The organism is Mesorhizobium sp. LjNodule214, assembly GCF_964252735.1.
Lineage (GTDB): Bacteria > Pseudomonadota > Alphaproteobacteria > Rhizobiales > Rhizobiaceae > Mesorhizobium.
Genome location: NZ_CAXUPE020000002.1, coordinates 780,241 through 894,860, shown reverse-complemented (window position 1 = coordinate 894,860; position 114,620 = coordinate 780,241). Strand labels below are relative to the sequence as shown.

At 64.0% G+C, this 114,620-nt stretch carries 97 protein-coding genes (1 of these 97 running past the window's edge); 49 read left to right on the top strand and 48 right to left on the bottom strand.

What is annotated here, in order from left to right; all coding sequences use genetic code 11:
* The 6 genes from ACSQ3Z_RS18125 to tagH (ACSQ3Z_RS18100) form a co-directional block, all read right to left on the bottom strand.
* Positions 1–91, bottom strand: the 5' portion of a protein-coding gene (locus ACSQ3Z_RS18125) for a DUF1036 domain-containing protein (RefSeq protein WP_436172684.1). The gene continues 320 nt to the left of window position 1, outside the view; only the first 91 of its 411 coding nucleotides appear in the window; it begins with the start codon at positions 89–91; the stop codon falls past the left edge of the window.
* 165 nt (positions 92–256) lie between these two features.
* Positions 257–2,665 (bottom strand): protein kinase domain-containing protein, encoded by a 2,409-nt coding sequence (locus ACSQ3Z_RS18120; protein WP_436172683.1) that lies wholly within the window; start codon positions 2,663–2,665, stop codon positions 257–259.
* Complete coding sequence (locus ACSQ3Z_RS18115) at positions 2,665–3,444, bottom strand: PP2C family protein-serine/threonine phosphatase (protein ID WP_436172682.1); 780 nt, start codon at positions 3,442–3,444, stop codon at positions 2,665–2,667. Before ACSQ3Z_RS18115 ends, ACSQ3Z_RS18120 begins: the two co-directional genes overlap by 1 nt.
* 153 nt (positions 3,445–3,597) lie before the next feature.
* Complete coding sequence (gene tssM, locus ACSQ3Z_RS18110; RefSeq protein WP_436172681.1) at positions 3,598–7,146, bottom strand: type VI secretion system membrane subunit TssM; 3,549 nt, start codon at positions 7,144–7,146, stop codon at positions 3,598–3,600.
* A gap of 25 nt (positions 7,147–7,171) precedes the next feature.
* Complete coding sequence (gene tssL / locus ACSQ3Z_RS18105; protein ID WP_436172680.1) at positions 7,172–8,674, bottom strand: type VI secretion system protein TssL, long form; 1,503 nt, start codon at positions 8,672–8,674, stop codon at positions 7,172–7,174.
* A gap of 320 nt (positions 8,675–8,994) precedes the next feature.
* Entirely contained in the window at positions 8,995–10,038 is a 1,044-nt protein-coding gene (gene tagH / locus ACSQ3Z_RS18100) for a type VI secretion system-associated FHA domain protein TagH (RefSeq protein WP_436172679.1), read from the bottom strand.
* Between the two features lie 405 nt (positions 10,039–10,443).
* Between tagH (ACSQ3Z_RS18100) and ACSQ3Z_RS18095 the strand changes: the two genes are divergently transcribed.
* Genes ACSQ3Z_RS18095 through ACSQ3Z_RS18085 form a run of 3 tightly spaced genes read left to right on the top strand, consistent with a single transcriptional unit; the run spans position 10,444 to position 13,548 of the window.
* Complete coding sequence (locus ACSQ3Z_RS18095) at positions 10,444–12,771, top strand: type VI secretion system Vgr family protein (RefSeq protein WP_436172678.1); 2,328 nt, start codon at positions 10,444–10,446, stop codon at positions 12,769–12,771.
* A gap of 13 nt (positions 12,772–12,784) precedes the next feature.
* Complete coding sequence (locus tag ACSQ3Z_RS18090) at positions 12,785–13,207, top strand: DUF6484 domain-containing protein (protein ID WP_436172677.1); 423 nt, start codon at positions 12,785–12,787, stop codon at positions 13,205–13,207.
* Positions 13,207–13,548, top strand: coding sequence for a hypothetical protein (locus ACSQ3Z_RS18085; RefSeq protein ID WP_436172676.1), 342 nt, complete (start codon positions 13,207–13,209; stop codon positions 13,546–13,548). The genes ACSQ3Z_RS18090 and ACSQ3Z_RS18085 overlap by 1 nt, the downstream gene beginning before the upstream one ends.
* Here ACSQ3Z_RS18085 and ACSQ3Z_RS18080 read toward each other — a convergent pair whose 3' ends face one another.
* Genes ACSQ3Z_RS18080 through tssA form a run of 17 tightly spaced genes read right to left on the bottom strand, consistent with a single transcriptional unit; the run spans position 13,549 to position 33,543 of the window.
* A complete protein-coding gene (locus tag ACSQ3Z_RS18080; protein ID WP_436172675.1) occupies positions 13,549–14,460 on the bottom strand; it encodes a hypothetical protein in 912 nt (303 codons plus the stop codon).
* Positions 14,461–14,469: 9 nt separating this feature from the next.
* The gene (locus ACSQ3Z_RS18075; RefSeq protein ID WP_436172674.1) at positions 14,470–15,441 is read right to left on the bottom strand and encodes a DUF4150 domain-containing protein; all 972 of its coding nucleotides are present in this window, start codon (positions 15,439–15,441) and stop codon (positions 14,470–14,472) included.
* The gene (locus ACSQ3Z_RS18070; protein WP_436172673.1) at positions 15,441–16,460 is read right to left on the bottom strand and encodes a beta-ketoacyl synthase N-terminal-like domain-containing protein; all 1,020 of its coding nucleotides are present in this window, start codon (positions 16,458–16,460) and stop codon (positions 15,441–15,443) included. Before ACSQ3Z_RS18070 ends, ACSQ3Z_RS18075 begins: the two co-directional genes overlap by 1 nt.
* Positions 16,457–17,554 carry a DUF2169 family type VI secretion system accessory protein gene (locus ACSQ3Z_RS18065; protein WP_436172672.1) on the bottom strand — a complete coding sequence of 366 codons (1,098 nt, stop codon included), beginning with the start codon at positions 17,552–17,554 and terminating at the stop codon, positions 16,457–16,459. Before ACSQ3Z_RS18065 ends, ACSQ3Z_RS18070 begins: the two co-directional genes overlap by 4 nt.
* On the bottom strand, positions 17,554–18,081 hold the full coding sequence (tagF, locus tag ACSQ3Z_RS18060) for a type VI secretion system-associated protein TagF (RefSeq protein ID WP_436172671.1): 528 nt from the start codon (positions 18,079–18,081) through the stop codon (positions 17,554–17,556). The genes ACSQ3Z_RS18065 and tagF overlap by 1 nt, the downstream gene beginning before the upstream one ends.
* The gene (gene tssM / locus ACSQ3Z_RS18055; protein WP_436172670.1) at positions 18,078–21,617 is read right to left on the bottom strand and encodes a type VI secretion system membrane subunit TssM; all 3,540 of its coding nucleotides are present in this window, start codon (positions 21,615–21,617) and stop codon (positions 18,078–18,080) included. The genes tagF and tssM (ACSQ3Z_RS18055) overlap by 4 nt, the downstream gene beginning before the upstream one ends.
* Position 21,618: 1 nt before the next feature.
* Positions 21,619–22,947: a type IVB secretion system protein IcmH/DotU gene (gene icmH, locus ACSQ3Z_RS18050; protein WP_436172669.1), complete on the bottom strand. Its 1,329-nt coding sequence runs from the start codon at positions 22,945–22,947 to the stop codon at positions 21,619–21,621.
* A gap of 4 nt (positions 22,948–22,951) precedes the next feature.
* Positions 22,952–24,286 (bottom strand): type VI secretion system baseplate subunit TssK, encoded by a 1,335-nt coding sequence (gene tssK / locus ACSQ3Z_RS18045; protein WP_436172668.1) that lies wholly within the window; start codon positions 24,284–24,286, stop codon positions 22,952–22,954.
* A gap of 39 nt (positions 24,287–24,325) precedes the next feature.
* Positions 24,326–24,778: a type VI secretion system lipoprotein TssJ gene (gene tssJ / locus ACSQ3Z_RS18040; protein WP_436172667.1), complete on the bottom strand. Its 453-nt coding sequence runs from the start codon at positions 24,776–24,778 to the stop codon at positions 24,326–24,328.
* 3 nt (positions 24,779–24,781) lie between these two features.
* Positions 24,782–26,170: a type VI secretion system-associated FHA domain protein TagH gene (gene tagH, locus ACSQ3Z_RS18035; protein ID WP_436172666.1), complete on the bottom strand. Its 1,389-nt coding sequence runs from the start codon at positions 26,168–26,170 to the stop codon at positions 24,782–24,784.
* Positions 26,167–27,234, bottom strand: a complete 1,068-nt coding sequence (gene tssG, locus ACSQ3Z_RS18030) for a type VI secretion system baseplate subunit TssG (RefSeq protein ID WP_436172665.1) — start codon at positions 27,232–27,234, stop codon at positions 26,167–26,169. Before tssG ends, tagH (ACSQ3Z_RS18035) begins: the two co-directional genes overlap by 4 nt.
* Positions 27,198–29,072: a type VI secretion system baseplate subunit TssF gene (gene tssF, locus ACSQ3Z_RS18025; protein WP_436172664.1), complete on the bottom strand. Its 1,875-nt coding sequence runs from the start codon at positions 29,070–29,072 to the stop codon at positions 27,198–27,200. The genes tssG and tssF overlap by 37 nt, the downstream gene beginning before the upstream one ends.
* A gap of 1 nt (position 29,073) precedes the next feature.
* The gene (gene tssE / locus ACSQ3Z_RS18020) at positions 29,074–29,832 is read right to left on the bottom strand and encodes a type VI secretion system baseplate subunit TssE (protein WP_436173930.1); all 759 of its coding nucleotides are present in this window, start codon (positions 29,830–29,832) and stop codon (positions 29,074–29,076) included.
* Positions 29,819–30,274, bottom strand: a complete 456-nt coding sequence (locus ACSQ3Z_RS18015) for a type VI secretion system tube protein Hcp (protein ID WP_436172663.1) — start codon at positions 30,272–30,274, stop codon at positions 29,819–29,821. Before ACSQ3Z_RS18015 ends, tssE begins: the two co-directional genes overlap by 14 nt.
* A 47-nt stretch (positions 30,275–30,321) precedes the next feature.
* Positions 30,322–31,827, bottom strand: a complete 1,506-nt coding sequence (gene tssC / locus ACSQ3Z_RS18010; protein WP_436172662.1) for a type VI secretion system contractile sheath large subunit — start codon at positions 31,825–31,827, stop codon at positions 30,322–30,324.
* A 3-nt stretch (positions 31,828–31,830) separates the two neighbouring features.
* Positions 31,831–32,370 (bottom strand): type VI secretion system contractile sheath small subunit, encoded by a 540-nt coding sequence (tssB, locus tag ACSQ3Z_RS18005; protein WP_436172661.1) that lies wholly within the window; start codon positions 32,368–32,370, stop codon positions 31,831–31,833.
* Positions 32,371–32,376: 6 nt separating this feature from the next.
* Positions 32,377–33,543 carry a type VI secretion system protein TssA gene (tssA, locus tag ACSQ3Z_RS18000; protein WP_436172660.1) on the bottom strand — a complete coding sequence of 389 codons (1,167 nt, stop codon included), beginning with the start codon at positions 33,541–33,543 and terminating at the stop codon, positions 32,377–32,379.
* A 333-nt stretch (positions 33,544–33,876) separates the two neighbouring features.
* Between tssA and ACSQ3Z_RS17995 the strand changes: the two genes are divergently transcribed.
* Positions 33,877–36,723 carry a type VI secretion system ATPase TssH gene (locus ACSQ3Z_RS17995; protein WP_436172659.1) on the top strand — a complete coding sequence of 949 codons (2,847 nt, stop codon included), beginning with the start codon at positions 33,877–33,879 and terminating at the stop codon, positions 36,721–36,723.
* Positions 36,724–36,890: 167 nt separating this feature from the next.
* Here ACSQ3Z_RS17995 and ftsZ read toward each other — a convergent pair whose 3' ends face one another.
* The gene (gene ftsZ / locus ACSQ3Z_RS17990) at positions 36,891–37,898 is read right to left on the bottom strand and encodes a cell division protein FtsZ (RefSeq protein WP_436172658.1); all 1,008 of its coding nucleotides are present in this window, start codon (positions 37,896–37,898) and stop codon (positions 36,891–36,893) included.
* Positions 37,899–38,306: 408 nt separating this feature from the next.
* On the opposite strand from ftsZ, the gene ACSQ3Z_RS17985 reads away from it, so the two are divergent.
* A complete protein-coding gene (locus tag ACSQ3Z_RS17985; protein ID WP_436172657.1) occupies positions 38,307–39,083 on the top strand; it encodes a hypothetical protein in 777 nt (258 codons plus the stop codon).
* Positions 39,084–39,086: 3 nt separating this feature from the next.
* Here the strand turns inward: ACSQ3Z_RS17985 and ACSQ3Z_RS17980 are convergent, their stop codons facing one another.
* From ACSQ3Z_RS17980 to ACSQ3Z_RS17970, 3 genes are read right to left on the bottom strand one after another with little or no spacing between them, the layout of a single operon-like run.
* Positions 39,087–40,613 (bottom strand): hypothetical protein, encoded by a 1,527-nt coding sequence (locus ACSQ3Z_RS17980; RefSeq protein WP_436172656.1) that lies wholly within the window; start codon positions 40,611–40,613, stop codon positions 39,087–39,089.
* Between the two features lie 60 nt (positions 40,614–40,673).
* On the bottom strand, positions 40,674–41,813 hold the full coding sequence (locus ACSQ3Z_RS17975; RefSeq protein ID WP_436172655.1) for a glycoside hydrolase family 5 protein: 1,140 nt from the start codon (positions 41,811–41,813) through the stop codon (positions 40,674–40,676).
* A gap of 3 nt (positions 41,814–41,816) precedes the next feature.
* Positions 41,817–43,979 (bottom strand): GumC family protein, encoded by a 2,163-nt coding sequence (locus tag ACSQ3Z_RS17970; protein WP_436172654.1) that lies wholly within the window; start codon positions 43,977–43,979, stop codon positions 41,817–41,819.
* A gap of 241 nt (positions 43,980–44,220) precedes the next feature.
* Between ACSQ3Z_RS17970 and ACSQ3Z_RS17965 the strand changes: the two genes are divergently transcribed.
* Complete coding sequence (locus ACSQ3Z_RS17965; protein WP_436172653.1) at positions 44,221–45,636, top strand: lipopolysaccharide biosynthesis protein; 1,416 nt, start codon at positions 44,221–44,223, stop codon at positions 45,634–45,636.
* Positions 45,633–46,727, top strand: a complete 1,095-nt coding sequence (locus ACSQ3Z_RS17960) for a glycosyltransferase family 4 protein (RefSeq protein WP_436172652.1) — start codon at positions 45,633–45,635, stop codon at positions 46,725–46,727. Before ACSQ3Z_RS17965 ends, ACSQ3Z_RS17960 begins: the two co-directional genes overlap by 4 nt.
* On the opposite strand, the gene ACSQ3Z_RS17955 is transcribed toward ACSQ3Z_RS17960, so the two are convergent.
* On the bottom strand, positions 46,713–48,191 hold the full coding sequence (locus tag ACSQ3Z_RS17955; protein ID WP_436172651.1) for a glucosamine inositolphosphorylceramide transferase family protein: 1,479 nt from the start codon (positions 48,189–48,191) through the stop codon (positions 46,713–46,715). The two genes, ACSQ3Z_RS17960 and ACSQ3Z_RS17955, sit on opposite strands and share 15 nt — an antisense overlap.
* A 283-nt stretch (positions 48,192–48,474) precedes the next feature.
* On the opposite strand from ACSQ3Z_RS17955, the gene ACSQ3Z_RS17950 reads away from it, so the two are divergent.
* On the top strand, positions 48,475–49,629 hold the full coding sequence (locus ACSQ3Z_RS17950; RefSeq protein WP_436172650.1) for a GNAT family N-acetyltransferase: 1,155 nt from the start codon (positions 48,475–48,477) through the stop codon (positions 49,627–49,629).
* A gap of 76 nt (positions 49,630–49,705) precedes the next feature.
* On the opposite strand, the gene ACSQ3Z_RS17945 is transcribed toward ACSQ3Z_RS17950, so the two are convergent.
* The 6 genes from ACSQ3Z_RS17945 to ACSQ3Z_RS17920 form a co-directional block, all read right to left on the bottom strand.
* On the bottom strand, positions 49,706–50,932 hold the full coding sequence (locus ACSQ3Z_RS17945; RefSeq protein ID WP_436172649.1) for an FAD-dependent oxidoreductase: 1,227 nt from the start codon (positions 50,930–50,932) through the stop codon (positions 49,706–49,708).
* Positions 50,929–51,666 carry a WecB/TagA/CpsF family glycosyltransferase gene (locus ACSQ3Z_RS17940; protein WP_436173929.1) on the bottom strand — a complete coding sequence of 246 codons (738 nt, stop codon included), beginning with the start codon at positions 51,664–51,666 and terminating at the stop codon, positions 50,929–50,931. The genes ACSQ3Z_RS17945 and ACSQ3Z_RS17940 overlap by 4 nt, the downstream gene beginning before the upstream one ends.
* A gap of 392 nt (positions 51,667–52,058) precedes the next feature.
* Positions 52,059–53,324: an HlyD family type I secretion periplasmic adaptor subunit gene (locus tag ACSQ3Z_RS17935; RefSeq protein ID WP_436172648.1), complete on the bottom strand. Its 1,266-nt coding sequence runs from the start codon at positions 53,322–53,324 to the stop codon at positions 52,059–52,061.
* Between the two features lie 93 nt (positions 53,325–53,417).
* On the bottom strand, positions 53,418–55,091 hold the full coding sequence (locus ACSQ3Z_RS17930; protein ID WP_436172647.1) for a type I secretion system permease/ATPase: 1,674 nt from the start codon (positions 55,089–55,091) through the stop codon (positions 53,418–53,420).
* 192 nt (positions 55,092–55,283) lie between these two features.
* Positions 55,284–56,855, bottom strand: a complete 1,572-nt coding sequence (locus ACSQ3Z_RS17925; protein ID WP_436172646.1) for a VCBS domain-containing protein — start codon at positions 56,853–56,855, stop codon at positions 55,284–55,286.
* A 501-nt stretch (positions 56,856–57,356) separates the two neighbouring features.
* Complete coding sequence (locus tag ACSQ3Z_RS17920) at positions 57,357–58,142, bottom strand: IclR family transcriptional regulator (RefSeq protein ID WP_436172645.1); 786 nt, start codon at positions 58,140–58,142, stop codon at positions 57,357–57,359.
* A 253-nt stretch (positions 58,143–58,395) separates the two neighbouring features.
* Between ACSQ3Z_RS17920 and ACSQ3Z_RS17915 the strand changes: the two genes are divergently transcribed.
* Genes ACSQ3Z_RS17915 through ACSQ3Z_RS17900 form a run of 4 tightly spaced genes read left to right on the top strand, consistent with a single transcriptional unit; the run spans position 58,396 to position 62,905 of the window.
* Positions 58,396–59,448 (top strand): ABC transporter substrate-binding protein, encoded by a 1,053-nt coding sequence (locus ACSQ3Z_RS17915; RefSeq protein ID WP_436172644.1) that lies wholly within the window; start codon positions 58,396–58,398, stop codon positions 59,446–59,448.
* A gap of 27 nt (positions 59,449–59,475) precedes the next feature.
* On the top strand, positions 59,476–60,975 hold the full coding sequence (locus ACSQ3Z_RS17910) for a sugar ABC transporter ATP-binding protein (protein WP_436172643.1): 1,500 nt from the start codon (positions 59,476–59,478) through the stop codon (positions 60,973–60,975).
* The gene (locus ACSQ3Z_RS17905; protein ID WP_436172642.1) at positions 60,972–61,937 is read left to right on the top strand and encodes an ABC transporter permease; all 966 of its coding nucleotides are present in this window, start codon (positions 60,972–60,974) and stop codon (positions 61,935–61,937) included. The genes ACSQ3Z_RS17910 and ACSQ3Z_RS17905 overlap by 4 nt, the downstream gene beginning before the upstream one ends.
* A complete protein-coding gene (locus ACSQ3Z_RS17900) occupies positions 61,934–62,905 on the top strand; it encodes an ABC transporter permease (protein ID WP_436172641.1) in 972 nt (323 codons plus the stop codon). The genes ACSQ3Z_RS17905 and ACSQ3Z_RS17900 overlap by 4 nt, the downstream gene beginning before the upstream one ends.
* Here ACSQ3Z_RS17900 and ACSQ3Z_RS17895 read toward each other — a convergent pair.
* Positions 62,879–63,820, bottom strand: a complete 942-nt coding sequence (locus ACSQ3Z_RS17895) for an amidohydrolase family protein (protein ID WP_436172640.1) — start codon at positions 63,818–63,820, stop codon at positions 62,879–62,881. The genes ACSQ3Z_RS17900 and ACSQ3Z_RS17895 overlap by 27 nt on opposite strands.
* A 77-nt stretch (positions 63,821–63,897) precedes the next feature.
* Here ACSQ3Z_RS17895 and ACSQ3Z_RS17890 point away from each other — a divergent pair, with 77 nt between their 5' ends.
* The 8 genes from ACSQ3Z_RS17890 to otsB all read left to right on the top strand — a co-directional run bounded on the left by ACSQ3Z_RS17890 (position 63,898) and on the right by otsB (position 73,987).
* Positions 63,898–65,220 (top strand): alanine racemase, encoded by a 1,323-nt coding sequence (locus tag ACSQ3Z_RS17890; RefSeq protein ID WP_436172639.1) that lies wholly within the window; start codon positions 63,898–63,900, stop codon positions 65,218–65,220.
* Positions 65,221–65,256: 36 nt separating this feature from the next.
* Complete coding sequence (locus tag ACSQ3Z_RS17885; RefSeq protein ID WP_436172638.1) at positions 65,257–65,601, top strand: RidA family protein; 345 nt, start codon at positions 65,257–65,259, stop codon at positions 65,599–65,601.
* Between the two features lie 4 nt (positions 65,602–65,605).
* A complete protein-coding gene (locus ACSQ3Z_RS17880; RefSeq protein WP_436172637.1) occupies positions 65,606–66,616 on the top strand; it encodes a succinylglutamate desuccinylase/aspartoacylase family protein in 1,011 nt (336 codons plus the stop codon).
* 38 nt (positions 66,617–66,654) lie between these two features.
* Positions 66,655–67,833 (top strand): hypothetical protein, encoded by a 1,179-nt coding sequence (locus tag ACSQ3Z_RS17875; protein ID WP_436172636.1) that lies wholly within the window; start codon positions 66,655–66,657, stop codon positions 67,831–67,833.
* 158 nt (positions 67,834–67,991) lie between these two features.
* Positions 67,992–69,053, top strand: a complete 1,062-nt coding sequence (locus ACSQ3Z_RS17870) for a glycosyltransferase family 4 protein (RefSeq protein ID WP_436172635.1) — start codon at positions 67,992–67,994, stop codon at positions 69,051–69,053.
* A 49-nt stretch (positions 69,054–69,102) separates the two neighbouring features.
* Positions 69,103–71,265 (top strand): amylo-alpha-1,6-glucosidase, encoded by a 2,163-nt coding sequence (locus tag ACSQ3Z_RS17865; protein ID WP_436172634.1) that lies wholly within the window; start codon positions 69,103–69,105, stop codon positions 71,263–71,265.
* A 161-nt stretch (positions 71,266–71,426) separates the two neighbouring features.
* Positions 71,427–73,214 (top strand): alpha,alpha-trehalose-phosphate synthase (UDP-forming), encoded by a 1,788-nt coding sequence (locus ACSQ3Z_RS17860; RefSeq protein ID WP_436172633.1) that lies wholly within the window; start codon positions 71,427–71,429, stop codon positions 73,212–73,214.
* 14 nt (positions 73,215–73,228) lie between these two features.
* On the top strand, positions 73,229–73,987 hold the full coding sequence (otsB, locus tag ACSQ3Z_RS17855; protein ID WP_436172632.1) for a trehalose-phosphatase: 759 nt from the start codon (positions 73,229–73,231) through the stop codon (positions 73,985–73,987).
* 2 nt (positions 73,988–73,989) lie between these two features.
* Here the strand turns inward: otsB and ACSQ3Z_RS17850 are convergent, their stop codons facing one another.
* The 8 genes from ACSQ3Z_RS17850 to ACSQ3Z_RS17815 all read right to left on the bottom strand — a co-directional run bounded on the left by ACSQ3Z_RS17850 (position 73,990) and on the right by ACSQ3Z_RS17815 (position 82,773).
* On the bottom strand, positions 73,990–75,066 hold the full coding sequence (locus ACSQ3Z_RS17850; protein ID WP_436172631.1) for an ABC transporter ATP-binding protein: 1,077 nt from the start codon (positions 75,064–75,066) through the stop codon (positions 73,990–73,992).
* Positions 75,063–75,863, bottom strand: coding sequence for an ABC transporter permease (locus ACSQ3Z_RS17845; RefSeq protein ID WP_404282497.1), 801 nt, complete (start codon positions 75,861–75,863; stop codon positions 75,063–75,065). Before ACSQ3Z_RS17845 ends, ACSQ3Z_RS17850 begins: the two co-directional genes overlap by 4 nt.
* Position 75,864: 1 nt before the next feature.
* On the bottom strand, positions 75,865–76,725 hold the full coding sequence (locus tag ACSQ3Z_RS17840) for an ABC transporter permease (RefSeq protein ID WP_436172630.1): 861 nt from the start codon (positions 76,723–76,725) through the stop codon (positions 75,865–75,867).
* Between the two features lie 67 nt (positions 76,726–76,792).
* A complete protein-coding gene (locus ACSQ3Z_RS17835) occupies positions 76,793–77,797 on the bottom strand; it encodes an ABC transporter substrate-binding protein (RefSeq protein ID WP_436172629.1) in 1,005 nt (334 codons plus the stop codon).
* Positions 77,798–77,878: 81 nt separating this feature from the next.
* Positions 77,879–79,351 carry an aldehyde dehydrogenase gene (locus ACSQ3Z_RS17830; RefSeq protein ID WP_436172628.1) on the bottom strand — a complete coding sequence of 491 codons (1,473 nt, stop codon included), beginning with the start codon at positions 79,349–79,351 and terminating at the stop codon, positions 77,879–77,881.
* Complete coding sequence (locus ACSQ3Z_RS17825; RefSeq protein ID WP_436172627.1) at positions 79,348–80,400, bottom strand: LLM class flavin-dependent oxidoreductase; 1,053 nt, start codon at positions 80,398–80,400, stop codon at positions 79,348–79,350. The genes ACSQ3Z_RS17830 and ACSQ3Z_RS17825 overlap by 4 nt, the downstream gene beginning before the upstream one ends.
* A 5-nt stretch (positions 80,401–80,405) precedes the next feature.
* Complete coding sequence (locus ACSQ3Z_RS17820; protein WP_436172626.1) at positions 80,406–82,193, bottom strand: alpha/beta fold hydrolase; 1,788 nt, start codon at positions 82,191–82,193, stop codon at positions 80,406–80,408.
* Positions 82,186–82,773: an amino acid synthesis family protein gene (locus tag ACSQ3Z_RS17815; protein WP_436172625.1), complete on the bottom strand. Its 588-nt coding sequence runs from the start codon at positions 82,771–82,773 to the stop codon at positions 82,186–82,188. Before ACSQ3Z_RS17815 ends, ACSQ3Z_RS17820 begins: the two co-directional genes overlap by 8 nt.
* Before the next feature lie 141 nt (positions 82,774–82,914).
* On the opposite strand from ACSQ3Z_RS17815, the gene ACSQ3Z_RS17810 reads away from it, so the two are divergent.
* The gene (locus ACSQ3Z_RS17810) at positions 82,915–83,595 is read left to right on the top strand and encodes a GntR family transcriptional regulator (RefSeq protein WP_436172624.1); all 681 of its coding nucleotides are present in this window, start codon (positions 82,915–82,917) and stop codon (positions 83,593–83,595) included.
* A gap of 49 nt (positions 83,596–83,644) precedes the next feature.
* On the opposite strand, the gene ACSQ3Z_RS17805 is transcribed toward ACSQ3Z_RS17810, so the two are convergent.
* Positions 83,645–84,676 carry a hydroxyacid dehydrogenase gene (locus ACSQ3Z_RS17805; protein ID WP_436172623.1) on the bottom strand — a complete coding sequence of 344 codons (1,032 nt, stop codon included), beginning with the start codon at positions 84,674–84,676 and terminating at the stop codon, positions 83,645–83,647.
* Between the two features lie 63 nt (positions 84,677–84,739).
* Here ACSQ3Z_RS17805 and ACSQ3Z_RS17800 point away from each other — a divergent pair, with 63 nt between their 5' ends.
* From ACSQ3Z_RS17800 to ACSQ3Z_RS17755, 10 genes are all read left to right on the top strand, one after another.
* Complete coding sequence (locus tag ACSQ3Z_RS17800) at positions 84,740–85,885, top strand: LacI family DNA-binding transcriptional regulator (protein ID WP_436173928.1); 1,146 nt, start codon at positions 84,740–84,742, stop codon at positions 85,883–85,885.
* 75 nt (positions 85,886–85,960) lie between these two features.
* Entirely contained in the window at positions 85,961–86,950 is a 990-nt protein-coding gene (locus ACSQ3Z_RS17795) for a sugar ABC transporter substrate-binding protein (RefSeq protein WP_436172622.1), read from the top strand.
* Positions 86,951–87,067: 117 nt separating this feature from the next.
* Complete coding sequence (locus ACSQ3Z_RS17790; RefSeq protein ID WP_436172621.1) at positions 87,068–88,060, top strand: ABC transporter permease; 993 nt, start codon at positions 87,068–87,070, stop codon at positions 88,058–88,060.
* Positions 88,057–88,833, top strand: coding sequence for an ATP-binding cassette domain-containing protein (locus tag ACSQ3Z_RS17785; RefSeq protein ID WP_436172620.1), 777 nt, complete (start codon positions 88,057–88,059; stop codon positions 88,831–88,833). The genes ACSQ3Z_RS17790 and ACSQ3Z_RS17785 overlap by 4 nt, the downstream gene beginning before the upstream one ends.
* Positions 88,834–88,837: 4 nt before the next feature.
* Positions 88,838–89,692 (top strand): sugar phosphate isomerase/epimerase family protein, encoded by an 855-nt coding sequence (locus ACSQ3Z_RS17780; RefSeq protein ID WP_436172619.1) that lies wholly within the window; start codon positions 88,838–88,840, stop codon positions 89,690–89,692.
* Positions 89,693–89,899: 207 nt separating this feature from the next.
* Positions 89,900–91,072, top strand: a complete 1,173-nt coding sequence (locus ACSQ3Z_RS17775; RefSeq protein ID WP_436172618.1) for an ABC transporter substrate-binding protein — start codon at positions 89,900–89,902, stop codon at positions 91,070–91,072.
* 77 nt (positions 91,073–91,149) lie between these two features.
* Positions 91,150–92,010: a branched-chain amino acid ABC transporter permease gene (locus ACSQ3Z_RS17770; protein ID WP_436172617.1), complete on the top strand. Its 861-nt coding sequence runs from the start codon at positions 91,150–91,152 to the stop codon at positions 92,008–92,010.
* A gap of 3 nt (positions 92,011–92,013) precedes the next feature.
* A complete protein-coding gene (locus tag ACSQ3Z_RS17765) occupies positions 92,014–93,015 on the top strand; it encodes a branched-chain amino acid ABC transporter permease (RefSeq protein WP_436172616.1) in 1,002 nt (333 codons plus the stop codon).
* Complete coding sequence (locus ACSQ3Z_RS17760; RefSeq protein ID WP_436172615.1) at positions 93,012–93,776, top strand: ABC transporter ATP-binding protein; 765 nt, start codon at positions 93,012–93,014, stop codon at positions 93,774–93,776. Before ACSQ3Z_RS17765 ends, ACSQ3Z_RS17760 begins: the two co-directional genes overlap by 4 nt.
* Positions 93,757–94,485: an ABC transporter ATP-binding protein gene (locus ACSQ3Z_RS17755; RefSeq protein WP_436172614.1), complete on the top strand. Its 729-nt coding sequence runs from the start codon at positions 93,757–93,759 to the stop codon at positions 94,483–94,485. Before ACSQ3Z_RS17760 ends, ACSQ3Z_RS17755 begins: the two co-directional genes overlap by 20 nt.
* A gap of 69 nt (positions 94,486–94,554) precedes the next feature.
* On the opposite strand, the gene pcaQ is transcribed toward ACSQ3Z_RS17755, so the two are convergent.
* Positions 94,555–95,472 carry a pca operon transcription factor PcaQ gene (pcaQ, locus tag ACSQ3Z_RS17750; protein WP_436172613.1) on the bottom strand — a complete coding sequence of 306 codons (918 nt, stop codon included), beginning with the start codon at positions 95,470–95,472 and terminating at the stop codon, positions 94,555–94,557.
* Positions 95,473–95,564: 92 nt separating this feature from the next.
* On the opposite strand from pcaQ, the gene pcaD reads away from it, so the two are divergent.
* The 6 genes from pcaD to pobA are packed head-to-tail and all read left to right on the top strand — an operon-like array spanning position 95,565 to position 100,374.
* A complete protein-coding gene (gene pcaD / locus ACSQ3Z_RS17745; protein WP_436172612.1) occupies positions 95,565–96,374 on the top strand; it encodes a 3-oxoadipate enol-lactonase in 810 nt (269 codons plus the stop codon).
* Complete coding sequence (gene pcaC, locus ACSQ3Z_RS17740; RefSeq protein WP_436172611.1) at positions 96,367–96,777, top strand: 4-carboxymuconolactone decarboxylase; 411 nt, start codon at positions 96,367–96,369, stop codon at positions 96,775–96,777. Before pcaD ends, pcaC begins: the two co-directional genes overlap by 8 nt.
* Positions 96,770–97,522 (top strand): protocatechuate 3,4-dioxygenase subunit beta, encoded by a 753-nt coding sequence (pcaH, locus tag ACSQ3Z_RS17735; RefSeq protein WP_436172610.1) that lies wholly within the window; start codon positions 96,770–96,772, stop codon positions 97,520–97,522. The genes pcaC and pcaH overlap by 8 nt, the downstream gene beginning before the upstream one ends.
* Entirely contained in the window at positions 97,522–98,136 is a 615-nt protein-coding gene (pcaG, locus tag ACSQ3Z_RS17730) for a protocatechuate 3,4-dioxygenase subunit alpha (RefSeq protein ID WP_436172609.1), read from the top strand. The genes pcaH and pcaG overlap by 1 nt, the downstream gene beginning before the upstream one ends.
* Positions 98,137–98,149: 13 nt before the next feature.
* Positions 98,150–99,202, top strand: a complete 1,053-nt coding sequence (locus ACSQ3Z_RS17725; RefSeq protein ID WP_436172608.1) for a 3-carboxy-cis,cis-muconate cycloisomerase — start codon at positions 98,150–98,152, stop codon at positions 99,200–99,202.
* Positions 99,202–100,374, top strand: a complete 1,173-nt coding sequence (gene pobA / locus ACSQ3Z_RS17720) for a 4-hydroxybenzoate 3-monooxygenase (protein ID WP_436172607.1) — start codon at positions 99,202–99,204, stop codon at positions 100,372–100,374. The genes ACSQ3Z_RS17725 and pobA overlap by 1 nt, the downstream gene beginning before the upstream one ends.
* A 13-nt stretch (positions 100,375–100,387) precedes the next feature.
* Here pobA and pcaF read toward each other — a convergent pair whose 3' ends face one another.
* From pcaF to ACSQ3Z_RS17705, 3 genes are read right to left on the bottom strand one after another with little or no spacing between them, the layout of a single operon-like run.
* Positions 100,388–101,593 (bottom strand): 3-oxoadipyl-CoA thiolase, encoded by a 1,206-nt coding sequence (gene pcaF / locus ACSQ3Z_RS17715; protein ID WP_436172606.1) that lies wholly within the window; start codon positions 101,591–101,593, stop codon positions 100,388–100,390.
* Entirely contained in the window at positions 101,594–102,397 is an 804-nt protein-coding gene (locus ACSQ3Z_RS17710; protein WP_436172605.1) for a CoA-transferase subunit beta, read from the bottom strand.
* Positions 102,394–103,251 carry a CoA transferase subunit A gene (locus tag ACSQ3Z_RS17705; protein WP_436172604.1) on the bottom strand — a complete coding sequence of 286 codons (858 nt, stop codon included), beginning with the start codon at positions 103,249–103,251 and terminating at the stop codon, positions 102,394–102,396. Before ACSQ3Z_RS17705 ends, ACSQ3Z_RS17710 begins: the two co-directional genes overlap by 4 nt.
* Positions 103,252–103,372: 121 nt before the next feature.
* Between ACSQ3Z_RS17705 and ACSQ3Z_RS17700 the strand changes: the two genes are divergently transcribed.
* From ACSQ3Z_RS17700 to ACSQ3Z_RS17645, 12 genes are all read left to right on the top strand, one after another.
* Entirely contained in the window at positions 103,373–104,143 is a 771-nt protein-coding gene (locus ACSQ3Z_RS17700; RefSeq protein ID WP_436172603.1) for an IclR family transcriptional regulator domain-containing protein, read from the top strand.
* A 171-nt stretch (positions 104,144–104,314) separates the two neighbouring features.
* Positions 104,315–105,040: a GntR family transcriptional regulator gene (locus tag ACSQ3Z_RS17695; protein WP_436172602.1), complete on the top strand. Its 726-nt coding sequence runs from the start codon at positions 104,315–104,317 to the stop codon at positions 105,038–105,040.
* 3 nt (positions 105,041–105,043) lie between these two features.
* On the top strand, positions 105,044–106,084 hold the full coding sequence (locus ACSQ3Z_RS17690; RefSeq protein WP_436172601.1) for an ADP-ribosylglycohydrolase family protein: 1,041 nt from the start codon (positions 105,044–105,046) through the stop codon (positions 106,082–106,084).
* Positions 106,081–107,055, top strand: a complete 975-nt coding sequence (locus ACSQ3Z_RS17685; protein WP_436172600.1) for a PfkB family carbohydrate kinase — start codon at positions 106,081–106,083, stop codon at positions 107,053–107,055. Before ACSQ3Z_RS17690 ends, ACSQ3Z_RS17685 begins: the two co-directional genes overlap by 4 nt.
* Before the next feature lie 38 nt (positions 107,056–107,093).
* Entirely contained in the window at positions 107,094–108,155 is a 1,062-nt protein-coding gene (locus tag ACSQ3Z_RS17680) for an ABC transporter substrate-binding protein (protein WP_436172599.1), read from the top strand.
* Between the two features lie 66 nt (positions 108,156–108,221).
* Entirely contained in the window at positions 108,222–109,091 is an 870-nt protein-coding gene (locus ACSQ3Z_RS17675) for an ABC transporter permease (protein ID WP_436172598.1), read from the top strand.
* Positions 109,091–109,879: an ABC transporter permease gene (locus ACSQ3Z_RS17670; RefSeq protein ID WP_436172597.1), complete on the top strand. Its 789-nt coding sequence runs from the start codon at positions 109,091–109,093 to the stop codon at positions 109,877–109,879. The genes ACSQ3Z_RS17675 and ACSQ3Z_RS17670 overlap by 1 nt, the downstream gene beginning before the upstream one ends.
* Entirely contained in the window at positions 109,879–110,946 is a 1,068-nt protein-coding gene (locus tag ACSQ3Z_RS17665; protein WP_436172596.1) for an ABC transporter ATP-binding protein, read from the top strand. Before ACSQ3Z_RS17670 ends, ACSQ3Z_RS17665 begins: the two co-directional genes overlap by 1 nt.
* A 134-nt stretch (positions 110,947–111,080) precedes the next feature.
* On the top strand, positions 111,081–112,169 hold the full coding sequence (locus tag ACSQ3Z_RS17660; RefSeq protein WP_436172595.1) for a Gfo/Idh/MocA family protein: 1,089 nt from the start codon (positions 111,081–111,083) through the stop codon (positions 112,167–112,169).
* 57 nt (positions 112,170–112,226) lie between these two features.
* Entirely contained in the window at positions 112,227–113,141 is a 915-nt protein-coding gene (locus ACSQ3Z_RS17655) for a sugar phosphate isomerase/epimerase family protein (protein ID WP_436172594.1), read from the top strand.
* 17 nt (positions 113,142–113,158) lie between these two features.
* Positions 113,159–114,253, top strand: coding sequence for a fatty acid desaturase family protein (locus ACSQ3Z_RS17650; protein WP_436173927.1), 1,095 nt, complete (start codon positions 113,159–113,161; stop codon positions 114,251–114,253).
* 51 nt (positions 114,254–114,304) lie between these two features.
* On the top strand, positions 114,305–114,619 hold the full coding sequence (locus ACSQ3Z_RS17645; protein WP_436172593.1) for a MocE family 2Fe-2S type ferredoxin: 315 nt from the start codon (positions 114,305–114,307) through the stop codon (positions 114,617–114,619).
* Position 114,620 lies beyond the last annotated feature (1 nt).

Below are 114,620 nucleotides of genomic sequence, written 5' to 3'. Positions count from 1 at the left end.
GCGTCTGGTTGCAGACGGTGAATTCGGCGCGCGCGGGATTGGATGACAGGACGGCCAGCAGTGCCGCGCCCAGGATCACGGCAAGCTTCATGCGAGCGGTCAGCAGCGCTCTATCTCTTTGTTTTGACGCAATTCCGAACGGAAAACCGCTACGCACTTTTCCTGGAATTGCTCGAACCCAATCACGCTGTTGCTTGGGCGAGGGGGCAGGCGGGAAGGAAGAACGCATGCGGCGGAGTTCCATCGGGCGCCCATGCTACCCGCCGAGCCGGAAATATTTGGCGGTGGCGGAGAATTCTGATCCGCTGGTCTCGATCTCCTCGAGAATCTTGGGCAGCACCACCGAAGCCGGCGTTGGCACGGAGAAGGCCGCCGCCTGGATGTCCTGCGGGCCAGTGATCACCAGGATGATCTGCGGCACGGCCTTGCCGGCCGCCTTGTCGGCGGCGCCGAGGCCGATCGGGATTTTGAAGGTCGCCTTGTCCGACTGCACGACCATACGGTCGTCGAGGTTGAAGGCCATACCCTTGTGGTCGATCAGCAGCACGCTGGAGACCAGGCCGCCATGCGTCACCAGCGTGCCGCCAATCGGCGAGCCGTCCGGCACCGATGTCCGGTCGAGAACGAGTTCCGGCTTGTCGGTGGCGGTCCGGCCTAGAAAGCCCAGGAAACTGGTGATCTCGCACTGGGTCGGTTCGATGAGGCGGACGCTGATGTCAGGTTCGACATGGAACCTCGCCTGGAAGTCTTGCAGCATGCGCTCGAAGGGCTGGACTTCCGTGCCAAATCCCTCGATCGCAGCGGACGTGTCGGTCGCCGCCGTGAGGGTCGCATAGAAACAGTCGCCGCCGCTGAAGTCGCGCACCCAGGTGGCGCGCAGCGCCATCGCGCCGACGGGGGGCGGTGCCGGCGGCGTTTCCGGCTTGGGCACGTTCAGGGCGACATCTGTGTCGTCCGGCTGCCCGGCCGGCGGTGCGGTCGCGGCTTCCGGCTGGCTTGCGTCCGGCTGTGACGTTTGCGCAGTAGCAATAGGCTTCGCGGGCTGGCCCGCCGGTTGCTCGGGCTTCTGGGTCACCACGATGTCCGGCTGCGGCGGAGGTGGTGCTTTCTCGGCCGGTGGGGGCGCTGGAGCGATCTCGGCGGGTGGCGGGGCAGGAGCGGCCTTGGCGGGCGGCGCAACTGTCTCCTGGCTGTCGCCTGTCACGGCCTCCGGCTGGTTTGCCGGCGGCGCCTTTTCGGCGGGCGTTTGTTCGGTTGGCGCTTGCGTCTCGGTTGCCGTCGGCTTCGGGGTTTCCTCGACTGGCGGCAGAGGTTCGGTCGGCTGTGCAGGCTCTGGCTTTTGGCCGGCCGCGGCATCCGCCTGATTTTCAGCAGGCGGCGCCGTTGTCTGCGCTGGTGGCACCGGCTTTGCCGGTTCCGGTACGTTTGCAGCGCTGTCGGACGGGGCTGGTTTTGGTGCCTCCGGCACCGAAAGCGTTGTCTTGCCGGCAGGCGGTGGCGGCGCCGGCGTCAGGATGCCGCTGAGATAGACGCCTGCCCCCGATACCACGGCCAACGCCGCCACGGCGGCGATCCTAAAGGTTAGGGTTTTCGAAGATTTCCCTTGTGCAGCAGGCGCGACCGCGCGCGGGGCGGCCGCCAAAGGCCTCGGTTCGGACAGGTGCGCCGGCCGCACATGCGGAACGAAGCGCTGTCCGCCGGGAGCCGTTGAAGGCTGTTCCTGGGCCTTGGGGCCAGGCGCCAATGTTCCTCCGGCTCGCGGCAGGCGCGGTGCAAACGAGGCCGGCGGCGCCGTTGCTTCGCTATCGGTGTCGTCGCGCGTCATCCTGGCGATTTCCGCCATGCTGGCCGGCCGGTCGCGCGGATCCGGCTGCAGCATCGCTTCGACAATGTCCCTGAAATCGGCATCGATGTCGGAGAGGTCAGGGACGGTGCGGCGCTTTTCCACGATCTCGAACTGGGAGCCGCTCATGTCGATCGGCTTGCCGCGGAGCGCCGCGGCCAGCACTAGTCCCAGGCTGTAGATATCGGACTGCTCGCTGACATCGCCGCTGTAGAGGCCAAGCTGCTCGGGCGAAACGTAATTGTACTTTCCCGCGAACTTTCCGCCGATCAGCGTCTCGCCGCCCACGGTGGCCGAGCGCGCGATGCCGAAATCGATGATCTTGGCGCGGTCGACCCGGCCGCCCGGCAGGATGATGTTATCGGGAGAGAGATCGCGGTGTATGGCTCCGGCCTGATGCACCGCGCTCAGGCCGGAGGCGAGGCGATGGCAGAGCTTGCGCACGTCCTGCAGCGCCATGGCGCCGCGCCGCATGACGTCGAACAGCGATTCACCGTCGACGAACTCCATGGCGAGGTAGGGACGGCCGATGCCTGGATCGATGGTGAAGACGTGATAGCGAACGACCGCGTCATGCGACAGGTGATTGAGGATCGACGCTTCCTTCTTGAAAAGGGACAGGATCGTCTGGTCGCGGGCGAACTCGGGCAAGACAATCTTGATCGCGACATGGTCGCCGGTCTGGATGTTGTGGCCACGGTAGACCTCGCCCATGCCGCCGAATGCAATGCGCTCGTCGAGTTCGTAGATGCCGCTGAGCTGCGTGCCCACGCCGGTGCTGGCCAGGTTCGGCGAGATTCGCGTCTTGTCGTCGGGGCTCATCAGCCTCTATTCCCCGCTCTGGACCGGTCCGGATGCAACGTCTGCCCGTTGCGCGCATCTCCGATCTTCACCAGCACGATGGTGACATTATCCGTTCCGCCGCGCGCCAGCACCGTTTGAAGCAGGCTTTCGCATGCCGCGCGCGGTTTTGCCGACACCGCCGCAGCCTCGATCTCGGCGTCGGAGACATGCGCGGTCAACCCATCGGTGCCCAGCACGAAAATGTCGCCCGGCATGAGCTCGCCCTGCTGGAAATCGATGACGACATCATCGCTGACACCGACCGCATGGGTGATGACATTGCGGCGCGGCCAGGTCAGCGCTTCGGCCTCGCTGATGACGCCGCGGTCGAGAAGCTCCTGAACCTCGGTATGGTCCCTCGAAACCTGCGAGATCGACGCGTTGCGGATCAAATAGATACGGCTGTCGCCTGCCCACAGGCAGGCAAAGCGTCCATCCATCGCCAGAAGGGCGGCGAAGGTCGAACCGATGGTTATGCCGCGCGTTCGCGATATCCCGCGGATTTCGGCATTGGCCCGGCTCAGCCTGTCCTCGAAGCGTGCACGAAGATCCGGTGCGGAACTTGCTATACCGATCGTTGCCAGATGATCGACGATGCTGGCCGAAGCGACCTCTCCGGCCTCGTGTCCACCCATGCCGTCGGCCACCACCCAGAGGCCGGTTTGCGGCTCGACCAGATAGTTGTCCTCATTGTGCTCGCGCACACAGCCCTTGTGACTGACGCCGAAGCTTTCAAAGGGAAGGGCGACATTGTTCAATTTGCCACCAAGCGCTTCTCAAGCGTCCTCTGTGGCGCACCGTCGGGCGCTCGCGCGCGCCAGTCTGCCACAAGCGTGAACATTAGAGTATCGAAATCAAGGCACGGAGGTCCGTGGACCGGGCAGGGTATCGTCACAAGCTGAAAGGTCATCTCAAAACGCCTTCGGGCAGCTGAACGCGGAAAGGGCGGGAAGAAGGAAGGGGTTGGGGCCCGAGCCGGCCTGCAACGTATAGGCGACATCGCGTCCGCCGATCACGAAGCGCGCCTCCATATTGCCTTCGCTGCCGGTGATGGCCGCCTTGTCCAGCAGCCGCTTCAGCGCCCACGGACCGTCGAACTTGATGGCGGATTCGCGGCCCGGCATTTCCGGCGTGAGGCTGAGGCTGGCGGACGAGGACGCAGTGCCGTTCGGCCAGGCCACCGTGCTCGGCGTGTTGCCCGCCTGGCTGCTCTGGACGGTCTGTCCGTCGACGTCGAGCATCGCCGCATCGGCATCGCCATGCAGTGAAAACGGCGTGAAGGTGATGCTGATCGAGGGCACCGATCCGCCCAGCGGGAAAAAGGCGGTGCGGATTTCCGCTGCCAGCTGGAAGTCCTTCAAGGTCGACTTCGAGAGGTCGCGTCCGAAGCGCGCATCCTGTTTCCAGCTCCAGTCCTGGCCGGTCATGTCGATCAGCGATGCGAGATTCTGCGCGAAGAAGCGGTCCATCACACCGCCCGGCGCGAACAGTTTGGCAAAGTCCGCCATCGCAATGTCCTCGGTGCCATTGCTGGCAAAGGGATAGCGGCCGTTGACGGCCTCCTCGCAGGGCTGCGTGACCGTCTGTTCGAGCGTCTGGTTCAGATTCGCCACCGAGGTCTCGGTAACGTTGCCTTCAAACTCGTCGGCCGTCGCATTGACCATCCGGGCAAGCTGCTTGGGCAGACGCGAGACATTGGCGCGCAGCGTGGCGATCTGCAGCTGCAGGTTCGCGTTGATGCGTTCCGTCTGCGAAGGCACGTCGGCCGCCAGTTTCAGGCTCTGGTGGATGTCGCGGAAATTCTGGGTCAGCGCATCGATCGGGCGGCGCCCGGCAGGGCCGCTCACCAGAGCCTGGAACGACCTGAACTGCGCCTCGATGTTGGCGCCGGGATTCTGGCCCTGTGTACCCGCGGCCCCCGTGCCGGCGCGGCTTTGCGATTTTCCGCTACCGATCTGTAAGCCGATGCGAGACAGGCCCCTGGCGAAATCCGCAGTGTCCTGCGGCTGGTTTCGAGCCGCGCCTGCGTCGGCCTCGCTGCCTGGGTCAGGATCTCGGGTCAGGGCCGTTTCGCCGGCGATCGCGGTAAAAAGCCGATCGATCGGGGAGCCGGACGATGAGGCAGCGGACAGCGCAATATAGTTCGGCTTGTCCTTCAGCATCGCCTTGAATCTCAGTTGGTCGAGAATGGCGTTCCATGCCGCGGCGAATTCCTTGCCGTAGCGGTCGAGCAGTTCGGGGCCGAGCTTGAGCAATTCCTGGTCGATGCCACCCTGCTCGCCGCCGCCACCCAGGACCCACTGGTCGTCGACGAGCATCTGCGCAATGCGCGAGAGCTGCCCGAGGTAGAAGTCGGTGAAGCCGGCATGCGTGTAGAGACCGGGAACGCGAAGATCCGACAGCTCGCTGCCATCGATGCGCTCGAACAGCAGCTGTGCTTCCGGGCCGGCTTTCGCGGCAACGGAAAAATCCTGCAGCGCCGCTGCGTAGATCGCCGATTTGATCAGGGCCGTGGCACGATCGGCAAGGCTCATGCGTCCGAGCGAGCGCTGCGCGGCTTCGACGAGCGGCCGGTTGAGTTCGAAGACAGGATCATAGGCATCGTCCAGCGCAAGCATGGCGCGCAGATGCTTTTCGAGTTGCGCCCGTCCCTCGCGGTTGTTTTCGCCCGGATACCGGTTCTGCTCCCAATCCTGCTTCATCCAGGAAACGATCAGCTCATCGTCGACCTTCGGCGCCCTGCCGCCCAGCATCAGATAGATTTTCAACGGTTCGTAGAGCGCGGCAGGATCGGCCATCTTGGCCTGGATCGTGCGCTCGGCCTGGATGAGCAGCCGCGAGCGGAAGGTTCGTTCCAGCGCCTGCCGGTAGGCTGCCTTTGATGCCGAAAGCAGTCTTTCGCGCTGGCTGAGGCCGAAGGTTTCCTCGACCGGTGCCGGCACGTCACTGGTCTCATACCCTGTAGGCAGGTTGCGCAACTGGTCGAGCGGGCCGATGACGTTTTCGAGGTCGACGTCGGTAACCGTCGTGCTCTTGAGCAGCGCGTCCGCCGTCTGGCGATATTGGCTGATGGCCTGCGCGGTGGAGCCGATCAGCGATCTGTTGGCGGTGAAGCTCAGCGCCAGCGTGCCCAGAACCGCGGCCGCAGTCAGCGCGATCGCGCCAAAGCCGCCATATCTGGCGATCGCCGCGCGTCGCTCCGCCGCCCTGTCGTAGGAGACCCAGCCGGACTCGGCGAAAATGACGCCGGTCAGCAGGTCATGCAGAAAGAAGCTCTTGCCGGTGCCGGAAAGATGCGCCTGCGAGCTGCTGCCGAAACTGCGGCCGATCGTGCCCAGCAGCTGATCGATCGGTGTTCCCTCCTGCGTGCCCGACGAGAAATAGAGGCCGCGCAGGGTGACGTTCACCTGGCTGCGGGCCGGATCGAATATGCCGGTGACAAACCCGGCAATTCGGCTCCTCAGCGCGGCGAATTGCGCCGGAAAGCCGAAGATGGCGATGCGCGCGACCGGATCGGCTTCTTCCTGGAGGCGGTCGGGGATCTCTTCTGCCAGCTGACTTGCCAGGTGGTCGAATTCCGCGGCGGCCTCGCCGGCCATGTTCCTGTTGCGATCCGCGGTCTGGAAAGTCGCGCCCCAGACCTTGCGCCGGCGCGCTTCATCGAAGTCTCCGAAATAGTCCATGAACCCGGAGACAAGGTCGGCCTTGGTGAAAAGCAGATACACCGGAAACTGGATCTTCAGTGTCTCGTAGACTTCGCGCAGACGGCTGCGGATCTCCGTGACATGGGCCTCAAGTTTCTGATCGTCGAGGCTGATGAGATCGGCCAGACTAATTGCCAGGATGACGCCGTTGATCGGTTGCCTTGTGCGGTGTGTCTTGAGCAGCGACAGGAAGGCGAGCCAGCTGCTCTTGTCGCGTTGCGCGTCGGACTCCTGCATCGTGTAGCGCCCGGCGGTGTCGATCAGCACGGCCTCGTCGGTGAACCACCAGTCGCAGGACCGCGTGCCGCCGACGCCGGCCACCGGCTGGGCATCGCCCGAACCGGCAAGCGGAAACTTCAGGCCCGAATTGACCAGCGCCGTGGTCTTGCCTGCGCCTGGCGGGCCGATGACGATGTACCAGGGGATCTCATAGAGAAAATTGCGCTTGCCGCTCGACCGCTTGAGCGTCTCGATCGCCTCGGTCATGCGCGCTTCGAGCACTTGCGAGTCGTCAATCCTGTCGCGGTTGCCGGCAATAGCCGTTTCGAGCGCCTTTTGCGCCTTTCGCCTTCGCCAGAAACGCCAGCCCCAGGAGAGCGCCGCGATTGCCACGATCACGCCGATGATCGTCGCGCGCAGCCAGACAGGACCCAGTGGGCGGGTATCGGCGAAACGGATCAAGGGCCCGGCAAACCACACGGCGGCCGAAAAGCCGGCCAGCGCGAGGATGCTGACTATCCGCAGCAGCCAGCCCATCAGCGGCGCCTCCAGCGCGGCGCGCTCACAGTGTTTCCTCGCGCGGGATCATCACGTCGACACGGCGGTTCCTGGCGCGGCCTTCCGGCGTCGCATTGTCGGCGATCGGCTCGTCTTCGCCCTTGCCGTCGACCGTGATGCGCGAAGCGTCCTTGAATTGCGGTGCGATGATGGTTTCGACGGCCTTCGCCCGGGCGACGGAGAGGTCGAAGTTGGATTTGAACGCGCTCGATTTGCGCGGCTTCACGTTGTCGGTATGGCCGACAATCCTGATTGGTCCCCGTTCGGGATCCAGGGCGGCGGCGATGTCTGCGGCAATCGCCTTGAATTCGGGCTTCACCTCGGCCCTGCCCGGCTGGAACAGCACCAGATTGTTGATTTCGATGACGATGAAGTCGCCCTTCGTGCCGACGCTTAGGCCGCCGCCCTCGACTTCCTTGGCCAGTGCCGAGCGGATGCGGTCGAGTTGGGTGGTGACGACGGGCGGGGCGACTTTCACCGGCTTGGCCAGCGGCGCCACCCTGGCGCGCTCTATGGTGATAGGCGTCGACGGATTGAGTGCCAGCAACTCGCCGGCGAGCGCGTCGCCCTCATTGGTGATGACGACCCGCAAGGCGAAGAATGCCGCCGTCAGCAGTGCAGTCGCGGCGGCGGCAACGGCCCAGAGCGGGAGCCGTGCGGATGGCTGCGCCATCGTCGCCGCCAGGCCTTGCCAATGCGGCGATATATCCTCGCCGTCACGCGGCTTGAAGTAGCGAAGCGTCTCATAGACGTCGCGCCGGACGCGTTCGAGATTGTTGTCCTCGCGCGGCAACCCCCGATACTGGCCCTCGAACCCGAGCGACAGGCAGGCATGCATCAGTTCGAGCAGGTCGTAATGCGTTTCCGGCTTGGCCAGGATCTTGTTCAGCGCCTCGTAGAAGCCGGTACCGGTGGGTTCGACATCGAAGAAACGCGACACCATGCCGTGCCGCGCCCAGGTCTCCTCTTTGGGCCAGGGCAGGTTGCCGACGAGATCGTCGACGGTTTCGCAAAGAGCAAATTTCGCGATCCGCGCATCCTCATCGGCAACGCCGGATTTCTCTATTGTCCGGTCGAACTTTTCAATCGCTTCGGCGATGTGTTCGGCCAGCGGCTCCGCCTGCCTTTCGACCGGGACAAGCCTGAGCTGGCCAAGCAGCATCAGCAAGGGTGCCGCCGCGGCGAGGATCGGGTTTTGGGCCGCATATTTGACGCTGTCGGCGGCATCGATCAGCACAGCCTGCTGCAAGGCAGGTGCAGCCGCGGAAGCGCCTATCGCGCCCGCGGCTCCGGGTGGCGCCCCTTGATAGATAACAGTTCCGGACGTCCAGCCCACCGGCGCATGGCTGCCGACGCCTGGATCGAAGACCGTTGATTGCTTGACCTGCGCCGACCGTTCACTTTCGGGAACAACTTCCTGGGGATCCGGCGCTGGTTTGCGCTCGCGCCGCGGCGCGCGAATGACGGTCTTGCCCGCGGGGCCGAAAGGATCGTCCTTCGAGCTCATTGCCGATCCGCTGCGCGGCACCTGCGTTCGCGCCAGATCGGCGCGAAACGGTCCCTGGTCAGGTGCAGGAAATGCGGCCTCCGCTGACGAGAGCAGTGTCCGGAGGAAGATTGGCTACAGAACGCTATCCCGCCGTAACATGACATTTGCCGCAGACCCCCAGGTCAATCAGCCGTACCCGCTTGGCGAACTGTCGTATGTGATCGTAATCTCAGAGATCGTCGATGGGAAGGACGCAGTAGGCCGAGGAGATTGTTCTTCGCAGGCCTGGCGTCTGGCATGGTTTCCGGGATCTTGCGACAGGGCTGCAAATTGCCGGTCTATTTCTGCTTGTCGGCCTTGGCATAGGCTTCGCTGAAATAGGCCAGGAACACATCCAGCATGCCGTTTTCGTGGGCTTCCTCCATGGTCCGCCATGTCGCGACAAGGGCATCCCAGGCCTGGCTTTTCTTCGAGGTGAACGAGGCAGGCGGCAGCTTCCTGGCCACTGCTTCCGGCGACAAATCGTCAAGCAGCCGGGAGAGCGCCGCCTGCATGGCGGCATAGGTGGCGAATTCATGGGTCTTCAGATCGCGGAAGGCGTCCTCGACGCTATGCCGGGCGTCGAGATAGCCGGCCCTGCGCCGTGCGAACATGATTTCAAGGATGTCGTCGGTTCCAGGCACGAATTTCAGGGGATTGTTGTCCGTGGCGCTGATCATCGTGCGGTGCGTGCTCTTGGCCAGGATTTTCGCGGCCGCACGGGCTTTCAGCAGCATCGCCAGTTCCTCGACCACCGTGCGCAGCACCGCGCCGATCTCGGCGGCAACCTCATGTGGATCACGCGATTGAAGCAAGTCCGGCGAGATGCCGGCCGCGATGGCGATTTCGCGCAGCACCTCGTCTCTCGTCGAGGGGAGGGACACGGGCTGCAGCGACGGTGCTGACACCGGCGCTCGCTCCGCCGGGGTGAAAGAAGGCCTGTCCGCGAAATCCAGCGGCCGGCCTGTTGGGCTCGGCATTTCCCGTTGCGTCGAGCCATGGCCTTGAGGATGACCGGGCGCGGCGCGCTCGTCGTCGATCGATACGAAGATGACATAGCGGCCGATCAGCAGCCGATCGCCATGACCGAGCCGATGCGGGCCGGCCATGCGTTGGCTCGATCCGTTGATGAAGGTCCCGTTGCGCGAGACATCGTAAAGCCAGAACGCACCTGCCTGGTAGCGCACCTCGCAGTGCCGGCCGGAGATGAACTTGTCCGGGTCGGACAAGGTCCAGTCGCAATTTTCGCGGCCGATCTCAAAACTGCGATCGCGGGCAGCGTAGCCGGTCGAAATGTCGGCGGGCAAGGCGTCGACGTTGTTGATCTGGAGACTGATGAACATCCGAACTAGCCGCAGACCGCTGATTGATACTTCGCCATTCTAGAGCAATTCCAGGAAAAGTGCGTAGCGGTTTCCGTTCGGAATTGCGTCAAAACAAAGAGTTAGAGCGGGTCGGCGATTCCATCAAACGCCGAACCGCTCTAGCAGCTTGTGAGCATGGCGGGACAGCCGCGTTTCAGTCCGGTCGATCGCCGGGCCTGTTTATAAACCCTGGGCGGCGGCTTCACACGGGATTAAGGGTAAGGTTCGGCTGCCGCTTGTTCTTTTTGGCCGGCGGGAAAACATATGCTAGGCTGAACAAGGCCTTGTGTGGCGGCCCAAGAAGCTTCCGAACGTGATGCGCTTAACATAGCGGGAACTTCAAATCCTTCACACTGGCGGCCGCGTCCTGGAGGGGCACGACCCATGCCGAACGAACGTGCCACGGTTGTGCAGACGCCGGTTGGCGCCGAACTGTTGACGTTTACCCATCTTGTCGGGCGCGACGAGATCAGCCGCTGTTTCGCCTATACGGTGGGTTTCGTCAGCACCAGCCACGATGTCGACCCATTGAAAATGCTGGGAGGCGCCGTTTCGGTCGAAGGCGAATCCGATCCGAAACGCTGGTTCAGCGGGCTGATTTCCGAGTTTCGGCTGACCCGCATCGAGGACCGGCTGGCCTATTATGAAGCGGTCGTCAGGCCGTGGTTCTGGTTTCTCGGCAACACCACGGATTGCCGTATTTTCCAGAAGAAAAGCGTCCCCGACATCGTCAAGGAGGTCTTCAACGAATCCGGCATCGCGGATTTCAGTCTGCGCCTGCAAGGGTCCTATCCGCCGCGCGAATATTGCGTGCAATATGACGAGACCGATCTGGATTTCGTGCAGCGGCTGCTCGAGCATGAAGGCATCCTGTATTTCTTCGAGCATGACGACGGCAAGCATACGCTTGTGCTCACCGATGCGATGAGCAAGTTGAAACCGGCGCCGGGCTACGAGAAAGTGCCGTATCATTTCGAAGGCCAGGGCTCGCGGCGCGACGTCGAATACATCACCGATTGGATTCCGGGCAGTTCGGTGCGGCCGGGCGCCTACGTCCACACCGACTATGATTTTGAGAAGCCGGGCGCCAGCCTCATGGCCAAGTCCGCCCAGCCGTTCGGTCACAAGCAGGCCGCGGGCGAGAATTACCGCAACCCCGGTGCGCATCTCGAATTGGGGCGGGGCGACAAGCTGGCTGCGATCCGGCGCGAGGAAATCCAGGCCGTTCACCAGCGCATTTCGGCAGTCGGAACGGTGCGCGGTCTGTTTTCAGGCTGCACGTTCAACCTGGAAGGCTTTCCGCGCGAGGACCAGAACCAGGAATATCTGGTGGTCAGCGCCGAATACAGGCTGTTCGACCCCGGCTACAGGGCTCTTGCCGACGTCGGCAGCGAGAACTTCAAGGTGGTGCTCGGCGTGGCGCCGACCGCCGTGCCTTATCGCCCGCCACGCATAACGCCGCGGCCGATCATGCGCGGGCCGCAGACGGCGACGGTGGTCGGCCCGTCGGGCCAAGAAATCTTCACCGACAAATATGCAAGGGTGAAGGTGCAGTTCCACTGGGACCGCCTCGGCAAGAAGGACGAGAACAGCTCGTGCTTCGTACGGGTTTCGCAGACCTGGGCCGGCAGCAACTGGGGCTTCATCCAGATACCGCGCATCGGCCAGGAGGTCATCGTCGACTTCATCGAGGGCGACCCCGACCTGCCGATCATCACCGGCCGGGTCTACAACGCCTCGCAGATGCCGCCTTACGGCCTGCCGGGCAACGCGACGCAATCCGGCTGGAAGTCGGACTCCTCACTCGGTGGCGGCGGCTACAACGAGCTGATGTTCGAGGACAAGGCCGGCTCCGAACTGGTCAACTTCCAGGCGCAGAAGGACCACAAGCTCCTCATCAAGAACGACCGCACCAAGCTGGTGCAGCACGACCAGTCGGATCGCATCGACCACGACGCCAAGCACTCCGTCGGCCACAACCTCGACGAGGACGTCGGCAACAACAAGACGGTCAAGGTCGGCGTCGACCAGACCACGAACATCGGCAACAACGACACCGAGACGGTGGGCGTGAACCGTTCGCTGACGGTGGGCTCGAACGAGACAATCGGCATTGGATCGAACTCGACTGAAACCATTGGCATCGCGCACACGCAAACGGTGGGAGCGGTACAAACGATCACTGTCGGAGCGGCTAGGGTTGACAGTGTCGGGGCATCCGAAACCCGAAGCGTCGGCGGACCGCAAACGAATACGATCGGTGCCTCGCGCTCGGTGACGGTGGGAGCAGCGCAGAGCCACGACATCGGGGCAGCGGATAGTTGGAACATCGCGGCGGCGCAGAGCGTGCAGATAGGTGCCGGCCAGACGATCAAGATCGCCAAGGATCAGGGTAGCGATATTGGTGCGGGGCGCTCGGCCAAGATCGCCAAGGATGACGTGACTGAGGTTGGTGGCAATCGTGCACTCAAGATTGCCAAGAAGAGTTTGGTGGAAATTGGCGAGGATGGCGGGATCAAAGTCGGCAAGACTTTGTCGATCGAGGCTGGCGACGCAATCGTTATCAAATGCGGATCGGCTGCGATCGGCATGAAGAAGGATGGGACGATCACCATAGAGGGAAAAGACATTACCATCATCGGATCAGGTGAAGTCGAGGTAAAGGCGTCGAAGAATATCACCATGAAGGGCAGCAAGATTAATCAGAACTAAGAGACGGTGCAGAATGGCTAGGACGGTAGCGAAAATTGAAGGCGTCGTAATCGGGATATTTCTAGGATTTGATGAAGGCGCCCCGCTGGTCGTTTTTCCCGGCAACCCGGAGCTGACAGCCCTTCCGGCGCGCAGCCTCACTGAACTGACATCTTCCATGATCGGCTCGGAAATCGCGCTGCTGTTCCAGGGAGGCGACCCACGAATGCCCTTGATCGTCGGGCGTATTGTCGATCCTGTCCGCAAATCGTCTGGGCGGGTCATTCGGGACGGTGAAAGTGTGCACATCAATGCCGACGAACGGCTTGAGCTGCGTTGTGGCAAGGCTTCCATTGTCATGGAAAAGGACGGTCACATAACGATTCGCGGTACCTACCTTGTCAGTCACGCAAGTGCATCGAACCGCATTCGTGGCGGTTCGATCAATTTGAACTAATGCCCGTTCCGGTGCTTCGCGAGATCGTGCGCCAGCACGCGGAGATGGCCGCCTTCCTTTGGACCGTCTATGATTACCATTTGCTTCATCCGGAAGAGAATCCCGACATGGATGAAGATCGCTTGGCGCGATTGATCGAGCGGCTGGAGGCGCACCTGGACGGCTTACGCGTCGCGGGAGATTTTGGTCGCGAGATAGCTGAAGAGCGATTGGCCGAATATCCCGAGGCAGGCGAATTGTTTGTCGTCAGGATGCTTCAGCCCACGGTTCAACCGATTGCTGTCACCCAGCTCGACATTGTGACGGTGCGGAAATATTTGGCGGCCAATCTGCCGCGTTAATTACTGGATCAATCGAAGGTCGGTGCCGTCGTAATCAAGTTGTAGCGAGTTCCATTTCTTGCCGTCGAAGCGCCAGGCAATGCCGCCTCCGACAAGATAAAGATATTCGGCGTCCGAACGCATATCCCAGCCAGTACCGGCCGGGTGGAATTGGACGAGCTGGTTGCCTTGCTCTCGGTAGATGCCAAACTCGCTGTCACCCCAATATATCTCACCCTGAAACTCGTGAACGCAGAAAAATCTGCTCTTCGGTGCCTCTAATTCAATCATCTCCTCGTTTACCACGCGGATACATGTCCCATCGTTCCCGCAGGCACGAACAACGCCGTCCGGCGTTACGAAAACGCCCCAAAGATCGTTTTCGATGGGCAGATCGATTGCCTGCCATCTGTCTTCAGTCAGCCGCTGCAGGGTTCCAGCCTGCCCTACGCAGTGGATGAGGTCACGCCGTGGTCCGTGAACGTCACGCAAGCGATGCGGGCGATCGGGTTTCAAGGCCGACCAGGCATTTCCGTCAAACGCCCACGACTGCCCTTTGTCTCCAACCAGGAGAGTGAGACCGTCATCGTAGGACCACACGCGTTGCATCAAATTCTTTGCAACCTTCGTCGAAATCCAGCCGCCATTGCGGTAACGCCAGACCACCCTTCCCACCTCAAGGGCAAAAAGGTTGGCGAGGCTTGGGGAGGTGAGGGATGCAAGCCAGTCGGCCACTTTGAAGGTTTGGCTCTGTGTTCCGGGGGCGAAACTACTCATTTCGAAAACGACGGAATAGGCAACGTCATGATCCTGCGTCCCCAGTTCGAAGAGTAGGGCGCAGTGGTCACGTCCAAATGGAACAATCTGCATACATTGCGCGTGGTAGCGCGGATCCCGTAGGATCAGTTCAATGTCGTCGGTGAATTTGCTCACGGGTAACTCCTACCGGGTCATGGCTCTAACGTCTTTGATGCTCACGGGCGGCTTGCCGGTTGCTTTTCTGTGCTCATTGATTTTTTCCTGAATGTGAGCAAGGAAAACTGCGACCAAACAGGCTGCTACTCTTGCTTTCTCCGCAGCGGATTTGCCGGCCATATTCTCATGGTTTTCCGCCGACGCCTCTGCGCAGGTGTCCGTGAATTCACCTAAGTTTGGATCATCATTTTTCAGGCTGTCACGACAGACCTTACTCTTGTCGTAGTGGTCCGTTCCGGTGGTCTGGCCATTTCTGATGCCACTGGGTTTGCTGTCGCCCTTGGTCCATTTGGAGTGCATGCACAGGCAGGGCGCGTCGTCGCATTTATAGTTTTTAAACTTGGCCTTGGTTTTGTTGCGATTGCCCGAGACCGCCATGAATTGATTTTCCACATAGTGCTCCGACCATTCCCCTTTCTTGCTATCACATGGGCTGTCGCCATGGCGGTGAAGAACCATGTCGTTTCGGGTCAGGATCGTCTTGCATGAGACGCCATCCACTTCCCACTGCGCCGCATGCACCATGGGTGGGGTGTTTGCTTGCGGGGAAGCGTGGTTGTTCGTCGCAAGATCCGTATGGCGAACAACTGGTTCGCCATCGAATTTCACGTCGCTTGACCAGGAATTGAAGTACTCCTTGCCGGTATTCTTGGAAGTTATGACGCCCTTCTTTGCAGCGCATCCAGCCTCCGTGCCCGATGTCTTGGCCAGGAAGGATTGGTTCTTGATGTTGACGGTCTTGTTGGCGATTTTGACCGTACCTGTTCCTTTGTCGGTGTCCGACGCGAAGCCAAAACTCGGGTAAGGGACCGGTACGCCCGGCGGCGTAGCGGGATTTTCTGGTGGAGTGAAGCAGACGTCCGGAAACGCCCCCAAAGTCTTTGCGTCGACGGCTTTGCCGGAGATTTCCAGACTATTGGCAAAAACGTTCGTCGACATCAGCTTGCAACCGCGAAAATGGCGGCGCCGCAAGCGCCACCGTCGCTGGAAGCCTCGATAAGAACTGGATTGCCCTTGTCATAACCTTTCCGGACTGCAGTCCATGCCATTCCCATCATCATTGGCACGACCGCCGCGCCTACATTGCCGACAAATTCGGTTGGCGACCATAGATCCTGGAAGGCATCGCGCCCTCGGATCAGTCGCAACGACGCCAATGCGGTCTGCTTGAACCAGTATTGCTCGCCAACGAGATCGGAGATCCGGTAGCCAAGCCTGTTCATTTCGATGCCCGTCTGGTCCAGCGCGGCGCGGTAGGCAGTCGTCATGCCGTCGCCTCGAAGAGGACGATCTTCCTTGTTATAAATTGTGGCAAGCTCACGGGCCAAACCGAGCCCAGTCAAGCGTAGCGTCCTGTTGCTGCGTTGCGACAACAAGACTGCCGCAGCTGCTTCGCCTGGGATGAAGCCGTTTGGATTTTGCGGCGCAAGGACGCGGTTCTCGCCGATGTAGTGGCGGATGGTCTCGGAGGTTAGGTAGCTGTCGACGCCCACGATCATGATATAGGGCGTTTCGCCCGATGCGATGAGGCGTCTTGCTTGCTCGAGAGCGACATGGCCGGAGGGGCGACCGTGCGCAACGACCCTGGAACGCGAATAGGCCTCGATTTCCACGATATCAGCGATGCGTCGCAACAGATTGGAGGCATTGCGGACTGGATTACCTGGCCGACCTTCTTCACCGATGCACAGGATCAGCGCCGTTTGACCGCGCGCCTCAGGAGCCTTGCTGAACGCTTCGACGATGGCCCCCGATGCAAGATGTGCGATGCGCTTCTCCGCGATCCAGGTTCGCGGCAACGGCACTGGTGCGCCGATCAGCCAGCCGCCACGCGGACCACGAAACCGTGTCTCTTGGAACCCGTCTAGTTTGGCACGCATAGCAGCACACGACGATGGGGCGTCGAGCCCCACGGCCGTAACCATGCCGATCGAGACGATTTCAACCGACCCGGTCATGCGTTGCTATCCGTAGGTATTTTCAGGTTGGCGCGGATGTATTCCTTGCCTCTGTCCATCGCGCGCAACATCGACTCGCTCGGCGGGCCGACCCAGCACTCGGTAAACTCCAGGATCGTCCGCTGGATCCGATGCGAGATACGCCAGACCAATGAAAGCCGCCGGTTCTCCGCATCGACAAGGATCGTATCCGGCAACACACTTCCATCGAACACCCGATGCTGCTGTTTGAATAGCGTCATTGAGAGCCCAGTCGAAGGCAGACGAAAGCCCAGCCGACCTTCCGGTGTAAGATTGATGAGTTGCACGTCTTCGCCGCCTCGGGGCAGGTCGATCTGCTGGTCGGCCGGCGCCATCTGGAAATAGCGCTCGTCGAAGTCTGGCGGCAGGAACGGAAAGATATTGGCCACCCAGTTGTCGTCGTAGGTGCCGCCATATTCGATGCGGCCTGGCCAGCCGCGGCCCATCGGGCCGAAACTCATGGGCTTGTAATCGCCAAAGGGCGAGCGAATGTCCTCGCCGACCGCTTGCGTATTCGGCAGCCGCAAGCCGGGAATGAGGCGCTGGTTCTTCGTGCGTGACCAGCCGGTTCCGACCGGGTTGTATTTGTAGCTGGCGGGTAGTTTGTCCTCCGGGTCCAGCCTGTCAACGCCGCCCCAGGCAACGTCGTAGGAGATCGGCAGTTTCAGGAAGGGTTGCGGCGCGGTCGCAGTAAAGACCGGGCCGATGGAGCGCCATTCGCGGTGGCCGACAACCTCGAAGAGCTTCGACCAATTGCCCACCTTGATGCCGACCGGCACGCGCTCGGCTGGCCTGCCGTTTGGCGCATAGGCGCAGCCGTTGGCAATCACATCGCAGCGCGGCTTGCGAAAGGCGAAATCAGTCTCCCAATGCGTCGCCGAATAGCCGGGCTCGCCGGTCTGCGTGTCGGCCATGACCAGCGGCACTTGTTCCGCCGATTTCTGCACCAGGCCGCCTGGCGTCGAGGGGAAATCGAATGTGCCCTTCACCACCACGACGATCCACTCATGGCCGGCCTTGTCCATGCCCATGGTGAATTCGTGCGGATACCCCATCTGGTTCCAGATCTGCATCAGCTGGTCTCCAAGCTGGCGGTGAAGATCTGCTCCAGCGTCGCTTCTGGCGACAGCGGGTCGATGTCGAAGATGTCTGAGCGGCTGGTCCACATCACCAGGTCGGCGACGATCTCGTCGCCTGCCTCGACAGGCGGCACCGGCAGTACGGACAGTGCGGCATCCAGTTCGTCGGGCGTCAGCTCGCCCTGTTGGGCAGCGGCGGCCGTTTCCTCGATCGTGGCGAACCATGCATCGGCATGAGCCAGTTGCAAGGAAGCTTCGGAAAGCTGCGCGACAACACTCAAAGGGAATTGCCTGCCGACCTTGTCGGCGCTCTGCAAGACAATGCCCACCGATGCGCCGAAGGAAGCAGGGCCGGCCAGAAAGCGCAGCGCGGTGTTGCGCGGCCAAGTCTCCGAACCGAACAACGGGACGAGATGCTGCGCCAGCCAGCGGTCCCACACGCGAACAAAATCCCCCGTCAGCCGCCGCGACACGAAATCGCCGGTGGCGGGCATTTTGCCGTAGAAGCCAGGCAGGATCATATCTGTGGCGGACATGTGAATTTCTTGAACATTTCCAGGTTGTAGGGGTTCTCGACGCTGGCCGCCTTGAGCTCGAAATCGGCGTACATGCCTTTCGTGCCGAGCCGCAGGCTGTAGACGTCGGAGAGCGAGGTTCCGGTGAAACGACCGCCCTTCAACATCCTCAGCCAGGCCCAGCTGCCGGTCTCGTTGAGCATGATTTCGGGTGAGCCATCGATCGGCTGGAAGGCGAGCGAGATCACCCCGGTGCCGTCCTTGCCGGGCCAGGTCATCGGTTGGGGGCGCGTCGCATTGTTGTAGTAGACGAGGCTCTGGCCATCGAGATTGAGTGTCACGCGCGTGACGTTGGGAGACAGGTCCTTCGGTTCGAGCGTGAAGCTCATCACCGGGCCCGTGCCGCCAGGGAAAAGGTCGTCGCGGATGCGCCTTGCCTGTTCGAATGCCGCCAGCGCCGCAGGGTCGAGGCCGAAGTCGGCGCGCCATTTCCATGGCTGGCTGGCAGTGTCGACATAGCTGATCAAATGGTCGTTGGTGAAGGCGTCGATCAGGCCGGCCGGCCCGAACAGGCGGGCGAAATCGCGGACATTGACGTCCACCGCGCTCTCCGGGCTGAAGGGATAGCGGTCGTTGAGCGCCGCCTGGCAGAACGGCAGGATGTCGGCGCGCCAGATGGCGTTGAGCTCCGAGGTGACCGCCTTCTGCGTCAGGCCGCTGGTGTCGCCGGCGATGCCGCCGAGCCAGTCGTCGATCGGATCGGGCAGGATCTGCGCCTGCCTGGCGACCGCTCCTGTCAATTCGGCGAGCCCACCCTGCTTTTTGATCGCATCCTGCGGGTCCGGATTGGCGGTGACCGTCTGCAGCACGTTGGACAGTGCCGTCAGCGCCACCACGGCGGCGTCGAGTGCCGGCGGCTGGCCGTCGACCTCGGCGATCGCACCCTTGAGCGGCTTGAAGTGTTCGGCCACCAGGCTGCCGGTCAGGTCCACCTGGTCGGCGGAGCCGGCGCGCGGCAGCAGCTTTGCGCCTGTCTTGACGACTTTGCCGAGCTTGCCAAGCTTGCTGAGCAGTTTCGACCCTCCCTTCGCGGCGGCCTTGTTATCTCCCGCAGGCGCCTCATCCGACCGGGTCAACTCGGTCTCTTGCATCACCGCCGTCAGCAGCCGCTTCAGCGCGGAGTCGGCGCTCGAAAGGTCCTTCAGGTTTTCGCTGGCGACATTCAGGTCGCCCAGAGGTGCCAGCCTCATGTCGCGCAGGAAACTGTCCCATTGCGCGATGTAGTCGTCGTAGTAGAGCTTGAGAATGTCCTCCGACAGTGCCGAGACCGAGGTCTCGGAATTCTCCGAGCAGCCGCCGGCGAACACCGCGCGATCGAGCGCCGCCTGTGCCGCCACATCTTCGACCCGGTCGAGAACGGCATCGTGGAAGCCGGCATAGGTGAAGGCGCCGGAAACGCCGACGCGAAGCGTCTTGTCGGAACGGCGGGCAAAGACCTTGGCGCCGTTGGGACCGGCGAAGTTGGCGGGGATCCATTCCTTGACCGCGGCCACTTCCGGGTCGGCCAGCAACTGCTTGTAGGCGCGCTGCGGCAATGAAATCGTGCACACCGTCTTCAGCGCTTCGGCGACCAGAGCCTTGTCGGGCGCTATGTAGTTGTCGTCGACCGCCATGCGGCGGATCGCGGCAAGCTGATGCTCCTCCGCATCAGTGGTCGGAAAGGGCGGCGCGGGCGCGAACTCGGGCAGGCTGTTCACCCACCAGTTCTGCGCGAAGTCGGCGTCCATCTGCGACAGGCCGGTCATCATACGATAGGTCTTCAGCGCGCCGAGCATGAAATCCGGATCGCGGATCTGCCGCCACATCGTCGCCTCGAGCAGCGCCACCATATGCGGCTCCAGCACGTTGCGCAGCGCGTGGTCGTAAGTGTCGTCCTGGGCCCGCACCAGTTCCGCCGAGGCCGAAGGGCCAAGCAGATCCTGGACTGCATCCGGCGGCGCCGTGCGCGCGGTCGCGACCTCATCCATGGCGCCGAGGGCACCGTCGATGGCGGGCTGTTCCACCGACGGCGGGTTTGCGCCGGCCGTGGTCAGCGGCGCCTGCAGCGCCTCGAACTGGCCGGCCTGGGCCGTGATCGCATTGCGGTTGTCAAAGTAGGACCAGGTGAACAGCCCGCCGGCAAGCAAGGCCGCCGCCGTACACGCGGCGGCGGCGCCGCGCCAGATCCAGGTGCGGCGGCGCTGCGCCAGCGGGTCGAAGGTACCGAGACCGGCCTCCTTGAAGATGACCTCGGTCAAAAGGTTCTTCAGGAAGAAGCTGCGTTTTTCGACCCTTGGCGCGGGCATGGCGCGTCGCGGCGGCAGACCGAACGAGGACGACAATGCCGCGGTCAGCCGGTCGATGGGTGCGCCTTCCTGGGTCGCCGACGTAAGATAGAGGCCGCGCAGCCAGGCGGCTTCTTCGTAGCGGCTTTCGCCGAACATCGCCTCGATCAGCACCTGGATCGGTTCGGAGAGGCTGGCAAGCTGGGCGGGAAAGCGGAAGATCTCGGCGCGCGAGGCGAGCTTGTCCTCGTCCTCCAGGCGCGGCACCAGCCGCCGCTCGAGTTCGGCCGCGAGCGTCGTGATTTCCCGTTCGATCATCTTGGCGTCGACGCGTGCATCGAGCGCGAAGGTCGTCCCCCACACCTGCTCGCGCGAGGCCGTCGACAGGCCGCCGAAGAAAGGCTCGAAGCCCTTGATCAGGTCGGCCTTGGTCAGCATCAGATAGACCGGCAGCCGGATCTCGAGCCGGTCGTTGAGTTCGGCAAGCCGGCGCCGGATCTTGCGGCCATGTGCCTTGATGGCTTCGTCGCCCTCGGAAAGCGTGTCGATCGACAGTGCGACGATGACACCGTTCAGCGCGCGACGGCCACGGTGCTTCTTCAGCAGGTCGAGGAAGCCCAGCCATTCCGTCGCATCGACGTCGGGCTGGCTTTCCTGCTGGACATAGCGGCCGGCGGTGTCGATCAGAACCGCGTTCTCCGAGAAGAACCAGTCGCAATTGCGGGTGCCGCCAACGCCTTGCAAATCATCGGTCAGGTCGATCGGAAAGGTGAGCCCAGACTGCCTGAGCGCCGTGGTCTTGCCGGTGGCCGGCGGCCCGACGATCACATACCACGGCATCTCGCGCAGGAACTTGCGCCCGCCCAGCTTGCGCCGCTTCAGCTCGGCCATCACCTCGGCGAACTTGGCGCCGACGGCGGCGACGTTTTCTTCGCCGGGGCTGAGCGGCTTTTCCACCACGGGCGCCGCGATCTCGGCGACGAACAGACGATTGGCGCGGATGGCGCGGCGCTGGGCAACGATCAGCCAGATCAGCCAGAAGATGACCAGCAGCGCGATGATGACGATGCGGACATTGTCTGAGGCGAACGGCTCATAGGCGCCGACCTTGACGATCGGGCCGAACACCCAGATCACCAGCGAAAGCAGCGTGATGCCGATCAGCGTCCACAGCCAGCGCGATGTCAGGACCGCCCAGAGGAAGCGCAGGATGAACATGTCACAGCCTCTTCTCGACCAGCACCTCGACGCGCCGGTTCAAGGCCCGGCCCTCGCGCGTACTGTCGTCGGCCACCGGATCGGTGGCCGCGCGGCCTTCGGAACGAACGCGGTCCTGCGGCACACCGTTCTGCACCAGCATCTCGGCAATGGTCGCCGCGCGTTCTTCCGACAGCCGCTGGTTGGTGGAGAGCGGGTTGGATCGCTGCAGGGGAATGCTGTCGGTGTGGCCGACCACGGTGATCTTGCCGATCAGCTCCTGGTTGGCGAGGATCACCCTGGCGATCGACCCGATCAGCGGTTCGAAGCCTTCGGTCAACGTCGCCCGCGATGACTGGAACAGTTCGGGGTTGGAGGCCTGGATGACCAGCTTGGCCAGCGAGACGCTCTCGGTGCCGCTGAGCGCCTTCTTGAGGTCGGCCGGCGCGCCGGCCTCGAATTCCGGCAGCAGCGCGAAATCCACGGTCACCGCCTCCGGTGGCGGTTCGTCGACTTTCGGCGCAGCGCGGGTGATGTCGGCGCGGCTAGGCGGCGGCAGCGCGCGAACCAGCGCGGAAAGCTCGACCGCCTGGCTGCTCAGTCCCATCGACAGCCCGACATGGATTGCGGTGGCGATGACAGCAGCGCCGAGCGCCATCACCCAGATCGGGACGATGAAGCGCTGCGGCTCGTCGGAGGCGATCACGCCTTTCCAGTTTGGCGACAGCGGCGCGCCTTCGGCGTCGGCATCGCGCAGGAAGCGCGCCGCCGCCACGCGCACAGCATTGATCGAGCGGTCGCCCGAGCGGCCGGGCACGCGGTATTTGCCGCGGAAGCCGAGCGCCAGGCAATGGTATTGCAGCTCCAGCAGTTCGCGGTCCCGGTTCGGGTGGCGTTCCAGCTCGTCGAGACGGGTGAAGAACTGCGTGCCGGCATCGACGTCGCCGCGCAGCATGACCACAAGCGGCTGGCGCGGCCAAACGCTGGCGCCGCCCCATGGCGTGTTCAGGGCGAGATCGTCGAGCAACGCCGCCACCACCCACGCCGCCTGATCGGCCCGCTCCATCGACGACCCCGCCGCCATTGCCGTGTCGCGGGCCCGAACCAGTTCGTCGAGCAGGCGGGTGCGCAACGCCTCCGGGTTTTCCGGCGGCAGCGCGCTTTCAAGCTCGGGCGCGAACTCGAGCAAGGGCGCGAAGGCGTTGACGAGTGCATTCGGGTGCGCCCGCGCGCGCTTGACCGGCGCACCCGGCAGCAGCGGCGCCATCGGCCGCGGCATCGGCGCGCCGGTCAGCCGAATGCGGGTGCGTTCGCGATCCTCCGACAGTCCGAAAGGATCATCCCGGCTCATGATCTCACCTGTTCACCGAATAGCAGTCCACCTGCGGCTCGCTCGGCAATACGCCGGAGACGCCGATGACGAAGCCGGGAGCATCGAGCAGCGAGGCCCAATGCTCGCTCTTCTGGTCTAGTTCCAGGCACAGCCGGTCGCCGTCGTAGGGGATTTCGCGGGGCTGCGAATGCAGCGGCTTCAGCGGAATGCCCGGCAGGCGCGATTTCCACAGGCCCTCGAACTGGTCGGCCGAGCCGACGGTGGCCTGATTGACGAATATCTTGCGCAAGGCATCCTCCGACAGCTCCGAGCCGACCCGGATGACGATGCGGCTGGCGACCAGCAGCTTCGGGTTGTCGATGCGGATTTTCCAGACATTGGTCGAATGCCGCATGACGGGCAGGGCGCGCGATTTCGGCTCGATGTAGCGCAGGCTGAGGATCAGCGAGCGCAGCGCATCCGCCAGCGCCGAATAGGCGGGGCCGGGCGCCATGTGATCGTAGGCCGGCAGTTCGCCCAGCCGCCGCGCGCTCGAGCCATAGGTCGCCATCGAACCGGCGAGACCGGCAAGCTCCAGGTAAAGCTCGGCCGGATGGAAGACATCCTGCGCCAGCATGTGCGCCAGCCGCGGGCGCGCCGCATTGGCGAGGTTGAGCATCAAGAGGTCTTCGACGCTGCGCCCCGGTCCGCCCAGCACCATCTTGCCATGCGCCTCGGCGATCTGGTCTAGGCCGGTGACGACTTCCAGAAGCAATTGCCGGTACCAGGCCACGGCACCCGTTATCAGTGTCGGCGGCAGGAACGCCTCGTCCAGCGAGACGCCGCCATCGGCCCGCACCCCTTTGACGTCGGCTATGGGCAGAGCAGTGTAGCCACCGACCGATTTGCCGGGGGCAAGCAGCAGCGCCTGCGGGCGGGCGATTTCGATTTCTTCCGCGTCCGATCCGCCCTGCACGGCGTCGCGGACCGAAACGATCCGCCCGTGATAGCGTGCCCCGGCGGATGGCGCGTGCGCCGGGTCGAAGCCGACGCCGCCGGCAGGCTCGAGCGGCAGGGCGACCAGAACGGCTCCGGCACCGGTGTCGGCGGTGACCGGCAGCGGTCGCGGCGCGTCCATCAGATCCGGAATGGAGAAAGGGGTGCCGTCCGGGAAGATGCCCCGCGCCGACAGGATGGACACCTGGCCGGCATCGAGCAAGGCCTGGTCCAGCGTCAGCTGGGTGAAGCCGAACGTATGCAGTTGCCCGGCCTGCAACGCGCCGCGCACGGTCGCCTCGAAGAACCGGTCCTGCTGCTGGAAATGCTGGGTCCGCAGAAAAAGCCCTTCGGACCACAGCACCCTGTTTGCATCGCTCATGCCGCTACTTCCTGCATTGAGCACCCCTTGCCCTGGCCGCTATGCGGATATGCCGCCGCTGCCAAGCGTGACGTTGACGGTGAATTTCGACCCGGCCGAGACCGACTTGGTTGTCCGCCAGTTTCGTCCGCCAGGCTCGCGAATGAGGGCAACGAAGCCCAAGGCAGCCGCGTCCGGCTCGACGGTAATGGTTTTTGACGCGGACTTTCCCGGTCCGACGGACATCTGGTCGGATCCGATGAGATCGCCGGCCAGCGCCGAACCGGCATCGCCCTGCAAGGCAAAATAATCGGCCGAATTAAACTTGCCGGTGCTGCGCAGCCGCATCACCAGGACCGTCACCGGCCGGTCGCCGCCGCCTGGTCCCGGGTTCATGCCGGCCGCGCCGGTCAGGTTGACCGTGATCACGGACGGTTTCGGCGGGCCGCTCTGGCAAGCCGCAAGCAGCCCGGTCGCACCCAGGGCAATGACAAATTCGCGTCGATCGATCATGTCTCACTCCTCCTCATATGCGTCACGAAAATCAGCGCCGATTTCGCCAAGGAAGCTCTTCTCCGCGCTCTCGGCGATTTCACGATGGCGTTTCTGGTAAAGTTCCCACAGCTTGGCGCCACGCCCGCCCGAAAGCAGGGTGCCGATCGCGGAATTCGATTTCAGCTCTTCCTCGATCATCGCCGGATCGAAGCGGTCGATCATCTGGCGCAACGCTGCCTGCACGCCGCGCCAGGCGCGCACGTGATGCTGCGCAAGATCGCGGACCGCATCGGCGATCGCCGCTTCACCGGCAAGAAATCCGGGGCTGCGCTCGGCGATAATGGTCACGATCGCGTCGTCGACCGTCGGCAGGAATTTGAGCGGATTGACCTCTGAGGCGCCTACCATCGTCTGGGCGACGCGGGCATTGCCCTTTTCCTCGGCGCGCTTGCGCAGAAGCTGCATCAGGCCTTCCATCATCAGCCGGTATTCGCGCCCGAATTTCTCCATTTCGGCGATGGTGTCGCGTCCGGGGAAATCGGCTTCCTCGACGCCCATTCCGCGCAGGAATGCGCTTCGAAGCGCCATGTCCTCCTGCGGTGCCGCTGCCGGCGGGCGGGCAGCAGGCCGGGAAGCGGCGGCCTGGCGGGGCGGGGGAGGTGGCTCCGGCGCCTGCACGGGCAAATCCCACGGGTTCGTCGGTTGCGGCCGTTCGGCGGCGCGCTCTCGCTGGCCGCCTGGCGAGGCGCCGTTTGCCGAGACGGATGGCTCGGCCGGTCCGAAGCCGAAATCGTCCTCGAATGCCGGCGGCTTTGGCGAAGCGGGCTCGGCCGCGCCGTTGAGCGATGGCAACGGATCGAGGCTGAATGGGTCGTCGAAGGCCGGAGAATTGTGCTGGTCCGTGTTGGCACGCTCGAAGGCGCCGGGCACCGGCTGCTCGAACGGGTTCGGCAGATCGGCCGGCCGCGGCCGTCGCGGCTCCTCCTCGGTCCTGGCCGAGAAGAAATCGTCATGGCCGATGCTCACCGGCCCGCGCGACGGAGGCGGCGACCGTTCCGGCATGGCTTGGCTGGCGGCGGGCGAGGGGCCGGCCGGTGTCTGCAGATCGACATGCAAGACATAGTCGCCCAGCCGCAGCCGCATGCCGCTCATCAGACGCGTCGACTTGCCGGTGCCAAGCGGGCTGTCGGAATCGTTTATGAACAGCCCGCTGCTCGACGTGTCGGTGACGAAATACCCATCCTGCCCACCGGTGATCTTGCAATGGGCACGCGAGACGAACATGTCGGGATCGTCGATTTGCCAGCCCGCGTCCGCACTGCGTCCGATCACCAGCTCACCCTCGTCCAGCCGGGTCTGCCGCACCGCCTGGGTGCGTGGGCCTTGCTCCAGCGTCAGCAGCAGACTCATGCCGCGACCTCCGCCATGTCCGGCCGCCATCCAACGATCGTCCGCAGCCGCAGATCGTCAGCATCTCCCCTTTCGGCGGGCCGCGCAAGCCAGGCGGTCCGGGCGAGCTGGACGGTTCCGATACGCGGTGGCGGCACTGCCTCGCGCGCCAACACGATGCGCAGATCGACGTCGAGGGTTTCCCCGATCATCTCGCGAACCGCCTGCTTGAACAGTTTCAGACGCTGGCCGCCCGGCAGGAACGCCTTGAAGTCCTCAAATCCGAGCGGGCCGACGCGCAGTTCGATCCGGCTTTGACGGCTGAAAACACGCGGGCCGATCGTCGCCCCGCGACCCAGCGCCGCGTAGGCCTTGGCCACGCGGGTCTGGAATGCAGCCGGTATGGTGATCCAGACAGCGACGAATTCCTTGATCTGGACCGGCACCTTGAACGCTTCAGCCAGGAACAGCGTCAGACGCTCCGGGCCGTCGACCTGGCTGGCCAGCGATCCGGCCTGGCGAAGCTTCACCGTGTCGAGATCCGGATCCTGGGTGCCGGGAAGTCCGATCCCCGCCATTGCCTGGAGCATGGCGCGGACGCGGCCACCGACAGCGCGTTCGACCTGCACCGCCGGATGCGCATCCGCCCATGCCCGATAGTAAAGGGCGATCATGCGGTGCTGAAGAATGTTGACGAAGTCCACGAACGTCGTGTCGCTGGTCTGCTGCGCCTCGGCGCCGGTGAACCAGCGCTGCGACAGGCGATCGAGCACCCAGCGTGTCAAATGCAGCGGCATGGGGCCTTCAGGTCCCAACAGGCCGAGATTTGCCACCGTGACCCGCGCCGGCGCCTTGTCGTCCGCCTCGCGGAAAGCAACGACGTCCCTGGCGGAGAAGCTCAGACGCACATGCTGTCCCAGCCTTGCCGGCTCGCGAGCCGGCTGGCCGGAATATCCGAACAGGCCGCCCTTCTGTTCGAGCCGGCGCAACAGCTCGAAGAAGTCGAACGCCTCGGACAGGCTCCCGGCCTGATCCTGCTCGACCTTGTCTAGATCAGGTAGCGATTGCCGGGCGTCATCGGCCATGGCACATCCTCCTGCTTCTGCAACAGCCGCGTGCGGGTCCGCACGAAGCCGTTTATGCCGGCGTGACGGGCAAACAGCCGGGCAAGCAGGCCCGAAAGCAGCAGCGTGCTTTGCCCCGCCAGGACCGACTGGTCCACATGCAACGTCACTTCCGTGCCGCGTCCGAAACACATCGGCCCGTCGATCTGCAGCCGTTCGATGACCGGGCGCGAGTCGATGCGGACGATCGAATGCACGTTGCGGGCGAGGCTCGGATCGCCGCGGTCGGCATAGAGATCAAGCAGCGCGTGCAGCGGGTCGACGCCGCGACCTTCCTTGGCGAGGCTGAGGAAGTTGAGCGCCAGCTGCGCCACCAGCCGCCAGGCGAGATTGTCGGACCGGGATTCGCCCTCGGCGCCCGCCGGCAGTGCCGCGGGGATCGCCGGCTGCGGCGGGCGCAACGCACCGAGAAGCCTGACCGTTTCGACCGGATCGGCTGTCTCCAGGGTCAAGGTCGGGTTGTCGTCCAGGATCGGCAGATCGCGATTGGTGCAAAGGGCCATGACATCGAGACGCTTGAGCGGCCGGTTCGCCGGGCTTGCGACGGGGCGCGAAACCGCCAGGAATACGTCGTCGCCTGTGTAGGAGGTGCGGGTCAGGCCGTCGCGCCGTTCATCCTCGGTCGCCCGGCGAGGGCGCCGCTCGGTCGAATAGACCCAGCCGCTGCCGCGGTTCTGCCCCAGGCTGAACAGTTCGGGGATTTCGGCGTCGTTGCCTTCCGTGTCGGCGTCCTCGACGCGGGTGACCCGATAGATTTCGAAATCCCGCGCCCTTGTGCGGTCGGCATGCAGCACCTGCCGCGTCTTGCGCGCATCGAGCTCGATGACGTTGCACTCTCTTTCGAAGAGATTGATGATCGGCGTCGCGAAGAGTTCGAAATCCGCCGGCGCCAGGTCGGCAAGCTCGGGCACTGGGCGCCGGAACAGGAAGATCATCTCGATCCCGGCCTCGCATTTGCGCACGATCGGCTGCAGCCCTGAAACCCGCACATAGTGGAAGCGCTCGGGCATCATGAAATATTCACGCAGCAGGCGGTAGCCTTCGAAGGTCGGACGGGTGCGCGGCATCAAGGCCTCGTCGTCGCCGATGCCGACCATTTCGGGCTCGGGCAGGGGCGAAATCGGATTGGTCTTGCCTTCCGCGCGCGCGCCGAGCGCCGAACAGGCGCCGAAGATGGCGTCAAAGATCAGCGGCGCCTTGGTGCGTCCGGCAAAATAGAGATCGAGCCGGTCGAGCGCCAGTTCGTTGAGCTTGCCCTTTCCGGTGCGGGCCAGTGCGATGCGAAGCGCCGCCACGCCGGCAACGCCGCCGACAGGTCCGATGCCGGCCGCCGCCAGCCCGCTGCGGTCCTGGAAATAGCTGACCGAAGTCACCGCGATCGGCCATAGCGTGACCTCCTGCCCGGTGGTGAAGGTGCAGCGCGTCGACAGGCCGGGTTGCAGGCTGGAGACCAGCCGTGTGCCCCGCTTGACGACATGGCCGGCGATCATCGACTGGACCTGCTGGCCGGGTTTCAGCACCGTCATCGCCGTTGCCGGCGCCGGTGTGACCAGATCGGGATAGAGGACGTCGAGCACGCTGCGTGAAAACCGCGAGCGTTCCGCATCGACCTTGAGCCGGGTGCGCGCGGCAAGGAAGGCAACGCCATCCAGCAGCCGCTCGACATAGGGGTCCGGGCAGGGGACCGTATCCAGTGAAAGGTTGCGCGCCACCGCCGGATGCATGTCGGCGAATTCCGCCGCGAGCGCACGGATGTGGGTCAGTTCCTCCTCGTAATATTCTACGAAGACCCGATCCATCTCAGCTGTCCCTAAGCTCGGTCCGCGCCAGGCCGTTGTCGAGATTGACGGTGGTGCGCAGCCGCATCCGTTCCGGCGTCGGCGTCATGATCAGCACGGCGTCTATCTCGATCTTCAGGCCCGCGGTCTTGTCGCCAAGGGTGACCGTGACCGTTGTCGCGCTCTCCTTCAGGCGTGGCTCGAACGTGGCAAGGACGGAGCGGATCTCGCGCGCTAGCACATCGCGGTCGAAGTCCCGCGACGAGCGGCCCGAGAAAGAGGGCACGCCATAATTGACCACGCTGCGGCGCACCTCCGGAAAATCGGCGAGCGACGGCGGGTTGTCCGCGGCCTGTTCGTTCTCAAGATCGGAAAGAAGCGGCGTGGCTTCGAACCGTTCGGTGTTGAACAAGGCCTCGATATCGCGCCGCACTGCTTCTCTCAGCACGCGCGCCGACACCACCACGCCGCGGCTTTCGATCTCCGCGCGGTGCTGGGTCTGGAAGACCAGCCGGTGCAGACGCCGTTTCTGGTCCGGCGTCAGCTCCGCGTCGGCGTCGATGTGCCGCGCACTGCCCGTAGCGAGCGTTTCCACCCGGTCCGCGCCAAGCTCGTCCAGCAAGACCTGGCGCAGCCCGTCTATTTCGGAGGCCAGGCCCGGCAGGTCGTTGACGAGGCGGTCCCAAAGAGAGGGCTGGACCGCCTCGCGCTTCGCCCGTGAACTGCCGGCCTGTGGTTTTTCCGTGCCGGGACGCTTTGCGCGCGTCTCACTTGCCGACATAGACATCCATTTCGATTTCGTCATCCTTGTCGTAGACGAACTTGATCTTCTTGTAGGCGAAGCTGACCTCCTCCTCGATCAAGTCTTCCTCGTCCTCGGCCTGCGACATGTCGTATTCCATGACCGAGGCGTCGGTGAGGGTAACGACCAGGTAGTCGCTGGTCTCGCCGTCGATCGTTCGGCGGGCGGAGAACACGACTTCGTCCAGTGCCTTGTTGTCGAACAGCGCCTTTTTCAGATAGGGCGACGCCTTATCGTAGTGTTTGGTGAACTTGATCATGCCCATGGACACGCGGCCACGGCGTGAGAGCGAATTCGGATCATAGGGTGCGACCATCTTGTAGTCGACGCCATGGATTTCGATCTCGTCTTCATGGCCGTCGCGCGTGCTGGGGCCCTTGATATCCGGAACTTTCAGAAAACCATCGATTTTCACTGGCATTGTCTTTCTCCACCGCTTTCAAACAAAACAAGATGTGGTTGCTGCAATCACGTCTTCACGGACGGTAGTTCCGACACCAACCGGAGCGAGGCGTTGATGCCCTCGAGCTGGTAGTGCGGACGCAGATAGAAGCGGGCATTGTAGTAGCCCGGCCGCCCCTCCACGCTGTCGACCTGGACCTCGGCCGCGGCAAGCGGGCGCTTGGCGCGCGCCTTGTCGTCGGCGAAGGCCGGGTTGGCCAGCACGTAGCGGTTGATCCACTCGGTCAACCAGATCTGCATGTCGGAGCGCTCCTTGAACGATCCGATCTTGTCGCGCGCAATCGCCTTGAGGTAGTGCGCAAAGCGCGAAACCGGGAAAAGATAGGGCAGGTTGGCGCTCAGCCGCTCGTTCGACTGGGCGTCGGGATCGACCAGGCGTCCGGCACGCGTCTCGTCGTCCTGCAGCGAATGCGCTCCGATGAAGGCCGCCAGATCGGTGTTCTTGCGATGCAGGATCGGCATCAGGCCGAGCTTGGCCAGTTCCGCCTCGCGCCGGTCGTCGATGGCGACCTCCGTCGGGCATTTCATCGCGATCGAGCCGTCGTCGGTCGGGAAGGAGTGCACCGGCAGGTTGATCACCGTGCCGCCGTTCTCGACGCCGCGGATCTGCGTGCCCCAGCCATAGAGCTTGTGGCTGCGGTTGATGTTGACGCCCATCGGGAAGGCGGCGTTCATCCAGACATATTTGTTGTGATCGGCCTGCACCTCTTCCTCGAAGGTGAAGCCCTTCACCGGAACGGTATCCGTGCCATAGGGAAGCCGCGCCAGCACACGTGGCATGGTGAGGCCGATGTAGCGCGCGTCCTCGCTCTCGCGCAGCGATTGCCACGAGGCATAGGCCGGGTTCGACACGATCATCTGCAGGTCCTGCGGGTTCGGCAGTTCCTGCCAGCTGTCCATGCGGAACAGGCGCGGCGAGGCGGCGGCGATGAACGGCGTATGCGCGGAGGCGCAGATGCCCGATATGTTGCGCAGCAGGCCGACGTCACGCGGATGGTTCGAGAATTCGTAGGCGCCGACGATGCAGCCGATCGGCTCGCCGCCGAGCATCGAATACTCGTCCGTATAGACCTTCTTGAAGATCGGGCTCTGGTCCCACATCTGGCCTTCATAGTCTTCGAGCGTGTCGGCCAGCTGCTCCTTGGAGACGTTCATCACCCGGATCTTCAGCTTCTGATCCGTCTCGGTGTTGTTGATGAGATACCAGAGGCCGCGCCAGGTGCCTTCCATCTCGCGCACTTCCGGCGCGTGCAGGATCTCGTTGACCTGCTCGGTCAGCATCTTGTCGATGCCTGATATCAGCGACTTGATCGACTTGATCGCATTGGACGAGATGGTTGTGGTCTCGGAGCGCGATTGCGCCGCGAGCGCGAGGTTGCGCACGAGTTGCTGCAGCTTCTCGCTGTCGTCCTTCTTGACCTTGAAGTCCTTTTCGAGGAGGCCGCTGAATTCTCCAAGGTCGATGGCTTCCGCCTCTGCGGCGGCTGGTGCGGTCTTTTGCTGTTCGGCCATGATTTACTCCCCAACTTTGTCGTCGTCGGACATTGCCTGGCCGGCGATCTTGCTCAGAAGCGGCTCATTGTTCAGCAATTGCGCGATACGCTTTTCGGCATCGACGCGGCCGTCCATGAAGCCGAGCAGTTCCTCGAGTTGACGACGCATCTTGAGGATCTCGGCCAATTGCGGGACCTGCGCGGCGATCTTGTCCGGCGCGAAATCGCCCATCTTGGTGAAGGTGAGATCAAGCGCCATTTCCTCGTCGCGCTCCTGGCCTTCGACCTGCGGCAGCGTGTTCTTCACCCGCGCCTTCACGCGCGGCCCGAGCGCTTCCATGAATTTGGGGAAGCGGTTGGCGTCGGTCTCGACGAAGGCGCGGTCGAGCACCGATTTCGACGCTTCCTTGGTCTGTGAAGCGCCGGAAAGGTCGGCCATCACGCCCATGACAAACGGCAGTTCGATCGTCGTCGGGCTGCCGTAGGTTTCCACGTCGTAGGCGATCTGCACCCGCGGCGCGCGATTTCGTTCGATGACCTTCGCTTTGCTTTCGGCTGGCATGTGTTGCTACCTTTCATCCTTCTGAGCGGCCTTCTTGGCGTCGGGAACGCCGGCCAGGAGCCGGAATTCCTTCAGCCCCGAAGGGGCGAGATCTTCCATCAGTTCAACAAAATCCATGTGCACCATGCGGCGCACGCGGCGGGCCAGATGCGGGATCGGGCTCGACGGTTCGGTGCGGTCGTAGAAGGCGACCACAAGGTCGAGGCATTTCACGACGTCGTCGCGCGAGGAGATCCGGTCGGGCAGGCCAGTGCTGCCGGACTCCGCGTAGCTTGCCACACTTGCCATCGTATCGGCTCCGTTTCGAGCAGGCATTGCCGGTTCGGCCGGCGCCGGGGCCGACTTTGCCGCGCCATTCGCCGCGGCCCCGGCGGCCGCATTGCGTTCGAGCGTCGTCAGCAAACGCTGCAGAAACCGCTTTAATTCCGGGACAGGGGCACCGCCTTCGAGACGGGCGTTGAGTGCGGCCTCGACCGCATCAAGGGCTGCGATCGCGGCGCGGGCGTCGGCGACGAGCGAGGTCATCTCGGCACCGGCTTGATCCGCTTGTGCCGCGCAGCCGCTGCGCACCCGGTTGAGGAGCTGGCTGTGGGCGCTGGCCAGCGCCGCCTTTTCGGCCGTATTCAACCCCGAGGCGGCTTCCTGAAGCATGACGCGCTCGTCGAGCGCGGCCTGTTCCAGGTCGCGTCCGCTGATCGGTCCGATGCCGCGCGGCGCAAAAAGCGTCATCTGGCGCAGGTCCGCCAGCAATCCGTCCTGACCATTTTGCAGGTCGGCCAAGGCGTTGAGACGACGCAAGGCGGCATCGCGTGGCGAAGCGCTCGGCCGCAACGCCGGATGCATCGTGTCCCAATATTGGTCGATGCTTTGTGCAACAAGGCTCAGGCCAAGCGTCAGCCCGGCCAGTTTCTCTTCATTGGCCAGCGCCCGCGCGACGATGACAAGCAGGCGCAGGTCGCGGCCACGGCTGCGCAGTTCTTCCGCCTTGTCGAGCACGGCAGGCCAGTCGACCGGAATGGTGGATTCGACTGGCTTGTTGTGGCCCTCCTGGACGACCTTGACCTGCGGTTCGGTGAGCCGCTCGATCTCGTGAAAGGCCGGATCGTTGCGCAAATCTCCCCCAGACGGGTTTTCACCGTCCAAAGGATTCAGCCAGAGTGCGAGATCAATCACACGAACCCCCAGCAAGCGGCCCTGAGACCTGCGTGATCAAACATTTATCACACTGCGTCACTTTATCACAATTCAGCAACTGCTCAAAACTAACGGAAGCTAAACGCGACCATTTTCGGTGACCGGAACCTGTCGTGATTGCCGAACCCCGTATGTGAAATGCATCGCATAGGCGCGAGCAATTTCATGTTTGTTTTCGCGAGGATGCGGGGCGTTCCGTGAAACCGAAGACGCCGGCCGAATCGGCGCATGGGCGGCTCATTCGTCGCGTGCTTTGTCAAGTTGCTGCTTATGTGGCAGGGTATCGGCTGGCAGGTTTCAGGAGCAGGTTCGATGGAACAGCGCCGGTCATCGCAGAGCTTCAAGCGCAAGGAACTGGTCGCTAAGCTCAACCCTGTCGGCGTCCGCGCCTTCAAGGCTGCGGCCGACACGGCCAAGATGCGCGGCAATCCCTACGTCGAACTCGTCCATTTCGTTCAGCAACTGGTGCTTTCGGAGCGCTCGGACGTGCAGATGATCATCGCCGACGCTGAGATTGACGTCGGCCGGCTAACGGCTGACATGACCCGCGCCGTCGACAAGCTCCCTTATGGCGCGACCTCGGTGGAGGAGTTTTCCGACCACATCTTTCACGCCATCCAGGAAGGCTGGAACCTGGCGGCGCTGGAATTCGGTGTCGAAGAGGTGCGCAGTTCGCACATCCTGCTTGCTTGCCTGAAGACGCCGGTGCTGGAAGGCCTTGTGTCGAAAATCAGCGCGGAATTCGACAAGGTCGATGCCGACGCCGTCATCAAGCGCTTTGCCGAGGTGACGGAAGGTTCGCTGGAAGCGGGCGAAGCTCCGACGGCGCCCGCCACCGAGACGCCAATGAAACGGGGTCCGGGTGGGGACTCGGCGCTGGCCAAATATGCCACCAACCTGACCCAGCGTGCCGGCGACGGCAAGATCGATCCGGTCGTCGGCCGCGATCCGGAGATCAGGCAGATCGTCGACATCCTGATGCGGCGCCGGCAGAACAACCCGATCCTCACTGGCGAGGCGGGGGTCGGTAAAACGGCCGTGGTCGAGGGCTTTGCGCTCCGCATCGCCCAGGGCGACGTGCCGCCGACGCTGCAGAATGTCAGCGTGCATATGCTCGACGTCGGGCTGATGCAGGCGGGCGCCAGCGTGAAGGGCGAATTCGAGAAACGGCTGAAGGCGGTCATCGACGAGGTGCAGTCGTCCGAAAAGCCGATCATCCTGTTCATCGATGAAGCCCATACGCTGATCGGTGCCGGCGGTGCTGCCGGAACCGGCGATGCGGCCAATCTGCTGAAGCCGGCGCTGGCGCGTGGCGAGCTTCGCACCATCGCGGCGACGACCTGGGCCGAATACAAGCAGCATATCGAGAAGGATCCGGCGCTGACGCGCCGTTTCCAGGTGGTCAAGATCGACGAGCCGTCGGAGGCGGTGGCCGTTCTCATGCTGCGCGGCGTGGCGGGCGTTCTGGAGCAGCACCACAAGGTGCAGATACTGGACGAGGCGATCGAGGCAGCGGTCGGCCTGTCGCACCGCTATATCCCGGCACGACAGCTGCCGGACAAGGCGGTCAGCCTGCTCGATACCGCCTGCGCTCGCGTTGCGATATCGCAGCACGCCACGCCGGCCGAGGTCGAGGATATATTGCGCCGCCGCCAGGCGCTGGAGGTCGAGAACGGCATCATCGGCCGCGAAGCCGCGATCGGCATCGAGGTGACCGAGCGGCAGGCTCGGGTCGACGCCGGACTGGCCGAGACCGAAGGCACGCTTGCCGCCGCGCAGGCGCGCTGGGAGCGGGAAAAGGCGCTGGTCGCCGAAATCCTCGACCTGCGCGCCAGGTTGCGCGGCGAGGGCGTGCCGCTCGATGCGGTGGCGACGGAAGAGGCGGGGGCCGAAACAGCGGCTGCAGACACAGCAGGGGCGGACGTGTCCGAGGCCAAGGCGCCCGAGAACAAGGCTGCCGATGCCAACGCCCCGAAGACCAAGGCCTCGAAAGCCAAGGCTTCCGAGACGGAAGCGCCGAAGACCGAAAAGTCGGAGGCCGAGGCGGCAACCGACGGTTCGTCGCCCGATCCCGCCGCCGATCTTGCCCGGCTGCGCGAACTGATGGCGGAACTCGCCGAAGCGCAAGGCGAGACGCCGCTGATCCTGCCGTCGGTCGACCGCAATGCGGTGGCGGCCGTGGTGCAGGACTGGACCGGTATCCCGACCGGACGGATGCTGTCCAGCCAGACCGAAAAGGCACTGCGGCTGGCCAGCACCTTGTCCGAGCGCGTGGTCGGCCAGGACCATGCCATGGAGATGATCGCCAAACGCGTGCAGACCAGCCGCGCCGGCCTCGGCGCGCCGGAAAAGCCGGTCGGCGTGTTCCTGCTCTGCGGCCCCTCCGGCGTCGGCAAGACCGAAACCGCGCTGGCGCTGGCCGAAACGCTCTACGGTGGCGAGCAGAACCTGATCTCGATCAACATGTCCGAATTCCAGGAGGCGCATACGGTCTCGACGCTCAAGGGCGCACCGCCCGGCTATGTCGGCTACGGCAAGGGCGGCATCCTGACCGAGGCGGTGCGCCGCAAACCCTATTCGGTGATCCTGCTCGACGAGGTCGAGAAGGCGCATCCGGACGTGCACGAGATATTCTTCCAGGTCTTCGACAAGGGCATGATGGACGACAGCGAAGGCCGGCGGATCGATTTCAAGAACACGCTGATCCTGCTCACCTCCAATGTCGGCTCAGAAGTCATCATGGACCGCACCAGGAACGGCACGGTACGGGCCGGGCTCGACGATCTGGACACGGCGCTGCGCAGCCCGCTGCTCAAGGTTTTCCCGGCGGCCTTCCTCGGCCGTGTGGTGACCATTCCCTATTACCCGCTCTCGGATGCGATGATCGAGGCGATCACCCGCCACCAGTTCGCCAAGATCGCGCGCCGGCTGCGGGCCACCAACGATGCCGAACTGGTGATCGGCGACGGCGTCATGGACCTGGTCAAGGCGCGCTGCACAGAGATCGAATCCGGCGGGCGGATGATCGATGCCATCCTGACCAACACGCTGCTGCCGGAACTGAGCCGCGGCGTGCTGAACCGCTCGCTCGAGGGCGAAAAGATGACGAAAGTGACGGTTGGCGCTTCAGCGGAAGGGTTTACATATTCTTTCGAGTAGGCATTTCTTCCGGGATATCTTCCTGCCGCAGGAAATGCGCTGTCACTAAAGCGGTTCATCGTTTCACGGAGACGCAGAACCGCTCTATCTCTTTGTTTTGACGCAATTCCGGACGGAAAACCGTTTCACACTTTTCCTGGAATTGCTCCAAAGGCTACGAGCCACGCTCAGTTCGTATGAATTGCCGATCCCGCAAAGGCCGGTATCTCAAGCCCCTGCCGCAATCCCGTGGCGACGACCGAGACCCTGAATTTTCCAGCCAGCGACCGGTCGAATATGGCGCCGACGATGATGTCGGCGTCGGCGTCGACCTCCTCGCGGATGCGGGTCGCGGCTTCGTCGACTTCGAACAGCGTCATATCCATGCCGCCCGAGATCGAGACCAGGACGCCCTTGGCGCCGATCATGGAGGCTTCGTCGAGAAGCGGGTTGGCGATTGCCGCTTCGGCGGCCTTCTTGGCGCGGTCTTCCCCGGCGGCTTCGCCGGTGCCCATCATGGCGCGGCCCATGTCGCGCATCACCGATTTCACATCGGCGAAGTCGAGGTTGATCAGGCCTTCCTTGACGATGAGGTCGGTGATGCAGCCGACGCCGGCATAGAGGACGCGATCGGCCATGGCGAAAGCGTCGGCGAATGTCGTCTTGGCATCGGCGATTCTGAAGAGGTTCTGGTTCGGGATGACGATCACCGTGTCGGCGCATTCGCGAAGCCGCTCGATGCCCTCTTCGGCCGATTGCATGCGGCGTTTTCCCTCGAAGGTGAACGGCTTGGTGACGACAGCGACCGTCAGGATGCCTGCCTTGCGCGCGGCATGCGCTATGATCGGTGCCGCCCCCGTTCCGGTTCCGCCGCCCATGCCCGCGGTCACAAAGCACATATGCGTTCCCGCAAGGTGGTCCATGATCTCGTCGATGGATTCTTCGGCTGCCGCACGGCCGACCTCGGGCAGGGAGCCGGCGCCCAGGCCTTCGGTGATATGGGCTCCCAACTGGATCAGCCGCGACGACTTCGACATGGTGAGTGCCTGGGCGTCGGTGTTGGCGACGATGAATTCCGCGCCCTGCAGGCCCTCGGCAATCATGTTGTTGACCGCGTTGCCGCCGCCACCGCCGACGCCGACGACGGCTATCTTCGGCCGCATCTCCGAGATTACGGGCCTTGTCGCGGTGTTCATTTGCCGTTTCTCCCTGGAACGGACCCGGCGCAGGGGTCGACATCTATTTGCGGCACGGGGGCGAAAGCTGGTGGGCGAATCAGAACCCGATGACCATGAGACAGGGAATCAGAGGCTGGACACCGCCGCAAGTCCGATGTGCTGATCGATCCGCGGGGCCGATGGCGGGCGTGACGGCCGATCTGCGTTTGAGGGGCGGGTGGGTGAAATTTTTTCCCGAATGGGGGCAGGGATTGTTAATGGTTATACACTATTATGGCTTCGGGGTGAAATATATCTAATTAACTTGGCAGTATTCTTGAGTTGATTATGGCCGTACTTGGCGCGCCCCCTGCCGATCTTAATTGTCGACCAATCCAAGAAAGTGATTGGGAAGGCGTGGTCGATTGCCTGCGCAGGGGCTTTCCGATGCGCAGCCGCAATTACTGGAAGCACGCGCTGACCCGTTTGTCTGAGCGACCCGCGGTCGACGATTTCCCGCGCTACGGCTTTGCGCTCGAGTCATCCGGGCGGATCGTGGGGGTCGTGCTCACCCTCTATGCCCGCTACCAGGGCGACGAAATCCGCTGCAACATTTCAAGCTGGTCCGTGGACGCCGGGTTTCGTCCCTATGCCATGAAGTTGATCTGGCCGGTTCTCAAACGCAGGGACGTGACCTACACGAACATTTCGCCGGCACCCTCGACATTGAACGCCGACAAGGCGCTCGGCTTTCGCCTGTTTGCCAGCGGCCCGTTCGCCTTCCTGCCCGCCTTGAGTTCGGCGCAAGCGTCGTGTCGCGTGCTTGAAGTCCGCCCCGACCTTGCCGAAATGGCGATGCTGTCCGACAGCGAGAGATACATACTCCTGGAGCATGCCGCGCTGGGTTGCCTCTCGCTGATCTGCATTCGCGACGGAGCGGCCTTTCCGTTGGTGTTGAGGTCGCGCCGGATATTGCACGGTCTCGTCCCTTGCTCCCAGATCGTCTATTGCCGTTCTCTCGCTGATCTGAGCGGCTGCGCCGGCGCCATGGGGCGCTTTCTCCTGCGACGCGGAACCTTGCTTTGCCTCGTCGACGCCAATGAGCCGATCCCGGGTTTGTTCGGCCGCTACTTCCCAAGGAAGGGGCTGAAGTACTTCAGAGGTCCGAAACCGCCTTCGCCCGGCGATCTGACCTTCACCGAACTGGTGATATTCGGCCCCTGAAAGTCAGCCTTGCAGCCTGGGCCTCGCCGCCGCCATCTCCCGCCAGCGCGTTCCGAGCGAAACACCGACGAGCAGCAGGCAGAAGCTGAGAGCGAGAGGCGAGTAGAATGCCTCTTCCTGCAGCACGGCATTGGCCGAAATGGTGACAATGCCGACAAAGCCAAACAGGAAATTCAGGTCGCCGGTTTCGATCAGCTGCCGCCGGGCCGCCACGGCGAGCGCCGCCAGGAAGCCGAAGAATACCAGGCTGCCTATTCCCATCTGGTAAAGCATGACGCCGACGGCGCTTTCGACGGGGACCGACGCGGCGCCTTCCGCCTGGGCGGTTGACCAGCTGAGATTGATGCTGGTGCTCGACAGATTGCCGCCCAGCCCCAGTCCCTGGCCAAGCGGGTTGGCCAGGAAGTCGCGTATGCCCGCCGCCAGGCCGAGCACGTGATAGTCGCCATGGGTGGCGCCATAGGCAATTGCCGCGGTTGTCCAAACCACGGCCAGGGCGACGACACCAGCAAGCGTCAGACCGGTGCGGGAAGGGCTATGGAACAGGCGCACGCATAGTGCCACGAGCAGCATGAATGTTGCGCCCTTGGAGCCGATGACAGCCAGCAGCGGCAAGGCGGCGATGGGCAGCAGCCAGCGGCCCCTGAAGAGAAGCCAGGCCGATATGATGCTGAGCGCATAGGCATAGCTGATCGAATGAAAGTTCGGACCGCCGATGCGAAAGACGCTGGGCAGGATGTCGTTGAAGAACGGCGTGTTGAAGAAGGTCGTCGTCATCACGTCCTCAAGCCCGCGGAAAACGAAGCCGGTTTCCTTGAGCGCCTTCTCCCACACGCCGGTCTCGATCTGCCGCGCGATGTTGCGTTCGATGTAGAGGTCGCCATGAAAGAGGCCGAGGAAGTTCATCGTGAAGGTCAGTTCCACATAGCCGTAGATGACCGCGCCGGTGCCAAGCCACAGCATGCTCTTGCGCAGGTCGATGGGATAGAGACTGGCGGCCAGGACCGCGATGTGGAAGCAGGCGAGCGGCGTGATCGTGTTGCGGAAGTAGACGACCGCGTCCTTGGGGCCGCCATGCACGACGCCCAATGCAAAATAGAAACAGATCGTCCCGCACAGCACGATGCTCAGCAGCAGCCAGCCGCGCAATTCGGTCAGGGCGCGCACGCGGTGCTGAAACGACGCCGCCAGGAAAATGCAGAAGGCGGTCATCAGGATGATGAAGTTCGTCCCGCGCAGCGCGTCGAACGTGTCGTTGTCGGGGATGTAAGGCGTGTACCACGCGACCATGAGGTTCTGGTAGAGAAAGGCGCAGATGATCACGACAGGAATGCCCGCGGGCACTGCATTGGAAACTATCAGCGTCAGTATGAACGTCGCGACAATTCCGAACGGCGTCCACACCGCAAAGGCCGAAACGCCGAGCGCAACGACGATGAGCGCCATCGAGACGTGCAGCAGGGCCTCGGCGCTCGATGCGTCCGGCGCCCGCGCTAGCCCGGCGGGCGTATATGTCCCTGTGATGCTCATTGCCGGTCCGCTTTGATCCTTGCCTGCGCCAGCGTGCAGCCATGGCGCCTGTTGTCCATTTCAGCCGCCGCCTTCGTCTCCGAGCAGGGCGGCAATCATCTGAGGATCGAACCCCTGGGTGCTTTGCCTGCTGGCGATGAAGCCAAAACCCTGATCGAGCTCCCAATGGGCCCAGCCGATACGGTTTGCCTCGGCCGCCTCGCGCACGGCGCGCACCCATGACGCGCGGCTTTCTGGATCCACGCAGAAATTGAGCACGCCGAACTCGTTCAGGATGACCGGGCAGTCATGGGCACTGGACCAGCGCCCGAGTTCGGCGAAGTCCGCAGCGATCCGCGCCGCCGTCCAGGGGTCTGACAGTTCCTTCTCCACCAGGGAGGCAGCCTCTTCGTCGCCTGCTGTCCGCAATCTGGAGACCAGTGCGCGCACCTGCGGCATGTCCTTTGTCGCGGGAAAGGGCAGGTTGGTGATGCGGGCGAGCGGCGATGTATCCCAGTTCTCGCATTGATGGGTGAATGCCATGGGCGCGTAGTAGTGGATGGCTGCGATCTGCCTGTCGTCGGCCAAGGGCGGCGTGTCGGCTATCTCCCATATGCCCTGGAAGCGTGCCGGGCCCCAGACCAAAGTGTGGAGCGGACATTTGGCGCGCAACGTCTCGGCGAGCTGTTGGCGCAACTCAAGCCATGCAGCGCGCTCCATCGGCGGCTCGTTCAACAGTTCCGGGTAGACCGAATTCGTCGGCAGGTCGGCAATGACGGCGCGCAGGGCCGTCCAGGCCTGGACCACCCGCCTGGCCGCATTTGCCGGATCATGCTCGAAAGCCGCATGAAGTTCGCCGGAAGGATGCATGTCCACCAGAACGGCGAAGCCCAGCCCGACAAGGTCCGTGATCCCGTCGCGGATGCCGCGGAGCACCGCCCGGTCGCCTGCCGAGACAAGGTCGCCGTTCACCGGCAGACGGATCGTTTCGAACCCGGCCTGCCGCAGCTTTTGCAGCGTCGCCGTGGCCGGAGCGATACCTTCCTCGCGTTCGAACCATCCGGGAAGATTGAAGCCACGCGACGGAACGGCGCGAGCAGGCGTTGCCGGCAGCGCGGTCGAGACAGAGAAAGGGAGGGTCGCGAGCAAGGCCCCGCCAGCAAGCGCCAGCGCGCGCCGCCGTGACACGACCGGCGGCGATGCCAACTCCATCGCCCGCATGGATCAGCTCCTCGCGACTGAACTGCGGCGCCATTCGCCGGCCCCAGAGGCGACATCGGGCATTGCCTTTGCCCCGGCGGGCTTTGCGCTGTCGATCACAAGAGTGGCGCTGCGTTCGATCTGGCCCGCGCCGAGATGCTGCTCAAGCAGGCCGGCAGCCCCCGACGCAGACTCCGAGGGGCTCAGCGCGAAAAGCATGAGATCGGCTCTTGCGAAGATCTCCCGATCCCAACCGTTATCACCAAGGGATGGGGCGATCACGAGCACGAAATCGAACGCGCTCCCGGCCTCAGTCAGAATGCCGCGCAAGGTGTTGCGACCCCGGGGTTCCGGACCCTTCTCCACAGCCGGACCGCATACGACCGTGCGCAGGCCGCTCGCGCCATCGATGAACAGGCCGGGTCCGTAGCCAGCACGGTGCGGCTGGCCTCCGATTTCAATCACAAGCACATTCTGCTCGGCCTGCTGGAGACCCATCCCGACCATGGCGCCCGCAAGCCTTGCGTCAACACTGCTGCGCGTGGAGGAAACCAGGAGCACGAAGGGTTTGGGGTGGTCGCTAAGGCGCTGGAGTATTTGCCGCATGAGCTTCAGCACGCCCAAAGAAAGCGCGTCGTTGCCGGCTTGAAACAGTGACTTCCTCAGCGCCTTGATGCTTGAATGCGCCGCACCGCCGGCGACCCCCGGCAGGCGGTATTCGCCGAAATTGGCTGGCAACGGACGAGACGCGGCGCGTGCGCCGTCCCTTCTTGGCTCGCTCGCCTCGATCGCCTGCGGCACCTCTTCGCGAGGGCTTTGCGGGTCATCCTCGGGCTTGCGGACTGGTCCGAGCGCGAGAGCGATACCGCATCCGGCAATGAGGCCCAGAAAGGCGCTGACCGGCAGGAGCAGGGCCGGCTTCGGCCAGGTCGGCTGCAGCGGCGCGGAGGCGGCGCTGATCGTTCGCGCCTCGGATGTCTGGACGCCCTGCATCTGCGACGTTTCCTGCGCGCGCTTCAGGAAGTCGTCGAGCACGGTGCGGGCGGCCTGGGCCTTGGAGTCCAGTTGCCGCAGTTGCACCTGTGCGATGTTCGAGTTCGTGGACTGCTGGCGCAGGGCCTCGAGCTTGGCCTGCAGCTTCGCGACATTCTGGGCGGCGAGATCATAGCTGGCCTTCAACTGCTGTCTTATCCGCTCCGCCTCGGCGGCCATCAGCCGGTTCATGCGATCGAGCTCCGACCTGAGCCGCGCAATGGCCGGATGACGAGGCCCATACATGGTTTCGAGATTGGCGAGCTCTGCCGCGCGCTGGTTATAGTCGTCGCGCAATTTGACGGCAGAATTGGAGAAAAGGATTTCCGCCAGCTTGGCCAGGCCGGCCGGCGAGGTGCCTGCGGCCAGCGCCTGATTGTATCGGTCCCGCGCCTGATCGGCGTCGCCCTGTGCGGTTATCAGCTGCGCCGTGAGCTGGTCGAGCTGCGACTGCAACGTGCCGCCATCGGCCGACCCCAGGATCTCGTGCTCCGACTTGAAATCCTCGACCGCGCGCTCGGCGTCGCTGACGTCCTTCTGAAGACCCTTGATCCTGTCATTGAGGAGAGAATTCACGTCGCTGTTGGCGGTTTCGCGCTCGCCGGCGAGGCCCGTTCTGTAGCGATTGACGATGGCGTTGGCGATGCGCGCGGCCTTGTCCGGCGATGGCGATGTGAAGGAGACGTTGATGACATAGGTCAGTCCTTCACGGTCCACCGATACGGCTTTTTGAAAGCGCTTGAAGGCCGCGTCCGGTGAGGGGCCGCGACCCGCTCCAAACATCGACAAGACACGCGAAACCAGGCCTTTGCCTGAAAACTCCGGATCGTTTTGAAGCCCCTCTTTGTCGAACACTGCCCCCAGCAAGTCCTGCGATTCGATGACGAAGACCTGGCTTGCAATGGCGGCACTGTCGGCGCCGATCCCGGGAAGAACGTCGTTGAAATTGGTCGCACGCGAATCGCGCGGGTCGATCAATATCGAGGCGGTTGCCGTATAGCTCGGGCTCGTCACGGCAAGATAAAGCAGTGCAAGCAGCAGCGCCGCGCCGGCGATGGCAAGCACCATGACGCGTCGCCCCCACAGGACTGCCCATAGCGGTCCTATGTCGAACAAAGGTGGAAGCGTGCGATCGTCGGTTCTGGCTGGCGTCATCGTTTTCCTCTGCAGAGCGCGCCTTCCGGCCTTACTCTACACCGCCAGTATTCAGAATTATCGTTAGTCTTCCGTTAAGGTTACCGCACCCAGTGCTCAAATTAATAAACTGGTGACGGTAACCATGCGGAGCGTTCGCGCTGGCGCGATCGCTGGCTTTTGCTCTATTGAGAGACAGGTTTCAGCGTCGGCTCGCCTGCCGCGGGGGTAAGGGCATCGCCGAACGCCACAGGAGCCGACGTTGGACGAAAACATAAGCAATCGCAGCGCGATATCGGGCGCCGACACCAGTCCTGCAGCCGACGATATGCGCATGTCCATCGCGACGCTCGCCAGGAACGGCGCCGTGGCGGGCGTGATCAAACTCGCCAGCGCCGGCCTGTCCTTCCTGATGTTCGTGGCCGTGGCGATGGTAATGGATGGAAGGCAGTTCGGCCTCTACAGCGCAACCTATGCCGGCGCCAGCCTGGTTTCCTTCTTCGCGTCGGTGGGGCAGCAGAGCACCGTGCTGAGGTTCTGGCCGCAATATGTCGGCCTCGGCGACCATAGCTCGGCGCATGGCATGATGGCCCGCGCCATCCTCGTCGCGCTCGCCGGGCTCGTTGGCTCCAGCCTGCTTATCCTCATGGTCGGGTACTTGCCGTTCGTCGGCAAAGGCACGCCGGAATGGCTCTCGCTGTGCGTGGCCGCAGCGGTCCTGTCGTTCGCGCTCGGCTGGTCGGAATTCACGTCCGGCGCTTTCCGCGCCAAGAACGCGCTCATATCCGGTCTGCTGCCGCGCGACATCATCTGGCGTGCAGGCACGATTGCCGCCATTGCCGCTTGCCACTCCATGCATATCGAGATGAGCGCAGTCGCGGCGACCTATCTGACTGCCTTGCTGCTCATCCTTTCGGTTGTTCCGCAGACGCTGCTTCTCGTGCGCGACACGGTGCGCGCCAGGCGCGGCCCACTCACGGAGGGGCAAAAGAGGGAATTCAAGACCGTGACGCTTGGCCTATGGGGCGTCACCTCGCTGCCGCCGGCGCTCGGCCAGGTGAGCACACTGCTTGTGGCCGTGATCCTGGGACCTGAGGCTGCCGGCGCGATCTTCGTCGCCGACCGGACGACGCGTTTCGTAGCGCTTGCGCTCAACGGCATCAATCAGGCGCTCGCACCGCAGATTTCGAGCGCCTTCTACAGCGGCGACAGGGCGCATGTTCAGCGCATCACCAATCTCGCCGCGCTCGGCAGCTTTGCAATTGCACTCTGCGTGCTGGCGGCGTTCTGGGTTTTCGGTGGCTTCATCCTGTCCATGTTCAATCCGACCTATGACACGCCCACCATGCGGGCAACACTCGTCATCTTCGGCATAGGCGCAACGTTTGCCACGGCTTGCGGGCCAATCGAAATCCTCCTGCAATTGACCGGTCTGCAGCATGCGCTGTTCAAGGTCCTGGTTGTCGTCAACATATTGGGGCTCGGCGCGACGGCGGTAACGACGTATTTCTTTGGACCCATTGGCGCGGCAGTCAGCATCGCCGGTACGGTCATCGCCTGGACCGCCATTGCCGTGTCGATCGCACGGCGCAGAATAGGCATAAATCCATCGGTCTTCGGCTTCACGATGGCAAGAGCTGCGCCCGTTCCCAGCGTGATGCTGAAAGGTCGTACGTGAAGATCATTCAGGTACAGACCCAGGCGGAGGCCGCGGGCGCGCAACGTATTTCCGACATGGTGGGCGAAGGCTTGCGGGCGCGCGGGCACGACGTGCGCACCGTTTTCATGTATCGTAAGACGGACGCCTTCGATGCCGATCCTTATGCGGATTTCGTCCTCACCGAGAGCCCAAGGGGACTGCCGGGGCAGATCCGGGCAGCCATTGGTCTCGCAACCTATCTGCGCAAGGCGCGGCCGGACGCCGTCATCACCTATCAGCATTACGGCAATATCTTCGGCACGGTCGGCGCCCGCCTGGCGGGCGTCCGCAAGATCATCGCCAACCAGAGCGGTTCGCCGCACACCAAAGGGGTGATGGGCGTCCTCTCCCAGATCGACAGGCTGATGGGCGTGATTGGCCTCTACCGGACGAATGTCGTCAACTCGGCCTGGACGGAAGCGCAATTCAGTCATTATCCGCAAGCCTATCGGCGGCGCTTGCGGCGCATCGATCATGGCGTTGCCGCACCGCCTGAAGACTTCGACAAGGCGGCAGCCCGGTCTTCCTTTGGCTTGCCTCGGAATGCATGGCTCGCCGTCTCGTCCGGCCGGCTGACGCAACAGAAGAACCAGATCGCGCTGGTTGGGGCGCTCGACCAGCTGCCGGATATCCATGTCGCGATTGCCGGTGTCGGGCCGGAGCGGGACACGCTTGTCGCCTTGGCCAAAAGCCGGGATGTAGCGGACCGGCTGCATCTGGTCGGCGAGGTTCCCTCGGCACGTATTTTCGAATTCCTGGCGGCAGGCGACATCTACGCGTTTCCGTCGTTGAATGAGACCTTCGGTCTTGCCTGCGTCGAAGCGGCAATTTCCGGTTTGCCTGTCGTGGCGAACGACCTCGCCGTCATGCGGGAGGTGCTGGCTACCGAGGATGGCGAGACCGCGGCGATCTTCGTCGAGGACGACGCCACCGGCATGGCCAAGGGGCTGGCAGACTTGATGGCCGGGCCAGAAATCATGGCCAGGCTTTCAGCGGCAGGGCGGCGGCTCAAGGACAAATACGCGCCGGCCAGGATGTGCGCGGGCTACGAGGCGCTACTTCTTTCCTGAGCGCCTTCGCACCGCAGCTATGCCGTCGATCACTTCCAACGTGCCCGAGCGATTGAGCGTGTGGATTTTCGGATAGGGCCAGTCGCCATCGGTGTCGATCGGCCGGGGCGCCGACAGCCGCACCGTCTGATGGTCGAGTTCCAACAGTTCGCACAGGCCGAGCCCGCCGCCATAGCCGAGCGTTCCGTCCTGGACCGGGAGCAAGACACGGCCCTCAGTGTTGCGAATGAAAGCGCCGCCTGGACGAGCCATGCGATGGTCTATCAAAATCGGGTTCATGCGATGGGGTTTCCACGGGCCGGCGAGCGCGGGAGACGAGAAAACCACCAGCGTGTCGGAGGTGCTTCCATAACCGTCACGATCCGTGGCGAACAGCCAAAGCAGCCCGCCATGCTCGAGCAGCGTCGCGTCGGAAATCTCGCCTTCGACCAACACGGTCTCGGCGATCCAGCCGTCCGGGAAGGCCGAGGCGCGGTAGAGCGTGAGCCTGCCGCTGGCGCTCGCCTCGGGAAGCATCCAGATCGCGCCGTCGCGCTCGAACACCTGCGGATAGGAGAGATGGTGCGGCTCTTCCAGAACGACGCGCGGCGCCTCGGGGGCGCCGGCTGCGTCAAACGGAACGACGGAGATGACGGCCTTGCCGGTCGCATGGGGATAGTCCTCAACGAACAGGAATGACCGGCCCTGCCGCTGGAACGGGAACGGATCGGCATAGAAGTGGTCGCCCGGGTCGGGCAGGACCGACCAGCCGGGGCCAAGCCCGCCCGTATTCGCCACGCCTGGCGCATCGGTAAAGCGGTAGCCGACGCGCCAATGCGCGTGGCGGAAGCCTATGCGCCGAATAATCTCCCGGCCAAGCCTCGGCACCGCCGAGCCCAGATAGGCAGGCGCGAATTGCATCGCCGTGCCGCCGCGGCGGACTCCAGGCGTGTCTTGCCCCCACGGAAGCCGGTCTTCAGCAAATGCCCGAACCACCGAGACGACCAAGGTGATGGCGCGGGCAAGCACGTCCTCGCTGCCAAGTGCCGCCGATTCCCGCTTGTCCACCATCGGCCGTGCCAGGCCCACCACTGTCTTCTTGTCGAGGACGGCTTCGATCAAAGGCAGCTTTCCGGCCGCGACCGCGATTGCCGCCGAGAGATCAGACCCGGATCCGTCGAACAGGAGGCCGACAGTCGGGACATCCGATGGGGCAGCGTTGCCGGCGAGGTCCAGCCTTAGCGAGGCGGGCCGGCGGCTGCTGCGTGCCTCGATCTCATGCTGCGAGGCGGCAAGGTTGGGGCGGCGCCGTCGAAACAGGCGCTGTTCAAAAGCAAGGGCGGCTTTTGCCGCCATCGGCCAGTTTGCTGCTCCGGGCTGGTGGCGCACAGCCACATCGTGGCCGTCCGCCCGCAGCCGCTCTATGGCGACCTTCTGCCACAGGCGGGGGCTCGATTGCGGAACAATCACCTCGATCGACAGCATGTCATTCCCGTCCGGCTGTAATGGTGTTCGGGTTCCAGACACTTGAAAAGAAATGATTTGGCCGAAAAAGCTTACATTGGAGTTACATTCAAAGTCCGGCTGCGTGGTTCACGAGAAAATAAACTGTCGACCGACCCATCTCGAACCAGCCACGGAGGGCACATTCTAAGACAGATTTGCAACCGGGGTTCGCATATACCAAGTTTCCAACAATCCTTGCGATTCGCCTTGACGCGGACCGCAAGACGTCGTCGATAGATCAGGCCCAGCCGGTTCGGATCACATGTTTGAAGTCACTGCCGAGGATTCGTTCGATTTCCGTTCGAAGGAGTATGCCGAACTCTTCGCCAGTTCGGCGGCGACCGCTTTTCAGCATCCAATATGGCTGAGCCAGCTCTATGAGAGGATCGTGCGGCAAGGCGCTGCCACGCCACTTGTCATCGTCGTGCGAAACGGTGCGGGCGGAAAGCTCGCGATGGTTTTGCCCTTGGTCAGGCGCCGGTACACACTGCTCAAAGTGGTCGAATTCGCCGACATGCGCGTTTCCGACTACGTATCGCCAGTCGCCGACGAGGAGACCTTCTCGCGTATCGTGGCGGACAGTCGAGCCGTTGCCGCGATCCGAAGGCATCTGAAGCCTTACGATCTCCTGCGCATCGGCAAACTGGCGGACCGCTCATTGGCGATCGAGCGGCTCCTTGGCATCGACAAGCGCGAAAGCATGGGCATGAGCGCTTACTCCAGCAAGCTGGAGCCGACATTCGCCGCCTGGCGCGAGCACCAGCTCGACCAGTCCTACCGCAAGGAGCTCGACAAGAAGTCCCGGCAGCTCGGCCGAATAGGAGAGGCGCGCTTCGCATGCGCTGACAACGTCGCCGCCATCCGCACGACTTTCGATGCGCTCAAAATCTATCGCGGCAAGCGTTTCGATGGCAGCAACGGCCCCGCCGACCTGCTGCAGCTGCCGTCCTATTTCGATTTCTACCTGGCTGTGGCGACCGAAGGGTGCGGCGGTTTCGCTCGCACCTACACTTTCTGGATGAACGATCGGGCAATCGCCGGCGCGCTTGGCCTCGAGCACCGCGGCTCGCTGCTTGTCATTCTCGGCGGCTTCGACGAGGCCGGCTACAGGAAGCAGTCGATCGGCAGCCTGATGTTCGAACAGATCGCCCGCGACTGTATCGAGCGCGGCGACCATTCCCTCGATTTCACCATCGGCGACGAACCCTACAAGCGCATCTTCGGCGGCCGGCCATCACCGATGTGGCAGATCTTCCGAGCCGGCAGCCCGCTCGGCCTGGCGGCACATCTGACGGTCGAGAAATTGCCGGCGGCCAAAGCGCTGGCGCGGCGCGTGATCGGTTCGCACGGGAAGAAGGCCACCGCTGGTCATGTGGTGACGTCGCCAGCCTCCACCGACGAGGTGGCTGGGCCTTGAGATCGGAACGAGCCCAAGGCGCGCCTCCCAAAACCACTGCGTAGTTTGGGCGACAGATCAGCTGATTGGTCTGCGATCACGCCACGGGTTCGACTGCGGGCTTTCTGAGGTTGCGCAGCCTGGCGGCGAAAGCGGGGCTTAGATTGTCGATCTCGTGCATGATGCGGCGGCGGCTGAAGTGAATTTGCCGGCGCGCGCGCCAGCGCAGGTCGGTGTCGATGGTCAGGCTGCGGCGAAAATGAGCCAGTTGGAGACCATGCTCGTCCATCGCCTGCTTTACCGGATCGGCGTAGAAGGCCGCGATCTTTGCAGCGGCCATGCCGGGTGAGGCCAGCCATTGCGGCACATGCACGGTGCATAGGCGCTCGACATCGGTGAGCAGCCGGCTGACACCCGTTCCGGCGGCCGGACAGGATGTCTGGTAAGCATCGCCGATCAAGACGGCCCCGTCGCGCACGCAATTCTCGGCGACGGTGATGTCGGTGAGCCAGCTCTCGACCCGGTCGATCACTTCGAAATCGCCGAATGCCTTGACCAGACCCGGCAGCGTTTCGATGAGCGTTTGCCTGGGATTGTCGCGCAGCGCCTTGACCCAAGGGTCGCGATGCTCGCGGAAAACGAAGAGATTGGCGCGGGTGACGTCGGCGGCGGGGAACAGGTTCAGATAGTCGATGCCGTCGGAAACCCGTTCGCCGTAGTAGGTGAGGGCGGGATGCCGAAAGGCGCTTGTTCCCACCGGGCGAAGATTGAAGCCGAAGGTCAGCGACTGGCGCTGGTGGACGAACTTGCGCTCGATACCAAGGTCGCGGCGCAGAATGTCACCCATGCCGGTGGCCAAAACGAGAAGCCGCGCCGTCACGTCGCCGTGTCCGAGGATCGACACACGCTGGCGTTCCGGGCCTGCCTCCAGTCCGCTCACGCGACCAGCGATGAAGCGCACGGTGTCGGGCAGTTCGGCCCGCATGGCGGCGACGAGGTCATCGTAGAAAATGCCGTAGTGCCGGGCGTGCGTGCGGTCGAGCAGGCGCCCCTTGCGTATGTTGACGATTTCGTCGAATGCCACGGCCGCCGCGGAAAGCCCGTCCAGAAGACCGATCCGGCGCAGTTTTTCGATCTGGTCGCCGGCTATCTTCTCGACGCGGAATTCGCGCGGAAAGACCTGATGGCGGTCGATCAGCGTGACGTGATAACCGGACCGCCCGAGCACGTTTGCCGCCAGCGTGCCGGAAAGCCCGCCGCCGACTATGACTATCTCCGTGTCGGTTCCGGCAGGCAGCGGACGGTGGGAAGGCTCGGCTGTCATCTGGAATACCTCAATATGGCGTAGATGGCTTGGGGACTTGTGGTGAAATAGCGCCAGAAAAGCCGGCGCGGCTCCATCAGCGCACGCCACAGCCACTCGAATCCGGCCTTCTGTATCCACAGGGGCGCGCGCCGGACCTTGCCGGCGATATGGTCGAAAAGCCCGCCCGACGTCTTGATCACCCCGACATTCTGGAGTCGCGATGCAAAGTCGCGGACGAAGATCTGCTCGCGCGGAACACCGAGGCCCAGCCACAAAATGTCGGGCGCAAGCGCGTTGATCTCGTCGAGCTTCTTTTCAAGCGCCTGGCCGGCAAGGAAGCCGTGGCAATGCCCGACGATGCGCAGGCCAGGGTATCTGGCCTTGACGCTCGCAACCGCCTTGTCGTTCTCGGCCTCTGTCGACCCCAGCAGATAGAAGGTCGTGCCTTCCTGCTCGGCGAGCTCGGCCACGTCGTGAAAGAGGTCGGTGGTGGCTACCCGCTCCGGCAAATGCCTGCTGCACAGCAGGCGTGAGGCGAAAACAAGCGGCTGGCCGTCGGCGAAGATCTGGTCGGCTTCGCGGAAGAGGACGGCGACGTCCACATTCGCGAGCGCCTGCGCGATGACGTCGCCATTGGCGGAGGTGAAATAATAGGGACGGCTGCTGCGGATGTGCCCACGCGCCGCGGCGATCATCAAGCGCGCGGCATTTGGCCGGTCGATCACCGTGATCGGCAGCCCGCCAAGCTGCACGGTTGGAAGATCGAGAAGGCTTTCCTGGAAACGAGCCAGATCTTGCCGCGCGACATCAGTCGCGCTTGCGGGCCTGGCTGAACGTTGACGATGCGAACGGGGAGACTGGGTTGCGGACGTCGCGGCTTGCGCGGAACCGGGGGGCCCGGATCCACTTGTCGTGGCCTCATCTCCTCCAAGATCCCTTGGAGAGGTCTCTGAAATTTTGCGCATAGAAAAACTGCCCCATCCCCAGTATATCCAACCTACCCCCTTGCTTGGCACCATAAGTAAAAATATCGGAAAGTTAAGCGGTAGATTAATAATTAGTTAATGCGTACGTTTTGTCTAAAAGTTTATATATCCCAAGCGAATGGGAAGACCTGCGCGATCATCTGCCGGCCGCCGAGGTTCTATTTCTGGCGGAAGGCGGAGTGAAACGAGGTGAGCAGCGGGCCCAGTATATAGTCGAGGGCGGTGCGCTCCTCGGTGACGATCATCACCGAAGCCGGCATGCCAGGGTAAAGCGCGATCTGCGGCGCCGCGGCCAGTTCGGCGGGATCGACCGCGATGTCGGCGATATAATAGGGGAAGCCGGTCTTGCTGTCGGTGATGCGATCCGCCGAAATGCGGGTGACGCGTCCGTGGATGATCGGTATCGAACGCTGGTTGTAGGAGGTAAAGCGAACTTCGGCCGTCATGTCGGAGCGCAGGTTGGATATGTCCTCGACGCGAACCTGCGCCTGGACGATCAGCGAATTCTGCGTCGGCACGATGTCGAGGATCGTCTGCCCCGGGGCGACGATCGCGCCGATCGAAAAGACGCTGAGATCCATCACCTGGCCGTCATAGGGCGAGCGAACCTCGGCACGGTCCATGGCGGCCTGGGCGGCGAACATCTTCGGCACGAGGTCCGCCAGGCCGGATTGCGTATCGATCAGCATGGCGGAAAGCTTGGCCCGGCGCTCATTGGTCAATTGGGCGATCTGGCTTTCCAGCTCGGCCTTCGCCTGACGGCTTCCGGCGATCGCCCCCAGATTCTCGTCGATCAGGCCCTGCAGGTCCGAGGCGGATCTATCCAGTTCCAATATGCGCGGCCGCGTCGTCAGGCCGGCCTTGAGGAGCTTCGACAGGCTGACTTTTTCGTCGATCGTCGATTGCAGCTGGGCCCGGAAGGATTCGACGCGGGCCTGCTTGCCCTGGATCTGTTCATCAAGCTCGGCAATCCGCCGTTGCAGGATCTGCGTGGCGCCGGCCATCGAGGCGCGCTGGCTTTCCAGGTCGGCGATCTGGTTTGCCATGGCATCCTTGAGATAGGGCTCGTGCTCCTTGAGGATATCCTGCGGAAAGGCAACTGCCCCACTGCCATCCAGCTCGGCCTTGATCCTGGCGTCGGTGGCGCGCAGGAGCGCATATTGCTGGGCGTAGAGGTTGAACTCGGAGCGAATCCTGGTGTCGTCGAGGACCAGCATGACCTGGTCCGCCTTGACGATGTCGCCGTCCTTGACCCGGATTTCCTTCACCGTTCCGCCGTCGAAGTGCTGAACGCTCTTGCGGTTGCCTTCCACCTTGACGACCGCATCGGCCAGGACGGCGCCGTTCAGCGGGGCAAAGGCGGCCCAGCCGCCGAAGACACCGAAGAAGGCGACGATGATCAGCAGGCCGATATAGGCCGGCACCCGGATGGAATCCGGGGCCCCGGGATGCCGGCTTCGCCGGGCAGGCTTCGGTAGATGAGGGCGCTGTCGCTCAACGGTCACTCCTCAGGCAGGTCATTGGGTTGCCACCGCAATTGAAGTTGCACGCTGATTGAGCCGTGCCACGATCTCGTTCCTCATGCCGAAGGCTTCGACGGCACCGTCCCGCAGCAGCAGGATCTTGTCGACATTTGCCAGCGTTGAAGGCCGATGCGAAACGATGATCACCGTGCTGCCGCGACGCTTGAGCTCGATCGCGCACTCGCTCAGCGCACGGTCGCCATCGGCGTCGAGATTGGAGCTCGGCTCATCGAGAACGATCAGGTTGGGTGTGCCGAACACCGCCCGGGCAAGCGCGATCCGCTGACGGTATCCTCCCGACAGGACGGCGCCGCCTTCGCCGATCTGCGTCTCGTAGCCTTGCGGCAGGCGGATGATCATGTCGTGCACGCCGGCGAGCCGCGCGGCCTCGATCACCTCCTGGTCGACATTGGTCTTGAAGCGTCCGATGTTGGCAGCGACGGTGTCGGAAAACAGCTCGATGTCCTGCGGCAGGTAGCCGATGTGGTCGCCGAGTGCGTCGCGCCCCCAATGCGACAGGTCGGCGCCGTCCAGCCTGACGGTGCCGCGGCTGGGCTGCATGACGCCCGCAAGGTGACGCGCCAGTGTCGACTTGCCGGCGCCCGAGGGGCCGACAATACCCAGCGCCTCGCCTGCCTCCAGCCGAAACGATACGTCCCGCAGAAGCACCTTCTGCTGGCTGGGAATGGCAAAGCTGACCTGTTCGACCGAAATCTTGCCGGTGGGCTTGGGCAGGTTGAACGATCTTTCGGTCTGTGCACCGCCGTCGATCAGTTTGTGAACCCTCGCCAGTGCCGCCCGCGCAAGGACCAGGTTGCGCCAGAGGCCGACGATCTGTTCGACGGGCTGCAAGCCTTTGCCCAGCAATATGCTGGCCGCGAACATCGAACCGGCCGTGGTCTGCCGTTCGATCACCAGATAGGCGCCGAGGCCGAGGATCAGCGACTGCATGGTCAGGCGCAGGAACCGGATCACCCCCGACATCAGGGCGGCGCGGTCGCTGGCTTGCGTCTGACGCCGAAGCGCCAGGCTGCGGTCGCGCCCCCAGCGGCGGATGAGGCCGTCGATCATGCCCATGGCGCGAATGACTTCCGAGTTCCTCAGGCTCATCTCGGTGAAATTGTAGTTGGCCGTTGCCAGGTCGTTGGCCTGCTTCAGCGGCGCGCGCACCAGATATTCGTTGATGACCGCCATGGCGACGAGCAGCAGGGACGAGCCGAGCGCGAAGAAGCCCAGCCAGGGGTGCAGCAGGAAGATAATGGCGATGTAGATGGGCGACCATGGCAAGTCGAACAGCGCATTGATGCCCATGCCGGTGATGACCTGCCGGAACGTGTCGAAGTCACGCACCGGCTGGCTCTGCGAGGAGCCAGACTGCGAGGTCTCGACCGACGCGGCCACGATCCTCGCCGACAGCAGCCGGTCGAGCCGCACGCTGGCGCGCGTCAGGATCGTGGCACGCATGAGGTCGAGGCCGGCAAGCGCGAGGAAAGCCGCAAGCAGCGCGATGGTCAGCATCACCAGCGTGGTTGCGCTGCCGCTGGTCACCACCCGGTCGTAGATCTGCAGCATATAGAGCGGGGAGGCGAGATAGAGCAGGTTGATCGCCAGGCTGAACCCTGCCGCGATCAGGAAATAATGGCGGCACGCCAGCAGGGCGTCCTTCACGATCTGCGATTTTCTGTCGAGACTCAAATACCCAGCAGAGAACCGCCCCCCTGTCCACCTGTATGCCGATATTACTCCCGATCCTTCAGCCCGCCACGCAGCCCGTCGATATTCCTGTCGTAAACCTTAACGCGCAGGCTGGATCAGGAAATGCTACGGGAGGTGAGCCGCAACGCGGCTCACCTCCCGCGTTCAAAGCACGAAGTCGCTCGCCGTCAGACCAAGCCCGATACCGGTCAGCGTGATCTGGAAATCGGCGGTCGTGTCGCCGTTGATGTCGGCGCGGACGATCGTGTTGCCGCCGCTTTCCGACCACGTGATGCTGTTGGCGACGGTGGCCGCATTCGACGGCACTCCGAACGAGAAAGCCTGGTCGCCGCCGTTGACCGTATTGGCGTCGATCGAGGACAGGTCGATCTTGTCGGTGCCGTGCACGAAGTCGGTGATGGTGTCGAAATTGCCGGCACCAGGCGCGGAATCCGAAACGGCTGAACCATAGTAGAAAGTGTCGTTCCCAGGACCGCCGGTGAGCGTGTCGGCCCCGGCACCGCCGACCAGCGTGTCATTGTCGTCGCCGCCGAGGAGCGTGTCGTTGCCTGTACCTCCGACAATGAGGTCGCTACCCTTGTCGCCATTAATGGTGATATCGTCGCCGCCGTTTCCGAAGAGGAGATCGTTGCCGTTTCCACCGGTTAGCGCCTGACCGGTAGACGTGGACGCGATCACATCGTCGGTGCCAGGACCAGACAGGCCCGTTTCCAGCTTGTACGCGGATGTGCTGAGCGCATAGCCGTAGACGGTGCCACCGTTTGTGAATTGTATGCTCTCGATAGCGCTGCTTCCGACATATTGATTGGTGACTGTTATCTCCGTAGTTCCAACATTGATGACAAGGTCGTTGGCCACCCTCTCGAAGTTGAGCGTTCCGATAGGCGTGCTGTTCAACGGCGCACTTGTCACGATTTCAATGCTGTCGCCGCCGCTTCCGGCATCAGAGATGACGTCGTTGCCGTCTGCCGGTCCGAACTGGTAGATGTCATTGCCGCTGCCGCCGAGCAGCACATCGTTGCCAGCACCGCCGATGAGCGTCGCTCCGGCATTCGCACTGATGATGATATTGTCGCCTGCGGTTCCGTCGAGCGTGCCGACAAGGTCCTGAGTGACAGTCACCAGTGCCGGCGTGCCTGCGGACGTTCCATCGGTGGCTGTATAAGTGAATGTTCCTCCCGCGGGCGCCGCGTCGGTGAAGGTCACGGTGCCGTTTGCACTGGTACCAGCCGTGTGGGAGACAGTGCCTCCCGTTGCGGAGCCTGCGCTTGAGACATCGATTGCCGAAGCGGGGTCGTTTGCGAGAAGTGCCCACTCGGGGATGTTGATGGCGCTTCCCAACACCAGGTTGGTGATGACGTTGTCGCCAAGGGCCGCCGGACCGTCGTTGGTGCCGAGGATGTCGATGTGGACCGAAGTGTGGGTGCCGTCGGCGCTGACCACATCGAAGTCTTCGGTGTAGTGCTGGCCATCGACGAACTCGTTGTGGGCCGAGGAGGCGGTGTAGGTCCAGTTGCCATCGGCATCGATGTCGAAGGTGCCATAGGTTCCAGCCGTTGCCGCCTGGGCAACGAAGTGCGGATCGCTGTCGACATCCGAGATGGTGAGGGCGCCTGACGTCGAGATGTCGGCGGCGTCATCGGTCTCGGTCAGGTCGACCGAAGCCGAGGACAGCAAGAAGCCCTTCGCGGCCGGCATGCACGTTCTGGCAGACATCCTGTCTGCAAGTTCAGTGGAGTTGGCTCCAAACGTGCTGTCGCACGCGCCAGCACGAGGATGGCGGCACACAGACGGATGGTGGCTCAAGCGTGATGATCGCGACGACATTGACGTCGCGTTGCGTTTCCCCAACCCCAAATAGCGTCGTCTAGCCCGTTGGTTGCCGGTCGGGGGCCATTTTGCGGCGCTTATATTAGGACATTGTTAACCCTTCCGGAGAGGAAGCGTCAACAACCAACATAGCATAACAGTTAATATCTGGGGGCAACGTCCGTTCCGGCGCATCGCCACAGGACCAGCCGCACCGTGACCAGAAGCATCCGGAATACATCCGCGGCGCACGACTCCCGAATTGGAATAGACGGCTAGCAGATCAGCTTGCCCTCATCGTTTCTTTCTTTGTGCGCCAAGAAAGCGAAGATTGACCGGAAACAGCTGCACGAAGGGGGGTCGACCAGGCTGCAGCGCCGATCCCCATCCTGCCTCGGACAGATCGGACTAGCCCCCTGCCAGCGACAGGCCGCGGGCGCGCTCGCGCAGCAGAGACAGCAATTCGCCTCGCCGGGCTTCCGGCGTGTCGACGGGCAGGACGAAACACAGTGTCTTGTTGATGGCGCCGTGGCCGTCGTGGATCGGTGCCGCCATGCACCAGGTGAAGCGGTCGGCCAATGCTGCGGTTTCGCTGTAGCCTTGCTGGCGCGCCAGCGCGACGTCGGCGAAGAATTCCTCGGGCGCGATGATGCGGCCGTCGGGCAGCTTGTAGTCGCCGGCGGGAATGAAGTTTTTCAGCTCTTGTTCACTCATATGGCCGACCAGCAGCCGGCCCGACGCCGTCCAGGGGATCGACACCTCGACACCGACATCGCTGGAGATGCGGAACGGGCCGGGTGAATCCCGGCAATCGAGAACGACATATTTGTTGCCGCGCAGGCCGCACAACTGGACGGTCTCGCCGGTCTCGGCGGCCATCCTGTCCAGCGTCTCGAGGATGCGCCGGTAGTGGGCGTTGTGATGCGAATAGGCCCAGCCGAACAGATGCATCGCCCGGCCGAAATAGACGTAGCCCTCCGCGCCGACATTTTCGAGCATTTCGGCTTCGAGCAGGCTGTTGACGATTTCATAGGTGGTCGAACGCGGCGCGCCGATCATCTTGGCGATGTCGCCGACACGCGTCGGCGCGCGGTGCCTGAGCAGCGCTTCGAGCAGCATGATGACGCGGTCGATGCCGCGGCGGCGCTCGCCATTCTGTGGTGCCGTGCCGCCCGCTTCGATCAGTTCAGTCACGCCGTCGCTCATCATTAGCATCCGCTCAAAATCATTTCTCGGTCCTCGTCTCAAGGCGCTTGAAAGATGTCAAGGCTCAGTCTAGCATCCCGCTTGTCCGATATACAGACATGATGTCTGAAATACCGGACAAAAGTGAACCGGGCAGAGAAAGTCCAGACGAGAAGACAGGCGGTTGCCGCGACACGGCAACCGACAGGTTTTCTCGTGCCGACCCTGCACGTCCGGACACAACCACAGAAGGGGAACAATCATGATGAAACCATCGTTTTTCGCATCCGCCAGCGCCCTTTGCCTCGGTCTCGTCCTGGCTTTCGGCGCCGGCTCAGAGGCCAATGCCGCCGCCAAGTGCATCAAGGGCGACCGCAAGGCGCCGTACACGATCGGCTGGGCCAACATCTATTCCGTGCCGACATGGATGAAGCAGACGCAAGGCACGATCGAAGCCGAGGTCGAAGCGCTGAAGAAGCAGGGGCTGGTCGACAAGCTGGTCGTGACCGACGCCCAGGGCGACGCCAATGTGCAGATCCAGCAGATCCAGTCGATGATCGATTCCGATGTCGACGCCATCATCCTGATCGCCGGTTCGTCGACCGCGCCGGCGCGCGTGATCGCGGATGCCTGCGCCAAGGGCATCGCCATCATCAATTTCGACAGCCTTGTCGACACCGACCAGGTCACCGCCAAGGTCAACACCGATTCCTCGCAGTGGGGCGACCAGGCGGCCAAATTCCTGATCGACGCCATCGGCGGCAAGGGCAAAATCCTGATCCTCAACGGCCCGGCTGGCGTTTCGGTCAGCGACGACAGGCGCAAGGGCGCGGATGCCGAGCTCAAGGCACACCCCGACGTGACGGTGCTTGCCGAGACCAACACGCCCTACAATGTCGCCCCCGCCCAGGAAGCCGTGACCAGCCTGCTGTTCGCCAATCCCGAGATCGACGGCATCCTGTCGCTCGGCGGTGCGCTGTCGGCGGGTGCCGTGCTCGCGCTCGACAAGCAGGGCCGCGACCAGGTGCCGATCACCGGCGAGAATGCGCGCCAGTTCCTTGAGCTGTGGAAGGAAAAGGGCCTGAAGAGCTGGGCCACCATGCAGCCGAACTGGCTCGGCGCCTTCGCCACCTACACCGCCGTCCAGGCGCTGGAGGGCAAGGACGTGCCTGCCTTCGTCAAGATCCCGCTGCCGGTGATCGACAATTCCAACATCGACGAATACCTCGCCCGGGCCAAGGATTTCCCGGCTGACGGCTACATCTATTCGCCCTACGATGAGGAGCTGTTCAAGAAGCTGCTGGCCCAGCAATAAGCCAGAAGGGTTGTAGCATTGGCAAGCATGGCTCCGCTCCTCGCGGCGCGGGGTGTGTCGAAGGCGTTCTTCGGCAACCCCGTCCTGCGCGACGTTTCCATCGTTCTCCAGCCGGGCCGCGTGCATGCGCTGCTCGGCGAGAACGGTGCGGGAAAGTCGACGCTGATCAACCTGCTGTCCGGGGCATTGCGCCCGGACGGCGGGACAATCGAGGTCGACGGGCGCGCCGTGGCGCGCATGACGCCGGCGCTTGCGCGGCAGGCCGGCATTGCCGTCGTGCAGCAGGAGCTCAGCCTGACGGCCAGCCTGTCGATTGCCGAGAATATCGGCCTCGGCGCCTATCCCAAGCGGTTCGGCCTGGTCGACTACAGCGCGCTTGCCGCGCGGGCGAATGCCGCATGCGAACTGGTCGGTCTTCATGAGCCGCTGTCGACGCCTGTCGGGCAGCTTCCGCTCGGGCGCCGGCAGATGGTGGAGATTGCCAAGGCGCTCTACCGCAAGCCGCGCGTGCTCATTCTCGACGAACCCACGTCGTCATTGTCGGCCACCGAAACCAAGATCCTGACGGATCTGCTGGAGCGTTTGCGTGGCGAAGGCATCGCCATTCTCTACATCTCGCATCGGCTGAACGAAGTCATGAAATTGTGCCAGCATGTCACCGTGCTGAAGGATGGCACCTGTACCGCCGACCAGTCTTTGGAAGGCACCGATGCCGCCGGGCTGGTGCGGCTGATGGTCGGGCGCGACCCCGGCGATCTCTTCCCGCAATGGCGGCCTTCCGTGTCGCCCGCCAATGCCGTTTCGGTCCGGAATTTTTCCGCCGGCCTGATGCGCGACGTCGATCTCGACATCAGGACGGGCGAGGTGCTCGGCATTGGTGGCCTGGTCGGGCAGGGGCAGGAGGATCTGCTGCTCGGTCTCTATGGCGCGATCCCGGCCAGGACGGCATCGGCGACGGTCAACGGCGCACCGGGCCTGCCCAGCGGCGTGCCGAAAGCCAATGCGCTTGGCCTTGCCTATGTGCCGGCCGACCGCAAGCGTGAAGGGTTGCACCTGATCCACACCATCACCACCAACATGATGCTGCCTGCCTTCGCCAGGCTGCCGGCGCTGAAGCTGCGCAGCCGCCGGGCCGAGCGCGAGACGGCAAGAGGCCTTGCCGCCCAGCTTGGCATCAAGGGCGACCTCGCACGGCAGGCGCAGGCGCTTTCGGGCGGCAACCAGCAGAAGGTCGCGCTGGCGAAATGGATGCCGCATGATCCGCTTGTGCTGCTTCTCAACGATCCGACGCGCGGCGTCGATGTCGAGACCAAGCGTGAAATCTATTTGATGCTCCGCGCCTTCGCGGCCGCCGGCAAGGCCGTGGTGCTGCTCAGCTCAGATACACCCGAACTGGTGCATCTGTGCGAGCGGGTCGCGGTGGTGCGGGAAGGCCGCATCGCGGCCATGCTGGAGCGTGCGGCATTGAGCGAGGAAGCTATCGTTTCGGCGGCGATAGGCGCCGAGAACCGGAAGGTCGCGGCATGAACACTGTTTCTTCCGCGCGGCCCGCCGGCGCGCTCTATTGGCCGGTGCAGGCGCGCCGCAACATCGGTGTGCGCAGCCTGTTCGTCGTCGTGCTGGCTTTTCTCATCGCCTACGGCGTGCTCTTCCCAGGTCTGTTCACGGCCTCCGGCTTCGCCAAGTTCACCCAGAGCTGGTTCCCGCTGGCGCTGGTCGCGATGGCGCAGGCGATCCTCATGCTGACGGGCGGCATCAGCCTGGCGATCGGCGCTACCGTCAGCCTCGGCGCCGTCATCGCCGCGACGACGATGGCCGGCCCGCTGGGCGTCACAGGCGGCGCCGCTGCGGTAGCGCTTACCGGCCTTGGCATCGGTGCTGCGACCGGCTTCATCGTGGTGCGGCTTCGCCTGCCGGCGATCGTGGTGACGCTTGCCGGCTCCTTCATCATCGGCGGCGCGGCACTGCTGATCCTGCCGCGGCCCGGCGGCGCCATTCCGGAATGGCTGTCCAACCTGCTTGCCGGCGACACGCCGGCGGCCTTCGTGCTTTTGGTTGTCATCGTGCTGCTGTGGAAGCTCTATCTCGCCACGCCGCTGGGCTTGAGCCTCTATGCCGCCGGCGAGAACCCGGTCGGCGCCTATCGCTCCGGCGTGCCGGTCGATGCCGCGCGGGTCGCCGCCTATGCGATCAGCGGCCTTTTGTCGACGGGCGCAGGCCTGTTCGTCGCCGCGCAGACGGGCTCGGGCGATCCGGTCATCGGAGCGGCCTTCACGCTCAACTCCATCGCCGCCGCGGTGCTCGGCGGCATCGGCTTCCTTGGCGGGCAGGGCACGATGCGCGGCGCGCTTGCCGGCAGCCTGCTGCTCAGCCTGATGATCAGCGTCATGTTCTTCCTCGGCTTCACGCCGGTCGCCCAATATGTCGCCCAGGGTCTCATCATCATCGGCGCGGTCGCCATCCCGCAATTCCGCAAGGTGCAGCAATGACAGCATGGAAAGAGAGCGCCGGCGGCAGGCGTGTCATGACGGTCCTCTCCAGCCGGCCATTCCTGACGGTCGCCATCGTTGCCGCGGTCTGGATCGCGGCAAGCTTCGCTTCGCGCGGTTTCGGCGCCTATGGTCATCTGCGCTATCTGGTCGAGCTCGGCGCTGTCATCGGCCTGGTCGCGGCCGGCCAGACTTTTGTCGTGATCGCCGGCGGCATCGATCTTTCGGTCGCGGCGATCGTCACCGTCAGCGCCATCAGCCTGCCGCTGCTGTCGTGGCAGGCCGATCCGACCGGCCTTGCCCCAGTGCTTGCCGTGCTGGCGCTGACCACGATCATCGGCCTGGTCAACGGGCTCGGCGTAGCATTGTTGCGCGTTCATCCGATGATCATGACGCTGGCCATGGCGACTTTCCTGCAGGGATTGCTGATCATCATCGCCGGAGGCAGCGCCGTCACCGCCGAAAACCCGCTGGTCCACTGGCTCGGCAATGCGCGGCCGGCCGGGATTCCGGCCGGCGTGCTGTTGTGGGTGGCGGTTTCGGTGATCGTGCTGACGGTCATGCACGCGACGCCCTTTGGCGCCCGCATCTTCGCGATGGGCGCCAATCCACTGGCCGCTGCATTGTCCGGGGTGCCGGTCACGTCGACGACGCTCGCCGTCTACGGCATCAGCGGCTTCACCTCTGGCCTCGCCGGCGTGCTTGTGCTGGGCATGAACGGACAGGGCTATGTCGGGATCGGCGATCCCTATCTGCTCGCCTCGATCGCGGCCGTGGTGCTGGGCGGCACGTCGATCCTCGGCGGGCTCGGCACCTATGCCGGCACCATTCCCGGCGCGATCCTGCTGGTGACGATCACGGCGTTGATCACCGTCGTCAACGCGTCGCCCGGCTGGCGCAGCATCCTGTTCGGCTCGCTGATCCTGGGGCTGCTGCTGCTCTCAGGCCGGGAGCAGGCCCGCCGATGACAGGTCGTCCAGCCGATAGATGCGTTTCGCGTTGCCGAAGAACAGCGCCGCCTGCTCGTCCGCGGAGAGGTCGGCTGCAATGGTCTTGAAGCTGTCGTACACCTCGTCGAACGATGCGTGCAGGCCGGCGACCGGAAAGTCGCTGCCGAACATCGCTCGCTTCGTGCCGAAGCAGTCGATGCAATGCAGGACGACCGGCCGCAGGCTGTCGAGTGTCCAGTCATGATCGTAGGCGACCAAATCCGAGATCTTGATGGCGACGTTGTCGTGCTCTGCCAGAAGCCGCAACCCGTCGCGCCATCTCCGCATGCCGTCGGCATCGCGATCAATCGGGCTGCCGCAATGGTTGAGGACGAATTGCTGGTCGGGGAAGGCCGCCGCAAGCCGCGCCGCGTCGCCGAGCTGACGCGGAAACACCATCAGGTCGAACGACAAGCCGTGGCGGGCAAGCAGCGCCAGGCCGGCGCGCCAGGCCGGATCGTCCATGATGCCGTCGCGAACTGCGAACCGGCGGGCAGGATCCGGATCCCAGCTCAGAATGTCGCGCACGCCGACGACGCGGCCGAATGTCGCCTGCGCCTCGAGCAGCGCCGGCGCTTGTGGGCTGGCAAGAGGTACGTGCACGACATAGCGGGCGGCGGCGCCGCGCGATTTGTCGAGCGTCTCGAGCCATCGCGTCTCGCCGACGCAGTCGTCGCTCGCCCAGCCGGCTTCGACATGGACGGTGGCGACGACATCGTGCCTGGCGGCGTCGCGCCGATAATCCTCGGGGAGATAGTTGCGGCGCAAGGGGCCAAGTTCGCCCAAGCCGCCACGCTCGCCGGCTGTGACCGCGAGCCAGGGATGCCGGCCAAGACCGAGATCCCAAAGATGATGATGGGCGTCGATGATCGGTCCGGCGTAGGGTTTCGGCACGGCTCTCTCTCAAGGTCGGACCGGCTTCGGCATTCGATCCGGGCTTCTGCATGCGACGGCGAAAGGGGTAGCATCGGATGAGCGAAAACACACCGGTTCCGCCGCTTGTCGTGCGTGAAAATTTTCTGCTCGACGACCGTATCCGCGGTGTGCCGCCCGGCACCTCGGGGCTGGACAGCAGCCTGGTCGCGTCACAGCGCTGGCATCCGGCCGAGGGTCGCATGTCGCTGCCGGTGCTGACCCTCGACGAGAGCGCCTTCGCCATCAACCGCGACCTGTTCCTGCGCTATGCGCGTGAGCAGGGTGTCGCGATCGCGCCGCATGCCAAGACGCCGATGGTGCCCGACCTTGCCCGGTCGCTGGTCGAGGCCGGCGCGTGGGGCACAACGGTTGCCGATATCCGGCAGGCAACTGTGATGCTGAGGGCCGGGCTGATGCGGCTGATCATCGCCAACGAGGTCGGCGGGCGAGGCGGCGCGAACCGGCTGGCGACGCTGGCCGGTGCCTGGCCAAACGCCGAGCTTCACGTTTTTGCCGACTCGGTCGATGCCGTGAATGCGCTGGCCGGGGCCTGGCGTGCCAATGCGGCGCTCGCTCCCTTGCGCGTGCTGGTCGAACTTGGGGCGGGCAGGGCGGGCGCACGGACCACCGCCGAGGCCGAGGCGATCGCCGATGCGATAGAGGCAGCAGGCGGGCGGCTGCTGATCGCCGGCGTGGCAACCTATGAAGGGGCCGCGGCGCAACCCGATCCGGGCCGCACGGGCGAAGCGGTGTCGGCGCTGCTGGCGACGGTGGCCGACATGTTCCTCAGGCTGCGTGCCCGCCTCGGCAGCGGCGGTCCCTTGATCGCCACCGCCGGCGGCTCGGTCTTCTTCGACATGGTTGTCACCGCGCTTTCGCCTGTGGTTTCCAGGGACGTCAACGCGACGCTGGTGCTGCGCAGCGGCGCCATCTTCTTCCATGACCACGGCATCTATGACCGCTCGCTCGGCACGCTCGATGCCCGCAAGGGTTTTGCGATCGGCGGCGTCGGGACGTCGGCGCGAAACTCCTTCCGTCCGGCCTTGCGAGTCTGGGCCGAAGTGCTGTCGCGACCGGAACCCAGCCTCGCCATCTGCGGCATGGGCATGCGCGACGTCTCGTTCGACCAGGGCTTTCCGACGCCGCTGACGGTGTTCCGCGCCGGCAAGCCGGTTTCGGCGCAGCCGAGGGCCGAAGTCTTCAAGCTCAACGACCAGCATGCCTTCCTGTCACTTCAGCCGGGCGCCGATATCGTCGTCGGCGACGTCATCGAATTCGGCATCTCGCACCCCTGCACCTGCCTCGACCGCTATCGCGTGATCTTTGGTGTCGACGATACCGGGCACATCCGCCACGCCTTTCCAACCTATTTCGGCTGATCAGGCCGCCAAAAGAGAACCTCGAAAGGATCCGATATGATCAAGTATTTCCAGTCTGGCTCGCGCATGTCGCAAGCTGTAGTCTATGGCGGCCTCGTGCACATAGCAGGACAGGTGGCCGACGACCGCAAGGCTGGCATCGAGAGCCAGACCAGCGACGTGCTGGCCAAGGTCGAGGCGCTGCTGGCCGAGGCCGGCAGCAGCAAGTCGAAGCTGGTGGCGGTCAACATCTTCCTGCCGCAGATAGGCGACTTCGAAGCCATGAACAGCATCTACGACGCTTGGGTCGATCCCAAGCGCCTGCCGGCGCGGGCCTGCGTCGAGGCGCGCCTTGCCGATCCGGATTTGCGCATCGAGGTCACCGCGGTCGCGGCGGTCTGAGGTCATGCATACCGGCCTCGTCCATACGCTCGACTTCGACCGTGACGGCAAGACACTTAGTCACCTCAGCATCCCGTTTTCGATCGACCGTTCGCCCTATTTCCAGATCAAGGTGCCGATCTGCCTGATCCGCAACGGCGAAGGCCCGTCACTGCTTCTGATGGCCGGCAATCACGGCGATGAATATGAGGGCGAGCTGTCGCTGGCAAAGCTGGTGCGCCGGCTCGACCCGAAGCAGATCAAGGGTTGCATCACCATCCTGCCGATGGCGAATACGCCGGCGGTGATGGCCGCCAAGCGCTGCTCGCCACTCGACGGCGGCAATCTCAACCGTGCCTTTCCGGGCGACCCGTCGGGTACGCCGACCAGCCGGCTGGCAAACTTCCTCGAGACGGAGCTGTTCCCTCGCCACGACGTCGTCTTCGACATCCATTCGGGCGGCACGTCGATGGAGCATCTGCCGACAGCACTTGTCGAGCGCAACAGTGATCCAGAACGCCACCGGCGCGGTGTCGAGCTGATGCGCACGCTCAGCATGCCGTTTGGCTTCGTCGCCGACAATGGTCCCGCGTCACCGACCTCGATGGGCGCGGCGCGCCGGGCCGGCGCCATCGGCGTCAGTGGCGAGTTCGGTGGCGGCGGCACCGCTACGGTCGATTCGATGGCGCTCACCGCCCGCGCGCTTGACAGGCTGATGGTGGCGCTCGGCGTGGTCGAGCGGCCGGTTTTGGCGCCGGAAGCCGTGCCCGCGGCGCCGACGCGGTTGTTGTCGCTGTCCCGTCACAGCCAGGGCATCTATGCCACGCACCGCGGCTGGTTCGAGCCGGTGGTCAGGCTCGGCGACAGCGTGACTTCAGGACAATTGGCCGGCTGGTATCACGACCTCGAACGGCTCGATCTGGCCGAGGAAGCGCTGCATTTCGCCGAAGGCGGCATCGTGCTGTCGCGCCGGCTGCATACGATGTGCGAGGCAGGGGACTGTCTCATGCAGGTCGCCGAGCCGGTCGAGGGCTGACAATGAAGCCGTGCCAGGATCAGAACTGAGGATATTTCATGCAGCTTTCGATGTGGACCTATCCCTGGGACATCCAGGATCTCGGCCTGGAGACAGTCGAACGCGACCTCGTGGAGCGCGCCGGGCTCAACATGATCAGCCTTGCGACCTCCTATCATGCCGGCCGCTTCCTGCTGCCGCGCAGCCCGCACCGCAAAGCCTATTTCCCGGAGGACGGCACCATCTATTTCAAGCCGACCGCGGCGCGCTGGGCGAGCCTCGCCATCCAGCCCAAGGTGGCCGACGTGATCGCGCAAGGCGGCGACGTGCTCGGCAACCTTGTCCGCCGGCGCGATGCGGGTGGGCTTGGGATCTCGTGCTGGACCGTCTGTCTGCACAACACGCGCCTCGGCATGCTGCATCCGCAGGCCGTCACCCGCAACGCCTTCGGCGATGCCAATTACTACAATCTCTGCCCCTCGCATCCGGATGCGCGCGCCTATGTCCGCGCGCTGGTCGCCGACATCTCGCACAGCTACAGACCGGACCGGATCGAGCTCGAAAGTCCGTCCTTCATGGGCTTTGCGCATGAATATCATCACGAGAAGGATGGCGTCGGGCTGACGCCGGAAGACGATTTTTTGCTGTCGCTGTGTTTTTGTCCCGCCTGCCTTGCCCGGGCGGCCGACGCCGGGATCGACGGCGAAGCGGCGCGCAGGCTGGTCAGGCAATGGATCGCCGAGACCTGCGAGCGCGCGGTGCCGGAACGGCGCTTCGCCGATTTTCCCACTGGCGGACTCGATGTTTTCCGGCCTTGGCCGGAGTTGCATGCCTATCTCATCTGGCGGTTCGAACCAGTGACCAGCCTGGTCGCGGAACTGCGCGAAGCCGCTCACCCCGGGACGCGTGTCGTCATCATCGACCTGAAAGACGGCTGGCTCGGCGGCTGCGATCTCGAAGCACTCGGCAAGGTCTGCGACGGAGCGATCCTGTGCGCCTACGACATGCAGGCCGGCGATGTCGCCAGCCTGATGGCGGCGGGTCGTGCTGCACTCGGACCTGAAAAATTCCTCGGCACCGGCTACCGGCTGTTCTATCCGGAAATGGCCGGGCCGGACATTCTCGCCGCCAAGGTGAGGCCGGCGAGGGCGCCGGGCATCGACGGCATCAATTTCTACAATTACGGCCTCGTCCCCGCGGCACGGCTCGACTGGATAGGGGCGGCGTTGTCCGCTTGAGTACGCCGACACAGCCAGCGTCGGTGCGGCGATCGGGAATGCCGTGCGATGGCGTTCTGATGGATGCCGGTGCGGTTTCTCGCCGCGGCGCAGACCGCTGGCAGGAACGATCTGCGGGTTGATGCATTTTGCCCTTGGCCAATCACCCGAGGGGATCCATGCGAATTGCTCATGTCGCGCCGCTTTACGAGTCGGTTCCGCCCAGGCTTTATGGCGGTACTGAGCGCATCGTTTCCTACCTTACCGAGGCGCTGGTCGATCTCGGCCATGAGGTGACGCTGTTTGCGAGCGGCGACAGCCACACCTCGGCGAAGCTGGTGCCCGGGCGTGAATGCGCGCTTCGGCTTGATCCGCGCCCGAAGAAATCCGAAGTGGCGGCGCATCTTGCGATGCTGGCGGAGGTGCGGGAGCGGGCTGACCAGTTCGACGTCATGCATTTTCATCTCAGCCATTTCCTGCATTTTCCCTTCTTCCAGGATATGGCGGAGCGAACGGTGACGACACCGCATGGCAGGCTTGACTATGTCGACCTGGCGCCGGCCTATTGGCGCTTCCCGCGCTTCCCGATGATCTCCATCTCGCACAGCCAAAGGGCAGGGCTGGCCGGCGCCAACTGGCTGGCGACGATCCAGCATGGGCTGCCGGTCGATATTTACGAGCCGATTTTCGAGACGGAGGCTGAAGAGCCTTACCTTGCCTTCCTCGGCCGGCTTTCGCGCGACAAGCGGCCGGACCGCGCCATCGAGATTGCCAGGCGTTCGGGGTTGAGGCTGAAGCTTGCGGCCAAGATCGGTGACGATGACCGCGCCTATTTCCACGAAATGGTCGAGCCGCTGATCGACGGCGACCGCGTCGACTATGTCGGCGAGATCGCCGAAGGTGAGAAGGCTGAATTCCTCGGCAGGGCTGCAGGCCTGCTGTTTCCGATCGACTGGCCGGAGCCATTCGGTCTTGCGCCGATCGAGGCCATGGCTTGCGGCACGCCGTCGATCGCCTGGAACTGCGGCGCCTTGCCGGAGATCATCGACCAGGGAGTGACAGGCTTTGTCGTCAATTCCATGGACGAGGCGGTGGCGGCAGTGCCAGCACTGCTTCAACTCGACAGGCGAAAGGTGAGGGCCGCCTTCGAAAAGCGGTTTTCCGCCCAGAGAATGGCCCGAGACTATGTGGCCGCCTATGTGCGTCTGCTCGCCGGCTCAGCCGAAGCGAAGGCCTCGTGAGCGATGGCGCTGGATCGGGGCACGGGGAGCAACAGGAAAGATGTGACGGATGACAGAACTCGACGAGCGCAAGCTCGATCCCGCCGTGGCCCTTGCCTCCCTGGACGAGACCGCGCCACGCGAGCCGCATCGGCTGTTCGCGCTTAAGCAGGGCGATTGCTTTGTTGTCGCTGATGCCTATGGCGATATCAGAGGCGCCGGCGACGGGTTCTTCCGCGACGACACGCGCGTGCTGTCGGAGTTCAGGCTGACCGTCGGCGGCAGGCAGACATCGCTGCTCGGCGCCTCGCTCAGCCAGGACAATGTTCTGTTCACCAGCAATCTCACCAACCTGCCGATGCAGAGCGTTGGCGGCCGCGACATTCCGCAGGGCGCGATCCATATCGAGCGTGTCAGGCTGCTGTGGCAGGACCGGCTGTTCGAGCGCATCACGCTTTCCAATTACAGCCAGGAAACCTCGGCCATTCGTGTCTCGCTGCACTTCGCCGCCGATTTCCGCGACATGTTCGAAGTGCGCGGCTCGACAAGGGTGAAGCGCGGGATGGCGCATGCGGCCGAGATGGATGCGACATCGGTGCTGCTTCGCTATGACGGATTGGACGGGCTGGCGCGGCTGTCGGCCATCTCGTTCTCGCAGGCGCCCGATCAGCTGACGGAGAGCCGCGCTGATTTCCTGATCGCGGTGACGAAACGCAGCAGCAAGGTGCTCTATATCGAGGTCGGTCCGGAGGTGGCGGAAACGCCCGACCGCGACCGTTTCCGCGCCGCCGCGGCGCGCGCCCGCTTCGGCATGCGGGCCAAGCGCCGCCACGGCGCCACGGTGCACAGTTCGGGCCGCGTCTTCAACGATTGGGTCGAGCGCGCCCGTGCCGATGTGGCGTTGCTCACCACCGAGCTTGTGACAGGACCCTACCCCTATGCCGGCATACCCTGGTTTTCGACGGCATTCGGCCGCGACGGCGTGATCTCGGCGCTGCAGATGCTGTGGCTCAACCCCGGCTTGGCGCGCGGCGTGCTCGCCTTCCTCGCCCAGCACCAGGCGACCGAGACCTCGCCTTTCAGCGACTCGCAGCCGGGCAAGATCATGCACGAGACCCGCAAGGGCGAAATGGCGGCGCTGCGCGAGCTTCCCTTCGGCCGTTACTATGGCGGGGTCGACACGACACCACTCTACATCCATCTCGCCTGCGCCTATGCGGACCGCACTGGCGACATGGACTTCATCGACAGGCTGTGGCCGTCGCTCACTGCTGCCGCCGAATGGACGGAGGAGGCGAGCCGGGCGACCGGCTTCGTCACCTATCAGCGTGCCGCCGAATCCGGCCTCGCCAACCAGGGCTGGAAGGACAGTTTTGACTCGGTCTTCCACGCCGACGGCCGCATTCCCAAAGGCCCGATCGCGCTCGTCGAAGTGCAAGGCTATGTCTTTGCCGCCTTCCGTGGCCTGGCGGCACTTGCGCGCCGCCGCGGCGGGTACGCAGAGGCCGAGCATTGGGAGAGCCGCGCCGAAGAAATGCGAATCGCCGTCGAGCGTGACTTTTGGCTGGACGATCTCGGCTTCTATGCGCTGGCGCTCGACGGCGCCGGCGAACCCTGCAAGGTCAGGACGTCGAATGCCGGGCATCTGCTCTTCGTCGGGCTGCCCGAGCCGGCGCGGGCGCAGTTGGTCGCCGACCAGCTTTTGTCCGCGTCCTTCCACTCGGGCTGGGGACTGCGGACGCTCGCCGACGATGCCGTGTTCTTCAACCCGATGTCCTATCACAACGGATCGATCTGGCCGCATGACACCGCCATCTGCGGCGTCGGCCTCGCCCGCTATGGCGAACGCGAAAGCGTGGTCCGGCTGATGAGCGGCACGTTCGAGTCCGCTGTGCATTTCAACATGCGGCTGCCGGAGCTGTTCTGCGGTTTTACCCGCGCGCCCGGCGAAGCCCCGATCGCCTATCCGGTCGCCTGCCTGCCGCAGGCCTGGTCGGCGGGCTCGGCCTTCATGCTGATGCAGGCCTGTCTCGGCCTGGAGATCGACGGCTGGGACGGCGAAATCCGCGTCACCCGTCCGAGACTGCCGATCGGCATCGATACGCTCACGCTGCGGCATCTCAATGTCGGCGAAATGGCTGTCGACCTGACATTCCAGCGCGTCGGCGACCGGGTCGTAGCCTTTCTCGCCGATCGACATGAAGGGTTGGTGCCGCTGATCGTGCGAACGTAGGCGGGCCACTCGCGCGGGATCGGAAAATGTCGGAACCGATCGTCCGTTTGTGCGTTGCACAACCATACCGCCTCACGGCGGCCTGTCGCCGCCTGACGGTGGCGGAGACGAAACAAGAAGAATGAGGCCTGCATCAGGCCCGGTGGCGAGTTGGCGTTTCAATGACAGATTATGGCAGCGACTTACTATGGATCGCGATCCTGGCAAGTCTCGGACTTTCCGCTCTGGCGGTGTTTTTCTCGATATCCCGGCGACAGCGCACCCACGCCCCCGCCACGTACACCGCGGGCGAGGACGTGGCTTCCGAAGCGGCGCGCAAGGTGCTCAGGGAATTCGAGAAGAACGGCCAGTCGGTCGATGCGGCGCTGGTCACATGGTCACCCGAAACCTTGCGCAAGATCCTCACCGAAGACCTGCCGGAGGCGCAGGTCATCGTGGTCTCGAACCGCGAACCCTATATCCACAACGTCAAGGGCGATGGCGTCGAGCTGGTGGTGCCGGCCAGCGGACTGGTCTCGGCACTGGAGCCGATTACCCGCGCCTGCAGCGGCACCTGGATCGCCTATGGGGGCGGCACCGCGGACCGACAGATGGTCGACGAGGACGACCGGGTGCAGGTGCCGCCCGGCAACCCCTCTTACGCGCTGCGCAGGGTCTGGCTGACGGAGGAGGAATATCAAGGTTACTATCTGGGCTTTGCCAATGAGGGCCTGTGGCCGCTCTGCCATATCGCCTTCACCCGGCCGATTTTTCGCGAGTCGGATTGGGAGGCCTATGAGGCGGCCAACCGCAAATTCGCCGAAACGGTAGTCGCAGAAGCGCGCAACGAACGGCCGATCGTGCTGGTCCAGGACTACCACTTCGCGCTGCTGCCGCGCATGATCCGCGAACGGCTGCCCGAGGCGATCGTTATCACCTTCTGGCACATCCCCTGGCCGAATTCGGAAGTGTTCAGCATCTGCCCATGGCGGGAGCGCATCCTCGACGGGCTGCTCGGCAGCTCGATCATCGGCTTCCACACCCAGTTCCATGCCAATAATTTCACCGAAAGCGTGGACCGCTTCCTGGAAAGTCGAATCGAGCGGGCGGATGCAGCGATCTCCTATGGCGGCCAGACAACTTTGGTCCATGCCTATCCGATCTCGATCGAATGGCCGGTGGAGCTCCTGGCGAGGTTGCCGGATGTCGAGGACTGCCGCGCCCGTATCCGTGACAGGTTCGGGCTGCCTGCCGACGTGAAGCTGTGCGTCGGCGTCGAGCGCCTTGACTACACGAAGGGCATACTCGATCGCTTCCACGCGCTGGAGGAGTTGTTTACGCGTCATCCAGAATGGATCGGGAAGGTGGCGTTCCTGCAGATCGCCGCCCCCAGCCGGGGCACGCTGCCGGCCTACAAGCAGCTCCACGACGAGTGCCTGCGCTATGTCGACGAGCTCAATCAGCGCTTTGGCCATGACGGCTACAAACCTGTCGTCATGGTCGCCGAACATCATTCGCAAAGCGCGGTCTACGAAATCTATCGCGCCGCCGATATCTGTATGGTCACCAGCCTGCATGACGGCATGAACCTCGTCGCCAAGGAATTCGTCGCCGCGCGCGACGACGAACAGGGCGTGCTTTTGCTCAGCACGTTCGCTGGCGCTTCGCGTGAGCTGCTGGAGGCGATGATCGTGAACCCCTACGACGCCGCCATGATGCGCGACGTGCTGCTGCAGGCGCTGACCATGACGGGCGAAGAGCAGCGCGAACGCATGCGGCGCATGCGCGAGATCGTGCGCGACAACAACGTCTATCGCTGGGCCGGCAGTATGCTCATGGATGCGGCCCGCCTGCGCAAGCGCAGTGAGCTTGACCGGGTCACCGCCGTCGCCGAGCGCTCGGCGAACGCAAACGTCGACAATGTCGTCTCCATGGTCGAGCGCAAACGCATGGCGGCCGGACTACGATGAGGATTGCAAAGCCGATGACACCGAATCTGCCGGAAGGGGAGTGGGCCCTTTTCCTCGACATAGACGGCACCTTGCTCGAACACGCCGCGCATCCGGACAGCGTCTCGGTCAGCGATGAGTTGCGCCAGCTCATGCAAACGATGGAGCGGCGACTGGACGGTGCCGTCGCCTTTGTCACTGGACGCTCGGTTTCCGCGGTGGACCGGCTGTTCCATCCCCTGAAGATGCGCGTCGCCGGCCTCTACGGGCTGGAACACCGGCTGATGCCCGACGGTCCGGTCGAGGCCGCGGACGAGCCGGCCGACATCGCCGCATTGGCCGACGAGATCGAAGCCGAACTCGGCAAGGGCGTCTATGTCGAACGCAAGGGTCCGGTGCTGGCGGTCCATACGCGCGCCGCACCGCATCTGCTGGCGCGGGCAACCAGGCTGGTCGAGATGGCGCTGGACCGGCTGCCCGAGGGATATCGGGTGATCGCCGGCAATGCCGGGGTGGAACTGATGCCGCTCGAAGCCGCCAAGGGAGCGGCCATCCGGCGCTTCATGGAAATCCCGCCCTTCATCGGCCGGCGCCCGGTGTTCCTCGGCGACGATACGTCGGACGAGAACGGCTTCGAGACCGTCAATGGCGAGGATGGGGTCTCGATCCGGATCAAGCCGCGCGGGCCGACGGCCGCTCGCCATGTCATTACCGACGTCGCCGATGCCATCGCCTGGCTTCAGGCCAATTTCGGCGATCCCGCCAGGCAAGCGGGCCGCGATGCCGCCGAATAAGCTCAGACGGGAAACAGGAAGGCGGCGCCCGGATCGAAAAAGACCTGCCGGCGGCTCGGTGTGGCATCTTGCGAAGCCATGGCGGCGGAGGTCGGCCTGATGTCGATCTCCTGTCCGGTGGTGGTGCGCGCAACGATGCGCCGGCGTTCGCCATAAAAGGCGATGTCGACGACGTCGACGGTGAGTTCGGCGCTCGCCGGGTTCCGCTCCAGGCGAAACGCCTCGGGACGGATCATCAATCTGGTCTTTTGTCCCCGTTCGAAACTGCCATTGGCGCTTATGCCTGAGACGAGCGAGCCATCGGCAAGGCGAATGGTCGCCGCGCCGCCGACGGTTTCAAGATGTTCGGCAGCGAGGAAGTTCGAGTTGCCGATGAAGCCGGCCACGAAATCGGTCGCCGGCCTGAGATAAAGATCCTCGCCGGTGCCGGTCTGCTCGATGCGCCCGTCCTTGAACAGCGCAATCCGGTCCGACAGGTGCAGTGCTTCTTCCTGGTCGTGGGTGACGTAGAGAATGGTGACGCCGGTCTCGCGATGGATGCGGCGGATTTCGGCCTGGATTTCCTCGCGCAGCTTCTTGTCGAGCGCCGAAAGCGGCTCGTCCATCAACAGGATCGGCGGATCATAGGCGAGCGCGCGGGCAAGCGCGACGCGCTGCTGCTGGCCGCCCGACAGCGCGCCGGGCAGGCGCTCAGCGAAGCTGTCGAGCCGCACCAAGGCCAACATGTCGGCGACTTTCTTCTTCACCTCGGCGTCGGGTCGGCGGCGAACGCGAAGCGGAAAGGCGACGTTCTCGGCGACGCTCAGATGCGGAAACAGCGTGTAGCGCTGGAACACCATGCCGATGTTGCGCTTGTGCGACGGAACGCTGAGCAGCGACTTGCCCCTGAGCAGGACGTCGCCGGAGCTCGGATCCTGGAAACCGGCAATGGCATAGAGCGTTGTCGACTTTCCCGAGCCGGATGGCCCGAGAAAGGTCAGGAATTCCCCCTTGGGAATATCCAGCGTCACATCATGAACGGCCGTGAAGGCACCGAATGCCTTGCGTAATTTGCGGATCGAGAGGAAGGGCTGGGTCATGTCTTGAACTTTCGGCGCAGCAGGGCCGCCACGATCATCAGGGCAAGGGTCAGGCCGACCAGCAGGCTGGAGGCGGCGGCAATCACCGGGCTGAGATCGGCCCGCAGACTGCCCCAGATCTTGACCGGCAAGGTCTGCAAGGTCGGGCTCGCCATGAAGATCGCGACGACGACTTCATCCCACGAAGCGAGGAAGGAAAAGATCGCGGCGGAGAAAATGCCGATCCGGATCGAGGGCAAGGTGATCCTGAGCTTGGCCTGGAGCGGGCTCGCGCCGCAGACGATTGCCGCGTCCTCGATCGACTTGTCGAAGCCTTCGAGCGCGGTGGCGATCGGGATGATGGCGAAGGGGAGCGCCAGCACGGTGTGGGCGACGACGAAGCCGATGGTGGTGCCCCCCAGCCCGAGCCGGAGGAAGAAGGCGTAGATGGCGATGGCGAAGACCACGACCGGAAGCACCATGGGGGTCAGCAACAGGCCGCGCAGGATTTCTCGCCCACGGAAATTGCCGCGCACCAGCGCGAAGGAAGCAAGCAGCCCGATCAGCACGGCAAGAATTGCCGTCAGCGCGGCGATGCGGGCACTGGTGAGTGCTGCTTCGAGCCAGGACGGATCGGCGAACAATTCCTGATACCATTTCAGCGTCCAGCCGGGTGGCGGGAAAGCCAGCCAGCGCGACGAGCCGAACGAGAGCAGCACGATGAACACCACCGGCAGGAGCAGGAAGGCGGCGACGAGCGCGGTGAAGCCGAGCAGGGCAGTCTTCAGCCATCCCATGCGGTCGTAGTCGAGCAGCATCTCAGATGCCTCCCGTCGCGCGTCTGGCGCCAACGAGGCGCAACTGCAGCGCATAGAGCGCCATGGTCACGATTAGCAGGATGAAGGCTGCGGCGCTGCCCAGCCCCCAGTTGAGCAGCGACTGGATCAATTGTGCGATCATCTCGGCGAGCATCATGTTCGCCGTGCCGCCGAGCAGTGCCGGGGTGACGAAATAGCCGAGCGACATGACGAACACCATCAGGCCGCCGGCGGCGATGCCGGGCAGCGACAGCGGCAGGAGGATGCGGCGGAAGGCCTGGAAGGGGCTGGCGCCGCAAAGGGCCGCGGCACGCAGCGTCATCGGATCGATGGCGCGCAAGGTGCCGACCAGCGGCAGGATCATGAACGGCAGCATGATATAGACCATGCCGATGGTGACACCGGTGAGGTTGTTGATGAGCGGCAGCGGCTGGTCGATGACGCCGATGGCCATCAGCGCCCGGTTGATGACGCCGGTGCGCTGCAGCAGCACCATCCAGGCATAGGTGCGGGTGAGCAGGTTGGTCCACATCGACAGGATGATGATCCCGAACATGATCGAGGCGAGCGCCGGCGGCATGATGGCCAGCATCCAGGCAACCGGAAAGGCGACGAGGACGGTGACGATGGTGACTACCGCGGCGACCAGGAAGGTGTTGAAGAAGACGCGCATATAAGTGCCGTCGCCGAGCAGCGCCGCATAATTCTGCAGGCCGGGGGCGGGGTCGGTGACGCTGCGCAACAGCAAGGCGAGCACCGGGACGACGAAGAAAAGCCCGATCAGCGTCAGTGCCGGCAGCAGGCCGCCAAGGCCCGCCGGCATCCGCATTGTCGCAATGCTCTGCTCAGTTTCCACCGACATGGCGTCACCTGGGGTTGCGGAGCGGGACGACCGGGGCCGTCCCGCTCCTTGTCACGAGAGGGTGGCGCTACTTCGCCTGCCAGGCGTACCAGCGCTCGGCGATGGCGTCGCGGTTGGCAGCCCAGTAGTTCATGTCGAGATTGATCTGACCCTCGACATGGGCGTCAGGCAGCGACTTCACAGCATCGGCGGGCATCTCGGCCTTTGCCTTGGTGTTGATCGGCGCATAGCCGCTCGCTTCGGCGAACTTCGCCTGGCCGGCCGGGCTGCTTGCCGCGGCCAGGAACTTCATCGCCGCGTCCTTGTTCTTGGCGCCCTTTGGCACGACCAGCACGTCGGCGGCGGTCAGGTTCTGGTTCCAGGACACGCCGACATCGGCGCCGTCCTTCTCCAGCGCGAAGACGCGGCCGTTCCAGAGTTGACCGAACGCGGCCTCGCCGGAAGCGATCAGCTGCTGCGATTCCGCACCGCCGCCCCACCAGACGATGTCCGACTTGATGGTGTCGAGCTTCTTGAGGGCGCGGTCGAGATCGAGCGGATAGAGCTTGTCGGCCGGCACGCCGTCGGCGAGCAGCGCGATCTCGATGACGCCCGGCGCCGACCATTTGTAGAAGGTGCGCTTGCCCGGATATCTCTTCAGGTCGAACATGTCGGCCCAGCCCGCCGGCTCGCCGGAGACGGTGCCCTTGTTCCAGGCGAGCACGAAGGAATAGTAGAAGCTGCCAACGGCATGGTCGGTGGTGAAGCGCGGGTCGAGGTCGGCCTTCGGCACGGCGTTGAAGTCGATCGGTTCGAGCAGTCCATCCTTGGCCGCCTTGATGGCGAAATCCATCTCGACGTCGACCACGTCCCAGTTGACGCTGCCGGCGTCGACCATGGCCTTCAGCTTGCCGTAGTCGGTCGGGCCGTCCTGCAGCACCTTGATGCCGGATGCGGCCGAAAATGGTTCCGCCCAGGATTTGGTCTGTGCTTCCTGGGTCGTCCCGCCCCAGCTGGTGAAGACCATGTCCTCGGCCTTTGCAGCCGTGGTTGCCAGAAGTCCGGCAAGGATGCCGGCGAAGATCAGTTTCATGTCGTTCTCCTCTGTTTGTTGTCGTTGTTCATTGCACTGCCGGATCGTTCATGCCCGGCCGTGTTCGCTGGTCCGCGGCGGCTACCGCATGACGAAAGGATCGGGGATCGGCGCGTCCGAGGTGCGGATCCAGACCGATTTCGAGCGCGTGTAGTCGCGGATGGCGTCCATGCCACCCTCGCGGCCGAGGCCGGACAGGCCATAGCCGCCAAACGGAACCAGCGGCGAGACGGCGCGATAGGTGTTGATCCAGACGACGCCGGCGTGGATACCGCGGGCCATGCGATGCGCCTTGGCGAGATTGGTGGTGAAGGCGCCGGAGGCGAGCCCGAAGGGCGTGTCGTTGGCAAGCGACAACGCCTCCTCTTCGGTGTCGAAGGCCAGCACGCTCAGCACCGGCCCGAACAGTTCCTCGCGCACGCAGGCCAATGTCTGATCCGCTGCCTCGATGATCGTTGGCGCGTAGTAGAATCCATCAGTCTTGCCCTGTGGTCGCGCGCCGCCGGTGACCAGCCGGCCGCCGCCGGCAAGGCTTTCGGCAACGATTTTCTCGATCCGCTCGCGCTGGCGCGAGGTGGCGAGCGGGCCCATTTCGGTGGCGGGATCCTGCGGGTCGCCGATGGTGATGGCTTCGGCCTTGCGCTTCAGGCGAGCGAGAAATTCGTCCTTGACCGAACGCTCGACCAGCAGCCGCGAGCCGGCGACGCAGCTTTGGCCGGTGGCGGCAAAGATGCCAGCGACGACGGCGTTGGCAGCGCTGTCCAGGTCGGCATCGGCGAAGACGACGACTGGGCTCTTGCCGCCAAGTTCGAGCGTCGTGTAGGCGAGATTTTCGGCGGTGTTGATGACGATCTGCCGGGCGGTCGAGGGACCGCCGGTGAAGGCGACGCGGGCGACGAGCGGATGGCTGGTCAGGCGGTGCCCGCAATCGTGGCCGAAGCCGGTCAGGATGTTGACGGTGCCGGCCGGAAATCCTGCTTCATTCACGAGCTCGGCGAAGGCGAGAAGCGGGGCAGGGCCATCCTCGGACGCCTTCAGCACGACGGTGCAGCCCGCGGCAAGGGCCGGGCCGAGCTTGACCGCCGACAGGAAGAGCTGCGAATTCCAGGGCACGACGGCGGCGACGACGCCGATCGGTTCCGGCCGTATCGTCACTTCCATATCGGCCTTGTCGATGGGAACGAACGCGCCTTCGTGCTTGTCGGCCAGCCCGCCATAATAGCGGTAGTAGTCGCCGACATAGGCGATCTGGGCACGGGTCTCGCGGATGATCTTGCCGGTGTCGCGAGTCTCGAGCTCCGCCAGCCGGCCCGCATTGGCGGCGACGAGGTCGCCGAGCTTGACCAGAAGCTTGCCGCGCGCCGTCGCCGTCATCGCAGCCCAGGGGCCGGAGCGCAGCGCCCGATGCGCGGCATCGACCGCGCGATCGACATCGGCCACGCTGGCGGCTGGCATCTTGGCCCATGGCGCGCCCGTCGACGGATCGATGCTGTCGAAGGTCGTCGTGGCCTCGACGAACTGGCCGTCCATGTAGTTTTTGAATGCGGTGCTCATCGCGGCCCCGCTTCCTGGAAAGCCGGCATCACCTTGTCGATGAAGAGCTGCAGCGACTTCTTCTTGCGCTGGTGGGAGAGGCCGCTGTCGATCCAGATCGAGTACTGGTCGTAGCCCTGGGTTTCATAAGTCTTCAGCCTGGCGATCACCTCGTCGGCTTCGCCGATGACAAGGTTCTGCCGGATCTTTTCCGGCGCATATTGCGGCATGGCCGCGATCTCGGTCGCCGTCAGCGTCTCCAATATGCCCTGGCGTACCGGCTTCTTGTTCTGGAACCAGGCGCCGAACTGGCAGTAGAATTGCGACAGGTCTTGCGTCAGGCGATCGGCATCGGCTGCGTCCTCGGCCACGAATGTATGCATCAGGAGCATGATCTCAGGCCGTGCTATCTCCGGATGGGCAGCGCAAGCCGTGTTGAAGCGCTCCATGAGGCTCGCCACTTCGCCGTCGCCGGAGGCAAGCGGCGTCACCTGCACATTGCATTTGTTGGCCACGGCAAAGTCGTGCGAGTTGGGGTCGCGTGCCGCCACCCAGATCGGCGGATAGGGTTTTTGCAGCGGCTTTGGCGACGAGGTCGTTGCAGGGAACGACCAGAACTCGCCCGAAAGTTCGAAATCACCATCCCACAGGCCGCGCAGCGCCGGGATCATCTCGCGCATGCGCTGACCCGCGCCCCACGCGTCCAGGCCGGGGAAGAGCCGCTCGTATTCATAGCTGTAGGCGCCGCGCGCAATGCCGATGTCGAGCCGGCCGCCGGTGATCACGTCGGCCATCGCCGCTTCGCCTGCAAGCTTGATCGGGTGCCAGAAGGGCGCGACGATGGTTCCGGTGCCGAGCCGGATGGTGCTGGTCTTCGCGCCGAGATAGGCGATGTTGATGAACGGGTTCGGCGAGATGGTGAATTCCATGCCGTGATGCTCGCCGATCCAGGCCGTCTCGAAGCCCGCCTGCTCGGCCAGCAGCACCAGTTCCTCCAGTTCGGCGACGAGCTCGGAATGCGGCTTCGTCAGATCCGATCGTTCCATGTGGACGAAAAGCGAAAACTTCATCGGCTTCACCTGCGACCGGATTGAAGGGCAGCGGACGGGGCGGGTCTGGCCAGCGGCCGGACTTCACCTTCCACCTCGTTGCCAACATAGACGCCAAATGCATCTTCGGTGCGTTCGCGCACATAGCGGGTCAGCATCGAGCGAACCGCCGGGTCGGCGATCCTGAGACCGGCGATCTGGTCGATGTCGACAAGCCTGACCTGGCGATCGCCGGAGGCGGGGGCGTCGACCGTTCCCCGGTAGTAGACATGCGAGCGCGATGGGTCGGCCGCATCATCCCAGACGGCAAACAGGAAGCCGAGCTGTGCGCCGATACTTTCCGCGGCAAGGCGCCCCTTGAGGCTGCGGGCATCCTGCGGCGTGCCCAGCCCGCGGCCTGCCGGCAATTCGTGGAAGCCATCCGGTGTTTCGAAGAACAGCACGCGGCCTTCGTTTTCGAGGATGGCGCCGACTTCGGTTCCTTGAGGTGCTGCCGCCAGCGCCTCCTGGCTGAGGCCCGGCGTGACATAGGTGCCGCGGCAGTAGCCGAGCGGCTGCGCGCCATTGTGGGTGAAGTCGCGCACGCGACCGATCAGGATCGAATGGTCACCGGCGTCAACCAGTTGCTCCATACCGCAATCGAACACGGCGACCGAACCGTCGATCAAGGGATTGCCGGTCTGTCCCGATTGCCACGCCACGGCGGCGAACTTGTCGGCGGCCTTGGATGCAAAGATCCCGGATTCGGTTTTTTGCGCCTCCGACAGGATGTTGATGGCGAAGCCTCTGGAGGTCGAGAAGGCCTGATGTCCCAGCGCCTTCTTGGCAATGCAGACAAGCACCAGCGGCGGCTCGAGCGAGACCGAGGTGAAGGAGTTGGCGGTGAAGCCGCGCGGTTCGCCTTCCGCGCCGATCGTCGTCACGATGGTGACGCCGGTCAGGAAGGAGCCGAGCGCGCGCCGAAATTCGGTGGCGTCGAAAGCAGGGGACGTGCCGCCGGAAGCATCCGCCGTCCTGTCGAGAAACGCCCTGATATGGTGAGTCACCTTTTCGGGCGAAGCGATTGTCATCATGTGCTTTTCGCCGCTCAGAACCAGGCATTGGCCGTTTGGCGCAAGCCGCGCCATCGCCGCCGACATGGCTGGCGTGGAATTCCTGTCTTCCGATCCGGTCATGAACAGGGCTGGGGCTGCAAGGTCGGCCAGACGCTCGACATGCTCGGTGTCGGCCCGGGCAAACAGGCGGTAGGTGCGAGCGTAACCTTGCGCGTCGACGCTTTCGAGCGCGGTGCGCGCGGTTTCGGCAGTGCCGACGAGATCGGCCGGGATCGGATCGCCGAACCAGCGGGCGATCGTCGCGGCGATGGCCTGGGGATCGCCGTGACCGCCGAGCGCGGCCGCGCGCTCGCGCACCGCCTGGGCCAGGGCCGCAGGGCGGCGGAAGACCGCGTTGAGGCAGACGACGGAACTCACTCGGGACGGCGCGCGAAGTGCAATCTCCTGGGCGACCAGCGCGCCCATCGAATGGCCGACCACGGTTACGGAAGCGAGGCCGAGATGGTCGAGCAAGGCGATTGCCTGGTCGGCGAAGTCCGCCAGCTCGGCATTTTCCGGCGGCAGAGGTGAGACGCCGTGGCCCAGCATGTCGATGGCGACGACGTCGTGGCGGTCTTTCATCATCTCGATCTGAGGCTGCCAGATCGCGGCATTCATGCCGACGCCGTGGATGAACAGCACCGGCGCGCCGGAACCGGCGCGGATGAAGCCGGTGCCATCGGGAGCCGTGCGTCGGATCAGGGCGGCGACGTCAGCCATGCAAATCTCCGACCTCCTTGAGATCCTGGTAGCGGTCGCCGATGCGGTGGTGCGGGCGGCCGCCGATGGAGGCGCCGAGCGCCACCACCAGTTCGTCGGGGGCGGGTGCGTCGCCGATCTGGAAATGCACCGTCAGATAGTGGGAGCGGCGGCCTTCGTCGTTCTTGTCCATCAGCGGAATCATGATCGGCGTGTTCGGCCCGCCGCGCAGATTGGTGAAGGCGAGATAGGTCTTGGCGCCGACGGCGCGGCGATAGTGATTGCCGAAATGCAGCGTGTGGATCAGCGCCGATGCGTGCTCGATCTCGCCTGACGTGCCGCAGATGGCGGCCTTGCCATAGCCTTCGATTGCTTCGCCGGAGCCGGCGACAGCGATGATTTCCCGCGTCAGCATTTCGCCCAGGACGGGAGCAAAGGCGCGAATTTCGGGAGACAGGTCGTCGGTGAAGCCGCGTCCGGCCCAGGGGTTGGTCAGCACCGCGGCGACGCCGATCAGGCGCAACGGCCGGGGGGCCGCCTTGCCGCCCTCGATCAAGGTGTTCTCGATGTAGGTGACGGTCTTTCGAATGGCCGGTTTCATCAGAAATCCTCGGTCGCGATGGCGCCATGCAACGCCGTCATCACTGTATCGTCTTATGGTATACCATGCTATGGAGCGCCAAGAACCTTGTCAACCGGTCATGGAATCTGTTTTGTGGCATTGCCAGGAGGCGGAGGAAAAATGTCAGACGATACGCTGCGGATCGACCGCTCCGCCAAGACGCTGAGAACGCTGGCGCTGGAGCGCATGCGCGAGGCAATCATGGACTTCCATTTCCAGCCGGGCGAGCGGCTGGTCGAGCGGCCGCTTTGCGACCAGCTTGGCGTCAGCCGGTCTGTCGTGCGCGAGGTTTTGCGGCAGCTCGAGGCGGAAGGCCTGGTGCAGATGATCCCGGGTCATGGGCCGGCCGTTGCCAAGCCCGATCTCGGCCGCACCGACGAGATCTATGAATTGCGGGCCTTGCTGGAGGGCATCGCCGCGCGAGCCTGCGCCATGTCGGCCACCGACGGGCAGATCGCCTTGTTGGACAGCGCGCTGGCCAATTTGTTCGATGCATGGGCATCGGGCCAGCCGGTCGAGGTGATGCGGGCGACGGCCAGGTTCTATGAGGTGCTGTTCGAGGCAGCCGACAAGCGCATCGCCTGGGAAATCGTCAACGGGCTGAATGTCCGCATCAACCAGCTTCGGTCCATGACCATCGCCTCGGAGAACCGCCGTGGGCCGGCGATCGCAGAAATGACCGAGATCATGGATGCCATCCGCTCACGCAAGCCGGAAGAGGCCGAGGCTGCGGCGCGGCGGCATGTCGAATCCGCCTGGCGGATCGCGCGCAACGCGCTTCGGCTCGGCTCGCTCGACTAACATCAGCCCGATCTTGCGGGCGCCATTGTCGAGCAGCGATCGGCTTGGGCTAGTTCTTGTCCACCGGCTTCGAGCGCATGCGCGAAACCGTCTCGCGCTCGGCGCGCTTGGAGCGCAGCGGCGGCAGGCCGCGGTCGATCAGGTCCATGTCCTCCAGCACCATGTCGCCCATGCGCTTGAAGGCGATGTCGAGCGCGCCGGCGCGGTGGGCCGAGCGCAGGAAACCGGGCAGCGCGCGCACCGGGTGGTCTTGAGCCAGCGGTTCTTCCGGGAAGACGTCGCTGGCGGCGACGATGTGGCCGCTGCGGACGGCGTCCATCAGCGCCGAAAAATCGACGACGCCGGCGCGGCTGAGCAGGATGAGGGCTGCCCCCTCACGCATTTTCGCAAAGGCATCGGCGCCGAGAAAGCCCTGGTTCTCGCTGGTCACCGAAGCGACGACGAAGACGAAGTCGCTCTGCGACAGCACCTCGTCGAGCGAGGCCGGCCCGACGCCGTTGTCAATGAGGATCGACGGTGGCAGCCAGGGGTCGAAGACTTTTGTCCTGGTGCGGAAGCCCGACAGCAGGCGGTTCAACGCGCGGCCAAGGTCGCCGAAGCCGATGATGCCAACATCGGCGCCCGACAGCAGCCGTGCCTTCTGGTTGCCGTCGCCGCCCCATAGCTCCTTGCCCTGCCGGAAGGCAAGGTCGGCATCGACGATATTGCGTGCCAGATTGAGCGCCATGGCAAGGCCAAGCTCGGCGACCGGCTCGGCAAACACCAGGCCGGTGGTGACGACATGGATGCCGCGCGCAAACAGCGCCTCGTAAGGCATGTTGTTGAGGAGGTTGGTCTCGACATTGAAGACGCAGCGCAGCGCCTTCAGGCTTTCCAGTGTCTCCGGCGAGATCGGTGGCTGGCCGACAATGTAGCGCGCCTCGGCGAGCACATCCGACGGCAACCCCGCGACGCCTTCGGGCGTTGTCTCGACGATGCGATATTTCTTGCGAAAAAGCGCCAACTGCGGCGGGGTGAAGATCAGGTCGAGCGTGCGGGGCTCGGGCGCGCTGATGACCAGCGGCAAAGCATTGTCGGTCATGATGCTCCTCCCGGCGCGATCATATCACGCCATTCACATCTGTGTTTTACGCAGGATTAAACGATTTACAACTGTGAAAAATCGATTTATCGATTACATCAGCGAGGCGGCAGGAGGTTACCTGCCCTCGGGAGGAGGATAATGGCGCATCGGGAGCATCGGCGTTCGTCGATCCACGACGTGGCTAGCCGCGCCGGCGTGTCCGCCGCCACGGTCTCCAAGGTTCTGGCGGGCGTCACCACGGTGAAGCCCGAAAATGCGCAGCGTGTCTTCGATGCCGTCGAGCACTTGGGCTACCGTGTCGATCCGCTAGCTTCCGACATGCGGCGGGCGAAGCGCCGCATCATCGGCGCCATCATGCCCGAATTCGAGAGCGAATTCTTCGGCCAGATGGTCAGCGAACTCGAGGGCCTCGCCGAGCAGCGCGGCTACACGCTGGTGGCTGCCTCCAGCCGTGAATCGGAAGCACGCGAGAAGGAGATCCTTGCGCGCATGCATGACTGGCGAGTCGCGGGCGTGGTGCTGGCGCCGGTGCGCAACGAGCATGGCCCGGCGGCTGGCTTCATGAAGGCCAATGGCATGACGGGCGTGCTAATCGACCGGGTGCTTGCCGACGATGCCTTCGACACGGTCTCGGCCGATAGTGCTGCCGCCAGCGCCGAAGTGGCGCGCGAACTGATCGGCAAGGGCCACCGCCATATCCTGGTCATCGGCCTTGGTCAGCAGGCGGCGACGGTGCGCGCGCGTCTTGACGGGTTTCGCGCCAAGGCGCTGGAACTGGTGCCGGACGTGCGGATCGACGTCGTGCTTTCGGAGAGCGAGGTCGAGCCGCTGCGCGCGTTGCTGCGCGACTATTTCGACAAGAGCGCCAATGGGGGCGAACGCCCGACGGCGGTCTATTCGCTGTTCCTCAAGGGCACGCTGGTGGCGCTGTCGGAATTCCGCCGGCGCGGCTGGCATTGCCCGGATGACATCTCGCTGGTCGGCTTCGACGATGCCGAATGGATGCAGGTGACATGGCCGGCCATCGCCGCCGTGGTGCAGCCGGTCCGGCAGATCGCCGCCCAGGCGATGGATGTGTTGTTTGCAAGGATCGATGGCGGGGAAGGCCCGTCCAAGGCGCGGCTCGAGCCTTGCAAGGTTTTGATGCGGGAATCCGTTGGCTCGCCAGGCAGCGGCCCGCATTCCGGGGGAGGAAACCGACAATAGCCCCCATTGTCGACGACAGAGTGGCGCCGCACCTGGCTTTGGCTCGTGGCGCGTGACATCAACAGGGAGGAAGACATGAAAGCATTGGTTCTGAAGATAAATCGATTTACTCTTGCCCTAGGCATCGCTCTGGCGGTTTCGGCCATCGGCGCGGCCAGGGCCGAGGACGGAGAATACGGCGTGCTGATGAAGACGCTGGCCAATCCGTTCTGGGGTGCGATGGGCCAGGGCGTCGAGGACGGCGCCAAGGAAGCCGGCGTGAAGTATTTCCAGCAGGCGGCCGAAAGCGACCAGGCGGCCGAGCCGCAACTCAACCTCTGCAACACCATGCTCGAGCGCAAGCCGGTGGCGATGATCACCGCCGCCATCAACTCCACCAATCTGCTGCCCTGCCTCAAGGCGGCGCAGGGTGCCGGCATCAAGGTCGTCGACCTGGATGGCAATCTCGATCCGGCGGTGCTCGACAAGGAAGGCATCAAGATCACCTTCCGCATCGGCTCCGACAATGTCGCGGCTGGCGGGCAGGGGGCCGAATATCTCGTCTCCAAGCTCGGCAAGGACGCCAAGGGCCCGGTGCTGGTGATCGAGGGCCTGTCCGGCAACATCACCGGCGAAAAGCGCGCCAAGGGTTTTGCCGACAAGCTGAAGGAACTGGCGCCGGGTCTGGAAGTCGTTGCCTCGCTGCCCGGCGACTGGGATCGCGGCAAGGCCGCATCGATCGCCACCGACACGCTGACCGCGCATCCCGACCTCGTCGCCATCTTCTGCGCCAATGACGGCATGGCGCTGGGCGCGGTGGAATCGGTTTACGCCGCCGGCAAGGGCGAGCAGGTGACGATCATCGGCGTCGACGGCAATTCGGACGCGGTCAAGTCGATCAAGGAAGGCCGGCTCAACGCCTCGGTGGCGCAGCTTCCTTATCTGGTCGGCAAGCAGGCGGTCGAGAACGTCAAGAAGGCGATCGCCGGTGAAAAGGTCGAGGAAAACATCGCCGTGCCGACGCTGGTGCTGACCAAGGACGTGCTCGACGCCGGCAAGGAGCCGATGCTGGAATATGTGAAGTAGGAAGGAAAAAGGGCAGTAGGGCAGTAAGGTAGTAGGGGAAAGCAAGCGGTTTGTACCGCTCGGACCAGATCTCCTATTCACTTGCTGCCTTACTGCCCTCTCTTAAGGTGCAAAGAAATGGCTTCCGAAATGGCGCAGCCCGGTTTCTGGGCTCGGGTGCAGCGCGCATCCGTCGAGCGGCTCCACATAAGGCTGGAATCGCTGGTGGTGCTGCTGGCACTCAGCGCGGCGATGGCGGTGCTGTCGCCCTACTTCCTGTCGCTCAGCAATTTTCTCAATATCCTGCTGGCGACCTCGACGATCGGCGTGCTGGCGATCGCTGCCACCTTCGTCATCGGCTCCGGCGGTCTCGACCTGTCGCTCGGCTCGGTCATGGGGCTGGCGGGCGTCGCCGGCGCTTTCGTTGCCGTCAATGTCGGCTGGCCTTCAGTATTCGCGGTCGTTGCCTGCATTCTCGCTGGTGCCATTGCCGGCTACATTAACGGACAGTTGGTCACCCGCGCGTTCGTGCCTGCCTTCATCGTCACGCTCGGCATGCTCGGCCTGGCGCGCGGGCTTGCTTTGGTCATTTCGCAGGGCAGGGCGATCTACGGTCTGCCCGCGGCCATCGTCTATATCGGCCAAGGGCGGCCGTTCGGCATTCCGATGCCGGTGATCATCCTGGTGCTGACGGCAATCGTCGCGCATTGCGTGCTCGCCTATACGCGCTTCGGCCGCCACACGCTGGCGCTCGGCGACAGCGAGGGTGCGGCGCGCGCCGCCGGCATTCGCGTCGAACACCATCGCCGCATCATCTACACGCTGTCCGGGGCGCTCGCCGGCCTTGCCGGCCTGCTGTTCACCGCACGCGTCAATGCCGGCGACCCGACCGCCGGCATCAATTACGAGCTGACTGCGATCACAGCGGCGATCATCGGCGGCACCAATCTGTTCGGCGGCCGCGCCTCGATCCTCGGCACGATGATCGGCGCGCTGATCATGGGTGTGCTGCAGAACGGGCTGACGCTGCTTGCGGTGCAGGCCTATTACCAGCAGATGGCGATCGGCGCCGTGCTGATCCTGGCCGTGTTCATCGACCAGTATCAGGTCCGCAAGGAGTCGCGCGTATGACCCTTCTGTCTCTCCACGGCATCCGCAAGAGTTTTGGTGCGGTCGACGTGCTGCATGGTGTCGACCTCTCGGTCGCGGCCGGCGAGGTGGTCGGCCTCGTCGGTGACAATGGCGCCGGCAAGTCGACGCTGATGAAGACCATCACCGGCATCTACCGGGCCGATTCCGGCTCGATCGAATTCGACGGCAAGGACATCCTCGCCCTCGATCCCGGCCAGCGCCGCGAGCTCGGCATCGAGATGATCTACCAGGATCTTTCTTTGGCCAAGCAGCAGGACGTGGCGGCCAACATCTTCCTCGGCCGCGAGCCGACCAAGAAAGTGTTCGGCCTGTTTCCGGGCTTCGTCGACAAGGCCGAGATGGACCGCCAGGCGGCGAAAATGATCGAGCGGCTCGGCGCCCATCTGCCGTCGATCAACCGCTCGGTCGGCTCGTTCTCGGGCGGTCAGCAGCAGACGGTGGCGATCGCCCGGGCGCTGACCTTCAACCCGAAGCTGGTGATCATGGATGAGCCGACCGCCGCGCTTGCCGTGCGCGAGGTGCAGAGCGTGCTCGACCTGATCCGCCGGCTGAGATCGGAAGGCATCGCCGTCATCCTGATCTCGCACCGGCTGAACGACGTGCTATCGGTCACCGACCGCATCGTGGTGCTGCGCCACGGGCGGGCCGATGCCGATCTCGTCACCGCCAAGACCAACATGAACGAAGTCGTCAGCCGCATCGTCGGCGGCGGTGATACCAGCGCCGCGGCGGCGCATGAACAACGAGGCTGACCTGATGAATACTTTTGGACTGCATACTTTCGCCATCGCCCCGGTCTGGGATCTCGCCCGCATCGAGCCGCAGATGGACCGGCTGAAGGAATACGGCATCGGCCTGATGGAAATCCCGCTGCTCAGGCCGGAAGAGATCGACACCAAGCGCACGCGCGCCTTCGCCAGCCACTACGGCGTCGAACTGATCCCATCGCTCGGCCTGCCGCGCGGGCTCGACGTGGTCGAGCGGCCGGACGAGGCACTCGATTTCCTCGAACCGGCCTTCAAGGTCTGCAACGAGGTCGGCGCCGAAGCGCTCGGCGGCGTCACCTATGGCACGATCGGCAAGACCACCGGGCGGGCGCCGACGCGCAAGGAAATCGACGGCATGTGCCGCTTCCTCGAACGGGCGGCGAAGGCGGCGAAGTCACGCGGGCTGAAGCTCGGCATCGAGCCTTGCAACCGCTACGAGACGCATCTGATCAATCGCGGCATTGACGCGACGAGGATCATCGAGCGCATCGGCGCCCCCAACATCTTCATCCACCTCGACACCTACCACATGCATATCGAGGAGGAGAGCTTTGCCGCCGGCTTCGAGGCCGCCGCACCCTTCCTTGGCTATGTGCATGTGTCGGAGGCCAATCGCGGCGTGCCGGGACGCGGCATGCTCAACTGGGCGGCCTGCATGAAGGCGATCGCCGACATCGGCTACCAGGGGCCGATCACGCTGGAAAGCATGAACCATGTCGATGTCGACATTGCCGGCGGCCTGGCGGTTTGGCGCCCGGTGGCGGAGGACCCGCGCGACGTCATCGAGGTCGGCCTGCCTTTCCTGCGCGAGGAAGCGCGCAAGGCCGGGCTCACTCTCGGATAGACACTGTCGCACCACTCCTCTCGTTTCAGTGGCGACCGAAAGCAGCGCCGGCGGAAACCATGGCCGCCTTCGCTTCGGATTCCCTATCCAGGAGGTTAGCAATCGACGACTTATTTTCATTTTACATTACCATTTCTGCATGAGAGACCAGACCAATGCGGTCGAAAACCCTGCTGGAGGCTGGGCGGCTGCTGAGGGAGGAAAGCCATGAAACGCATGCTTCTGGCCGCGGTGGCGGCAATAGCACTTAGCGGAACCGCCGGTGCGGAGACGATCAAGGTCGGCGTGGTCGGGCCGTTCTCCGGTCCCTTCGCCATCCAGGGCAAGAATTTCAAGGCCGGCATAGACGCCTGGATGGCATTGAACGGCGCGAAGGTCGGCGACGACGACGTCGAAATCGTCTATCGCGACCTTCCGGCCGCCAACCCCGCGCAGGCCAAGGCGCTCGCCCAGGATCTGGTCGTCAAGGAGAGCGTTCAGTATCTCGCCGGGTTCTATTTTACGCCCGATGCCATGGCCGTCACGCCGCTTCTCGAGCAGGCGAACGTGCCGATGGTGATCATGAACGCGGCCACGTCGGCGATCGTGACCAAGAGCCCGCTGGTCGTGCGCACCTCCTTCACGCTCTGGCAGACTTCTGTGCCGATGGCAAAGGTGGCGACCGCGCGCGGCATCAAGAAGGTCATCACCGTGGTCAGCGACTACGGACCGGGTGTCGATGCCGAGACGGCCTTCGCTACCACCTTCAAGGCGGATGGCGGCGAGATTGTCGAGTCGGTTCGCATGCCGCTTTCGACGACCGATTTCAGCCCGATCATGCAGCGGGTGAAGGATTCCGGCGCCGAGGCGGTGTTTGCGTTCCTGCCGTCCGGACCAACCACCCTCGGCTTCCTGAAGTCCTATAACGAGAACGGCCTCAAGGGAGCCGGCATCCAGTTCCTGGCGCCTGGCGACCTGACGCAGGAATCCGATCTGCCGGCGCTGGGCGATACCGCTCTCGGGGTGACGACCACCTTCCATTATTCCGTCGCGCATGACTCGCCCGAGAACAAGAAGTTCGTCGAGGCGGCGCGCGCCGCGATCGGCAATCCGGCCGAGCTGTCCTTCCCATCGGTCGGTGCCTATGATGGCATGCGAGTGATCTACAAGATGATCGAAGCGACCGGGGGCAAGCAGGATGCCGCCAAGGCCGTGGATGCGGTCAAGGGAATGGCGTGGGAGTCCCCGCGCGGACCAGTGTCGATCGATCCCGAAAGCCGCCACCTCACGCAGAACATCTACTTGCGGGAGGTCGCCAAGGCCGCGGACGGCACCTACTACAACAAGGAGATCCAGACGTTCGCGAACATGACCGATCCCGGTCTCGCTGCCGCCAAGTAACCTTGCCGAGGCGAGCCCCCAGCCGCCAGATCCATGTCCGCGGGCGGCCGTCCGCCGGCGAGCCCTCGGAGTGAGACATGCAGAGCGTGCTCAGCATCGCGGTCGACGCCCTTGCCTACGGCATGGTGCTGTTCGTCATCTCGATCGGCCTGTCGATGACGATGGGTCTGATGCGGGTGGTGAATCTGGCGCACGGCGCCTTCGCGATGGTCGGCGGCTATCTTGCCTCCTATGCGGTGCGTGATCTTGGCCTGGGCTATGTCGCCGGTGTCGTGCTGGCGGTGGCCGGCACCATCGTGATTGCGGCTCCGATCGAGCACCTGCTGTACCGCCGCATCTACAACAAGCCGGAACTCATCCAGGTGCTCATGACGATCGGCATCACCTTCTGCGTCATCGGCATCGCGAATTATCTGTTCGGGCCGACGCTGAAGACCATCCCGCTGCCCGCCATGCTGAGCGGACCGGTCGATCTCGGCTTCCGCTCGATTGCCGCGCACAAGCTGTTTGCGATCCTGTGCGGCCTCGCCGTCGCCGCGGCCCTCTGGTACCTCGTCGAGCGGACGCCCTTCGGGGTGAAGCTGCGCGCCTCGGTGGACAACGCGCCGATGGCAGCCGCGCTCGGCGTCAGGACGAAATCCGTCTATGCGGCGAGCTTCGCGATCGCGGTCGGCCTTGCCGCGTTCGGCGGCATCGTCGGCGCCGAACTGCTGCCGATCGAGCCCTATTACGCGCTGCGCTACATGGTGACCTTCCTCGTCGTCGTTTCGGTCGGCGGAGCCGGTTCGATCGGCGGCGCCTTGCTTGCCTGCCTGGTACTTGGCGCGGTCGACACGACGGGACGTTACCTGGTGCCGGAATATGGCGAGTTCTTCTTCTACCTTGCCGTGATCGCCATCGTTTGCGCGTTTCCGCGCGGCCTTCTTGGAAGGGCCTGAGGGATGAACGCCGATCGTCATGCGAGCGTTGCCGCGCAAATCGCCAGACCGCGGTTCTCTGCTTCGGCTGACTGGATTGGCATTGCGGCGATCCTGGCGGCCGCGGTTGTCGGCTATCTGCTGTTTCCCAACAATCTCGCGCTGCTCACGCGCGTCATCGGCATCGTCATGCTGGTGCTGTCGGTCGATCTCGTCACAGGCTTCTGCGGGGTGGCGACGCTCGGCCACGCCGCGCTGTTCGGCGCGGGGGCCTATGCCGCCGGCATCGCCGCCGCGCATTTCGGCATAACCGGCCCGATCGCCATGATCGCGGCGGGCGCCGGAGGCGGCGCGGTCGCCGGCCTCATATCCGGCTTCGTCGTCCTGCGCGGCCACGCGCTCGGGCAACTCGTGCTTTCGATCGCCATCGTCAATCTCTTTCACGAGGCGGCCAACAAGACCGCCAGTTGGACAGGCGGCAGCGATGGCTTGACGGACATTGCGCCCAGCCCGCTGTTCGGCGTTTTCGCGTTCGATCTTTGGGGACGCACCGCCTATGCGCTGGGGATAGCGTTGTTGGTGATCGTCTTCTTCCTGCTGCAGCGTCTGTCGCGCTCCCCGTTTGGCATGCTTTGCCGCGGCATCCGGCAGGACCCGATCCGGGTTGCGGCTATGGGCGCGTCGGTCAACAGGACGTTGCTCAAGATGTACGTCATCTCAGGCGCGGTCGCCGGCGTCGGCGGCGGCCTCAACGCGATCTCCACGCAGGTGGTGGGGCTCGACAGCCTGAGCTTCACCCTCTCGGCGCAGGCGCTGGTGATGCTGGTGCTTGGCGGCACCGGATCGCTCTACGGCGCGATCATCGGGACGGTCGTTTTCATGCTGTTCGAGGATTTCGTTTCCGCCGCCAATCCGTTCCACTGGCTGACGATCATGGGCGCGCTGCTGGTCGGTGTCGTGCTGTTTGCGCCGCGCGGCATTTTTGGCACGGCTGCACAGCTGTTCGATCGGTGGAGACGGCGATGACCGCGGTGTTCGAGGTCGAGCGGCTGAGCAAGGCCTTCGGCGGGTTGGCGGTGACCCAGGCCGTCTCGCTGACCATGGCGTCCGGCGACCGCGTGGCTCTGATCGGGCCAAACGGCGCCGGCAAGACCACTTTCGTCAATCTCGTCACCGGCCATCTGAAACCGGATTCAGGGGTCGTCCGCCTCGCCGGCGAGCAGCTCAACGGCATGAAGCCGATGCAGCGCGTGCAACGCGGCCTGGTGCGATCCTTCCAGGTCACTCGCCTGTTTCCGGAGATGACGCCGCGGGAACATCTCGCGCTCGCCGTCCTGCAGCGCCAGGGCCGTACCGGCCGCCTGTACGGAACGTTCTGGTCGATGCCTGAAGTCCTCGAAGAGATAGAGGCGCTACTGCGCACGCTTGGCCTGGAGGCGGCCGCCGACCGCAGGGTGGCGGAGATCGCTTACGGGCAGCAGCGGCTGCTGGAGATCGCCCTCGCGCTGGCGTTGAGACCGAAAGTCCTGTTGCTGGACGAACCCGCGGCCGGTGTTCCGCAAAGCGAAACGCCGCGCATCGAGTTAGCACTTGCCGGGCTTCCCGCCGATCTGGCGGTGCTCATGATCGAGCACGACATGGATCTGGTGTTCCGTTTCGCCAAACGGGTCATCGTCCTGGCCGCAGGCGCGATCATCTTCGACGGCGCGCCGGGCGACGTGACGAAGGATGCGCGCGTGCGCGAGGCTTATCTCGGGAGCTATGCCGATGACCGCAGCGCCGCTTGAGATATCGGGGCTGACCGCCGGCTACGGTCAGACCCGCGTGCTCGAAGATGTGTCTTTCGTTGCGCCTGCGGGCGCCCGGCTGGCAGTGCTCGGACGAAACGGCGTCGGCAAGTCGACGCTGCTCGCCACGATCGCCGGCCAGACGCGGCGCCATGCCGGAGAGATCAGACTGGGGGGCGTCGACATCGTCGGCAAGGACAGCGCCTCGCGCGCCTGGCTGGGCCTCGGCTACGTGCCGCAGGAACGCGGCATCTTCCCGTCGCTGACCGTGGAGGAGAACCTTTTCGTGGGGCTGAAGGATCGCCAGCGATCGGCCGTGGACGAGGCATACGCCATGTTCCCCCGGCTGAAGGAGCGTCGGCGCAATCGCGGCAACCAGCTCTCGGGTGGTGAACAGCAGATGCTGACGACGGCGCGCAGCATCCTCGGCCGTCCATCCGTCCTCATGCTTGACGAACCGCTCGAGGGACTGGCTCCGGTGATCTGCGACGAGCTCATGGCGGCGCTGATGCGGCTCGCTTCCGGCGGCGAAATGACCATCCTGCTCGTCGAGCAAAGGATCCGAGCCGCATTGGACTTCGCCGATCAGGTGCTCATCCTCGAGCGCGGCCGGATCGCCTGGGCGGGGACGCCGGCGACGCTGCGCGCCAGCCCGCAGACCATCGAGAGGCTGCTCGGCGTTGCTGCGATGCCGCATTCGGTCGCATAAAGCAATTCCAGGAAGAGCGTGCAGCGGTTTCCGTCCGGAATTGCGCAACGACAAAGAGCAATTCCCGCGTCAGGCGTGGTGGCTGGCCGCCTCGCGGATCGTCTGCAGCAGGATGGTGAAGGCCGGCGAGGGAGCGGTGTCGGTGCGCATCGTCAGGCCAACCGGTCCTTTGGTCTCCTCGGTGTTGACAGGCAAGGCGACGAAGGCGCCGCTTGATATCTCGTTGGCGACGACGCCTGCCGAGATGATCCAGACAGCATTGCTTTGGCGCATGAAGGAACGGCCGAAGGAGTCCGAGACGGTCTCGATCTCGGTCGCCGGCGCCGTCATGCCGTTGGTGATGAACAGGCGGTCGACGAAGGGGCGGATCACCGATTCCCGCGTCGGCATCAGCACCGGGAATTCGTCGAGCCGCGCGAATACGTCCTGGCCAGGCTCGAGCAGCGGATGGCCGGCCCGCACCACGAACAGCACCTGCTCGGAATAGAGATGCTCGAAGAAGAAGCCGGTCATGTTTTCCGGCGCCGCCAGCCGGCCGACGACGAGGTCGAGCGCGCCGACGCGCAATTGCTCGAGCAGCACCGCATTCTCGCCGGTGACAATCTTGATCGCGGCGCCTGTGTTCTCGCTCATGAACAGGTTCATGGCGAGCGGCATCACCCGCGCCGACACGGTGGGCAGCGCGCCGATGCGGATCGGGTGCCGGTTGATGGCGCCGTCCTGGCGGACAGAATCGACGCCGCGCTTCAGCGCCGTGATCGCCGTGCCAGCATGGCCGAGGAAGATCTCGCCGAGCCGCGTCACCCTTATGCCGCGGCCGTCGCGCTCAACGACGGCGATGCCTAAAGCCTCTTCCAGTTCGCGCAATGTTTTGGTCACCGCGGGTGCGCTGACATGCAGGAAATCGGCTGCCCGCGCCACGCTGCCTTGCCGCGCGACCTCGAGAAACGCCTGCAGGTGTCGGATGCGGATGCGGCTTTCGGCCATTGTTCGATAACCCTCAAGTTAATGAAATGCCGCAAAATATCATTTTACCGAACCAAACACCTAGTGCAATGTGCCGGTGGAGGATCGAAATCGTGCCATTCGTCAGCATCGGCGGCATCACGCTGCATCACCGCTACAGCCCGGCGACTGGTAATGCGCGCCCGATCGTGTTCATCAATTCGCTGGGCACCGACTTTCGGATCTGGGACGAAGTTGTCTCGGCGCTTGATGGTGAAATGCCTCTGCTCGTCTACGACAAGCGCGGCCACGGGCTCTCCGATATTGGCGGTGTCAACTCGATCGACGATCATGTCGACGATCTCTGCGGCCTCATCGATCACCTCGGTCTTGGCAAGGTCGTGCTGTTCGGCCTGTCGGTGGGTGGGCTCATCGCGCAAGGGTTTTATGCGCGGCGCCCCGAAGGTGTCGAAGGCCTTATCCTGTCAGACACGGCGCACAAGATCGGCACGGCGGACAGCTGGAACACGCGCATTGCAACGGTCGAAAGCAAGGGCATCCAGGAGATCGCCGACGGGGTGCTCAAAATGTGGTTCACCCCCGCCTTCCATTCGGCGCGCTCGGCCGAGCTCGACGGCTATTGGAACATGCTGACTAGGCAGGCGCTCGCCGGCTATGCCGGGACCTGCGCTGCCATTCGTGACGCTGATTTCACCGAGGCCGTGCGCCGCATCGCGGTGCCGACGCTTTGCGTCGTCGGCGACCAGGACGGCTCGACGCCGCCCGAGCTTGTGCGCTCGCTGGCCGATCTCATTCCCGGCGCGCGCTTCGAGGTGATCCGCGACGCCGGGCACATTCCCTGCGTCGAGCAGCCCGAGGCGCTCACCGCGCTGATCCGCGACTTTGTCGCCTCGCTTGCCGATGGAAAGCAAACTCATGGATGATGTTACCAAGAACCCAACCAGATACCGGACCGGGCTGTCGGTGCGGCGATCCGTGCTCGGCGATCCGCATGTCGACCGCGCTGAGGACGCCGCGACCGATTTCGACCGGCCGTTCCAGCACCTGATCACCGAGGCCGCCTGGGGAACGGTGTGGGCGCGTCCCGGCTGGTCGAAGCGCGAGCGCTCGATCGTGACGCTGGCGCTGCTGGCGGCACTCGGCCATGATGAGGAGGTGGCCATGCATGTGCGCGCCACCGCCAACACCGGCGCTTCGCGCGACGATATCTGCGAGGCGTTCCTGCATGTCGCGATCTATGCCGGCGTGCCGGCGGCCAACCGCGCCTTCAAGATCGCCAAGGAGGTGTTTTCGGAAATGGACGGAGGCAAGAGCGCCCATGCCTGAGCCCGGCTCGAACCGGATGCCGGAGACCGGTGCCTTCTTCCAGCGCGACCGGACATGGCACCCGCCGGTGCTGACGCCGGACTACAAGACCTCGGTGCTGCGCTCGCCGCAGAAGGCGCTGCTTGCCTTCGACAACACGGCATCGGAACTGACCGGCCCGGTGTTTGGGCACGCCATGATCGGCGAACTCGACAATGATCTGATCCACAATTTCGCCAGGCCCGGCGAAAGCGCCATCGGCGAGCGCATCGTCGTCTATGGGCGGGTGCTCGACGAGCGTGGCAAGGGCGTGCCAGGCGCGCTGCTTGAATTCTGGCAGGCCAATTCGGGCGGCCGCTACCGCCACAAGAAGGACGGCTATTTGGCGCCGCTCGATCCGAATTTTGGCGGCTGCGGCCGCACCATCACCGGCGAGGATGGCGGCTATGCCTTTCGCACCGTCAAGCCCGGGCCCTATCCCTGGCCGAACGGGCCCAATGACTGGCGGCCCTCGCACATCCACTTCTCGATCTTCGGCCACGCCTTCGCGCAACGGCTGATCACGCAGATGTATTTCGAGGGCGACCCGCTGATCTGGCACTGCCCGATCGTCCGCGGCATTCGCGACAAGGCGGCAATCGAGACGCTGATCGCGGCGTTGGACATGCAGGCGACGATCCCGATGGATGCGCGCGCCTATAAGTTCGACATCGTGCTGCGCGGACGGCGCGCCTCGCTGTTTGAGAACCGGCCGGGGGGCAATTGATGACGCAGCCGCTCGACCGGCTCAAGGAAAGCCCCTCGCAGACCGCGGGCCCTTATGTGCATATCGGGCTGACGCCCAACTTCTGCGGCATCGGCGGCGTCTATCAGAGTGATCTCGGCGCTTCGATGGTCAACGAGAAGACGAAGGGCGAGCGGATCGGGCTCGAGATCCGGGTGCTCGACGGCACCGGCACGCCGCTCAGGGACGCGCTGATCGAGATCTGGCAGGCCGATGCCGATGGGCTCTACAATTCGCCGGCCGAATTGCGCGGCGTTGCCGATCCAGATTTTCTGGGTTGGGGCCGCTGCCCGAGCGACATGGAAACCGGGCTCTGTGCCTTCCAGACGATCAAGCCCGGCCGCGTGCCGTTCCGCGACGGCCGGCTGATGGCGCCGCATGTCAGCCTGTGGATCGTAGCGCGCGGCATCAATATCGGCCTGCACACACGACTTTATTTTTCCGACGAGGCAAAGGCCAATGCCGAGGACCCAATCCTTGCCCGCATCGAGCAGCGCGTGCGGGTACCGACGCTGATCGCCGAGCGCAAGGGCGACAGCTACATTTTCGATGTCCATCTGCAGGGCGAGAAGGAGACGGTCTTCTTCGACAGCTGACCGTGACTGCCGCATGACCGTATCGCCTTTCGACCATCCGCTGCTGTCCGGTCTTCTCGGCGACGAGGAGGCGGCGCGGCATTTTTCCGTGGAAGCGGAAATCGCCGTGATGCTCGCCTTCGAGCGTGCGCTGGCGGAGGCCGAGGCCGAAAGTGGCGTCATCGCCAGCGATGCCGCAGCGGCGATCGCATCGGCGCTGGCCTCGTTCCGGCCCGATACCGCGAGGCTACGAGCCGGCGTCGCCAGGGATGGTGTCGCGGTGCCGGAGCTGGTACGCCAGATCAAGGCGGCGGTCGGCGAACCGCACAATGCCTTCGTCCATTTCGGCGCGACCAGCCAGGATGTCATCGACACCGCGCTGATGCTTCGACTGAAACCCATCGTCGAGCATCTCGGTCTGCTGTTGACCGAAAACATCGTGCGGGTTGCTTCTCTCGAAGAGCAGTTCGGGGGCAGGGCGCTGATGGCGATGACACGCATGCAGCCGGCAATCTCTGTTCATGTATCGGACCGTGTCAGGGCATGGCGGGCGCCGCTGCAGCGGCACCGGCAGCGGTTGTCGGAACAGTCCTCGCGTCTGCTCGTGGTGCAGTTGGGCGGTGCTGCGGGTACGCTGGAAAAGCTTGGCAAGAAGGCGGATGTCGTGCGGACAGCACTTGCCGCCAAGCTCGGCCTTGGCGACGCGCCGCAATGGCATAGCCAGCGCGACGCGCTTGCCGATTTCGCCGGCTGGCTGTCGCTGGTGACGGGCAGCCTCGGCAAATTCGGGCAGGATATCGCGCTGATGGCGCAGGCTGGCACCGATATCGCGCTGTCGGGCGGCGGCGGCTCGTCGGCCATGCCGCACAAGCAGAACCCGGTGAAGGCCGAGGCGCTGGTGGCGCTGGCCCGCTTCAACGCCACCCAGCTTGCCGGCATGCACCAGGCGCTGGTGCATGAACAGGAACGATCAGGCGCAGCCTGGACACTGGAATGGCTGCTGTTGCCGCAAATTGTGATGGCGACTGCCGCCGCGCTGCGGCTCGCCGCGGAACTCGCCGGCCAGATCGAAAGTCTCGGACACTGATGCGCACCCAAGTTTTGATTGTCGGCTCCGGGCCGTCCGGCCTGCTGCTCGGCCAGCTTCTCGCCACCATCGGCGTCGAGACGGTCATCCTCGAGCGGTCGAGCCGCGAGCATGTGCTTGGCCGCGTGCGGGCAGGGGTGCTCGAACAGGGCACGGTCGACCTGCTCGGGGAGGCAGGCACCGCCGCCCGACTGCATGCCGAGGGGTTGCCGCATTCCGGCATCTCGCTGGCCTTCGATGGACGCCTGCACCGCATCGATCTTGCGGCACTCACCGGCGGCAAGCATGTCACCGTCTACGGCCAGACCGAAGTGACGCATGATCTGATGGACAAGCGCGAGGCGACTGGGCTCGTCACGGTCTACGAGGCCGCCAATGTCGCGCTGCACGATTTCGGGGGAGACGCGCCTTTCGTGACCTACGACAAGGATGGCGTCAGCCATCGCATCGACTGCGACTTCATCGCCGGCTGCGACGGCTATCACGGGGTCAGCCGCAGATCGGTGCCCGCAAATGCACTAAAAACCTTCGAGCGGCAGTATCCGTTCGGCTGGCTTGGCGTGCTGGCGGAGGTGCCGCCGGCCGACCACGAACTGGTCTACGCCAATCACGAGAGAGGCTTTGCGCTGTGCTCGATGCGCTCCACGCACCGCAGCCGCTACTATGTGCAATGCCCGCTGGACGACCGTGTCGAGTCATGGTCGGACGATTGCTTCTGGGACGAGCTCCGGCGCCGCCTGCCGCCGCAGACCGCGGCTGCCGTCGTCACCGGGCCGTCCTTCGAAAAGTCGATTGCGCCGCTGCGCTCCTTCGTCGCCGAGCCGATGCGCTTCGGCAAGCTGTTCCTGGTCGGCGACGCCGCCCACATCGTGCCGCCAACCGGCGCCAAAGGATTAAACCTTGCCGCGAGCGATGTGCGCTATCTCTTTGCTGGGCTTCGCGAATTTTATCAGGACAAGTCGCAGGCAGGGCTCGATGCCTATTCCGGCAAGGCGCTCGCGCGGGTCTGGAAAGCAGTGCGCTTTTCCTGGTGGATGACGACGATGCTGCACCGGTTTCCTGATACGGGCGAATTCGGCCAGCGCATCCAGGAGGCCGAACTCGACTATCTCGTGCATTCGCAGGCGGCATCGACCGCGCTGGCGGAGAACTATGTCGGCCTGCCTTATTGAACCGGTAGAACCGTCACACCCGTTCGAGCGCGATCGCAATACCTTGGCCGACGCCGATGCACATGGTGGCCAAAGCATAGCGGCCGCCGCGTTCGCGAAGCTCGAGCGCCGCGGTGCCGGTGATGCGGGCGCCGGACATGCCGAGCGGGTGGCCAAGCGCGATGGCGCCGCCATTCGGATTGACGTGCTCCGCATCCTCGGCAATGCCGAGTTGGCGGAGCACTGCGATGCCCTGGGAGGCAAAAGCTTCGTTGAGTTCCACGACGTCGAACTGCTGCGGCGTCAGGCCAAGGCGGGCGCAGAGCTTCTGTGTTGCCGGGGCAGGGCCAATGCCCATGATGCGCGGCGCCACACCGGCGGCGGCACCGCCGAGGATGCGGGCGATCGGCGTCAGGCCATGTTTCTTCGCCGCGGCTTCCGAAGCGATGATGAGGGCCGCCGCGCCGTCATTGACGCCGGACGCGTTGCCGGCGGTCACTGTGCCGCCTTGTCGGAACGGCGTCGGCAGTTTTGCCAGCGCTTCGATCGTGGTGCCCGCGCGGGGATGTTCATCTTTGCCGACAACAACCGCATCGCCCTTGCGATGCGGGATCGTCACCGGCGTGATTTCTCTAGCCAGCCGGCCATTGGCTTGAGCGGTGACCGCCTTGTCCTGGCTGCGCACGGCGAAGGCGTCCTGGTCGGCGCGCGAGACGGAAAAATCCTCGGCGACGTTCTCGCCGGTCTCCGGCATGGAATCGACACCGTATTGCTTCTTCATCAGCGGGTTGACGAAGCGCCAGCCGATGGTGGTGTCGTAAATCTCGGCATTGCGCGAAAACGCGGTGTCGGCCTTGGGCATGACGAAGGGCGCGCGGCTCATCGATTCGACGCCGCCGGCAAGCATCAGTTCGGCCTCACCGGATTTGATGGCGCGCGCGGCGATGGTGACGGCATCCATGCCCGAGCCGCAGAGACGATTGACGGTCGAGCCGGGAATGACCTGGGGCAGGCCGGCGAGCAGCAGCGCCATGCGCGCGACATTGCGGTTGTCCTCGCCGGCCTGGTTGGCGCAGCCATAGACGACGTCGTCGACCGCCTGCCAATCGATACCGGGATTGCGTTCGACCAGCGCCTTCAGCGGGATGGCGCCGAGATCATCAGCGCGCACCGAGGACAGCGCGCCGCCGAAGCGGCCGATCGGCGTGCGGATGTAGTCGCAGATAAAGGCCTCGGCCATCTATGCAGCTTTCTCTTTCGCGGTTCCCTCATGCGCGACCTTGGTGCGGGCCTGCAGGTCGCGCAACGTCGTCAATTCGAGTTCCGTCGGCGCCGGCGTCTCGTCAAGTGCCTCGGCGAACTTGACCGTCCAGCCACAGGTCGCCTGGACCTGTTCGCGAGTGACGCCGGGATGCAGGGATACGACGGTGAATTCCTTGGTGACGGGGTCAGGCTTCCAGATGGCGAGGTCGGTGATCAGCAATGTCGGACCTGCCGTGTCGATGCCGAGGCGCTGGCGGTGATCGCCACCCTCGCCATGACCGAAGGAGGTGAAGAAATCGATCTTTTCGACCATGCCGCGCTTGGTCTGCGCCATGGTGATGTAGATTTCCTTCGACGAGGTGGCGATCTCCGGCGCGCCGCCGCCGCCGGGAAGCCGGGTCTTCGGATGCGCATAGTCACCGATGACGGTGGTGTTGATGTTGCCGAATTTGTCGAGTTGGGCCGCGCCCAGGAAGCCGATCGAGATGCGGCCGCCCTGCAGCCAGTAGCGGAACATCTCCGGCACTGCGACGGTGGTGACCGCCGTTTCGCAGAGTTCGCCGTCACCGATCGACAGCGGCAGCACGTCAGGCGCGGTGCCGATGGTGCCGCTTTCGTAGATCAGCGTGATGTCTGGCGCATGCGTCAGCCGCGCGACGTTGCAGGCGGCCGACGGCGCGCCGATACCGACGAAGCAGACGTCGTCGTTCTTCAGCGCACGGCTGGCGGCGATCGTCATCATCTCGTTGGGGGTGAAGCCCAGTTTTTGGTCCTCGCTCATGCCGCAGGCCTCAGATGTTCGACGCGCGCGGCGAAATCGCCGGCCGTGCTTTCGATGACGTTTGCCTGCATCCAGGCCTGGAAGCGATCGCGGTCGGCGGCGATCCCATCCCATTCGAGGTAGGCGGCGTTGTCGCGGACATAGTAGCCATACGTGTAGGAGGGATGCGAGCCGCCGGGCACGACCGATATTGCGGAGATCGTCCAATTCGGCAGCACCGTCAAATTGGGATGGAGATCAGCGAAGCTGTCGACTACTTCCTCCACCGTCACGACCGCGCGCTTTGCGGCGAGCACCGCTTCCTTCTGGATGCCGATGATGCCTTCGACCAGCACATTGCCTTTGCGGTCGGCCTTCTGCGCATGGATGAAGCTGACATCAGGGCGAATGGCCGGAACGGCGGCAAGCACCTCGCCGGTAAACGGGCAGGTCACCGATCGGATGTTCGGGTTGACCGACGCCAAACCAGCGCCGCGATAGCCGCGGAACACCGCACAAGGCAGGCCGGCGGCACCTGCCTCATAGGCGTTGGCCATGCCGGCATGGCTATGCTCTTCAATCTCGATCGACCTGGGAAAACCGTTCTCGATGGCGTCACGGGCGCGCCTGAGCAGGCCGACGCCGGGATTGCCGACATAAGAGAAGATGATCTTCTTCGCCATGCCCATGCCGATCATCTGGTCGTAGATCAGGTCGGGGGTCATGCGGATCAGGGTCAGGTCGCGAAATCCCTGGCGGATCGCCTCATGCGCCGCAGCCGTCGGGATCAGATGGGTAAAGCCTTCGAAGGCGACCGTGTCGCCATCATGCAGGTTCTCGGCCACGGCCTCTTTGAGGGGCAGGAACTTCACCATCGCGGCAACTCCGGACTTTGAAAAAGTTCGTATTGCGAACATTTGTTTGCTATGAGATACTTTTTATGCCGGATGATCGCGTGGAGTCAATCCCGACGCGGCGTGCGTTTGCGGAGGCTGGATGGAAGAGGAAGGTGTTTCGCGGGATCACGTCGGCTCGCTCGAACGCGGACTGGCAGTGATGGAAATCCTCGCCCGGCATCCCGCCGGCATGACGCTGACCGAAATGGCGGAGGAGGCGGAGCTAACCCGCGCCGGTGCTCGCCGCTTCCTGCTGACGCTGACCGCGACCGGCTATGCGACACAATCCGGCCGGTTGTTTTCGCTGTCGCCGCGGCTGCTGACCGTCGCCCGCACCTGGCTCGGCGGCGCGTCGCTGTGGACCTTCGCGGCACCCATCATGCGCGAGGTGGCGGGGCAGTTCGACGAGGCCTGCAACGCGGCGGTGCTGTCGGGCGAGGATGTGGTCTACGTTGCCCGCATTCCCGGCCGCCGCATCCTCAGCGTGTCGCTCGATGTCGGTACAAGGCTGCCGGCATATTGCACCTCGATGGGGCGCGTCCTGCTTTCAGGCCTGGCGCCGGATGCGCTGGAAACCTTCCTGGCTGAGGCCAGGATCGAGCGAAGGACGCCGAAGACCATCGTCAAACGGGATTTGCTGGCCAAGGCCATTCACAAGGCCAAGGCGGACGACTTCGCCATTGTCGACGAAGAGCTGGAACTCGGCCTGCGCTCGATTGCAGTGCCGATCAGCGACCGCATGGGGCGCACCGTGGCGGCGATCAATGTTTCGACCCAATCGGCGCGTTTTTCCGTCGAGGCGATGGAGCGCAAGATCCTGCCCGCGCTGCTTCGGGCAAAGCAGCGCGTCGAGGAGTTTTTCTTCGTCTGAGCAATAGGCCCGCGACCAATCCTGCCGCGCCGGAAGTCGGCTACGGTTTGCCCCCATCTCAGCTGAGCAGGATCTGACCACCGAGAGCACCTGTGGATTCCCGGCGATTGACGTCGTCCTTCAAATGCAATATTGAACAGGATTATACAGGTTCACTGAACAGGTACCCATATGAAGCGGCGCGCGGTTCAACTGTCTCCCGGCACGGGCAAGCCCGAGCAGATCGCCACCGTTCTCGAACATGAAATCCGCTCCGGCGTGCTCGGCTTCGGTGACCGCCTGCAAAGCGAGAACGAACTCGTCCAGCGCTTTTCCGTCAGCCGCAACACGGTCCGCAAGGGCCTTGAGGAGCTGTCCAGCCGCGGGCTGATCACCACCAAGGTTGGCATCGGCTCCTTCGTCACCTTCGACGGCAAGCCGGTCGACGACTCCATCGGCTGGTCGCGGGCGCTGGCTAATGCGGGCGCCAATGCCGAGACGCGGACGCTGCGGCTGGAGGTCATCGAGGACGCGGATCTTGCCACGCTGCTTGGCATCGAAAGCTCGTTCTTCATCGCTGTCGACCGGGTGCGCACCAACGCCAGCGACGGCCATGCCATTTCGATCGAGCGCAGCCGCCTGCCGCTGTCGCCAGAGCTTGAGGACGTGCCGCTGCGTGGCTTGCGCGAAGGCTCGCTGCACCAGACGCTGCGCGGCGCCGGCCTCATTCCCGACCATGGCGAGGAATGGGTCGGCATCGAAATGCTGAATGCCGAGGATGCGGCCATTCTCGGTTGCCCGCAAGGCACGCCCTTCCTGCGCGGTCGCCGGCTGACGCGCGCGGCTGATGACCGGCCGATCGAATATGTCACCAGTCTGCTCAACCCAGCGCATTTCGCGCTGCATATGAGGTTCTGAGCGATGCCGGACACCGCCAGGGATACGCTCGATCGTGCCATGGGCGCGCTGATCGGTGGCGCGCTAGGCGATGCGCTCGGCATGCCGACACAGCTTTTGTCGCCGGCCCGCATTGCTGAACTCTACGGCCATGTCGAGGACTTCATCGCGCCTTTCGCCGATCATCCGGTGTCCAAGGGCCTGGAGGCTGGTACAATCACCGACGATACCGAACAGGCGCTGCTGCTCGGCCGCATTCTCGTCGAATCCGGCGATCGCTTCGACCATGCACGCTGGGTCAATGCGCTGCTCGACTGGGAGCGCGACGTCAAGGCGCGCGGCAGCTATGACCTTTTGGGTCCATCGACCAAACGCGCCATCAATGCCATCAACAATGGCGTGCCGTCGGAAGAGGCCGGGCGGGGCGGCGATACGAACGGCGCGGCCATGCGCATCGCGCCGGTCGGCATCATGATGCCGCTGGGGCCGCTCGAGGCGCTGGTCGCCAAGGTGGCTGAGACCTGCCAAGCCACCCACAACACCACGATCGCCATCGCCTCGGCCGCCGCTGTCGCTGCTGCAGTCAGCCGCGGGGTTGCTGGTGGCGACTGGCGCGCCGCGTCCGACAGTGCCGTCGCGGCGGCTCGGCAGGGTGCCGCGCTCGGACACTGGGTCACCGGCGGCGACATCGCCGCGCGCATCGTCTGGGCGCAGGACCTTGTGCGCGGCAGAACGATGGCGGACGCCATCCGCCTCATTGTCGATCTGGTCGGTACCGGCGTCGCCAGCCAGGAATCGGTTCCGGCGGCCTTCGCCGTGCTCGAGGTCGCCGCAGGCGATCCCTGGCAGGCAGCCGTCATCAGCGCCAATCTTGGCGGCGATACAGACACGATCGGCGCCATCGCCGCCGGCATGGCCGGCGCCTGCGCCGGCTTTTCCCGTTTGCCGCAACAGCGCATCGCCAGGCTGGTCGGCATCGACATCGGGCAGGTTCGTACGCTCGCTACCGACCTTGTCGCGGCACGCGTGGCCAAGGCCGGCCCCGGGAAGGATGCGGCGGCATGAGCGGGCGCCTCGTCCATATCGGCAGCGCCGTGGTTGACCATGTCTACCGCATCGACGCCTTGCCCGCGCCGGGCACGGAGAAGACCGCGTCGAGCTATGCGCAGGTCGCAGGCGGCGGCTTCAACATGATGGTCGCGGCCGGCCGCACCGGCATGAAAGTGGTCTTCGGCGGCCAGCTCGGCAGCGGACCCAACGGCGACTTTTTGCGCGCTGCCTTCGCCGCCGAGGGTATCGAAACGCTGACGCCGGCGTCACCCGCGATGGACAGCGGCAATTGCGTCGCCATGATCAGCAGCGACGCCGAACGCACCTTCGTCTCCTGGCCGGGCGCCGAGAGCGTGCTCAGCCTGGCGATGATGGCGCTGGTCCGGGTTGCGCCGGGGGATTGGGTGTTCGCTTCCGGCTATACGCTGAGTTATCCCGGCAGCCGCGATGCACTGGTAGACTGGATCGAAGCGCTGCCGGTGCAAACCCCCTTCGTCTTCGACCCGACGCCGGTCATCGCGGATATTCCGCGTGCCGTTCTCGAGCGGGTGCTTGCCCGCACCAGCTGGCTGAGCTGCAACGCGACGGAGGCGGCCGAGATCGCTGGTCCAGGCAGTGTCGAGGCACTCGCCGCCCGGCTGCTGTCCAGCCATTGCCCGAAGGCCGAAGGCGTCGTCATCCGCGCCGGCGCGAAGGGCTGCTTCGTGCGGTTGGCCGACGGCAGCACGCAGACGGTTCCCGGGTTCAAGGTCGACGCCATCGACACCAATGGCGCCGGCGACACCCATATCGGCGCCTTCGTCAGCGCGCTGTCGCGCGGCGTGCCGGCATTCGAAGCGGCGCGCTACGCCAATGCGGCGGCGGCGCTCTCGGTCACCCGGCACGGCGGATCGTCGGCGCCGAACAACCAGGAGATCCAGGAATTCCTGAGCCATCACGATCGATCGTCGACCGTGCATGGCCGGAAGCAAGAGGCCACGTCTTAACAAGCCTGCGAAGCGGGCAAACAATGAGAGGAACGAACATGCGCATGCCCAAACTGACTGCTTTGTTGACGGCGACCGCCGTCTTCACCTCCGTACTCACGCTGGCCGCCAGTGCGGCCGAAGTGCACGTGCTCAACTGGAAGGGCTACGGCGCCGACGAGCCGTGGGCGATCGCCGCCTTCGAGAAGGCGACCGGCAACAAGGTCGTCAACGACTTCTTCAATTCCGAACAGGAAATGCTGACCAAACTCAGGACCAATCCGGGTCTCTACGACGTCGTCATGATCAACGCTGCCTTCAACGACCAGGCGATGGCGGAGAAGCTGATCCAGCCGATCGATGTGTCGAAGCTTTCCAACTATGCCGACATCAGCCCGGACAAGGCCGGTTCGCCGATGCTCGACCATGACGGCAAAGTCTATGGCGTGCCGTGGGTGTGGGGTCTGACGGCTCTGGCCATCAACGAAAAATCCTTCGACAAGCCGCCGACGAGCATCGCCGAGATGTGGGATGCCGCGCACAAGGGCCGTGTCGTCATCCGCGACGACGCTGTCGAAGCGGTCCAGTTCGGCGCCATCGCCACCGGCCAGAACATCAACGACATCAAGGATATGGAGGCGGTCAAGGCGAAACTCACCTCGCTGATGCCGCAGATCAAGACGTTCTGGAGCTCGGAGAACGACTGGAACCAGATGGTCGCCTCCAACCAGATCGACATCGGCACCTATTGGAGCGGCTCGGCCGACCGCGCCAAGACCCATTTCAAGCTGCCGGTCTCGCTGGTCATCCCGCAGGAGGGCGCCGTCGCCTGGCTCGATGCCTTTTCCATCCCGGTCGGTTCCAAGAATGTCGAGGGCGCCGAGGCCTTCATCAACTACATGATCGACCCGACATTCTATGTCGAATGGGTCACCAAGGTCGGCGCGCCGGTGTCGGCCAACACCAAGGCGGTTGCCGCTCTTCCCGAAGACTCATTCAACCGCAAGGTCATGGGTGACCCCGAGGTGGCCAAGCGCATCCAGTTCCAGGCGCCGATCACCGACGCGCAGCGCGAGGCCTATCTGGCGCTGTGGCAGCAGCTCAAGGTCGACGTGAAGTAAGTCGACGTCGGACCAGCCGGCGATCCTCGCCGGCTGGTCCTTCCGATCCTGGGGAGGAGAGGCATCATGGCAGCACAGGTTGCGACCGCGTCGCGCAGCGGGCTGAGATCGGCCCTGCCGCTGCTTGCGCCTGCCTATCTGTGGCTGACGGTGGCGATCTTCCTGCCGCTGTCGGCAATGGTCTTTTTCTCGTTCATGACCGACCTGCCGCTGTCGGGAAAGCCGTGGGCGTTCACGCTGGGCAACTACGCCGCCTTCTTCTCGCAAAGCCTCTATCTGACGCTGCTTCTGGCCTCGCTGCGGCTCGGCCTCGAGGTGACGCTATGGTGTATCGTCATCGGCTATCCCGCCGCCTACGTGCTGGCCAAGGTGCTGAAGGGGCGAAGCCGCGAGGCGATCTTCCTGCTCGTCATCCTGCCGTTCTGGTCCAACGGGCTGGTGCGCATCTTTTCCTGGGCGATGGTGCTGCGCGAGGGCGGCATTCTCGACACCGCACTCAATGCCGTGCTGCCGTTCAAGATCAACATCGACCTGATGTATTCCTATCCGGCCGTCATCATCGGCCTGGTGCACTCCTACGTGCCCTACATGGTGCTGACCTGTTATCTCACGCTGCAGGCCATCGATGACTCGCTGATCGAGGCCGGGCGCTCGCTCGGCGCGACGCGGCTGCAAGTGCTGAAACGCATTATCATCCCGCTCTCGATGCCGGGGCTGGTCGCGGGCGCAGCGCTCATCTTCGTGCCGGTCGTCGGCTCGTTCATGGAGCCGCGCATCCTCGGCGGGCGCACCGGTACCTTCTACGGTACGGTGATCGAGGACCAGTTCGTCGCCGTGTTCAACTGGCCGCTTGGCGCAGCCTTGTCCTTTATCCTGCTGGCTGTGGTGCTGGTGATCCTGGCGGTCGCCTCGCCGGTGCTGCGGAGGGCTGGCTGATGGCGACGACACGCATCCTCGAAGGGCTCGGCCGGTTCTACATCTGGCTGCTGCTCGCCTTCCTCTATCTGCCGATCATCATCATGGCGCTGATGTCGTTCAACGTCTCGCCCTTCTACCAATTGCCGTTCGAATGGACGACGGAATGGTACGCCTCGCTGTGGCAGAACGACCAGCTGATCGCGGCCACCTGGAACAGCATCGAGATCGCCGTCATCACCACGCTTATCTGCACCGTGCTCGGCTCGGCGGCGTCGCTGGCGCTCTACCGCTACGACTTCCGCGGCAAGAAATTCCTGCAGGCGCTGCTGTTCCCGCCGATCGCCATTCCGTGGCTGATCACCGGCACGGCGATGTTGATCTTCTTCTTCGGCGTTGGCATCGGCCGCGGCCTGTTTGCCATCCTGCTCGGCCATGTCGCGTTGGCGCTGCCCTATGTCATCGTCGTGGTGTCGGCGCGGCTGCAGACCTTCGCGCCGGAGCTGGAAGAGGCGGCGCGCTCGCTCGGCGCCAATCAGTGGCAGGTGACGAGCCGCGTGACGCTGCCATGGATCATGCCCGGTGTGATTGCCGGCGGATTGTTCGCGTTTGCCGTGTCGTTCGATCAGTTCGTCGTCTCCTACTTCTTGTCGACGCCGGGACAGACGACGCTGCCGGTCGAAATCTATGCTGCGATCCGCAAGGGCTTTACGCCCGAGATCAACGCGGTCTCGACGATCATCATCGCCGTGTCGATGGCGCTGATGCTGCTCACGGCGCGCTTCTTCAAATTCGGCGGAGAGAAATAATGGCCGGCGTGCAGGTATCGAACGTCTCCCGCAGCTTTGGCGCGCACAAGGCGCTGGACGACGTCTCCATCGATTTCGCCGATGGCGGCTTCTATGCGCTGCTCGGCCCGTCGGGCAGTGGCAAGACCACGCTGCTGCGGCAGATTGCCGGCTTCGACTTTCCCGACTCCGGCCGGATTGCCATTGGTGGCGAGAGCGTCGAGCGCGTGCCGGTCGAGAAGCGGCGTATCGGCATGGTGTTCCAGAACTATGCGCTGTTTCCCAATATGAGCGTTGCCGACAACGTCGCCTTCGGCCTGTCGGTGCGTGGCGAGGCCAAGGCGACGATCGCGGCCGAGGTGCAGCGGGCACTGAACCTGGTGCAACTCGGCAAGCTCGGCAGTCGCCGGCCGCACCAATTGTCGGGCGGCCAGCGCCAGCGCGTGGCTCTCGCCCGTGCGATCGTCACCAAGCCGCGCGTGCTCTTGCTCGACGAGCCACTCGGCGCGCTCGACAAGGCACTGCGCGTCGACATGCAGATCGAATTGAAACGCATCCAGCGCGAGATCGGCATCACCACCATCTTCGTCACCCACGACCAGGAAGAAGCGCTGACGATGAGCGACCGCATCGGCATATTGCGCGATGGCAGGCTGGTGCAGGAAGGCCCGCCCGAGGAGATCTACGATCAACCGAAGAGCGAATTCGCCGCCACCTTCCTCGGTGACGCCAACATCTTTCGCGGCGACACCACCGGTAACGGCATCAGGCTCCCCGATGGCACGGCGATTGCTGCAGGCGCGGGCGCAAAGCTCTCCGCCGGCGCCAAGGCCAGCTGTGCCGTGCGGCCTGAGCGCATCCGTATCGCCACCGATGCCGGAGCTCAGGATGCCGCCAATGCGAACATGCTGAAGGGCCAGGTTTCCAAGCGCATCTTCGCCGGCAACAACAGCACCTATTTTGTCGAGCGCAACGGCCAGACGCTGAAGGTCATCGTCCAGAATACCGGCATCGACAGGCTGGCCGAGGGCCAACAGGTGGTGCTGCGCTGGACGCCGGAGAGCACGGTGCTGATCGCCACGAGCTAGCGGGCAATGTCCGCGTGGCCGATCGGCCCCGATGTCGGAACTGCCGCTGTCCTTTCCTGATGGGAAATGATGGTGCGGGCCTTGGCCGATTCAGAGGCCATGGCGTTATATCCAGTCCTCGACGGGAGGAATGGATGGCAAGCATGGGTTTCGAACCGGATGTGAAGGTTCGCACCAGCGAATACCGGATCGGCTGCATCGGCGCCGGCATGATCATGGCCGAATGCCATCTCGCTGCCTACGAGGAGGCCGGGTTCTCGGTGGTGGCGATCGCCTCGCGCACCAGGGCCAGTGCCCAGAAGGTGGCCAAGCGCTGGGGCATCCCGACCGTCCACGACACGCCGGAACAACTGATCGCGGATCCAGAGGTCGAGATCGTCGATCTTGCCTTTCCGCCCGACCAGCAGCCGGCGCTGATCCGCCATGCGCTGAAGCAGAAGCACATCAAGGCGATCCTGGCGCAGAAGCCGCTGGCGCTGTCGGTCGAGGAGGCGGTCAAGCTGCGCGACGAAGCGGCGAAGTCCGGTAAGATCCTCTCGGTCAACCAGAACATGCGCTACGACCAGTCGATGCGCGTGCTGAAACAGATCATCGACAGCGGCGCGCTGGGCGACATCGTCTTCGCGCAGATCGACATGCACGCGATCCCACACTGGCAGACCTTCCTTGCCGACTACGACCGGCTGACATTAGCCAATATGAGCGTGCATCATCTCGACGTGCTGCGCTTCCTGTTCGGCGATCCCCAGGAGATCACCACCTTGACGCGCAAGGATCCGCGCACGCGGTTCGAGCACTCCGACGGCATCACGGTTTCGACGCTGCGTTTTCCCTCAGGCGTGCTCGCCGTATCGCTCGAGGATGTCTGGTCCGGTCCGCGCCAGGAGGGCTATCACGACGACCAGCACATCAACTGGCGTGTCGACGGCACCAAGGGTGTGGCCAAGGGTACGATCGGCTGGCCGAAGGGCGTGGCATCGACACTGACCTATGCCTCGACAGAGACGACAGGCGGCGAATGGGTGACGCCCCGCTGGGACACGATGTGGTTCCCGCATGCCTTCATCGGCGTGATGGAACAGCTGGAGCATGCCCTGAAGACCGGAACGCCACCGGCGCTGTCCGTCGCCGACAACGTCAAGACCATGGCTCTGGTCGAGGCCGGCTATCGCTCCATGGCGGAAGGCCGCACGATCAAGCTGTCCGAGATATCGACTGACTGAACATCTGGCCGCTGAATAGCGTGGCGGCTGAATCGCTTACCGGGAGGACTTCACCTCATGATGCAAGCAGGTATCTTCACAGGCTATTTCCCCTACGAGTTGGAGGAAGTCGCAAGGCGCATCCGCGCTCTCGATTTCAACACGGTGCAGCTCGACCTGCATTTCAAGGATATCGACCTCTCTGCCGGGCAGATCACGAAGGACAAGGCAAGAAAGGTCCGTGACACATTCCGCGACCACAATTTGCCGATCTGCTGCGTGTCGGGCTACACGAACATCATCCATCCCGACAAGGCCGAGCGCGAGAGGCGGCTTGCCTATCTCAAGGAGATCATCCGCAACGCGCGCGAGTTCGGCAGCCCTTACGTGATCTCGGAGACCGGCACCTACAACACCGAGTCCGACTGGGTGCATCACCCCAGGAACAAGACCGAGGAAGGGTTCGAGGAATGCCGCAAGGTGATCTCCGATCTCGCCCAGACCGCCTATGACCATGGCGCGGTGTTCCTGCTCGAAACCTATGTCAACAACGTCGTCGGTTCGGTCGAGGAGACGGTGAAGATGTTCGCCCAGGTCGACCACCCCGGCCTCGGCCTGTTGATGGATCCGACCAACTATTTCGAAGCGCACAACATCGACCGCATGGACCAGGTGCTGAACCAGGTGTTCGACACGCTGACCGACAAGATCAGGATCGCGCACGCCAAGGACGTCAAGCGCGCGGGCAGCGACAAGTCGGAGAAGCATGCCGACATCGGCGACGACGACGCGCATGAGGGGCTGACGTTCCGCGGCGTCGGCGAGATCGAGCTGCCGGCACCCGGTCTCGGCTCGCTCAACTATGACCTTTATCTGAAGCGGCTCAGCGAGAAGCACCCGAACATCCCGGTCATCATCGAGCATCTGACCGAAGACGACGTGCCGCGCGCCAAGATTTTTCTGGACGGAAAGTTCCGCGCCAACGGTCTTTGATGACCGAACGGGAGCTCATGATGGCGGCTGGCAAGACAAAGCGCGATTACAGCCTGGTCGGCGAAAGCACCCGCCGGGCAATCGAGACCGGGCTGGCCTCGGCCGAGTGGTATCACACGGATGTATCCCGCAAGGCGATGAAGGAGTTGATGCAGCGTTCCGACGGCCCGGCGATCCGCGACACGATCATCTGGATCGCCGCCATATTGGGCTCCGCCGCCGGGATCATCTGGTTCTGGGGTTCCTGGTGGGTCGTGCCGTTCCTGTTCGTCTACGGGGTGCTCTACGGCTCGTCCAGCGATTCACGCTGGCACGAATGCGGCCACGGCACCGCCTTCCGCACGCGCTGGATGAACGATGTCGTCTACCAGATCGCCAGCTTCATGGTGATGCGCAATCCGGTGGCCTGGCGCTGGAGTCATGCCCGCCACCACACCGACACCATCATCGTCGGCCGCGACGCCGAGATCGCGGTGATGCGGCCGCCGGACCTCTTGAAGGCGGGACTAGCCTTCACCGGCATCCTCGATTTCCGCTACTCGCTGCCGGCACTGGTGCGCCAGGCGTTGGGCAGGCTGTCGGACGACGAGAAGAGCTACGTTCCCGAGATGGAACAGGCCAAGGCCGTCACCGCCGCGCGCTGGCATGTCGCCATCTACATCGCGACGATCGCTCTTGCGATCGCGCTGAGGTCATGGCTGCCGCTGGTGCTGATCGGCCTGCCGCGCCTCTATGGCACCTGGCATATGGTGATGACCGGCCTGCTGCAGCATATCGGGCTCGCCGACAATGTGGTCGACCACCGGCTGAATACCCGCACCGTCTACATGAACCCGATCAGCCGGTTCATCTACTGGAACATGAACTATCATGTCGAACACCACATGTTTCCGATGGTGCCCTATCACGCGCTGCCCAGGCTGCACGAGCTAATCAAGCACGATCTGCCCGTGGCGAACCCATCGATATGGCATGCCTATCGCGAGGTCTGGCCGGTCCTGTTCAGGCAGCTCAAATACGAGGACTATTACCTCAAGCGCGAATTGCCGCCGACGGCCAGGCCCTATCGCGGCGAGTTCCACGAGGTCGATATGTCGGCGGCGGCAGAATAGTTTGACCGTGGCTCACCCGGTCGCGCGGGCCAGAACCACGAGGAGGCGGAAATGGCGGAATGGGTCGAAGCGTGCGCCGTGGACGATGTCGACGAAGAGGATGTGATCCGCTTCGATCACGGCGGCCGCACCTTTGCGATCTACCGCTCGCCGGACGATCAGTTCTTCGCTACGGACGGGTTCTGCACGCATGAGAAGGCGCATCTCGCCGACGGTCTCGTCATGGACGAGATCATCGAATGCCCCAAGCACAATGGCCGCTTCAACTACAAGACCGGGCAGGCCAGGGGGGCGCCGGTGTGCGTCAACCTCAGGACCTACCCGGCCAAGGTCGAGGCCGGCAAGGTCATGATCGAGATCGATTGAT

Excerpts from the sequence above, each read along its gene's own strand:
- ACSQ3Z_RS17695 (WP_436172602.1), top strand. The coding sequence starts at position 104,315 with ATGAAGCGGCGCGCGGTTCAACTGTCTCCCGGCACGGGCAAGCCCGAG.
- tssE (WP_436173930.1), bottom strand. The coding sequence starts at position 29,832 with ATGTCGGCAAGTGAGACGCGCGCAAAGCGTCCCGGCACGGAAAAACCA.
- tssC (WP_436172662.1), bottom strand. The coding sequence starts at position 31,827 with ATGGCCGAACAGCAAAAGACCGCACCAGCCGCCGCAGAGGCGGAAGCC.
- ACSQ3Z_RS17980 (WP_436172656.1), bottom strand. The coding sequence starts at position 40,613 with ATGAGCATCACAGGGACATATACGCCCGCCGGGCTAGCGCGGGCGCCG.
- tssJ (WP_436172667.1), bottom strand. The coding sequence starts at position 24,778 with ATGATCGATCGACGCGAATTTGTCATTGCCCTGGGTGCGACCGGGCTG.
- ACSQ3Z_RS17660 (WP_436172595.1), top strand. The coding sequence starts at position 111,081 with ATGGCAAGCATGGGTTTCGAACCGGATGTGAAGGTTCGCACCAGCGAA.
- ACSQ3Z_RS17770 (WP_436172617.1), top strand. The coding sequence starts at position 91,150 with ATGCAGAGCGTGCTCAGCATCGCGGTCGACGCCCTTGCCTACGGCATG.
- tssL (WP_436172680.1), bottom strand. The coding sequence starts at position 8,674 with ATGAGCTCGAAGGACGATCCTTTCGGCCCCGCGGGCAAGACCGTCATT.
- ACSQ3Z_RS17915 (WP_436172644.1), top strand. The coding sequence starts at position 58,396 with ATGATGAAACCATCGTTTTTCGCATCCGCCAGCGCCCTTTGCCTCGGT.
- tagH (WP_436172666.1), bottom strand. The coding sequence starts at position 26,170 with ATGAGTCTGCTGCTGACGCTGGAGCAAGGCCCACGCACCCAGGCGGTG.
- ACSQ3Z_RS17850 (WP_436172631.1), bottom strand. The coding sequence starts at position 75,066 with ATGACCCAGCCCTTCCTCTCGATCCGCAAATTACGCAAGGCATTCGGT.
- ACSQ3Z_RS17790 (WP_436172621.1), top strand. The coding sequence starts at position 87,068 with ATGGCTTCCGAAATGGCGCAGCCCGGTTTCTGGGCTCGGGTGCAGCGC.
- ACSQ3Z_RS17805 (WP_436172623.1), bottom strand. The coding sequence starts at position 84,676 with ATGACCGACAATGCTTTGCCGCTGGTCATCAGCGCGCCCGAGCCCCGC.
- ACSQ3Z_RS17950 (WP_436172650.1), top strand. The coding sequence starts at position 48,475 with ATGTTTGAAGTCACTGCCGAGGATTCGTTCGATTTCCGTTCGAAGGAG.
- ACSQ3Z_RS17645 (WP_436172593.1), top strand. The coding sequence starts at position 114,305 with ATGGCGGAATGGGTCGAAGCGTGCGCCGTGGACGATGTCGACGAAGAG.
- ACSQ3Z_RS17785 (WP_436172620.1), top strand. The coding sequence starts at position 88,057 with ATGACCCTTCTGTCTCTCCACGGCATCCGCAAGAGTTTTGGTGCGGTC.
- pcaQ (WP_436172613.1), bottom strand. The coding sequence starts at position 95,472 with ATGGCCGAAAGCCGCATCCGCATCCGACACCTGCAGGCGTTTCTCGAG.
- tssK (WP_436172668.1), bottom strand. The coding sequence starts at position 24,286 with ATGAGCGATGCAAACAGGGTGCTGTGGTCCGAAGGGCTTTTTCTGCGG.
- pobA (WP_436172607.1), top strand. The coding sequence starts at position 99,202 with ATGCGCACCCAAGTTTTGATTGTCGGCTCCGGGCCGTCCGGCCTGCTG.
- ACSQ3Z_RS17810 (WP_436172624.1), top strand. The coding sequence starts at position 82,915 with ATGTCAGACGATACGCTGCGGATCGACCGCTCCGCCAAGACGCTGAGA.
- ACSQ3Z_RS17665 (WP_436172596.1), top strand. The coding sequence starts at position 109,879 with ATGGCCGGCGTGCAGGTATCGAACGTCTCCCGCAGCTTTGGCGCGCAC.
- ACSQ3Z_RS17710 (WP_436172605.1), bottom strand. The coding sequence starts at position 102,397 with ATGAGCGAGGACCAAAAACTGGGCTTCACCCCCAACGAGATGATGACG.
- tssM (WP_436172681.1), bottom strand. The coding sequence starts at position 7,146 with ATGGGCTGGCTGCTGCGGATAGTCAGCATCCTCGCGCTGGCCGGCTTT.
- pcaG (WP_436172609.1), top strand. The coding sequence starts at position 97,522 with ATGACGCAGCCGCTCGACCGGCTCAAGGAAAGCCCCTCGCAGACCGCG.
- ACSQ3Z_RS17685 (WP_436172600.1), top strand. The coding sequence starts at position 106,081 with ATGAGCGGGCGCCTCGTCCATATCGGCAGCGCCGTGGTTGACCATGTC.
- pcaH (WP_436172610.1), top strand. The coding sequence starts at position 96,770 with ATGCCTGAGCCCGGCTCGAACCGGATGCCGGAGACCGGTGCCTTCTTC.
- tagH (WP_436172679.1), bottom strand. The coding sequence starts at position 10,038 with ATGTTCATCAGTCTCCAGATCAACAACGTCGACGCCTTGCCCGCCGAC.
- ACSQ3Z_RS17700 (WP_436172603.1), top strand. The coding sequence starts at position 103,373 with ATGGAAGAGGAAGGTGTTTCGCGGGATCACGTCGGCTCGCTCGAACGC.
- ACSQ3Z_RS17680 (WP_436172599.1), top strand. The coding sequence starts at position 107,094 with ATGCGCATGCCCAAACTGACTGCTTTGTTGACGGCGACCGCCGTCTTC.
- otsB (WP_436172632.1), top strand. The coding sequence starts at position 73,229 with ATGACACCGAATCTGCCGGAAGGGGAGTGGGCCCTTTTCCTCGACATA.
- ACSQ3Z_RS17975 (WP_436172655.1), bottom strand. The coding sequence starts at position 41,813 with ATGCGGGCGATGGAGTTGGCATCGCCGCCGGTCGTGTCACGGCGGCGC.
- ACSQ3Z_RS17780 (WP_436172619.1), top strand. The coding sequence starts at position 88,838 with ATGAATACTTTTGGACTGCATACTTTCGCCATCGCCCCGGTCTGGGAT.
- tssM (WP_436172670.1), bottom strand. The coding sequence starts at position 21,617 with ATGTTCATCCTGCGCTTCCTCTGGGCGGTCCTGACATCGCGCTGGCTG.
- ACSQ3Z_RS17890 (WP_436172639.1), top strand. The coding sequence starts at position 63,898 with ATGAGCGAAAACACACCGGTTCCGCCGCTTGTCGTGCGTGAAAATTTT.
- ACSQ3Z_RS17650 (WP_436173927.1), top strand. The coding sequence starts at position 113,159 with ATGATGGCGGCTGGCAAGACAAAGCGCGATTACAGCCTGGTCGGCGAA.
- ACSQ3Z_RS17755 (WP_436172614.1), top strand. The coding sequence starts at position 93,757 with ATGACCGCAGCGCCGCTTGAGATATCGGGGCTGACCGCCGGCTACGGT.
- ACSQ3Z_RS18095 (WP_436172678.1), top strand. The coding sequence starts at position 10,444 with ATGCCGAACGAACGTGCCACGGTTGTGCAGACGCCGGTTGGCGCCGAA.
- ACSQ3Z_RS17815 (WP_436172625.1), bottom strand. The coding sequence starts at position 82,773 with ATGAAACCGGCCATTCGAAAGACCGTCACCTACATCGAGAACACCTTG.
- ACSQ3Z_RS17760 (WP_436172615.1), top strand. The coding sequence starts at position 93,012 with ATGACCGCGGTGTTCGAGGTCGAGCGGCTGAGCAAGGCCTTCGGCGGG.
- ACSQ3Z_RS18090 (WP_436172677.1), top strand. The coding sequence starts at position 12,785 with ATGGCTAGGACGGTAGCGAAAATTGAAGGCGTCGTAATCGGGATATTT.
- ACSQ3Z_RS17870 (WP_436172635.1), top strand. The coding sequence starts at position 67,992 with ATGCGAATTGCTCATGTCGCGCCGCTTTACGAGTCGGTTCCGCCCAGG.
- ACSQ3Z_RS17675 (WP_436172598.1), top strand. The coding sequence starts at position 108,222 with ATGGCAGCACAGGTTGCGACCGCGTCGCGCAGCGGGCTGAGATCGGCC.
- ACSQ3Z_RS17970 (WP_436172654.1), bottom strand. The coding sequence starts at position 43,979 with ATGACGCCAGCCAGAACCGACGATCGCACGCTTCCACCTTTGTTCGAC.
- ACSQ3Z_RS18075 (WP_436172674.1), bottom strand. The coding sequence starts at position 15,441 with ATGTCGACGAACGTTTTTGCCAATAGTCTGGAAATCTCCGGCAAAGCC.
- ACSQ3Z_RS17955 (WP_436172651.1), bottom strand. The coding sequence starts at position 48,191 with ATGCTGTCGATCGAGGTGATTGTTCCGCAATCGAGCCCCCGCCTGTGG.
- ACSQ3Z_RS18065 (WP_436172672.1), bottom strand. The coding sequence starts at position 17,554 with ATGCAGATCTGGAACCAGATGGGGTATCCGCACGAATTCACCATGGGC.
- ACSQ3Z_RS17830 (WP_436172628.1), bottom strand. The coding sequence starts at position 79,351 with ATGAGCACCGCATTCAAAAACTACATGGACGGCCAGTTCGTCGAGGCC.
- ACSQ3Z_RS17820 (WP_436172626.1), bottom strand. The coding sequence starts at position 82,193 with ATGGCTGACGTCGCCGCCCTGATCCGACGCACGGCTCCCGATGGCACC.
- ACSQ3Z_RS17900 (WP_436172641.1), top strand. The coding sequence starts at position 61,934 with ATGACAGCATGGAAAGAGAGCGCCGGCGGCAGGCGTGTCATGACGGTC.
- ACSQ3Z_RS17845 (WP_404282497.1), bottom strand. The coding sequence starts at position 75,863 with ATGCTGCTCGACTACGACCGCATGGGATGGCTGAAGACTGCCCTGCTC.
- ACSQ3Z_RS17865 (WP_436172634.1), top strand. The coding sequence starts at position 69,103 with ATGACAGAACTCGACGAGCGCAAGCTCGATCCCGCCGTGGCCCTTGCC.
- icmH (WP_436172669.1), bottom strand. The coding sequence starts at position 22,947 with ATGAGCCGGGATGATCCTTTCGGACTGTCGGAGGATCGCGAACGCACC.
- ACSQ3Z_RS17795 (WP_436172622.1), top strand. The coding sequence starts at position 85,961 with ATGAAAGCATTGGTTCTGAAGATAAATCGATTTACTCTTGCCCTAGGC.
- ACSQ3Z_RS17995 (WP_436172659.1), top strand. The coding sequence starts at position 33,877 with ATGGAACAGCGCCGGTCATCGCAGAGCTTCAAGCGCAAGGAACTGGTC.
- ACSQ3Z_RS17925 (WP_436172646.1), bottom strand. The coding sequence starts at position 56,855 with ATGTCTGCCAGAACGTGCATGCCGGCCGCGAAGGGCTTCTTGCTGTCC.
- ACSQ3Z_RS17670 (WP_436172597.1), top strand. The coding sequence starts at position 109,091 with ATGGCGACGACACGCATCCTCGAAGGGCTCGGCCGGTTCTACATCTGG.
- ACSQ3Z_RS18085 (WP_436172676.1), top strand. The coding sequence starts at position 13,207 with ATGCCCGTTCCGGTGCTTCGCGAGATCGTGCGCCAGCACGCGGAGATG.
- ACSQ3Z_RS17905 (WP_436172642.1), top strand. The coding sequence starts at position 60,972 with ATGAACACTGTTTCTTCCGCGCGGCCCGCCGGCGCGCTCTATTGGCCG.
- ACSQ3Z_RS17825 (WP_436172627.1), bottom strand. The coding sequence starts at position 80,400 with ATGAAGTTTTCGCTTTTCGTCCACATGGAACGATCGGATCTGACGAAG.
- ACSQ3Z_RS17880 (WP_436172637.1), top strand. The coding sequence starts at position 65,606 with ATGCATACCGGCCTCGTCCATACGCTCGACTTCGACCGTGACGGCAAG.
- ACSQ3Z_RS17835 (WP_436172629.1), bottom strand. The coding sequence starts at position 77,797 with ATGAAACTGATCTTCGCCGGCATCCTTGCCGGACTTCTGGCAACCACG.
- ACSQ3Z_RS17985 (WP_436172657.1), top strand. The coding sequence starts at position 38,307 with ATGCGCAGCCGCAATTACTGGAAGCACGCGCTGACCCGTTTGTCTGAG.
- pcaF (WP_436172606.1), bottom strand. The coding sequence starts at position 101,593 with ATGGCCGAGGCCTTTATCTGCGACTACATCCGCACGCCGATCGGCCGC.
- ACSQ3Z_RS17860 (WP_436172633.1), top strand. The coding sequence starts at position 71,427 with ATGACAGATTATGGCAGCGACTTACTATGGATCGCGATCCTGGCAAGT.
- ACSQ3Z_RS17705 (WP_436172604.1), bottom strand. The coding sequence starts at position 103,251 with ATGGTGAAGTTCCTGCCCCTCAAAGAGGCCGTGGCCGAGAACCTGCAT.
- ACSQ3Z_RS17725 (WP_436172608.1), top strand. The coding sequence starts at position 98,150 with ATGACCGTATCGCCTTTCGACCATCCGCTGCTGTCCGGTCTTCTCGGC.
- ACSQ3Z_RS18070 (WP_436172673.1), bottom strand. The coding sequence starts at position 16,460 with ATGACCGGGTCGGTTGAAATCGTCTCGATCGGCATGGTTACGGCCGTG.
- ACSQ3Z_RS17875 (WP_436172636.1), top strand. The coding sequence starts at position 66,655 with ATGCAGCTTTCGATGTGGACCTATCCCTGGGACATCCAGGATCTCGGC.
- ACSQ3Z_RS17655 (WP_436172594.1), top strand. The coding sequence starts at position 112,227 with ATGATGCAAGCAGGTATCTTCACAGGCTATTTCCCCTACGAGTTGGAG.
- ACSQ3Z_RS17775 (WP_436172618.1), top strand. The coding sequence starts at position 89,900 with ATGAAACGCATGCTTCTGGCCGCGGTGGCGGCAATAGCACTTAGCGGA.
- ACSQ3Z_RS17840 (WP_436172630.1), bottom strand. The coding sequence starts at position 76,725 with ATGTCGGTGGAAACTGAGCAGAGCATTGCGACAATGCGGATGCCGGCG.
- ACSQ3Z_RS17765 (WP_436172616.1), top strand. The coding sequence starts at position 92,014 with ATGAACGCCGATCGTCATGCGAGCGTTGCCGCGCAAATCGCCAGACCG.
- ACSQ3Z_RS17690 (WP_436172601.1), top strand. The coding sequence starts at position 105,044 with ATGCCGGACACCGCCAGGGATACGCTCGATCGTGCCATGGGCGCGCTG.
- tssG (WP_436172665.1), bottom strand. The coding sequence starts at position 27,234 with ATGGCCGATGACGCCCGGCAATCGCTACCTGATCTAGACAAGGTCGAG.
- ACSQ3Z_RS17910 (WP_436172643.1), top strand. The coding sequence starts at position 59,476 with ATGGCTCCGCTCCTCGCGGCGCGGGGTGTGTCGAAGGCGTTCTTCGGC.
- ACSQ3Z_RS18120 (WP_436172683.1), bottom strand. The coding sequence starts at position 2,665 with ATGAGCCCCGACGACAAGACGCGAATCTCGCCGAACCTGGCCAGCACC.
- tssF (WP_436172664.1), bottom strand. The coding sequence starts at position 29,072 with ATGGATCGGGTCTTCGTAGAATATTACGAGGAGGAACTGACCCACATC.
- pcaC (WP_436172611.1), top strand. The coding sequence starts at position 96,367 with ATGGATGATGTTACCAAGAACCCAACCAGATACCGGACCGGGCTGTCG.
- ACSQ3Z_RS17945 (WP_436172649.1), bottom strand. The coding sequence starts at position 50,932 with ATGACAGCCGAGCCTTCCCACCGTCCGCTGCCTGCCGGAACCGACACG.
- ACSQ3Z_RS18015 (WP_436172663.1), bottom strand. The coding sequence starts at position 30,274 with ATGCCAGTGAAAATCGATGGTTTTCTGAAAGTTCCGGATATCAAGGGC.
- tssB (WP_436172661.1), bottom strand. The coding sequence starts at position 32,370 with ATGCCAGCCGAAAGCAAAGCGAAGGTCATCGAACGAAATCGCGCGCCG.
- tagF (WP_436172671.1), bottom strand. The coding sequence starts at position 18,081 with ATGATCCTGCCTGGCTTCTACGGCAAAATGCCCGCCACCGGCGATTTC.
- ACSQ3Z_RS17885 (WP_436172638.1), top strand. The coding sequence starts at position 65,257 with ATGATCAAGTATTTCCAGTCTGGCTCGCGCATGTCGCAAGCTGTAGTC.
- ftsZ (WP_436172658.1), bottom strand. The coding sequence starts at position 37,898 with ATGAACACCGCGACAAGGCCCGTAATCTCGGAGATGCGGCCGAAGATA.